Here is a 113,059-nt window from a genome sequence, read left to right on the forward strand (position 1 = left end):
AGTGCGAGGTGGTTCGGTGGTCTCTGAAGTGGTGGCCACCATGCAGGAGATCAATACCAGCTCCTCCAAGATCGCCGACATCATCAGCGTGATCGATGGCATTGCCTTCCAGACCAACATTCTGGCGCTGAATGCTGCAGTGGAAGCTGCGCGGGCGGGCGAGCAAGGCCGCGGTTTTGCCGTGGTGGCATCCGAAGTGCGCTCCCTGGCCGGTCGCAGTGCGGAAGCCGCCAAGGAGATCAAGGGCCTGATCAACACCAGTGTGGAGCGCGTGGAGCGTGGTACCCAGCTGGTGGCTGCAGCCGGGCAGACCATGAGCGAGATCGTGAACTCGGTGCAGCGCGTGACCCACACCATCAGCGATATCAGCGCCACCGTATCCGAGCAGAGCCAGGGCATTGGTACCGTGAACTCGGCCATCTCCGCACTGGATCAGATGACCCAGCAAAACTCGGCGCTGGTGGAGCAAAGCGCGGCTGCGGCCGAAAGCCTCAAGGACCAGGCTGAGCAGCTTACCCGCATCGTCAGCGCGTTTGAAACCGGAGAGCCCGATGTCTCGCTGTCCATGCCGCGCCTGCTGAACTGAGCGGCCCCGTAGCCGCAGGGGGAGGCGATTTGGGACAATAGCGCCCATGACGAACGCCTCCACCCCCAAGACCCTGCCCGATTCCATTATCCTGACCCGCCCCGACGACTGGCACCTGCATGTGCGCGACGGGGCGGCGCTGCACACCGTGGTGCCACACACGGCGGCGCAGTTCGGGCGCGCCATCATCATGCCCAACCTCAAGCCGCCGGTGACCACCGCCGAGCAGGCGCTGGCCTACAAGGCGCGCATCCAGGCGGCAGTGCCTGCGGGCGTGCAGTTCGAGCCGCTGATGACGCTGTACCTCACGGACAACCTGCCGGCGGATGAAATCGCACGCGCCAAGGATGCCGGCGTGGTCGCTGCCAAGCTGTACCCTGCGGGCGCCACCACCAACAGCGATGCCGGCGTGACCGACATCCGCAAGACCTACAAGACGCTGGAGGCGATGCAGAAGGCTGGCCTGCTGTTGCTGGTGCATGGCGAGGTAACCAGCAGCGACATTGACCTGTTCGACCGCGAGGCCGTGTTCATCGACACCCAGCTGATTCCCTTGCGCAAGGACTTTCCCGAGCTCAAGGTGGTCTTCGAGCACATCACGACCAAGGAAGCCGCGCAGTACGTGGCGGAGAGCGACCGCTTCACGGCCGCCAGCATCACCGCCCACCACCTGCTCTACAACCGCAATGCCATCTTCACCGGCGGCATTCGCCCGCACTACTACTGCCTACCGGTTCTCAAGCGCGAGACGCATCGCCAGGCCCTGGTACAGGCGGCTACCGGTGGCAGCCACAAGTTCTTCCTGGGCACCGACAGCGCGCCGCACCCTGCGCACCTGAAGGAGCACGCCACGGGCTGCGCCGGCTGCTACACGGCCCATGCCGCCATGGAGCTGTACGCCCAAGCCTTTGATGCAGCCGGTGCGCTGGACAAGCTGGAGGGCTTTGCCAGTTTCCATGGTGCCGATTTCTACGGCCTGCCGCGCAACACGGGCACCATCACCCTCAAGCGCGAGAGCTGGACGCCGCCCGAGAGTTTTGCTTTTGGCGAAGCCTCCCTCAAACCCCTGGCTGCGGGCGAAGCTCTGCCGTGGCGCATGGTCTAGAGGCGATTGACTGGGCGGCGCCCTGGCTGGCACCGTGGCGGGAGCCCGGACAAGCGCTCGCGGTGCAAGTGATGGGCGGCCAGAGCGTGGCGCAGGCGCTCAATGCCGCGGGTGGCGCGCCCGTGCAGTTCGTGCCCCAGGCCGCGCTGCCGGCGGGCGCCGCCTATGAGCAGCACATCTTCACGACCGGCCAAGTGCCCACGCGAGACGGGCTGCATGATTTCTTCAACGGCCTGTGCTGGCTGCAGTTTCCGCAGACCAAGACGCGGCTCAACCAGCTGCAGGCCACCCAGATTGCGCAGGACGGCATCCAGCCTGTGCGCGGTCCGCTGCGCGATGCGTTGACCGTGTTTGATGAAAACGCCGCGGTGCTGCTAGCCCCGGAGCCCCTCTGGGAGGCCTTGCTGGCCAAGGACTGGCAGGCCTTGTTCGTGCACTTGCGCCCGTTGTGGAGCGAGGCCACGCTACTGCTGTTCGGTCACGCTCTGCTGGAAAAACTGGTTTATCCAAGAAAACCGATCACAGCCCATGTATTCATTGCGCAGGCAGCTACGAATTCCATAGCGCAGCTGGATCCCTGGTTGGCCCGCAACCTGACCCCGGAGGGGCTGGCCGGCAAACCCTTTGCGCCCCTGCCGGTGCTTGGTGTACCTGGCTGGTGGGCGCCCAATGAGGCGCCGGGCTTCTACGATGATGCCAGCGTGTTTCGGACGCCGCGCACAGCCTCGGAGCGTGGAGCGCGCAATTTGCCGCTGGGCCGCCCCAAGGCAAATTAGCCCCTTGGGGGGCAGCGACCCGCGCAAGCGGTGGAGCGTGGGGGCGAGGTTTCAGGCTTTGAGCTTGAGCAGGTGGACCATGACGCGTGCCGTGGTCAGGTCCAGGTCAATCTGGTTGTTCAGGTCCTTGCCGGTCATCCAGGAGGCGTCCCAGTGGTTCTGCTTGAGCGTGGCCTTCCAGCTGTCGTGCATGGTGGCCAGGCGCACGGCCTCCACCATCTCGGCCTGCCGTTCGGGCGACACGCCCTTGCCAGTGAAGACAGCGCGCCAGTTGGACATTTCCACCTGCACCCCCTGGTCGCGGATAGCCGGAATGCCGAACGAGGCTTTGCGCGAGGACACACCGATGGCGCGCAACTGGCCGCCGGCGAGCTGCGCGGCAAATTCGCTGTAGCCCGAGATGCCCACGGCCGCCTTGCCCGACAGCACGGCGGACACCACATCCACGCCGCTGGCGAAGGGCAGGTAGTTCAGCTCCTCGGGGTTGGCCCCGGCGGCGCGCGCAAACACGCCCGAAAAAATGTGGTCCACCCCGCCGGCCGATCCGCCGGCAATCACCACGGACTTGAGGTTGGCCTTCATGCTGGCAGACAGGTCTGCCGCCGTTTTCAGAGGGGAATTGGCCGCCACCACCATCACCAGATAGTCGCTGGTCAGGCGGGCCACGGGGAGGATGGCCGTGAGGTCGACGGCCGGCTTGAGCAGCGCTACGGCGCCCACCATCACGGTGCCGCCCATGATCAGCGTATTGGCATCGGCGCTGTACTTCTCGGCGTAGTGCGCCAGGCCCAAGGTGCCGCCCTTGCCGCCCTTGTTCTCGTACTCCACCTCGTCGACCACGCCCGCCGAGATCATGGCCGTACCCAGGGCGCGGCCGGTCTGGTCCCAGCCGCCGCCGGCGTTGGCCGGAATCACGATGCGCAGTTTGGCCGCCAGCTTGCTGCCCGCCTTGGGTTTGCCGGTCGCGGCGGGTTTGGCAGCTTGGCTCCAGCTGGGCAGGGCCACCACGGGCAGGGCCGAGGCAGCCAGTTGGGCGAGAAGACGGCGGCGGTGCATGGCGTTCATGGCAGGTCTGCAGAAGTGGTTGGGAGCGCCATCTTAGGGGCTTTGTGTGGCACCGGCCAAACGGACCACAGCCTGTTACAAAAGGCCATAATTTTCGTGGGCTCAAGGCCGTTTCGGCTTGAATTCACCCCCGGCGCCCCTACCATCCGTGTCAAAGACCGGACCGCGGTCGCTTTCCGAAAGTAGAAATCATGAAACGCATTATTTTGTTTGTACTGACCAACCTGGCCGTGGTGCTGGTGTTGGGCGTGGTCGCCAGCCTGCTGGGCGTGAACCGTTACCTCACGGCCAACGGCCTGAACCTGGGTGCCCTGTTGGGCTTCGCCTTGATCATGGGTTTTGGCGGCGCCATCATCTCCCTGCTGATCAGCAAGCCCATGGCCAAGTGGACCACCTCGGGCATGCAGATCATCGAGCAGCCGCAAAACGCCGACGAGGCCTGGATTGTGGACACCGTGCGCAAGTTCGCCGACAAGGCCGGCATCGGCATGCCCGAGGTCGGCATCTTCGAGGGCGAGCCCAACGCCTTTGCCACCGGTGCCTTCAAGAACTCTGCCCTGGTGGCGGTGTCTACCGGCTTGCTGCGCGGCATGACGCGCGACGAGATTGAAGCCGTGATCGGCCACGAGGTGGCCCACATCGCGAACGGCGACATGGTCACCATGACGCTGATCCAGGGTGTGATGAATACCTTCGTCGTGTTCCTGAGCCGTGTCATCGGCTACGCGGTGGACAGCTTTCTGCGCAAGGGCGATGATCGCGAAAACAGCGGCCCCGGCATCGGCTATTACATCACCACCATCGTGCTCGACATCGTGCTGGGCTTTGTGGCCGCCATGATCGTGGCCTGGTTCAGCCGCCAGCGCGAATTCCGTGCGGACGCAGGTGCCGCCCAACTGATGGGTCGCAAGCAGCCCATGATGAATGCGCTGGCCCGCCTGGGTGGCATGACGCCTGGCGAACTGCCCAAGACCGTGGCGGCCATGGGCATTGCCGGTGGTATTGGCCAGCTGTTCTCTACCCACCCGCCGATTGAAGAGCGCATCGCCGCGCTGCAGGCATCAAACGGCAACTGAGTTTTGGCCGCACAGGCGGCCTCCGATAGAAAAAGCCCTCTTGCCATGCGCAAGAGGGCTTTTTTGTTGGAGAGGCCGTTTAGCGGTAGCGGGCTTGCAGCGCCTGCAGGGCGTTCTTCTTGATGGCCGACTGGATGGCGGTTTCCATGCGCGTCAGCACGGCGGGCGCTTCAGGGTAGCTGCGGCGCAGGCCAAAGTTGTAGGTCGCTGTGGGCAGGAAGGGCAGGGGCGTGAACTGCAGCCGGTCGGCGTAGCCCAGCGATTTGATACGCAGCCAGGTGACGATCTCGGCCTGCGGAAACACGTCCAGCGAACCATTGAGCAGGCGGCGCAATACGGCGTCCTGGTCCGGCTCCAGCGAAATGCGGTCAGCTTCCAGGTGTTCCTTCACATAGCCGCTGCCGATGTAGCCACCCTGGCGCAACTCGCGCATGTCGGCCACCGAGTTGAGCTGGGCGATGCGCGTGTCACCGCGGCGGTGGTAGACACCCAGCGCCACGCGCAGTACCGGTGTGGGGCAGAAGTCGGCGTAGGCGTTGCGCTCAGTGGTCTGCACGGTACAAAAACCATCCAGCTCGCCTTGGCGCACCATCAGCTGTGCACGCGCCCACGGGTAGCCGTAATGCTCCAGCGTGAGGCCGGCCATGGTGCCGACCAGGTCCATGGACTCCACCAGCAGCCCGCGCATCTGGCCGCCGTCATCCTTTTCGCTGAAGGGGGAGAACTTGTCGAAGTAGCCCATGCGCACCACGGGACCGGTTGACTGCCCATACACCGGTAGGAGCCAGGCGCAGGCAGAAGCAGACACGGAGCGCAGGCACTGACGACGTTTCATGGTTCGGCGTGTGGCGTGGTGATCGCCGCATTAAACACCAATCCCCTGCGTTTGGGGTGTCGCGCCGGTGCAGGTTCAGCGAGGCTGTGTGCAGAGGTCCAGGGCCAACGCTTCCGCCACGCGGATGCCATCCACACCCGCCGACAAAATGCCGCCCGCATAGGAGGCACCCTCGCCCGCGGGGTAGAGGCCACGCAGGCTGGTGCTTTGCAGGTCGTCCCCGCGCGGCATCTTGACCGGGCTAGACGTGCGCGTTTCCACGCCGGTAAGCACCGCGTCGGCCATGTCATAGCCCTTGATCTTGCGCCCGAAGGCTGGCAGCGCTTCGCGCATGGCTTCGATGGCGTAGGCGGGCAGGGCATGGGCCAGGTCGCCCAGCTTGATGCCCGGCTTGTAGGACGGGATGACCGCGCCCAGGGCGGTTGACGGGCGGGCCGCAAGAAAGTCACCCACCAGCTGGCCCGGTGCCTCGTAACTGCTGCCGCCCAGCACATAGGCGCCCGATTCGAGCGCGCGCTGCAGGTTGACCCCGGCCAGCGGGTGTACGGCCTGCGGATCACGCGCGCGCAGTGCGGTGGCCTCGGCCGCTAGGGCTCGGCCCTGTTCCTCGCCCCAGGCGTGCACAAAGGCGGCCTCGTCCTGCGGGTAGTCGGGCGGGTCTATGCCCACCACCATGCCGGCGTTGGCATTGCGCTCGGCGCGGGAGTACTGGCTCATGCCGTTCGTGACCACGCGGCCGGGTTCGCTGGTGGCAGCCACCACCGTGCCACCGGGGCACATGCAGAAGCTGTAAACGGCGCGGCCGTTGGCGGCGTGGTGCACCAACTTGTAGTCGGCCGCACCCAGCAGCGGGTGGCCCGCGTGGCGGCCCCAGCGGGCCCGGTCGATCACGCTCTGCGGGTGTTCAATGCGCACACCTACCGAGAAGGACTTCGCCTGCATGGCCACGCCACGCGCATGCAGCATGGCAAAGGTGTCGCGTGAGCTGTGGCCCAGCGCCATCACGACATGGTGCGCCGGTAGCACGTAGCGGTTGCCGTTTTGAAGATTTTCGACCTCCAGCCCGCGCAGAGGTTGCGCGGGCAGCTCCTGATTCAATAGCAAGTCGGTGACGCGCTGCTCGAAGCGGATCTCGCCTCCCAGCGCAATGATCTGCTCGCGGATGCCTTCCACCACTTTCACCAGCTTGAAGGTGCCGATGTGAGGGTGGGCTTCGTAGAGGATTTCGGCCGGCGCACCGTGGGCCACAAACTCGTGCATCACCTTGCGGCCCAGGAAGCGCGGGTCCTTGATCTGGCTGTAGAGCTTGCCGTCCGAGAAAGTGCCGGCGCCGCCTTCGCCAAACTGCACATTGCTCTCGGGGTTGAGGGTCTTCTTGCGCCACAGGCCCCAGGTGTCCTTGGTGCGCTGGCGCACCGTCTTGCCGCGTTCCAGCACGATGGGCCGAAAGCCCATCTGCGCCAGCACCAGCGCCGCCAGCATGCCGCAGGGGCCAAAGCCCACCACAACGGGGCGTTCCCCCTCGCGCTGGCCAAAGTCGGCCGGTGCCTGCGTCACCATGCGGTAGGCCATGTCCGGTGAGGCGCCGATGTGCGGATGGCCTTGGTGCTGCGCCAGCAGGCGCGCCTCCAGCGCGGCGTCGTGCAGCGTGATGTCCACGATGTAGACCGCCAGCAACTCCGCCTTGCGCGCATCGAAGCTGCGCTTGAAGACCTGCAAGTTCGCAATCGCATCTACGTCGATGCCCAAGGTCTGCGCACAGAGGCGCTGCAGGGCGGCGACAGGGTGGGCGACGGGGGCGCGGTCCGCCTCGGTCTCGGTTGGCGCATCGCTGGCGCGACGCTCCTCGACGGGCAGGGCAGAGAGGGGGAGTTTGAGTTCAGTCAGGCGGATCATGGGGCGGCTCGTGTTTATCAAGCAGGCCCCGATTTTATTCGGGCGCGAGCGCCATGCCCATCGCGGGCCTTAGTGCAGCCCTTGCCGCAGCGCCTCCGACGGGCTGTGTCCGAACAGCTTGCGGTAGTCGCTGGAGAATTGGCTAAAGTGCCAGAAGCCCCAGTCGGCGGCCACGTCGCGCACGGTGGGGGCGGGCTGGCGGTTGTCGCGCAGGTGGCGGCGTGCACCGTTGAGGCGCAGGATGCGCAGGTACTGCACGGGGTTGATGCCCAGCACGTCTTCAAAGCAATACTGCAGTGTGCGGCGGCTCACGAACAGTTGCTCACACAGCTCGGGCACGGTGACCGCCTGGTCCGGGTGGGCCAGCACATAGTCGCGCGCCTTGGCCACGATGCGCTGGTGGCGCGCGAAGCTGGTGCTGGCAGGGGCGGCTGCCACGCTCTGGTCCAGCAGGGGCAGCAGGGCTTCCAGAATACGCTCTTCCGCGGGGCCGCTCTCCGGCGGGGCTGTGTGCAGCAGGGTGTTGAGCACATGCAGGCATTGTTGGTAGTACGCGGGCGCTGCCTGCACCAGCTCGGTCTGGCCCAACTGGTCCCAGTCCATCTGAAAGCCCAGGCGTGCGGCGACGGCATGCAGCGCACTCTGGCGCACCACCACACCGTAGATGGTGTAGTCCGCCGGCGTCACCAGTTCAAACTCGCGGCCCCCGGGGCGCACCATGATGCCGTGCGGGGCAGCCACGCGGCCGTTGATGCGGGTGCTGTGCGCGGAATGGGGCAAGCCAAACCACAGCGCGTCGGGCCAGACGCAGCATGTCTGGCGCATGCCCTGGGTGGTGGTTTCGCGGAAGACCTGCATGGAGGGCAGCTGCAACTCCTCCAACAGGCCGTGGAAGCGGCCGGCCGTGGTCTGGTCATAGCACTGCTCCCAGTTGGTCAGGTGTGCCGCGTGTTCGTCCGCATCGGTGGACTGGACGATGCGCACAGGCGCCGGGGACGGAAGGCGGTAGTTCATGGGTGCGCTCCAGGTGCGGGTCGGGGCATGCGCCAAAAAAGTGCGTGGTGCAGGTTTGCCGAATTTCGATACCGGTTGGGCCGGTGACTGCCTACAGTCGCCTCAAGCAAAGCCCATGCCCGGGCAGGGCTTTTATTTCTGGACCTGTTGGAGGAATTTCATGGCATCTACGAATCCGTCATCCGGCGCGCACACGCTCAAGCCGGTGCTCAGCACACTGCAACTCTGGGGCATCGCCGTCGGGCTGGTGATCTCGGGCGAATACTTTGGCTGGAGCTTTGGCTGGGCCTCGGCCGGCACGCTGGGCTTCACCGTCACCGCGCTGTTCATCGCCGCGATGTATACCACCTTCATCTTCAGCTTCACCGAGCTGACCACCTCCATTCCCCATGCGGGTGGCCCCTTCGCTTACAGCAAGCGGGCCTTTGGTCCGGTGGGTGGCTACATCGCGGGCGTTGCCACATTGGTGGAGTTTGTGTTTGCGCCGCCGGCCATTTCGCTGGCCATTGGCGCTTACCTGAATGTGCAATTCCCCTCGCTGGACCCCAAGGTGGCGGCCGTGGGCGCCTACCTGGTGTTCATGACGCTCAACATCGTGGGCGTGCAGATCGCGGCTACCTTCGAGTTGTTCGTGACCGTCCTGGCGATCTTTGAGCTGCTGGTTTTCATGGGCGTGGTCTCGCCCGGCTTCTCCATCGCCAACTTCGTCAAGGGTGGCTGGTCGGGGCAGGACGGTTTCTCCATGGCGGCCATTCCCGGCATGTTTGCGGCTATCCCTTTTGCCATCTGGTTCTTCCTGGCGATTGAAGGCGTGGCCATGGCGGCGGAAGAGGCCAAGGACCCCAAGCGGTCCATCCCGATTGCCTACATCGCCGGCATCCTGACGCTGGTGTTCCTGGCCGTGGGTGTGATGGTGTTCGCCGGTGGTGCGGGTGACTGGACCAAGCTGGCCAATATCAACGACCCGCTGCCCCAGGCCATGAAACTCATCGTGGGCGAGAGCAGCGGCTGGCTCCACATGCTGGTCTGGTTGGGCCTGTTCGGCCTGGTGGCCTCCTTCCACGGCATCATCCTGGGCTACTCGCGCCAGATTTTTGCGCTGGCGCGCGAAGGCTATCTGCCGGCATTCTTTGCCAAGGTGCATCCGCGTTTCAAGACTCCGCATCGCGCCATCCTGGCCGGCGGCGTGGTGGGCATTGCGGCCATCTACAGTGATGAAGTCCTGACCCTGGGTGGCCAGACCCTGACCGCCAACATCGTGACTATGTCCGTGTTTGGCGCTATCGTCATGTACATCGTCAGCATGGCGAGCCTGTTCAAGTTGCGCAAATCCGAACCCCATATGGCACGTCCCTTCCGTGCGCCCCTGTATCCCGTGTTCCCGGCCTTTGCGCTGGTGGCTGCCGTGGTCTGCCTGGTGACCATGGCCTATTACAACCCACTGGTTGCGGGCCTGTTTGTGGGGATTGTCGTGTTGGGCTTTGTCTACTTTTTGCTGACCAAGGGTGCCCGCAAAGAATGGGCGCCTGCGGCCGACGCGGTGGAGAGCGGCGCGGGTGCCTGAGTCTGCCTACTCCGCCACCTTGGGCCTGCAGACCTACGGGTTTGCAGACCTGAGGGAGCTCATGGCCAAGGCCAGTCCGGCGCGTTCGGGCGACGCCCTGGCCGGCGTGGCGGCCAAGAGTGCGCAGGAGCGCGCCGCGGCCCAACAGGCCCTGGCCGAGGTGCCGCTCAAGACCTTTCTCTCCGAAGCCTTGGTGCCGTATGAAGACGATGAGGTCACCCGCCTCATCCTCGACACGCACGACGCCCAGGCCTTTGCCCCCATCAGCCACCTGACAGTGGGCGACTTCCGCAACTGGCTGCTCAACGACGCGGTGGACAGTGAAACACTGCAAGCCTTGGCACCCGGCGTGACGCCCGAGATGGCGGCGGCGGTCAGCAAGATCATGCGCAACCAGGACCTGATCCTCGTGGCGCGCAAATGCCGGGTGGTGACCGGCTTTCGCAACACCATCGGCCTGCCAGGGCGCATGAGCACCCGGTTGCAGCCCAACCATCCGACCGATGACACCACCGGCATTGCGGCCAGCATGCTCGACGGCCTGCTCTACGGCAGTGGGGATGCCGTCATCGGCATCAACCCCGCCACCGACAACGTGGCCCAGGTCATGCGCCTGGTGCACATGATGGACGAGGTGATCCAGCACTACGCCATCCCCACCCAATCCTGCGTGCTCACGCATGTGACCAATACCCTTCAGGCCATCGAGCGCGGCGCGCCCGTGGACCTGGTGTTCCAGTCCATAGGCGGTACCGAGGCCACCAACAGCAGCTTTGGCCTGAATATGGCGCTGCTGGCGGAGGCGCGCAGCGCGGCCCTTTCGCTGCAACGCGGCACAGTCGGCAACAACGTCATGTACTTCGAAACCGGCCAGGGCAGCGCGCTCTCGGCCAATGCGCACCATGGCCTGGACCAGCAAACCTGCGAGGCGCGCGCCTACGCCGTGGCGCGCCACTTCAAGCCGCTGCTGGTGAACACCGTGGTGGGGTTCATCGGCCCCGAGTACCTGTTCGATGGCAAGCAGATCATCCGCGCGGGGCTGGAAGACCACTTCTGCGCCAAGCTGCTGGGTCTGCCCATGGGCTGTGACGTTTGCTACACCAACCATGCCGATGCCGACCAGGACGATATGGACGTGCTGCTGACCCTGCTGGGCGCGGCGGGTTGCACCTTTGTCATGGGCATTCCGGGCTCGGACGACATCATGCTCAACTACCAGACCACATCGTTCCACGACGCGCTCTACGCACGCCGCGTGCTGGGCCTGCGTGCCGCGCCCGAATTCGAGGCCTGGCTGGAGCGCATGCAGATCGCCACCTGTAGCGACCAAGGGCTGTTCCTGCCCTCCGATCTCCCGCCCGCTTTTTCCCGTGCCGTCTTGCCCTTGTCCTGAACCCATGTCCGATTCCGGTTCCCCGATTGCCCCCATCACGGATGCCGGCACTGCGCCGGTGGTCACCCCCAACGCTTGGGCGGGCTTGCGCCAGTTCACCGCCGCGCGCATTGCACTGGGGCGCGCGGGCGTGAGCCTGCCCACGCAGGCGCATCTGGCTTTCCAGCAAGCCCATGCGCAGGCGCGTGATGCCGTGCATACGGGGCTGGATGTGGCCGAACTGGCCAGCGCGCTCACTGAGGCGTGGCCCGGTCTGGAAGCGCCCTTGCAGTTGCACAGTGCGGTGGCCGACCGCGCCCAGTATCTGCAGCGCCCCGATCTGGGGCGCAGGCTCAACGCAGCGTCCGCCCGGCAGCTGGGCCAACCCACCGTGGACACCGTGGTGCGCGAGGACGCGGCCAGTCGCCCCTATGACCTGGCGCTGGTGGTGGCAGATGGTTTGTCAGCGCGCGCCGTGGCACAGAATGCCGCCCCATTTCTGGCCGCGCTGTACCGCCGCATGGCAAGCGAGTCCTGGCGCGTGGCGCCGCCTTGTGTGGTGCAGCAGGGGCGTGTGGCCGTGGGCGACGAAGTGGGCCAGCGCCTGGGGGCCCGCGCCGTGGTGGTGCTGATCGGCGAGCGGCCCGGCTTGAGTTCGCCCGACAGCATGGGCCTGTACCTGACCTGGATGCCCAGCGTGGGCCTGACCGACGCCAGCCGCAACTGCATCTCCAATGTGCGCCCAGCCGGTCTGCCCTGGGAGGACGCAGCCTACAAGCTGCACTACCTGCTGACGCAGTCGCGCGCGCGCCAGCTCTCGGGGGTGGACCTCAAGGACGACACGCCCGGCGCAGCCGGCGCGCTGGGCGGCGCGGCGTCCAATTTCCTGCTGCGATAATTGCGCCTGTGAAGCCCGCCAGACCACCGCTGGTGCAATCTGGGAAACCAGGCACTGGAGGAACGTCCGGACTGCATAGGGCAGCGTAGCAGCTAACGGCTGTCCACCGACAAGTCGCGAGACCCTAAGGTGAGGATCAGAGCAACAGAGACGAGCCGCTTTGGTGCGGGTGAAACGGGCAATCTCTACGCGCAGCAATACCAAGTAGGCACACGTTGACGGGGCCCCCGGAGTGTGCGGGTAGGTAGCATCGAGCCGTTCGGGTGACCGGCGGCCCAGAGTAATGGTGGTCACGTGGGGGGAAACCCCCATGCACAGAATCCGGCTTATCGGTGGGCTTCACACTTTTTTTGTTGTATGGTTAAGTCTTCACAGTCATTGGGAGATGGGACCATGCGACCGATTCTTGAACTGTTGGAAAAACACGGCGGCTCCATCTGGAGCCTGAGCCCGGATGACAGCGTCTACCAGGCGCTGGAAATGCTGGCCGAATGCAATGTCGGCGCTCTCATGGTGCTGCAAGGCGACAAGCTCGTAGGCATCTTCTCCGAGCGCGACTACACCCGCAAGATCGCCCTGGAGGGCCGCTCCTCCCGCGACACCAAGGTCAAAGACATCATGACCTCCCAAGTGCTGATCACTGTGGGGCCCAAATCCTCCACCGATGACTGCATGACCCTCATGAGCCAGAAGAAGATCCGCCACTTGCCGGTGGTGGATGGCACCAAGGTGCTGGGCATGGTCTCGATTCGCGACCTGATGGACGACATCATCAAGGATCGTGAGCAGACCATCACCCAGCTGCAGAACTACATCACCTCATAGGCCCCCACGCTCCGCCGCTGCGCGGGTCGCTGCCCCCCCGAGGGGGCTAATTTCCCTTGGGGCGGCCCGGCGGGGAATTGCACTAAAACTTCTCGTATCCGGCGAGAAACCGCCACTGCCCCACAGGCAGGTCAGCCAGCGTCACGCGGCCCAGGCGGATGCGGCGCATGGCCAGTATCTCCATGTTCGTCAGCCCGCACAGGTAGGCCACCAGGCCGGGGTGTGATCCCTTGATGGCGAAGCGCAGGCGGCTCATCTCGGGCGTGCTGCTGTTCACGCTCACCTTCACCGATGGCAGGTCCAGACGCTCGTCCTTCAGGGCGTAGCCAATCGGCTTGAGCGCGTCGGCCTCCACCGCGCCCTTCACCTCCACCAGAAACTCGTGCTCCATGGTGGCCATGTCTTCGGTCAGCTTGCGCGTGGTGCGCCAGTCCTGCGTGAACACCACCAGACCGCTGGCACCGTTCTCCAGCTCGATGTCGGCTTCCAAGTGCTTGAAATGGCGCTGCAGCACGGGCGTGTCTGTGGGGTCGTGTTCCCAGTGGGTCGCCGCCGTCAGCAAGCTGCGTGCGTCGGGAATGGCCTTGCCCCCGCTTACAGGGGGTAGTTCTTCCGTGCCATCCGCGTAGCCTGGCGGCTTGTTCAGCAGCAGGGTCACGGCAGTCAGGTTGAGCAGGCTGGCGTTGGCGTCCAGCGTGACGGTTTCGAGGTCCACGCGCTGGGCGGGCTCTTCCACCACCACGCCATTCACGCGCACCCAGCCGCCCTCGATGTACTGCTCGGCTTCCTTGCGCGAGCACTCCTTGAGCTGCATCACGCGCTTGGACAGGCGTTCGCCCGCGTTGGGCAGGGGCTTGGGCGCAGCCTTGCCCGGCGCCCGAGGGCGCTGCGGGCGCGCATCCGGTGTGGACGGGCGGGCTTTGGATGCTGCTGCGGGGCGACCAACGGGCCGTGGCCCAGCGGGGCGCGGGGCTGGCGCGCGTGCGGGCTTGGCCGGGGCGGTTGATGCAGGCGCCTGGCGTGCCGCAGGCGCTGCCTTGGCCGCCGGTTTGGGTTTGGGCGTGAGTTTGAGGGTGGGGCGGTTCATGGCTGGGGACCTTTCTGCGCGGCCAGTGCCTGGATGCGCTCCACGTGCGCCAGCAGGGAGCGCTTGGCCACGGGCCACAGGCGTGAATCCACGTCGTCATAGGCCAGGGGCACCCAGTCGTCGGGGCTGCCCGCGGGGATGGCCTGCATGGCGGCCGCTACCTTGGCCTCGCGCGCCAAGCGGTGCGCCTTGAGCTTGGCAATCGCCTTCAGCGCACCGTCGATCACATGGCCGTGGGCTGGCAGGATGTACTGCACGCCATGGGCGGTGCAGGCCTCGGTCAGCGCGTCCAGCGAATCCAGGTAGTCGGCCATATTGCCGTCGGGCGGGTCGATGACCGTGGTGCTGCCGTTGAGGATGTGGTCGCCACTGAACAGCAGGCCGTCTTCCTCCAGCAGCAGGCACACATGGTTGGCCGCGTGGCCGGGGGTGTAAATCACCTGCAGCGTGTGCACAGGTTTCAAAGCCGTTTCCACGTCCAGCCCAGGCAGCATATGCGCGAGCAGCTCCCGATTTAATAGCGGGCGGTCGGGCGTGAACTCGCTGGCAGCGCGTGCCGTGGGGGCCGAGGGAAGACCCAGAATGGGTGGCCCGCCCTGGCACAGGGCCTGCAGCGGCGCCGCGCCGGGCGAGTGGTCGGGGTGGGAGTGGGTGCAGACGATGCGCAGGATGTTGCCGCCCATGCCGTCCTCGAACTGCGCGGCCTGCCACAGGCGTTGCAGGTGGTCGGCGTCGGCCGGGCCGGGGTCGATCACGGTGTAGCCTGTGGCGGGCTCGCCCACCAGGTAGCTGTTGGTGCCGGGGCCGGTCATCACGCCGGGGTTGGGCGCCGTCAGGCGCAGCACATTGCGGGTCAGGGGGGCGGGGCGTTCGGTTTGCCAGGCATCGACGAGCGAGGCGGCCGCGGGCAGGGTATCCGCAGGCAGGGTGTGGGTGGGTCGGACCATGCGGCGGATTGTGACGCCAAACGCGGATAATCCGGCCATGCGAATCCAGTTCACCAAAATGCAGGGGGCCGGCAACGACTTCGTCGTGCTCGACGAAACGCGCGGCCGCCTGGGCCTGACCGAGGCGCACTACCGCTTTCTGGGCGACCGCCACTTTGGCGTGGGCGCGGACCAGATCCTCACCGTGCGCCCCTCGCCCGCTGAGGGCATCGACTTCGAATACGTGATCCACAACGCCGATGGCAACGAGGTGGAGCAGTGCGGCAACGGCTCGCGCTGCTTTGCCCGTTTTGTGCACGACAAGGGCCTGACCACCAAGGACCGCATCCGCGTGCAGACCATGAAGGGCGTGATCGAGCCGCGCCTGAACGCCGATGGCCGCGTCACCGTGGACATGGGCGCGCCGGTGTTCACCCCGGCGGAGATTCCGTTTGATGACAACGGCCTTGCCATGCAGTCCATGGGTGCATGGGGAAATTGGCCTCTAGCCATCGTGGATAGTGCGCCGGCAGCTCCTCTTTTGGTAGCAACCGTGTCCATGGGCAACCCCCATGCGGTGACGCTGGTAGACAACGTGGACACTGCGCCCGTGGCCACCCTGGGCCCGGCTGTGCAGGCCAACCCGCGCTTTCCGCAAGGCGTGAACGTGGGCTTTCTGCAGGTCGTGGACCGCAGCCTTGTGCGCCTGCGCGTGTATGAGCGTGGCGTGGGCGAGACCCTGGCCTGCGGCACCGGCGCCTGCGCGGCCGTGGTCTCCGGCATTCGCCTGGGCCTGCTGGACGCCAGCGTGGACGTGCAGACCCGTGGCGGCGTGCTCACCATTGCCTGGGCTGGCCTGGGCCAGTCCGTGTTCATGACCGGCCCGGCCACCACCGTGTTCCAGGGCGAGATCGACCTTCCCGAATAACCTCAACTCTTCACCATGACCACACCCGTGAACCAGGCCCTGGCCAACCCCATCACCGAAGACGACATCGCCAACTACCTGGCCAACACGCCCGACTTCTTCCAGCGCCACGCCGAGCTGCTGGCCACGGTGCAGTTCACCAGCCCGCACAGCCACCGCGCGGTGAGCCTGCAGGAGCGCCAGGCTGAGATGCTGCGCGAGAAGATCAAGCTGCTGGAGCAGCGCATCATGGAAATGATCCGCCACGGCAACGAGAACGTGATGCTGTCGGACAAGATTCTGCGCTGGGCGCGCACCCTGTTTCTGGCCAGCGACGTGCAGGCCCTGCCCGCACAGGTCGTGCAGGAAATCCAGGACCAGTTCGCCGTGCCCCAGGTGGGCCTGCGCCTGTGGGGTGTGGCCGACGCGTACGCGGACGCGCCCTTTGTGCAGGGCGTGAGCGATGATGCCAAGGTGTTTGCCTCGTCCCTGATGGAGCCCTTCTGTGGCCTCAACACTGGCTTCGAGGCCGTGAGTTGGCTGGGCGATCCCCAGGCCGTGAGCTCGCTGGCGCTGGTGCCCCTGCGCAGCGGCGAAGCCGGCAGCAGCGCTCCGGCGTTCGGCATGCTGGTGCTAGCCTCTGGCGACGCCCAGCGCTTCAACAGCAGCATGGGCACCGAGTTCCTGGCCCGCATCGGCGAAATCGCCAGCGCGGCCCTCTCGCGCCTGCGCTGAGGCCCAGGCGGCGCACCACTGTGGGCCAGCCAGATCCTGCCAGTGTTGCGGCCACAGAGGCTGCGCCTGCACCCGATCCGCTGGTGCTGCGCTACCTGGACTACGTGCGCTTTGAGAAGCGCTTGGCCGAACGCACAGTCACCCTCTACACGCTGGACCTGGAGCGCCTGAGCACCAATGCCCGCCAGGCGCGGCTGGAGCTGCCCCAGGTGCGCAATGCGCACATCCGCCGCTGGGTGGCGCAGATGCATGGCAGCGGCCGCAGCGGCCGGGGCATTGCGCTCATCCTCTCGGGCTGGCGCGGCTTCTACACCTGGCTGGGCCGCCAGGGCCTGATTGCCAGCAACCCGGTGCAGGACGTGCGGGCCCCCAAGGTGGCCAAGCCCCTGCCCAAGGCCCTGGGTGTGGACGACGCGGTGCAACTGGCCGAGTTCGAGAGCGACGACAACGCCTGGTTGGAAGCGCGCGATGCCGCCATGGTGGAGCTGCTCTACGGCAGCGGCCTGCGCGTGGGCGAGCTGGTGGGGCTGGACGTGGTGGCCGGCAAGGACGCCAGGGGCTGGGTGGACCTGCAAGCGGCCGAGGCCCACGTGCTGGGCAAAGGCAGCAAGCGTCGCACCGTGCCCGTGGGCACCCAGGCGCTGGCCGCGCTGCAGCGCTGGTTGGATGTGCGTGGTCCATCCGGCACCGCTAGCACTGCGCCCGTGCATGCGGCACAGGCCGATGCCAGCGCCGCCCTGTTTACCGGGCGCAATGGCACGCGGCTGACCCCGCAAAGCATCTGGCAGCGCCTGCGCCGCCGCAGCCAGCTCGCCGGGCTGGCCGCGCCCGTGCACCCGCATATGCTGCGCCACTCCTTTGCAAGCCATGTGCTGCAGAGCAGCAGCGACCTGCGCGCGGTGCAAGAGCTGCTGGGCCACGCCAATATCAGCACCACGCAGGTCTACACCCGGCTGGACTTCCAGCACCTGGCCAAGGCGTATGACGCGGCACATCCGCGCGCGCGCATCAAAAAGAAATAGGGCGCTCGGCGCGGTCCTTGCTTGCCTCGCAGGCATGGACATTGATTTCGAAAAGATCACCGAATACCAGCGCTACAAGCTGATGGCCAGCCTTATCGTGCCGCGGCCGATTGCGCTCATCACCACCCTGAACCCCAATGGCGCGGTCAACGCGGCCCCTTTCAGCATGTTCAACATGCTGGGTGAAGAGCCGCCCATCGTCATGGTCAGCATCAACCGCCTGAAAGACGGCGCCCTCAAGGACACGGCGGCCAACATCGTGCGCACCAAGGAGTTTGTGGTGCACCTGGCCGACGAGGCCATGGCCACGCAGATGCACCGTTGCGGCGAATCGCTGCCGCCCGACCAGAGCGAGCTGGAGAAGGTGGGCCTGCACGCGGTGCCCAGCACGCGGGTGGCACCGCCTTACATTGCCGAGGCGCCAGTGGCGTTTGAGTGCACTCTGTGGGAGACGCTGCAGACCGAGAGCCGGCAGATCTTCATTGGCAAGGTGCGCTGGCTGCATGCGCGCGAAGGCCTGATTGACACCGAGCGCTGGCGCGTGCGCCTGCAAGACTACTTTCCCGTGGGGCGTTTTGGCGCCAGCTTCTATGTGAACACGCGCGATCGCTTTGCCATCGATGACGGTGCCGCCATGGCCGCAGGGCAGGCCGCGACTACCGAGATTGACGAGATCTAGCGCAGGGCCCAGCCCCGCCTAGCGGGCCAATTGGCCCAGGCCTGCGGGCAGCTTGAAGACGGAGACGGCCTGCACCTGCTCGCTCGCCAGCACCTTGAGGCTGCTGGCCGCGGCGGCCATCTGCTCCACCAGGGCGGCGTTCTGCTGCGTGGTCTGGTCCATCTCGGTCACGGCCTCGCCCACCTGGGAGACGCCGGTGCTCTGTTCGGCACTGGCCGCGCTGATCTCGCCCATGATGTCGGTCACGCGCTGGATGGCGCTGACCACCTCGCTCATGGTGCTGCCGGCCTGGTCCACCAGGGTGGTGCCGTGTTCCACGCGCTCCACACTGGTGCCGATCAGGGCCTTGATCTCCTTGGCCGCCTCTGCGCTGCGCCCGGCCAGGCTGCGCACCTCGCTGGCCACCACGGCAAAGCCGCGGCCCTGCTCGCCCGCGCGGGCGGCCTCCACGGCCGCGTTCAGCGCCAGGATGTTGGTCTGGAAGGCGATGCCGTCGATCACGCCAATGATGTCGGCAATCTTGCGGCTGCTCTCACTGATGCCGCGCATGGTCTCCACCACCTTGCCCACCACGTCTCCGCCCTGCTGGGCGACGGACGAGGCGTTGACGGCCAGCTGGTTGGCCTGTTTGGCGGCGTCGGCGTTCTGCTTCACGGTGGCGCTCAGCTCTTCCATGCTGGCGGCGGTCTCCTCCAGCGCGCTGGCCTGCTGCTCGGTGCGGGCACTGAGGTCGTTATTGCCCTGGGCGATCTCGGCGCTGGCATTGGCCACGCCCTCCGAGCCATTGCGCACGGTTGAGACCACGGCCACCAGGCTGTCCTGCATGTCGCGCAGGGCGGCCAGCAGCAGGCCAGTCTCGGTCTGGTCCTGGGCCACGATCGGCTGGGTCAGGTTGCCGCCGGCCACCTCACGGGCTACGTCCACCGCCTGGTTGAGCGGGCGGGTGATGGCGCGTATCAGCATCCAGCCAATCGCGCTGCCCACGGCAATCGCAATGACCACGATGACGCTGAACAGGGTGATGGTGCTCTGGTAGTTGGCGGTGGAGCGGTCGTACTCGGCCTTGGCCTCGCTGAGCTGCAGGTCGACCAGCTTGCTCAGGGTACTGGTCAACGGGTCAATCTGTTCGTACAGCGGGCGCACCAGGGCGGCCACTTCTTCCTTGTTGCCGGCCCCCAGCGCCGCCTGGAGCTTGGCCACGGTCGGTGCGGCCTTGCCCATCAGCTCGGTGACCTGGGCGGCATCCTTCTTTTCCTGCGGTGTCAGCTCGGTACCCAGGTAGGCTTTCCATTCGGTGCCAATGGCGCTCAGGCTCTGCGCCACATTGGCCTGGGCGCTTTGGGGTTCCAGCAGTCCGGCCGCGACCTTGTTGGCGTTGTCGATGATGTTGACTGCGTACAGGTCGGACACCGCCTTGAGCTGTTTGAGGGGGACCACCCGGTCGGCATAGATGCTGCCGATGGACTGGTTGGTGACGCGGACCTCGTAGAGCCCGAATGCCGCCATCAGGGCCACCATGATGACCAGGCTTGCGAACCCCAGCGTGAGCCGAGTGGATAGTTTCACGTTGCTCAAGTCCATATCCGTGCCTTTGTTCCAAGTGGTGTTGGTGAAAGTCTCCAAGGGCACGGGCCCATGGAAACCTGCGGTTTTGTCAGAGGCGCGCCCCAATATAGGCCAGCGCTGCGCGCTTGTAAACGGGCGGTTGGCACGGGATGGCCGACAATCGCGGCATGAAAACCATTCGCCTGCGCGCCGGCAAAGAGCGCTCCCTGTTACGCCGCCATCCCTGGATCTTTGAATCGGCCATCGCCAAGGGCGGCGGTGACAGCGGCGAGACCGTGCGCGTGGAGTCGGCGGAAGGGCAGTTTCTGGGCTGGGCCGCCTTCAGCCCGCAGTCCAAGATACGCGCCCGGGTCTGGAGTTTTGACGAGAAGCAGCGTATTGATGCTAGCTTTTTCATAGCTGCTTGCGCGGATTCTGTGAGGGCTAGGGCCAGATTTGATATCAAAAGTGACGGCGTGCGTCTGGTACACGGCGAATCCGACGGCTTGCCCGGCCTGATCGTGGACCGCTACGGCGACACCCTGGTGGCGCAGTTCACCTCGGCCGGCGTGGAGAAGTGGAAGGACGTGATTGCCGATGCGCTTTTGGCCGCCACGGGCCTGACCAAGCTCTACGAGCGCTCCGACGCCAGCAGCCGCGCGCTGGAGGGCCTGCCCGAGGCCACGGGCTGGTTGCGCGGCGAGGGCGCGACCGACCTGGTGCTGCAGGAGCACGAGTGGAAACTGGCCCTGAGCATTGCCGAAGGTCACAAGACCGGCTTCTACCTGGACCAGCGCGACAGCCGCAAGCGCTTTGCCGACGCCACGCGCCGGTTGAGCTTCCAGACCGTGCTCAACTGCTACTGCTACACGGGTGGTTTCACTGTGGCAGCGCTCTCGGGCGGTGCGGGCCACGTGACCTCCATCGACTCCAGCGGCCCGGCCATCGAGAAGGCGCGCGCCAATGTGGCGCTCAACGGCTTTGACGCCAGCCGCGCCACCTTCATGGACGCCGACGTCAACGCCAGCCTGCGCGCCTTTGCGGCCGAGGGGCGCACTTTCGACGCCATCATCCTGGACCCGCCCAAGTTTGCCCCCACGGTGGCCCATGCCGAGCGCGCCGCGCGCGCCTACAAGGACGTCAACCGCCTGGCCTTCAAGCTGCTGCAGCCCGGCGGCGTGCTGTTCACCTACAGCTGCTCGGGCGGCATCAGCGCCGACCTGTTCCACAAGATCATTGCCGGCGCCGGCTCGGACGCCGGGGTGGACGGCTATATCACGGAGCGCATGGGCGGCGCGCCCGACCACCCCATGACGATTGCCTTCCCCGAGGGTGAGTATCTCAAGGGTCTGGTGGTGATGCGGCGCTGAAACGGTCTTTTGCGCGGCCGCAGCGGGGGAGGGGGCTTGACAGGCTCGCTACACTCCCCAAATACCGTCTTTTGCACTGCACCATTTTTGGAAGACTCCCATGAGCTTGATTCCCGCCACCATCCTGACCGGCTTTCTGGGCTCCGGCAAAACCACGCTCTTGAAGCGCGTGCTGGCCGAGGCCCATGGCCAGAAGATCGCCGTCATCGAAAACGAGTTCGGCGAAGAGAACATTGACAGCGACATTCTGGTCAGCGACACCACCGAGCAGATCATCCAGATGAGCAACGGCTGCGTTTGCTGCACCATCCGCGAAGACCTGCGCACCACGCTGAAAGACCTGGCCGAGAAAAAGCGCAAGGGCGAGCTGGACTTCGAGCGCGTGATCATCGAAACCACCGGTGTGGCCGACCCAGGCCCCGTGGCCCAGACCTTCTTCATGGACGATGAGGTGGCCGAGACCTATCTGCTGGACTCCATCCTCACGCTGGTCGACGCCAAGCATGCCGAGCAACAGCTCAGCGACCGCCAGGAAGTGCGTCGCCAGATCGGTTTTGCCGACCAGATCTTCATCAGCAAGTCCGACCTGGTCTCCAAGGACGACCTGGACGCGCTGATGCACCGCATCAAGCACATGAACCCGCGCGCGCCGCAAAAGGCGGTGCATTTTGGCGATGTGGCGCTGAACGAGGTGCTGGACCTGCGCGGCTTCAACCTCAATGCCAAGCTCGACATCGACCCCGACTTCCTCAAGGAAGACGACCACGACCATGGGCACCACCATGATCATGACCACGAACATGGCGAGCACTGCGACCACCCCTCGCACCAGCATGGTCACGGCCATGCCCACCACCATCACCACGACGACGATGTGAAGAGCTTCGTCTTCAAGTCCGAGCGCCCCTTCGACCCGGCCAAGCTGGAAGACTTCCTGGGCGCCGTGGTCAATATCTACGGCCCGCGCATGCTGCGCTACAAGGGTGTGCTCTATATGAAGGGTACCGAACGCAAGGTCATCTTCCAGGGCGTGCACCAGCTCATGGGCAGCGACCTGGGCCCCGCCTGGGCCGAGGGCGAATGGAAGGGCAGCAAGATGGTGTTCATCGGTATCGACCTGCCCAAGGACATCTTCCTACAGGGCATGGAGCAGTCCCTGGCTTGACCGGGCGCTATTCACCCACGCACAGGGAAGCAAATGTTTGTCTCGCTTTTGCAACTAATGGGTTTGCCGATGGGGAAACCTGTACACTCGCGCGCCGAAGAAACCCGCGTTGACTCCCCCGCAAAGAGGGAAAAGACGCCAGCAGCCACCAGGGACCGTGCGCAGGCGAGTACTGCCAGGAGACAAGAAGTGAAAGCGACATCCGGGAAAGACACCAAGGCCAAAGACGCCAAAACCAAAAGCGTCAAGGCCAAGCCCGCTGCCAAGGCAGCGGCCAAACCGGTGGTGAAAGCCCCCGCCAAACCGGCACCCAAAGCTGCCAGCAAGCCCGTGGCCAAGGCCGCTGTGGCTTCGAAGTCCAAACCCGCTGCAAAAGCTGCCCCCAAAGCGGTAGCCAAGCCCGCAGCAAAGGCGCCTGCCAAAGCTCCCGCGAAGGCAGCCGCTAAGCCGGCCCCCAAAGTCGCCGCCAAAGCCCCGGCAAAACCGGTTGCCAAGACAGCCGCCAAGGCAGTACCCAAAGCTCCGGCCAAAGTGGCAACCAAGGCCGCAGCGCCCGCAGTTAAAATCAAGGCGCCTGCCGATAAGGTGCAGCCTCCCGCCAAAGCCGTTCCGGCCAAGGCGGTGGCACCTGCGGTGGTCAAAGCCCCTGTTGTGGTGCCGGCTCCCGAGGTGGCGGTACCAGCCAAATCGGGACGGCCTTCTTCCCGACTGGCCCAACTTACAGTGCCTTCCATGGCGCAATCTGTGGCCTCCACAGCCGCCAAAGCCAGCTACACCCCTAACATGATTTCCCCCGTGATTCCTGCCGTGATTCCCGCCGCCATCAAGAAAGACGCCAAGCTTGCCAACAACTGGAAGTCCAAGCCTGCGGCCGAGTTGACTGATGCCGAGTTGCTGGCCATGCCCGACTCTGAATACATGAACGATGTGCAGCTCGCGGCCTTCCGCCTCAAGCTGTCCATCCTCAAGCGCGACATTCTCAACAGTGCCGGCGAAACGACCGAGCATCTGCGTGAAGACACCTCCGTGGTGCCCGATCCTGCGGACCGCGCCACCATCGAGGAAGAGCACGCGCTGGAGCTGCGCACCCGTGATCGCGAGCGCAAGCTGCTCAAGAAGATCGAGCAGTCCATCGCCCGCATCGACGCGGGTGACTATGGCTATTGCGACGAAACCGGCGAACCCATTGGGGTCGGCCGCCTGCTGGCCCGTCCCACGGCCACCCTGTCGCTCGAAGCCCAGCAGCGCCGCGAGCTCAAGCAGAAGATGTTTGGCGATTGAACCTCGCCCCAGCCGCTCGGAGCAGATTTCCTGATTTATGGCGACCAAAGACGATCGACCCGGTTTATTGTCCAAGGTGGCGATGTTCGTGCGCAATCCGACCAAGGACTGGTCGGAGCTGGAGCGCACGGAGCCCGAGCAAGACAGCGGCTATGACAAGCAGGCCCTGAAGGCCATGATTGAACGCAAGCGGCAAAACGATTTTGTCCGCAAGCGTGAATTCGATCAACTGCGCAAGCTGCGCAATCGGGACCCCTCCGCCACAGCGGCCCTGGCCGCCCGTCCCTCCTTCTTTCAGACCAGCATCCCCACGGACCCCGATGGCCGGGCGGTGACGCTCAAGAAGATCGATGAGATCGAGGCCCAGATGTCCAAGCAGTGGTGGAAGGGTAAGCAGGAAGCTGCGGCGTCCGCGCAAGGCGGCTTTCCGGTCGCTGCTGCCCCCGTCGAGCCTGCAACCCCTGCGCCTGTTGCGGCCACGGTGCCAGCCTCACTGTCCTCCCATTTCGAACCTACCGAGTCCTCCGAGTTGCACTCCAGTGTTCCCGGGGCCACGCCATCCGAGTACGCGGCAACGCAGATGGGCAGCGGCATGCCGCTTCCCATGTCCAGCCACGTCCCCCTGGGAACGCACGCACCCCAGCCTGCGCAAGCGACGGGTGGTGAGCTGAGCTTCTCCACCTCCAAGCTTTTTGCGATTGAAGTGGACGACATGGCCACGGACCCCGAGCTGGAGGAAGCGGCCATCCGCTTTGCCAACGGGGACGATGAGGGTGCCGAGACGGGGCTGCTCCATGCCTTGCGCAGCATTACCGCCACCGCCGAGTCATCCGCCTCGTGGGCTGCCGCCTTGATGGATCTCTACCGCGCCACCAACAACCAGGCGCGCTTTGAATGGGCGATTGTCGAGTTGGCCCACGTATGGGGGAATGCCATCCCCATGTGGGCCTCGTTGGCCGATTCTTCTTCCCAAGGCATGGAGACCACGGCGGCTGCGCCATTTGCGGCTTCCGACACCGAGCGCCGCGGGATGCCTGCGATTGGGGATGCCATCTGGCGCAGCCCGGCGCACCTGGACGATATGGCCATGGAGGATTTGCGGACCGCCATGTCCTCCCGGCCCATGCCATGGGTGCTGGACTGGTCGGCTCTGTCGACCATCGATCCGGCCGCCATGCCCCTGCTGGGCGGACTGTTTGGCAGTCTGTGTGACGAACCTGTGGCACTGCAATTTGGTGGAGCCGACAGTTTGGTGTTGGCGCTGCGTGCCTGCACGCCTTCGGGCGATCGGTCGGTGGATGCCGACTGGTGGGCTGTGCGCCTCAATGCGCTGCGCAGCATGCAGATGCTTGACGAGTTTGAGCTCGCCGCACTCGACTATTGCGTGACCTACGAAGTCTCGCCGCCGGCCTGGGAGCCAGCACGCTGCCACTACGAGCCTGCAGAAATTGCCGGCGGTGTGGGGCAGGCCGGTTTCGAGTCTGCCGCGACGGTGCCCATGGGCCTGATGCCCAGCGTCGCCCACGGTGTGTCGGTGCCAGCGCTGGAGTTGCGTGGCGATGTATTGGGCGACGCGACCCAGGCACTGGCAGGGCTAGAGTCTTCGCAGGACGAGGGTGGGCGCATCGTTGTCTCCTGCCGCCATCTGATTCGTGTGGACTTTTCGGCGGCTGGCAGCATCCTCAACTGGGTGGCGTTGCGCCAGTCCGAAGGTCATCTGGTGCAGTTCCACGATGTGCATCGCCTCGTGGCAGCTTTCTTCAATGTCATCGGCATCAACGAGCATGCCCGCGTGATTCCACGCGCCATGTAATTCCGCGCACCAGCGGTGCGCTTGCGGCTTGATTTCAGCCGCTGCTTCCCTATCTTCTGAGCATGGAACAATTTCACGGGACCACCATCATCAGCGTACGCCGCAAGACGCCCCAGGGCGACCAGGTCGCCATAGGCGGCGACGGCCAAGTCACCTTGGGCAACATCGTCGTCAAGGGCTCAGCACGCAAGGTGCGCAAGCTCTACCACGGCAAGGTGCTGGCTGGCTTTGCCGGCGCCACCGCCGATGCCTTCACGCTGTTTGAGCGTTTTGAAGCCAAGCTGGAGAAACACCAGGGCCATTTGGTGCGCGCCGCCATCGAGCTCACCAAGGATTGGCGCACCGACCGCGTGCTGCGACGCCTGGAGGCCATGCTGGCCGTGGCCGACAAGGATGCTTCCCTCATCATTACCGGCAATGGCGATGTGCTCGAACCCGAAAATGGCATCGTGACCATTGGCTCGGGCGGCGCCTATGCCCAGGCCGCCGCGGTGGCCCTGCTGCAGAACTCCGAACTGCCTGCCGCCGACATCGTCAAACGCTCGCTGGAAATCGCGGGCGAGCTGTGCATCTACACCAATATGCACCACACCATAGAGACTCTCTGAGCGCCATGCACGCACTGACTCCCCAAGATATCGTTGCCGAACTCGACAAGCACATCGTCGGCCAGTCCCACGCCAAGCGTGCCGTGGCCATCGCCCTGCGCAATCGCTGGCGTCGCCAGATGGTGGATGCCGGCCTGCGCAGCGAGATCACGCCCAAGAACATCCTCATGATCGGTCCCACGGGTGTGGGCAAGACCGAGATTGCACGCCGCCTGGCGCGCTTGGCCGATGCGCCCTTCATCAAGGTCGAGGCCACCAAGTTCACCGAAGTCGGCTATGTGGGTAAGGATGTGGATTCCATCATCCGTGATCTCGCCGAGATTGCTGTCAAGCAAACGCGCGAGAACGCCAAGGCCGAGGTGCGTGCGCGCGCCGAAGACGCGGCCGAGGAACGCATCCTCGACATCCTGATTCCGCCGCCTCGCAGCGAGTTCGGTTTCTCGGCGGCCAGCGCCGACACGCCCGAGAGCACGGCACGTCAGACCTTCCGCAAGAAGCTGCGTGAGGGCCAGCTCGCCGAGCGCGAGATCGAGGTCGATGTTGCCGCACCCGCACCCCAGCTCGAGGTCATGGGCCCGGCCGGTATGGAGGAAATGACCGAACAACTGCGTGGCATGTTCGGCCAGCTCGGCCAGGGCAAGCGCCAGACGCGCAAGCTCAAGATCGCCGAAGCGCAAAAGCTGCTCGCCGATGAGGAAGCGGGCAAGCTCGTCAACGAGGACGAGATCAAGTCCCAGGCCCTGCATCTGCTGGAGCAGAACGGCATTGTGTTCATCGACGAGATCGACAAGGTTGCCTCGCGCAACGAAGGCAGTGGTGCCGAAGTGTCGCGCCAGGGCGTGCAGCGCGACTTGCTGCCCCTGGTTGAAGGCACCACGGTGTCGACCAAGTACGGCATGGTCAAGACCGATCACATCCTGTTTGTCGCCTCGGGCGCCTTTCATCTCAGCAAGCCCAGCGATCTCATCCCCGAGCTGCAGGGCCGTTTCCCTATTCGTGTTGAGCTGCAATCGCTCTCGGTGCAGGACTTCGAAGCCATCCTCACGCAAACCCATGCCTCCCTGGTCAAGCAGTACCAAGCGCTGCTGGCTACCGAGCAGGTCACGCTGGACTTCCGCCCCGAGGGCATTACGCGACTGGCGCAAATCGCCTTTGAGGTCAACGAGCGCACCGAAAACATCGGTGCGCGCCGCCTTTCCACCGTCATGGAGCGTCTGCTCGACGAAGTTAGCTTCGATGCGGCTGCGCTCGCGGGCCAGAGTGTGGTCATTGACTCGGCCTACGTGAATGCCCGCCTGGGCGAGCTCAGCCAGAACGAGGACCTTTCCCGTTACATCCTGTAAGCCGTTCGGACGAACGGTAGGTGCACCTGTGTTTCATGCATCACTTTCATAAGGCGCGCTAAGTGCTTAATTTAGAACGAATTTTGACGCGATTGCGCGTGCAAAAACGCTTCTAAGTCCTTGATTTCATTGGAAAAAATTCGCAAGACCCCTCTTGCAAGCATTGCTTTTGCTGATACAGTGCAAAAAAGTGCAATTTAGTGGTGAAAAGTGCCGCGAAATTGCTTTTCCTACGCTGTCGCAACAAAAAGCAGGTAAATCACGGTGTTCCAAGGGGCCTCGTCTCTCAGTCTGGATGCGAAGGGTCGGCTGTCTGTGCCGACCCGGCATCGTGACGTCCTGAGTGCGACGGCGGCTGGCCAGCTCACCATTACCAAGCACCCGCACGGCTGCCTGATGGTGTTTCCCCGCCCTGAGTGGGAGAAATTCCGTGAGCGCATCGCCGCGCTGCCCATGTCGGCGCAGTGGTGGAAGCGCATCTTTCTGGGCAATGCCATGGACGTGGAGATGGACGGCACCGGCCGTGTGCTGATCTCGCCCGAACTGCGCCAGGCCGCCGGCATCGCGAAGGACACCATGCTGCTGGGCATGGGCAACCACTTCGAGCTCTGGGACAAGGCGACCTACGACGCGCAGGAGGCGCAGGCTATGCAGGGCGAGATGCCCGACGTCTTCAAGGACTTCTCCTTCTAAGGTGTGACGGTGGAAGCTCCTTGGACCCATACCACCGTCTTGTTGAACGAAGCAGTGGAGGCATTGTTCAGCAACGACGGTCAGCCCTACGACCATGCGGCCGACGGCGCCTATGTGGACGCCACCTTTGGTCGTGGCGGCCATTCGCGTGCCATCCTGGCGCGCCTGAGTCCGGCCGGGCGCCTCATTGCGTTTGACCGCGACCCCGATGCCGTGGCCCAGTCGCGCAGCATCACCGATTCGCGCTTCTCCATTCGCCACGAAAGCTTTTCGCATCTGGGTGAGCTACCGAGCGCCAGCCTGGCCGGCGTGCTGATGGACTTGGGCGTGAGTTCCCCCCAAATCGATAACCCGCAGCGGGGCTTCAGCTTCCGCTTTGACGGACCGCTGGACATGCGCATGGACACCACGCGCGGCGAGAGTGTGGCCCAGTGGCTGGCGACAGCCGAGATCAATCAAATCGCGGAGGTGATACGTGAATACGGTGAAGAACGGTTTGCTGGGCCAATTGCAAAGGCGATTGCTGCTCGCCGACAGGAACGGGGGCCAATTTCAACCACCTCCGAGCTGGCCCAACTCGTGGCTGACACGGTCAAAACCCGCGAGCCGGGCCAGAACCCTGCAACGCGCACATTTCAGGCTCTTCGGATTTTCATCAACGCCGAGCTTGAGGAGCTGCAACAAGCGCTAGAGGCCAGCCTTGAGGTTTTGCAGGTCGGTGGGCGCCTGGCCGTCATCAGCTTCCATTCGCTGGAAGACCGCATCGTCAAACAGTTCATCGCCAAGCACTCCAAGGACGAGTACGACCGCCGCATGCCGTTTGCTGCGCCCAAAGCCATGAAGCTCAAGGCGCTGGATCGTATCAAGCCCAGTGCTGAAGAGGTGGCTGGCAACCCGCGTGCGCGCAGCGCCATCCTGCGGGTGGCGCAAAGGATGGCAGCATGATGCGCTTGAACCTGGTTCTGTTGCTGGCCGTGGTGGCGAGCGCCCTCTATCTCGTGGGCATGCAGTACGAGTCACGCCGCGTGTTCACCGAACTGGACAAGTCCCGCGCCGATGCGCGTCGCTTGGAGACTGAATACGGCCGCCTGCAGGTGGAAAAGCGCGAGCAGGCCACCTCCGCTCGCGTGGAGCGGCTGGCGCGCGAGAAACTGCAAATGCGCCAGGTGACGCCGGCCATCACCAACTACGTCACGTACAGCGCCCCTGAAGCGCCGCGTAGCGAAACCCCTGCGGGGCAGGGCAAGCCATGACGCGGCGCGGCATTCAATACACCTCCAGCCCCCTGCTGGCCAGCCGCACCCCGGTATGGCGCAGCAAGTTCGTCGTGGGCGTGATCGCGCTGGGCTTTACCGGCCTGGTGGCGCGTGCTGCCTACATCCAGGTGCTCGCCAATGACTTCTTCCAGCGCCAGGGCGAGGTGCGATTTGCGCGCACGCTGGACCTGCCGGCCAACCGCGGCCGCATTCTGGACCGCAATGGCCTGATCCTGGGCTCCAGCGTGCCTGCGCCCAGCATCTGGGCCATCCCCGAAGACGTGGAACTGGAGAAGGGCCAACTGGCCCAGCTCGCCAAGCTGCTGGAAATGCCGGTCGCTGATCTGTCCAAGAAACTCGACGACGAGGACAAGTCCTTTGTTTGGCTCAAGCGCCAGGTGGACGCCGACGTGGCCAAGAAGATCAGCGAGCTCAACATCAAGGGCATCTACCAGCGCAAGGAATACAAGCGCCAGTACCCCGAGGGGGAGTCGGCAGCGCACATCGTTGGTTTCACCAATGTGGAGGACAACGGCCAGGAAGGCGTGGAGCTGATGTTCAACAAGGAACTCGCTGGCCGCAGTGGCTCACGCCGCGTGATCAAGGACCGCCTGGGCCGTGTGGTCGAGGACGTTGGCGACCAGATTCCGCCCGTCGAAGGCCGCGACATCCAGCTCAGCATCGACAGCAAGGTGCAGTTCTTTGCCTACCAGAAGCTGCGCGACTCGGTGATCAGCAACAAAGCCAAGGCCGGCAGCGTGGTGGTGATGGATGCCATCACCGGCGAGGTGCTGGCCCTGGCCAACTATCCCAGCTACACGCCCGACAAGCGTCAGAACCTCACCGGTGCGCAACTGCGCAACCGCGCGCTCACCGACATCTTCGAACCCGGCTCGGTGATGAAGCCCTTCACGGTGGGGCTTGCACTGGAGACCGGGCGCGTCAAGCCGTCGACCGTTATCGATACGGCTCCTGGCACCGTCACCATCACGGGAGCCACCATCCGCGATTCGCACCCCCACGGCGCGCTGACGGTGGAGCAGATCATCCAGGTCTCCAGCAACGTGGGTACCACCAAGATCGCCATGCAGATGCCGGCCAGCGAGATGTGGCAGACCTTCTCGCAGGCAGGGTTTGGTCAGAAGCCGCAGATCGAGTTCCCGGGCGCCGTGTCGGGCCGCCTGCGTCCCTACAAGACCTGGCGCCCGATCGAGCAGGCCACCATGTCTTACGGCTATGGCATGTCAGCCTCGCTGTTCCAGATGGTGCGCTCCTACACCGTGTTCTCGCATGGCGGCAACATCATCCCTGCCACCCTGCTCAAGAGCAGCGAGCCTGCCGTGGGCGTGCCCGTGTTTTCGGACCTGACCGCCGCCAAGGTTCGCCACATGTTGCAGATGGCGGCCGGCCCCGGCGGCACCGCCCCCAAGGCGCAGACGATTGGCTACTCCGTGGGTGGCAAATCGGGGACTGCCTACAAGCAGATCGGCAAGGGCTATGGCACCGATGGCAACCGCAAGTACCGCAGCTGGTTTGTGGGCATGGCGCCGATTGACCAGCCGCGCGTAATTGTGGGTGTCATGCTGGACGAACCCAGCAATGGCAAGTACTTCGGCGGCGATGTGGCCGCTCCGGTGTTCAGCGAAACCGTGCAGCAGACCTTGCGCATGCTCAATGTGCAGCCCGATATGGCGGTGCGTCCGCAGATCGTGACTGACGCCGTGGAGGAGAGCTTCTGATGCGACAGCTCCAGACGCCCCAGGACGTGGTGCAGTGGCTGCGCGCGCGCGGCGCCCAGGTGCTGCGCACTGACAGCCGCCAGTTGCAGGCCGGCGAGGCCTTTGTGGCCTGGCCCGGTGCGGCCGTGGACGCGCGCCGCTTTGTGGCCCAGGTGTTGACCCAGGGTGCGGTGGCTGCGCTGGTGGAGCAGGCCGGCGCCGAGGCCTTTGCGCTCGCTGACGACGAGCGCATCGCCAGTTACGCGGGCCTCAAAGCCGACGCGGGCCTGATCGCTGCAGCCTTCTATGGCGAGCCCTCTCGGACCCTGCCTGTGGTCGCCGTAACTGGCACCAATGGCAAAACCAGCACCGCCTGGTGGCTCGCTCAGGCATTGAGCCAGTCCCAAGTGCCCTGCGGCGTCATCGGCACGCTGGGCGTGGGCCGCCCGCCCCAGGTGGAGTCTACCGGCCTGACCACGCCCGATCCCGTGCTGCTGCAGCAGACTTTGCGCCAGTTCCTGGACCAGGGTCTGCGCGCCTGCGCCATCGAAGCCTCGTCCATCGGCATCGAAGAACAGCGCTTGGCAGGCACCGCACTGCGGGTGGCCGTGTTCACCAATTTCACCCAGGACCACCTGGATTACCACGGCAGCATGGAGGCCTACTGGGCTGCCAAGCGCAAGCTGTTCGACTGGCCCGGCCTGGCCCATGCGGTGGTCCATGTCGATGATGCCCAGGGCTTGATGCTGGCGGCAGAGTTGCAGGCGCAAGGCCGGCTCGATGTCTGGACCGTGTCCAGCCAGCAAGCCGCACGCCTGCAGGCGCGCGCCGTGCGCCATACCGACCAGGGTATGGCCTTTGAGGTGGTGGAGGGCACTGAGGTGCAGACGCTGCAGACCCATGCCATTGGTCAGTACAACGTGGCCAATCTGCTGGGTGTGCTGGCCGCCATGCGCTGCCTGGGTGTGTCGCTGGCGCAGGCCGTGTCGGCCTGCAGCACGCTGCTGCCCGTGCCTGGGCGCATGGAGTGCGTGGGCGGTCAGGGCGAGCCCCTGGTGGCGATTGACTACGCGCACACGCCCGATGCGCTCTCGCAGGCGCTGCAGGCGCTGCGTCCAGTGGCGCAGGCGCGCGGCGGCCAGCTCTGGAGCGTGTTTGGCTGCGGCGGCGACCGCGATGCCTCCAAGCGCCCCCTGATGGGTGCGATCGCGGCCCAGCATGCCGACCGCGTGTTTGTGACCAGCGACAACCCGCGCAGCGAGCGGCCCGAGGCCATCGTCGCGCAAATCCTGCTCGGCCTGGTGGAAGACAAGCGTGTCGAGGTCGAGGTGGACCGTGCACTGGCCATCCGCAGCGCCATCACCGAGGCCGCCACCCAGGATGTGGTGTTGCTGGCTGGCAAGGGCCATGAAGAAAGCCAGGAGGTGGCGGGCGTGAAGCACCCCTTCTCGGACCGGGTCCACGCATTGGCTGCCTTGCAGGCACGCGCGGGAGCTGCCGCATGAGCATGATGCGCCTGCAACAAGTGGCCGGTTGGCTCGATGGCGCGCGCCTGGTTGGTGCGGGCGAGCAGACGCTGGCGCGCGTGCACACCGATACGCGCAGCATCGAGCCCGGCGACCTGTTCGTCGCGCTGCGCGGTGAGCGCTATGACGCGAATGCCTTTTTGCAGGAAGCCAAGGACCGGGGCGCCGCAGCCCTGTTGTGCCGCGCAGGTCTGGATGTTTCTGCCTATCCCGAAGGCTTGCCACGCGTGGAAGTGGCCGATACCAAGCTGGCGTTGGCCCAGCTCGCCACGCGCTGGCGCGCCCAGTTCACGCTGCCCCTGGTAGCGGTGACGGGCAGCAATGGCAAGACCACGGTGACGCAGATGCTGGCCGCCATCCTCGACGCGCAGGCACCGAATGGCGCCGCGCTTGCGACCAAGGGCAATTTCAACAACGACATTGGCGTACCGCTGACCCTGCTGCGCCTGCGCAGCCAGCACCGCCTGGCCGTGGTCGAGCTGGGCATGAATCACCCGGGCGAGATTGTCGGGCTGGCTGCCATGGCCCAACCCACGGTGGCTCTGGTCAACAACGCGCAGCGCGAGCACCTGGAGTTCATGCACACGGTGGAAGCCGTGGCACGCGAGAACGGCACCGTGATTGCGGCGCTGCCACCCCAGGGCGTGGCCGTGTTCCCGCTCGATGACGACTACACCGCCATCTGGGCCGACTTGGCCGGCGCACGGGCTACGGTGCAGTTCGGCTGGAAGTCGGCCGGTGCAGCGCAGGAAGTGCTGTGCACTGGCGCCGACTGGGTCGATGGTGGTTGGCAGGTCCAGGCCAGCACTCCTTGGGGGCCGCTGGCCTACCGCCTCTCCATTGCCGGGCGTCACAATGTGAAGAATTCCCTGGCTGCCGCAGCCTGTGCCTTGGCCGCGGGTGTGAGCCCGCAGGCGGTGCAGCAGGGGCTGCAAGCCTTTGTGCCCGTCAAGGGCCGCTGCCGCGCCCAGCTGCTGAGCCACAGCGGCCTGCACTGCACGCTGGTGGATGACACCTATAACGCCAACCCCGATTCCATGCGCGCCGCCATCCAGGTGCTGGCCGATCTGCCCGGTCCGCGCCTGCTTGTACTGGGTGACATGGGCGAGGTGGGCGCGCAAGGCCCCGAATTCCATGCCGAGGCCGGCCGTCTGGCGCATGCCAGCGGTATCACCCATGTGCTGGCGCTGGGTGAGATGGCGCTGCACGCCGTGCATGCCTGCCCCGGTGCCGAACATTTCGCCGATGTGGACACCCTCATTGCGCGCGCCCGCACGTTGCTGCCCGGAGTGGCCAGTGTGCTCGTCAAGGGCTCGCGTTTTATGCGTATGGAGCGCGTGACCGAGGCCCTGGCCCAGGCACCCGCCACAGAGGGGAGTCCCCATGTGGCCTGATCAATCTGGAGAGTTTTTATGTTGCTGAGCCTGGCCCTATGGCTGCAAAACCTGTCGCCCGAGCTCGGGTTTTTCCGCGTGTTCCAGTACCTCACCTTCCGTGCGGTGGCTGCGGCGCTCACGGCCCTGCTCATCGGCCTGGCCGCCGGCCCCATGGTGATTCGTCGCCTGCGCGAGCTCAAGATCGGTCAGCCGATCCGTGGTTACGGCATGGAGACCCATCTGAGCAAGAGCGGCACGCCCACCATGGGCGGTGTGCTGATTCTGTTGGCGATTGCCATTTCCACCCTGCTGTGGGCCGATCTGTCGAACCGCTTTGTCTGGATCGTCCTGTTGGTCACGCTGGGCTTCGGCGCCATTGGCTGGGCCGACGACTGGCGCAAGGTGGTGCACAAGGACCCAGAAGGCATGCGTTCGCGCGAGAAGTATTTCTGGCAGTCCCTCATCGGCCTGGTCGCCGCGCTCTACCTGGTGTTCAGCATTTCCGAAAGCTCCAATCTGCGCGTGATCGAGCTGTTCTTCAACTGGGTGCGCTCGGGCTTTGATGTGAACCTGCCGCCCAAGGCCGGTCTGCTGCTGCCCTTTATCAAGGAAGTCAGCTATCCGCTGGGTGTGCTGGGCTTTGTGCTGCTGACCTACCTGGTCATCGTCGGCTCCAGCAATGCCGTCAACCTGACCGACGGTCTGGACGGCCTGGCCATCATGCCCGTGGTGATGGTGGGCTCGGCGCTGGGCGTGTTCGCCTATGTGACGGGCAGCGTGGTGTATTCCAAGTACCTGTTCTTCCCCTACATCCCCGGCTCGGGCGAGCTGCTGATCTTCTGCTCGGCCATGGCCGGTGCGGGCCTGGCATTCCTGTGGTTCAACACCCATCCGGCCCAGGTCTTTATGGGCGACGTGGGCGCGCTGGCGCTGGGTGGCGCTTTGGGCACCATCGCCATCATCGTGCGCCAGGAAATCGTGTTGGCCATCATGGGTGGCGTGTTTGTGGCGGAAGCCCTGTCGGTGATGCTGCAGGTGACTTACTTCAAGTACACCAAGAAGAAATTCGGCGAAGGCCGGCGCCTGCTCAAGATGGCGCCGCTGCACCACCACTTCGAGAAATCGGGGTGGAAGGAAACCCAGGTGGTGGTCCGCTTCTGGATCATCACCATGCTCTTGTGCCTGGTGGGCCTCTCTACCCTGAAACTGCGATGAACCAGGACGAGGACCAACTCCCCCCACTGCCGCCCGCGCCATCCCCCGAGGACGCCGCGGCGCTGTCGCATCTGCCCGAGCCAGTGTCTGAGGACATTGCCGAGGTGGTGCCTGAGGCCGCGCCCGTGGTGGAGGCCGCACCTGTCGCGGCCAAGGAGGCGCGCGCGTTGCCCACCACGCTGACGGCCGCACGCGATGCGGCGGCCTTTGTGGCACAAATCTTTGCCGACATTCCTGGTGACACCGCCGAGAAGACCGAGGTCGTGGCCGAGCCCACACCCCTGGAAGCGGCAGCAGAGCCCGAGGTGGAGGCTGCGCCCGCCGATGCCCCCTTCCTCCCGCTGGCCGGCCAGAACATCCTCATCCTGGGTCTGGGTGCTTCGGGCCTGGCCATGGCGCGCTGGTGCGTGCGCACAGGCGCTGCCAGCGTCACCGTGGCCGATACGCGCGATGCGCCGCCGCAGTTGGCCACCTTGCAGCAGGAACTGCCCACTGTGCGCTTTGTACCGGGTGCGTTGGATGCGGCACTGGTGGACGGCCAGAGTCTGCAGGCCGTCTACCGTTCACCGGGTTTGAGCCCGGAAACGGTTGCTCCTGTTTTAGGAGCTGCTCGCGCAGTTGGTATCTATGTTGGCGGTGAATTAAGCCTGTACGCCATGGCCTTGCAGGCCCTGCGCAGTGCGCGTGCCTACGCACCGGCTGTGCTGGCGATTACCGGGACCAATGGCAAGACCACCGTCACCTCGCTGACCGGCCAACTGCTGGCGCATGCGGGCAAGACGGTGGCGGTGGCCGGCAATATCGGCCCCACGCTGCTGGACACGCTGGGCGCGCACCTGGATGCCGGCACCCTGCCCGAAGGCTGGGTGCTGGAACTCTCCAGCTTCCAGCTCGATGGCGTGACGGGTTTTGAGCCGACGGCGGCCGTGGTGCTCAATGTGACGCAGGACCATCTGGACTGGCACGGCAGCATGCAGGCCTATGCCGAGGCCAAGTCGCGCATCTTTGGCCAACAGGGCCTCATGGTGCTCAATCGCGACGACGCCACGGTCATGGCCATGCTGCCCGAACCCGTGCGCGTGAAGCTGCAGCGCCCGCAGGAACGCGCCCACACCACCTTTGGCGGCGACATGCCGCAGCGCCCCGGCGACTTTGGCCTGGAAGAAGTCAATGGCATGGTCTGGCTGGTGCGTGCGCTGGAGGCGGACGAGACGCGCAAGAAGCGCCGCGATGAAGAAGAGGAGCTGCATATCCAGCGCCTCATGCCGGCCGATGCGCTGCGCATCCGTGGCCGCCACAACGCCAGCAATGCGCTGGCCGCGCTGGCGCTGTGCGCCGCTGCCGGTTGCGCGCTGGCGCCTGTGCTCTATGGCCTGCGTGAGTACCGCGGCGAGCCGCACCGTGTGGAGCCCATCGGCATCCTCAACGACGTCGAATTTTTCGACGACAGCAAGGGCACCAATGTGGGCGCCACCGTAGCCGCCCTGCAAGGACTGGGTGCCGACCGGCGCCTGGTGCTGATTCTGGGTGGCGAAGGCAAGGGGCAGGACTTCGCACCGTTGGCCGCCCCCGTGGCGCGCTACGCGCGTGCCGTGGTGCTGATCGGCCGCGATGCACCGCTGATACGCGCGGCCCTGCAGGACACGGGTGTGCCGCTGGAAGACGCGCCCAGCATGGAAGCTGCGGTGCAAACCGCCAATGCGCGCGCGCATGCGGGCGACGCGGTGCTCATGTCGCCGGCCTGCGCCAGCTTTGACATGTTCAACAACTACGAGCACCGCGCCCAGGTTTTCTGCGCGGCGGTGAAGGCGCTGGCCCTGTCCAGCGGCGTTGACATGGAGCACCTGGCATGAGCCGGCTGCGCGACATGCTCACGGGCTGGTTCAGTCCCAAGGCGGAAGCGGCCCACGCCGGCGTGGGCGCGCTGCCGGTGCGCCTGGGCGGGCGCGGCTCGTTTGCCGCCAGCAGCCCGCAGCCGGCCCAGGTGCGCGGCTTTGACCAGCCGCTGGTTTGGGTCACCGTGGCGCTGCTGCTGTGGGGCCTGGTGATGGTGTATTCGGCCTCCATCGCCATGCCCGACAACCCGCGCTTTGCCAGTTACGCGCACACGCACTTCGTGATGCGCCATGCGTTTTCCATCGTGGTTGCCTTTGTCGCGGCCCTGATTGCCTTCCAGTTCCCCATGGCAACCTGGGAAAAGCTCGCGCCCTGGCTGCTGGTGGGCTCACTCATCTTGCTCATCGCCGTGCTCATGCCCTTCATCGGCAAGGGCGTGAACGGCGCGCGCCGCTGGATCTCGCTGGGCATCATGAACTTCCAGCCTTCCGAGCTGGCCAAGTTCGCCGTGCTGGTCTATGCGGCCGACTACATGGTGCGCAAGATGGAGGTCAAGGAGCGTTTCTTCCGCGCCGTCGCCCCCATGGCGGTGGCTGTGGCCGTGATCGGCCTCCTGTTGCTGGCCGAACCCGACATGGGCGCCTTTATGGTGATTGCCGTGATCGCCATGGGCATTTTGTTCCTGGGCGGGGTGAATGCACGCATGTTCTTCCTCATCGCCGCCGTCATCGTGGTGGCCTTCAGCCTGATGATCGCCTTCTCCGAATGGCGGCGAGAGCGCATCTTTGCCTACCTGGACCCCTGGACCGAGAAGTACGCGCTAGGCAAGGGCTACCAGCTCTCGCACTCGCTGATTGCCATAGGGCGAGGGGAGATATTTGGTGTGGGCCTGGGCGGCAGCGTAGAGAAGCTGCACTGGCTGCCCGAGGCGCATACCGACTTCTTGCTGGCCGTGATCGGCGAGGAGTTCGGTCTGGCCGGCGTGGTGGTGGTCATCGGACTCTTCCTCTGGCTGACCCGCCGCATCATGCACATCGGACGCCAGGCCATCGCGCTGGACCGCGTGTTTGCGGGGCTGGTGGCGCAGGGTGTGGGCATCTGGATGGGCTTCCAGGCCTTTATCAACATGGGCGTGAACCTGGGTGCGCTGCCGACCAAGGGCCTGACCCTGCCCCTCATGAGCTACGGCGGTTCGGCCATCCTGCTCAACCTGATTGCCATCGCCGTGGTGTTGCGCGTGGACTACGAGAACAGACTGCTCATGCACGGAGGCCGTGTATGACGAAAAAAACAGCTTTGATCATGGCCGGCGGCACGGGCGGGCACATCTTCCCCGGCCTGGCCGTGGCGCAGGCCCTGCTGGCCAAAGGCTGGCGCGTGCACTGGCTGGGCGCGCCCGGCAGCATGGAGGCCCGCATCGTGCCGGCCCGCGGCATTCCGCTGGAGCTGGTGGACTTTGGTGGCGTGCGGGGCAAGGGCCTCAAAACGCTGGCGCTGCTGCCGTTCAAGCTGCTGCGCGCCTTCTGGCAAAGCCTGCAGGTGGTGCGCCGCGTGAAGCCCGATGTGGTGGTGGGCCTGGGCGGCTATATCACCTTCCCCTGCGGCATGATGGGCGTGCTCTGCGGCAAGCCCCTGGTGCTGCACGAGCAGAACTCCGTGGCCGGCATGGCCAACAAGGTGCTGGCCGGTGTGGCTGACCGCGTGTTTGCCGCATTCCCCCACGTGCTGGACAAGGCGGAGTGGGTGGGTAACCCCTTGCGCATCGAATTCCTGAACCAACCCGCACCCGAAGTGCGCTTTGCCAGTCGCAGTGGCCCGCTCAAGGTGCTGGTGGTGGGTGGTAGCCTGGGCGCGCGCGCGCTCAACACCGTGGTGCCGCAGGCACTGGCGCTGATTCCCGAAGCGGAACGCCCCGTGGTGACGCACCAGGCCGGTGAGAAGCAGATCGACGAGTTGCGTGCCAACTACGCTGCGGTTGGTGTCCAAGCCACGCTCACGCCTTTTATCGACAACACGGCCCAGGCCTTTGCCGACGCCGACCTGGTGATCTGCCGCGCCGGCGCCAGTACGGTGACCGAGATAGCCGCCGTGGGCGCGGCTGCGGTGTTTGTGCCATTCCCCGCCGCAGTGGATGACCACCAGACCTTCAATGCCCGTTTCCTGGTCGACCAGGGCGGCGGCTGGCTGCTGCCCCAGGCCGACATGTCGCCCGCGGTGCTGGCCGAAATACTACAAAAAACTGAGCGACCTGCGCTGATTCAACGCGGGCTGGAAGCCAAAAAAATGCAAAAACTCAACGCCACCCAGGCTGTGGTGGCTGCCTGCGAGGAGCTTGCACGATGAAGCACGCCATCAAACACATTCATTTCGTCGGCGTGGGCGGCTCCGGCATGTCCGGTATTGCCGAGGTGCTGAGCAACCTGGGCTACACCATCTCTGGTTCAGACCTGGCCGACAACGCCACCACCCAGCGCCTCGCGGCCCTGGGCATCAAGACCTACACAGGCCACTCGGCCGGCAACGTGGCTGGAGCCGACGCGGTGGTGACGTCCACCGCCGTGCAGTCTGACAACCCTGAAGTCATCCGCGCCCGCGAGATGAAGATTCCTATCGTGCCGCGCGCGCTGATGCTGGCCGAGCTGATGCGCCTCAAGCAGGGCATTGCGATTGCGGGCACCCATGGCAAGACCACCACCACCAGCTTGGTCGCCAGCGTGCTGGCCGAGGCCGGGCTGGACCCGACCTTTGTGATTGGCGGCCGCCTCAACAGCGCGGGCGCCAATGCACGCCTGGGCAGCGGCGACCACATCGTGGTGGAGGCGGACGAGTCGGATGCGTCCTTCCTCAACCTGCTGCCCGTGATGGCGGTGGTGACGAACATCGACGCCGACCACATGGAAACCTACGGGCACGATTTCGGCAAGCTGAAGAAGGCCTTTGTCGATTTTCTGCACCGCATGCCTTTCTACGGTACGGCCATTCTCTGCACGGACGACGCGGCCGTGCGCGAGATCTGCGAACAGGTGACCTGCCCCATCACCAGCTACGGCTTCAACGAAGATGCCCAGGTGCGCGCGGTCAATGTGCGCGCAGTGGGCGGCCAGATGCACTTCACCGTGCAGCGCCGCAACGGCGTGGTGCTACCGGATCTGGATGTGGTGCTCAACCTGCCGGGCCTGCACAACGTGCTAAACGCCTTGTCGGCCATCGCCGTGGCGGTGGAGTTGAACATTCCCGATGCCGCCGTAGTGAAGGCGCTGGCCGAGTTCAAGGGCGTGGGCCGCCGCTTCCAGCGCTATGGCGACCTGGCGCTGCCGCAAGGTGGCACGGTCACGGTCATCGACGACTACGGCCACCACCCGGTGGAAATGGCGGCCACGCTGGCCGCCGCGCGCGGTGCCTTCCCCGGCCGCCGTCTGGTGCTGGCCTTCCAGCCGCACCGCTACACGCGCACCCGGGATTGTTTTGAAGACTTTGTGAAGGTGATTGGTGCGGGCGCCGATTCCGTGCTGTTGGCCGAGGTCTATGCCGCGGGCGAGGCGCCCATTGTGGCGGCTGATGGCCGTTCGCTGGCGCGCGCGCTGCGCATAGGCGGCAAGGTGGAGCCGATCTTTGTGGACGAGATTGCCGACATGCCGCAGGCTGCGATCGACAACGCACGCGACGGTGATGTGCTGATGTGCATGGGCGCCGGCTCCATCGGTGCCGTGCCCGGGAAGATTGCTGAGATGCTACAAAAACAGGAGCTGCTTGCGCAGCGTGGATGAGGGCTATGAGCCAAATTGATGTGAAAACCGTAAGCGCCGCCGGGCCGTCCCAAGGCGCACACGCCCCCTCGGGGGGCAGCGAACCACGCGAAGCGGGGAGCGTGGGGGCATCCCTCGGAAAGGTGGCCGTGCTGTTTGGCGGAGATTCCGCCGAGCGCGAGGTCTCGCTGATGTCCGGCAGCGGGGTGCTGAAGGCGCTGCAGTCCAAGGGCGTGGACGCGTATGCGTTTGACCCGTCCGAACGCCCGCTGGATGACTTGAAGCGTGAGGGCTTTGATCGGTGCTTCATCGCTCTGCATGGTCGCCATGGCGAGGACGGCACGGTGCAGGGCGCGCTGGAGTTGCTGGGCATTCCCTACACAGGCTCCGGCGTCATGGCCTCGGCCATTTCCATGGACAAGGTCATGACCAAGCGCATCTGGCGCTTTGAAGGACTGTCCACCCCCGCCTGGCAGCAGGTGACGAGCGCGGCGCAGACGCATGCCGCCTTTGCGGCTTTGGGAGCTCCCATGATCGTCAAGCCCGCGCGCGAGGGCTCCTCCATCGGGTTCACCAAGGTCATGTCTGCCGAGCAGTGCGATGCCGCCTATGCGTTGGCTGCGCAGCACGACAGCCATGTGCTGTGCGAGCAGTTCATTGCGGGTGATGAGGTGACATGCCCGGTGCTGGGGCCGACGGAGGCACCCGAGTCGCTGCCGGTGATCCGCATCGTCGCGCCCGAAGGTAATTACGACTACCAGAACAAGTACTTCACCGATGTGACGCAGTACTTGGTGCCTGCGGAGCTGCCGGCTGGCGAGGAAGAGGCGATCCAGGCGCTGGTGCGCAAGGCCTACCAGGTGCTGGGCTGCCGTGGCTGGGCGCGGGCGGACGTGATGATTGACGCAAAGACGCGCACGCCCTATCTGCTGGAGATCAATACCTCCCCGGGCATGACGGGGCACTCGTTGGTACCCATGTCGGCACGTGCGGCGGGCATCAGCTATGAAGACCTTTGCGTTCGCCTGCTGCAAGGCACGGCGACGGATGGGGGCACTTCTGCATGAACAACGCCGTGGCCACTCCGCTGGACGTCAAGCTCATGAACACCACCGCTGCGGTGCTGTTCCTGGCGTTTGCCGGCCTGGCCACAGTGGCTGCGGCGCGCTGGGTCTCGCGCTTGCCGGTGTTTGACCTACAGGGCATCAGCGTGACTGGTGACATGAGCCACAACAACCCGCTCACCTTACGCGCCAATGTGGCGCCGGGTTTGTCCGGCACCTTCTTCACGGTAGACCTGGCGCGCGTGCGTTCCGCCTTTGAGGCTGTGCCCTGGGTGCGCAAGGCCGTGGTGCGGCGCGAGTTTCCCAACCGCCTGCGGGTGGAATTGCAGGAGCAGCAGCCCGTAGCCTATTGGGGTGCAGAGGCCGAGTCGCGCCTCATCAATGTGCAGGGCGAGGTGTTCGAGGCCAATGTGGGTGAGGTGGAGCAGGACAGCCTGCCGCGCCTGGCCGGACCCGAAGGCCAGAGCGCCGAGGTGCTTGCCATGTACCGCTCGCTGGAGCCGCTGTTCCGTTCGCGCGAAATGCAGCTGGAGCAACTTGAACTCACGGGGCGCGGCAGCTGGCGTGCGCGTCTGGAGACAGGTGCCCAGTTGGAGCTGGGGCGCGGCACGGTGGAAGAAGTGGACGCCCGCACCCAACGATTTTTACGAACCCTGACGCAGGTCACCTCCCGGTATGCAAAGCCCTTGCAGGCCGTGGAGTCCGCTGATCTGCGCCATGAGAACGGGTATGCCCTGAGGCTGCGCGGCGTGAGCACGCTGGCGGCGGATGCCCCGAAGAAGAAATAGCGCACAAGGTATTGATATGGCAAAAGAGTACAAGGATCTGGTCGTAGGCTTGGACATCGGCACCGCCAAGGTGATGGCGGTGGTGGCAGAGGTCATGCCCGGGGGCGAGCTCAAACTCGCGGGCCTGGGCGTGGCGCCCAGCAACGGGCTCAAGCGCGGCGTGGTGGTCAACATCGACGCCACCGTGGCCAGCATCCAGCAGGCCTTGAAGGAGGCCGAGCTCATGGCCGACTGCAAGATCAGCCGTGTCTACACCGGCATCACGGGCAGCCATATCCGCGGCATCAACAGCAGCGGCATGGTCGCGGTGAAGGACCGCGAGGTGACGCAGGCCGATGTGGCACGCGTGGTGGAGACGGCCAAGGCCATCAATATCTCCACCGACCAGCGCCTGCTGCTGGTGGAGCCGCAGGAATTCATCATTGACGGCCAGGACGTGCGCGAGCCCATCGGTATGAGCGGTATCCGCCTGGAAGCCAAGGTGCATATCGTCACCGGCGCGCAGAGCGCGGCCGAGAACATCATCAAGTGCGTGCGCCGCTGCGGTCTGGAGGTGGAGCAGCTCATGCTGAATCCGCTGGCCAGCAGCCTCAGTGTGCTGACCGAAGACGAGCGCGAACTCGGCGTGGCGCTGGTGGACATTGGCGCGGGCACGACCGACGTGGCCATCTTCACGGGCGGCGCGATCCGTCACACGGCGGTGATCCCAATTGCCGGTGACCTGATTACCAGCGACATCGCCATGGCGCTGCGCACGCCGACCAAGGACGCCGAAGAGATCAAGGTCGAGAGCGGCCACGCCAAGCAGCTGTTGGTGGACCCCGAGGTGCAGGTCGAAGTGCCCGGCCTGGGTGACCGCGGTCCGCGCATGCTGAGCCGCCAGGCGCTGGCCGGCGTGATCGAGCCGCGCATCGAAGAAATCTTCAGTCTGGTCAACCAGGTGATGCGCGAGTCGGGCTACGAAGAAGTACTGTCCTCGGGCATCGTGCTCACGGGTGGCAGCTGCATCATGCCGGGTATGGTGGAACTGGGTGAGGACATCTTCCTCAAGCCGGTGCGCCGCGGCATTCCCAAATACAGCAGTGCGCTGGCCGACATGGTGGCCCAGCCGCGTGCGGCCACCGTCATGGGCCTGCTCGAAGAGGCCCGCCTGGCCCGCATGCGTGGCTACAAGGTGGCGCAGAAGGCCGGCACCGTCAAATCAGCTTTCAGTTCCGTCAAGGACTGGTTCGTGGGGAACTTCTGACCATGAAACACAGACTTTGGCTCGCACGGGGGAGTCCGCCTTCATAAATGAAAACGCACTCCCCAACCCCCATACACAGATTCATTTTTTTCAAGTTTCAAAATTTTCAGGAGTAACAACATGGCCATCGAAATGATCGAAGAAGAAGCGTTCAACCAAGGCACCCAAATCAAGGTCATCGGCGTGGGCGGCGGCGGCGGCAACGCCGTCGAGCACATGATCCAGACCGCCGTGGGCGGCGTGGAATTCATCTGCGCCAACACCGACGCACAGGCCCTCTCGCGCAGCACCGCACACAAGACCATCCAGCTCGGTGGTACCGGTCTGGGCGCCGGCAGCAAGCCCGACAAGGGCCGTGAAGCCGCCGAGCAGGCCGAGGCCGATATCCGCGCCGCCATCGACGGCGCGCACATGCTCTTCATCACTGCCGGCATGGGTGGCGGCACCGGCACCGGTGCGGCCCCCATCATCGCCAAGGTGGCCAAGGAAATGGGCATCCTGACCGTGGGTGTGGTGACCAAGCCCTTCGACTTCGAAGGCGGCCGCCGCATGAGCAACGCCGACGTCGGCCTGCAGGAGCTCGAAGCCAATGTGGACTCCCTCATCGTGGTGCTCAACGAGAAGCTGCTCGAAGTGCTGGGCGATGACGTGAGCCAGGACGAGGCCTTTGCCCACGCCAACGACGTGCTCAAGAACGCCGTGGGCGGCATTGCCGAAATCATCAACGTGCCCGGCCATGTGAACGTCGACTTCGAAGACGTGCGCACGGTGATGGGCGAGCCTGGCAAGGCCATGATGGGTACGGCCCTGGCCAGCGGCCCGGATCGCGCGCGCATCGCTGCCGAACAAGCCGTGGCCTGCCCGCTGCTCGAAGGCATCGACCTTTCCGGCGCCAAGGGCGTGCTGGTGCTGATCACCGCGGCCAAGGGCAGCCTCAAGCTGTCTGAGTCCAAGCTGGCGATGAATACCATCCGCGCTTACGCTTCGCCCGACGCCCACGTGATCTACGGCACTGCCTACGACGACAGCCTGGGCGAGGAAATCCGCGTGACCGTGGTGGCCACCGGTCTGTCGCGCCAGGGTGCGCGCCGCACGGCGCCTCCCCTGCAAGTGCTGCGCACCGGTACCGACAACGTGCCCTTCCAGGTGCCCACGCTCAACACCATCGCCCAGCCTTCGGGTGCGGCGGCGGCGCTGGGTGGCGCTTCGGTGGGTTCGGCCCAGCCCGATTACGGCAGCATGGCCACCCCCAGCGTGTGGCGTACCAACCGCACGCAGGCAGCGGCCAAGGTGGACGCGCTGTCTTCGGGTGGCATGGACGACTACGAGATTCCCGCATTCCTGCGCAAGCAAGCCGACTGACCGGGGGAACGATGTGGAATTGGCGGCCCGGTAAAATCCAGCCTGTGCTGAAACAACGAACCCTCAAGTCCCTCACCCGCGCCGTAGGCGTGGGCCTGCATAGCGGCCAGCGCGTCGAGATCACGCTGCGGCCTGCTGCGCCGGACACGGGCATCGTGTTTCGCCGGGTGGATTTGCCGAGCGCGCCAGACATCGTGGTCTCGGCCGAGTCGGTGACCGACACGCGCCTGGCCTCCACGCTGTCCTGCGGCAATGCCAAGGTCCATACGGTGGAACACCTCATGTCGGCCTGTGCCGGCCTGGGCGTGGACAACCTGTTCGTGGACATCACGGCAGAGGAAATCCCCATCCTGGACGGTTCTGCAGCCTCCTTCGTGTTCCTGTTGCAAAGCGCGGGCATCGAGATGCAGAACGCGCCGCGCCGCTTCATCCGCCTGATCAAGCCGGTGGAAGTGCGCGAAGGCGAGGGCGCCAACGAAAAGTGGGCGCGGCTGGACCCGTACCACGGCTACAAGCTGAGCTTCGAGATTGACTTCAACCACCCGGCCGTGGACTCCACCGGCCAGCGCGTGGAGTTTGACCTGAGCACGGACTCGTATTCCCGCGACATTGCGCGCGCCCGCACCTTCGGTTTCACCAAGGACGTGGAAATGATGCGCGCCAACGGCCTCGCCCTGGGTGGCGGTCTGGACAACGCCATCGTCATGGACGACTACAAGGTGCTCAATGCCGACGGCTTGCGCTATGACGACGAGTTCGTCAAGCACAAGATCCTGGACGCCATGGGCGACCTCTACATCGTGGGCAAGCCCCTGCTGGCCGCCTACAGCGCACGCCGCTCCGGCCATGCGCTCAATAACAAGCTGCTGCGTGAGCTGCAGGCCCATCCCGAGTGCTGGGATGTGGTGACGTTTGAAGACGCCAAACAAGCTCCTGCGGGCTTCGCCCAACCCGTCCGGGCTTGGTGAGCAAAACACCGCGGCCATGCTGTTGTTTCGCTGGCTGATTCTGCTGTGTCTGCTGGGCGCGGCCGTGTGTTTCGCCTTCTACGTGGGCAGTGGCAACCCCCGCTTCAAGCGTTGGGGCTGGGTGACCCTCAAATGGACCCTGCTGGCGGCAGGGGGATTTTTCACGGTGCTGATTCTTGAGCGGGTTGCATAATGGGGGCAGCCGCTTCCGGCCTGCCGCGAAAGGAATGCCCATGAACTCCTTGTCTTCGATTGCCCTCTCGGGCATGAACGCGGCCCAAACCAAGCTCGACACCACCGCCCACAACGTGGCAAACCTCGCCACCGAGGGATTCAAACGCCAGGAAACGACTCAGACCGAGCAGTCTGGCGGCGGTGTGTCGGCGTCGGTGCGTCGTGCAGAGACCGCTGGCAATGTCCTGGAGACCGATGTGGTGAGCCAGTTGCAGGCCAAGCACAGCTTCATGGCCAATCTGGCCGTCTTCAAGACCAGCGACAAAATGGCCGGCGCGCTGCTGGACGTGCGGGCCTGAGCCTGTACGCCTGGCGCTAGGGCGCTGGTTCGTAGTTTTTGACGATTGCGTCCAGCCGGCCGTCGGCGCGCAATTTGTCCACCGCCTGCTGCAGTTTGCGAACCAGGGTCGGGTCGCTCTGCAGGTTCAGTGCAAAGTAGTAGGCCCCGTCTTCGCTGAGTTTCAGCACTTTGGTTACGCTGCCGGCCGGGCGTCCCACGCTGCGCAGATTCCAGGCCATGCCTATTTCCGTGTCGACCATGGCGTTGACCAGATCCCCCATGAGCAGGCGAAATACCATGTCGTTGGAGCTTTCTTCCACTAGGGCACTCGCAGGTACGCCGGCCGCCAGCAAGTCCTGGCGCGCCGCTTCTTCCCGCACGACGCCGATGCGCAGCCCCGCCAGGTCTCTGGCGTCTCGCACCGTGCCTTCCGGCAGCTTGTGGGCGTAGACCCAGGTGGTGCGCGGCAGGATAGGCCCCACCCACAGGAAATGGTCTTCGCGCTCGGGGCGGCGGGCGGTGGTGTAGAGCAGGGTGTTGGGGCTATGGCGCACCAGCTTGTAGCCGCGCGCCCAGGGCACGACCTGGATGTTGCAGCGCAACTGGGCCTGTGTGCAGGCCACGCGCAGCATGTCGGTGGCAATGCCCTGCACCTTGCCGCCTTCGCTGAAGTTGTAGGGTGGCCATTGCTCGGTATAGGCCACGAGCCCCATGCTCCCCTCGGCCGGGGCGGCACCCGCTGCCGCGCCGCAGAGGGCAAGGGAAAACAGGCAGCGGCGTGCGAGGGAAACAGCCATGTCGCGGTGCAGAAGCATGAGTACCATCGTACCGCGCCCGTATGTCGGCAGGCTTACCGGCGGCGGCGGCCGGCCCGGTAGGAGACGCGGCCATTGCCCTCGGCTGCATCGGCCTGGCCCAGCAGCGCCATGGCCTTGCCGGCATGCGCATGGGTGATGGCCAGGCCCAGCGCGTCGGCCGCATCGGGCCCGGGCAGGCCGGGCAGACTCAGCAGACGCTTTACCATTTCCTGGATTTGGTCCTTGTGCGCACGGCCATGGCCGGCTACGGCCTGCTTCATCTGCAATGCGGTGTACTCGGCGACGGGCAGGTTTTGCGTCACCAGCGCGGTGATCAGCGCGCCGCGGGCCTGGCCCAGCAGCAGCGTGGACTGCGGGTTGACGTTGACGAACACGATTTCCACCGAGGCGCAGGTGGGTTGGTAGCGCTGCACCACTTCGCCTATGCCGTCAAACAGTACCTTGAGCCGCTCGGGCAGGGCGCGCGTGTCCAGGTGCTGCGTGCCGATGGTGCCGCTGGCCACATAGCGCACATCCGCGCCCACCACATCCACCACGCCAAAGCCGGTGGTGCGCAGGCCGGGGTCTATGCCGAGAATCCGCATGCTATGGTTTCAGGAGCTGCTTGCGCTTTAGCCACGCGGGCTAGAGGTCAAAATACCAGCGGGCTGAATGGAAGAAGACCGGTGCTGCAAAGCACAGGGCATCGACCCGGTCCAGCAGACCACCGGCACCAGTCACGCCCGTGCCCTCACGCCCCCAGCTCGGGATGCCGCGGTCGCGCTTGAGCGCCTTCATGACAAAGTGGCCCATGGAACCGGCCAGGCAGGCGATAAAGCTGAACGCAAACGCGGTGCCTGGCACCCAGGGCGTGATGCCGGCCAGCAGTGCGCCAAACAGGCTGGCCACCACAATGCCGATCCACCAGCTAGGCCAGTTGAAGCTCTGGCTGATGGCTGGCGCCACGGGCGCGCGCTGCAGCTTGCGCGAGACCAGGTGCTGTGTGGCCATGCAGGTCTGCACCACCAGCACGAGGAAGAACACCATGAAGGCGTTCTTGTTGTTGTAGCCGGGGAACTTGAGCATCAGCAGCGCGGGCACATGGCTCATGCCGTAGATGCAGACCATGATGCCCCACTGCAGCTTGGCATTGCGTTCCAGAAAGCGCAGCGGGTCATTGGCCAGCGCGCTGGTCAGTGGCAGCGCCAGGAAGACATAGACTGGGATGAACACGGCAAACATGTCGAAGTGTTCGGTACCGACCAGCCAGTACTGCAGCGGCAGCACCACAAAGAAAGCCAGCACCAGGCTGCGGTGGTCGCCGCGGCGTGTGGGCGAGAGCGTGAGGAACTCGCGCAGCGCGAAGAAGGAGACGAGGCCGAACAGCGTGAGCGCGACCCAGTCGCCCGCCACCCAACCCACCCAGAACACAAACATCATGAGCCAGCTGGTGCGGATCACGCCGTCCAGGCTCTTGAGTTCCTTGCGGCGCAGCTCGCCGGCCTCGTCGTCGCCATAGTCGCGCAGCGAGAGCACAAAGGCCACGATGCTGGAGACCAGCAGCAGGCCAAACACGATGATGAACAGCGCGCCGATCTGCTGTGTGGCTGTGAGGTTCTTGAGATAGAAATACATCATGGCAGCCCTCAGACGTCACGCAGTGCAATGACGGCGCTGCGCGCGCGCGTGGCGAAGCTGCGGTGGTCCTCTCCGGCCTCGACCTGCATGGGTGCACCGAAGGTGACGGAGCAGAGCACGGGCACAGGGACCACTTCGCCCTTGGGCAAGACGTGCTGCACGTTGTTGATCCAGGCGGGCACCAGCACGACGTTGGGGAACTTGGTGGCCAGGTTATAGAGCCCGGCCTTGAAGGCCTGGGGTTCTTCGGCGTGGCCGCGTGTGCCTTCGGGGAAAAGGATGATGGAGTCGCCGTTGCTCAGCGCTTCGATTAGCGGCTCCAGCGGGTCTTCGGTGGCTGTGCGGTCGCGCGAGACGTAGATGACGTTAAACACCTTGCTGGTGAGCCACTGTTTGAACGGCGTCTTGGTCCAGTAGTCCTTGGCGGCGATGGCACGGGTGATGTGGCGCAGCTCCTTGGGCAGTGCGGCCCAGATCATCACGAGGTCGGCGTGGCTCTGGTGGTTGGCGAAGTAAATGCGTTGCTCGGCTTTGGGCGGGCAGCCATGCCAGCGCGCTTGCGCACCGGTCAGCACCCGTATCAGGCCGAGCAGGAAGTAACTCATGATCTTGGCAAGCATGGCGGGGATGATACCTAGCGAATGTGGTGCTTTGGCTGGGGTTTTCTCTCGCTGTCTCCGGCGGGCGGGGTGCTCTGTTCCGTTCGTGTCCCCCGGCCCTCCAGGGCCTCCTCCTTTACCTCACTGCACAGAGCACCCCGCCCACCGGAGCCGAGGAAATGGTGAGCGGCAAGGTAGCTCACGCGTCATCGAGCAGAGGAGTAGGGGCAAGCACCAAAGCGAGGTCAAGGAGGAGGCCCTGGAGGGCCGGGGGACACGAGCGGCGGGGCTTACCCCTGCTCCGCTGCGTGCGAGAGAAAAGAACTAAGGCAACTGCGCGTCCGACATGCGCGCCACAATCGTCCCCGCCCGACTCGACAGGTAGCCCGAGTTGGGCAGCTTCTCGAAGTACTTGGGTCGCGGCAACATCACCGCCAGCCGTGCCGCTTCATAGGCCGTGAGCTTGCTCGCGGGCTTGCGGAAGTAGTGCTGCGCTGCGGCCTCCGCACCAAACACGCCTTCGCCCCATTCCACGCTGTTGAGGTAAATCTCCAGAATGCGCTGCTTGCTCAGCAGATGCTCCAGCAACATCGTCAGCACAAACTCCTGCCCCTTGCGCAAGAGCGTGCGCTCGCCGGAAAGGAAGAGATTCTTTGCCAGCTGCTGCGTGATGGTGGAGCCGCCCACGATCTTGGCTGGTTTGGTGGTGCCGGGGCGGCCCTGGCTGGCTCGCAGTTCTGCACGCTGCTCGGCCTTGGCGTTCTTGGCCCAGGCCTTCTCCAGCGCTTCCCAGTCCACACCATCGTGCTGGCTGAAGCCGTCGTCTTCCGACGCAATCACCGCGCGCTTGAGGTGGTCGGACATCTGCGCATAGTCCACCCACTCTTGGCGCCAGGGCAGTTCCCCTTTCTCGGTGACGATGCGCCAGGCCTCGGAGCGCTCGAAGGCCGTGCTCTGCGGGGCCACCACGGCCATGGCCGCAATGCGCAATACGAAGTAGAGTTGCAGCGCCAGCAAGGCCAGCACGCACAGCAACAGCCAACGCCCCAGGCTTTTCATTGCGAGGCCGAGACCTTGGCTTCCAGGGTCTCTTCGCGGGTGAACTTGAAACGCGAGACGACCAGGATCTGGTCGGCCTGGCGGCGCATGGCGCTGCTGAAATTGCCGAAGGGCCCGGCGGTGCGGGCGATGGCTTCGGCGCGCTTGTCCAGCACGCTGTTGCCCGAGCTTTGCACCACCTCGGTGGCGAGCACGCGGCCGTCAAAGTTGACGGTGACGATCATGGTCAGTTCGCCGTAGAGCTTCTTGCCCGCGGCTTGCGGAAAGTTGTCGGTGCCTTTGTCTTCAATGGCACGGCGCAGTTGGTCGTAATAGACGGCGTAGATTTCCTCGCGCACGGCTGGGCTGATGTAGCGCTTCTTGGGCCGCGCGTTCTCCATATTGATGCGCCGCTCGATCTCGGCCAGCAGCTTGATGAGCTGCTTGCGCTTCTCCTCGCGCTCGGCCTGCTCGGTCTTGTTCGCCATAACGCTGGGGTCGGGCGGGGGCAGCGCGGCGAGCTGGCTCTTCACCTGGGCCAGCAGCAGGTTTTGCTGCTCCTGCAAGCTTTGGAGCTTGCGTGCGCTTTCTTCTTCCAGCGCGTCGCCCACATCGGTCAGCATGGACGGGGGCAGCGGGCTGGTGGCGCGGCCCTTTTCGGCGTCACCGCCGCCAGCCAGGCTGGTCTGGGCAATGGCGGTGGCCTTGTCGGGCTTTTCGTTGCTCTTGGCGTTGACGAGGATCACCTCCAACGGCTGGTCTTCAAACACGCGATTGAAGGCCTCCGGGTCCACCAGGCGCACGGAGAGCACCATCGCGTGGACCGCGATGGAGACGCCCAGCGCCCATTGGAGGGTGGTGATGTTGTGCAGCTTCACGAGGCCGAATTATCGCTGCCGCCTTCCGGCGCTTCGGTGACATCGACGGCAATGGCAATCGGTCCGGCCACGTCCTCGTCGTCTTCGGCCTCGTCGGCATCTGCCGGGGTCTCGGCCGCTACGTCCAGACGCTCCACTACCGTGCCGTGCACATCCAGCGTGATCAGGTCCATCTCGCCCAGCTTCACGCGCACCCGGGCGTTGCGCGGCAGGCCCTGCGCGCCCATGACGGGCAGCACCAACGGAATGTCGTCGGCGCGCACCATGTTCTCCTTGAACACCGTAGCCACCAGTTCGGTGATGCCGTGCTGCTGCACATAGCGCATGGTCCAGAAGCGCTCCATGCCGCCCTGGAAGCCGTTGTAGGCGCCGTAAGCGGTGTCAAAGGCCGAGATGATGGCGAACAGCTCGGCGTCCTTGGGTTTGAAGGGCGCGGCCAGCGCCGCGGTCTTGCCGTGGCGCGCACAGGCCATGATCTGCCACTGGTTCACCAGGTCGGTGTAGCGGCGCAGTGGCGAGGTGGACCAGGCATAGCTCTTCACGCCAATGCCGGCATGCGGCAGCGCCTTGGTGCCCATGCGCACCTTCACGCCGGGCGCCAGGCTGGCCTGGCTGCGGTAGATGGCGGGCACGCCCATCTCGGCCATCCAGCTGCCCCAGGTGCTGTTGGCCAGGATCATGGCCTCCGCCACGATCAGGTCCAGCGGTGCGCCGCGCTGGCGAACGCTGATCTGCACCGTCTCGCTGCCGTCCGGCTCAGCCCCCTGGTTTTCGACCAGGCGGAAGTTGTAGTCCGGCCGGTTGAAGGTCTCGGGTTTGCCGCGCACCACCTCGCGTTTGGCCTTCAGGTCACGCGCCAAGCGGTATAAAAATGATAGCTGCTCGCGCAGATTCGATGCGGGTTGGGTGGCGTTTTGATGCTCAAACGCGCTGTCCGTGAGCCACTGCTCCGTCACCACGGCATCGAGCTGGTCGTGGCGCAGGTTGTGGGCAATCGGCACGCGCTCCAGCTTGGTCTCGCTGGCCTTGATTTCCAGCGTCGCTTCGTCCAGCGTCACATACAGCGACACGGCCGGACAGTCGCGCCCCTCCTGCAGGGTATAGGTCTGCACCACGTCGTCGGGGAGCATGGTGACCTTGTAGCCCGGCATGTAGACCGTAGACAGGCGGGCGCGGCCCAGCACGTCCACGGGGCTGCCGGGTTGCACGGCCAGGCCGGGTGCGGCAATGTGGATGCCCAGCGTGACCGTGCCGCTGCCCAGGCCCTGCAGGCTCAGCGCATCGTCAATTTCGGTGGTCTGCGAATCGTCGATGGAGAAAGCCTGTACCGGTGCCACCGGCAGCTCGTCGGCAATGGCCGGTGCGCTGATGGCAGGAAAGCCGGTGCCCTTGGGGAAGTTCTCCAGCAAGAAGCGCTTCCAGTGGAACTGGTAGGGCGAGGCGATGGCGCCGGCCTTTTGCAGCAGTTCCAGCGGCGCGGTGTGCGTGGCGCGGCTGGCCTCGACCACGGCCTTGTACTCGGGCGCGTTCTTGTCGGGTTTGAAGAGGATCTTGTAGAGCTGGTCCTTGATCGGCTGGGGGCAGTTGCCAGTGCCCAGGTCCGTCGCCCACTGGGCGATCTGCTCGGCAATCAGGCGCTTTTTCTCGATGGCGGCCAGCGCCTGCGCAATGATGTCGGCCGGCGCCTTCTTGAAGCGGCCCTTGCCCGCGCGGCGGAAGTAGTGCGGCGTGTCGAACAGCTTGAACAGCATGCCGGCCTGCTCGGTCAGCGTGGCCTGGGCGGAGAAATAGTCTTTGGCGAGGTCGGCAAAGCCGAACTCCTCGTCCGGCGCGAATTCATAGGCCATGTCCAGCTCGATGGTCTGGGCCTGCGCCTGGGCGGCCGCAATCAGATCCGCCGGGGCGGGTTTCTCGAATTTGATGAGGATGTTGGCGCCCTTGACCTTGACGCGCTTGCCGGAATCCAGCTCCACCTGCGCAGAGGCCTCCGCCTCCGACAGCACCCGACCGGCCATGAACTTTCCGGCTTCTTCAAACAGTACAAACATAGGGGACCGATTGTCCCTGCAAATGGGAGTCGGCCTGCCAAGCCATGGTCAACCCAGGTCCAAAAAGGCCAGAAGCTGGGGCAGGTGGTCCAAAAAATCGCTCAAAGCATGGTCGCCACCCTCCAGCAGGCGCATGGCGCTGCGGGCGTAGCGTGCATGCATTTCGCGCCAGTTCAGCACCTCGTCGCCCTTGGCGATAAAGGCCAAGTAGCGTTCCGGGTGGGCCATCGGGCCGCAGGTGAGGGCGCGCAGCTCGTCCACGTACTCCGGGCGGAAGAAAAAGCGCTCCGCCGGGTCATGCCAGCTGGTTTGCTCACCGATGTACTTGGCCAAGTCGCGTGCCGGGTCGACCGCCGGGTTGATCAGCACGGCGCGGCAGCCCGTGTGTTCGGCCACATGGGTGGCATAGAAGCCACCCAGGCTGGAGCCCACCACGGCCATGCTCTCCCGCGGCCAGGCGGCAATGCCATCCAGCAGCAGCGCCATGGCCTCCTTGGGCGAGGGCGGCAGCTGCGGGCACCACCAGTGCACCTGCGGGTGTTGCGCGGCCATGTGTGCCGCGAGCTGGCGCGCCTTGGTGGACTGGGGGGAGGAGCGGAAACCGTGCAGGTAAAGCAGGTGGGTGGTGGGGTGTTTCGTGGGGGTGGAGGCCATGGGGCCATGATAGTTGGCGGGATAATTGCCCCCTTATGTCTTACCAATTCGGAAAAGTCCCCCTGCGCCAGCGCATTGCGCCCTGGCTGGCGGGGTTTGACGGGCCACTGGCGTTTGCGGTCTTCATGCTGGCCTGCGCGGGCATGCTCACCATGTATTCCTCGGGTTACGACCACGGCACCCGCTTCGAGGACCATGGCCGCAACATGCTGATCGCCGCCACCATCATGTTTGTGGTGGCGCAGATCCCGCCGCAGCGCCTGATGGCAGTGGCCGTGCCGCTCTATACCGTGGGTGTGGCCCTGCTGGTGGCGGTGGCCATCTTCGGCATCACCAAAAAAGGCGCGCGGCGCTGGCTCAATGTGGGCGTGACCATCCAGCCCAGCGAGATTCTCAAGATCGCCATGCCGCTGATGCTGGCCTGGTGGTTCCAGAAGCGCGAGGGCCAGCTGCGTCCGCTGGACTTTGTAGTGGCGGGTGCGCTTCTGCTTGTGCCCGTGGGGCTGATCATGCGCCAGCCGGACCTGGGCACCTCGTTGCTGGTGCTGGCGGCGGGCCTGGCGGTCATCTTCTTTGCGGGCATGAGCTGGAAGCTGGTGATTCCGCCTGTGGCCATTGGCCTGATCGGCATCGTGCTCATCGTCTTCTTCGAGCCCCAGCTCTGTGCCGACGGCGTGCGCTGGCCGGTGCTGCACGACTACCAGCAGCAGCGCATTTGCACCCTGCTAGACCCCACACGCGACCCGCTGGGCAAGGGCTTCCACATCATCCAGGGCATGATCGCCATCGGCTCGGGCGGCGTGACCGGCATGGGCTTCATGAAGGGCACGCAGACCCACCTGGAGTTCATCCCCGAGCGCACCACCGACTTCATCTTCGCCGCCTATTCAGAAGAATTTGGCCTCATGGGCAACATCTTTCTGTTGGTGGCCTTTGGTTTCCTCATCCTGCGCGGTCTGACGATTGCGCTGGAGGCGCCCACGCTGTTCTCGCGCCTGCTGGCCGGGGCGGCCACCATGATCTTCTTCACCTACGCCTTTGTGAACATGGGCATGGTGAGCGGCATCCTGCCCGTGGTGGGCGTGCCGCTGCCTTTCATCAGCTACGGCGGCACCGCCATGGTGACGCTGGGGCTGGCGCTGGGCATCCTCATGTCGATTGCGAATTCCAAGCGGCTGGTGCAGTCCTGAGGTCCGGCTGGGAGTGCGCGGGGGCTTCGGGGTTTTTCCGGCGCGCCTAAAATGGGCCGCATGATCTCCCGCGAACCCACCATCGAACGCTTGGCCACGGCCAAATCCCTGCTGCTCACCCCCTTCGGGCTGGACGAAAGCCATCTGTCCAAAGCCCTGCAGGAAATCCAGGCACACCAGGTGGACGAGGCGGACCTCTACTTCCAGTACACCCGCTCCGAAGGCTGGAGCCTGGAGGAGGGCATCGTCAAGACCGGCTCCTTCAGCATCGACCAGGGCGTGGGCGTGCGTGCCGTCAGCGGCGAGAAGACGGCCTTCGCCTACTCTGACGACATTTCCGAAGCCAGCCTGCTCGATGCGGCCCGCACCGTACGCTCCATTTCGGCTGCAGCCCGCACAGGACGTGCGCGGGTAGCTCCCAAAAAAGTAGCAAGCAGCCGCAGCCTCTACCCCGGTCTGGACCCCATCGCCACGCTGGACAGCAGCACCAAGGTGGAGCTGCTGGGCAAGGTGGAGAAACTGGCCCGCGCCAAGGACCCGCGCATCATTCAGGTGATGGCGGGTCTGGCGGCCGAATACGACGTGGTGCTGGTGGCGCGTGCCGACGGCACGCTGGCCGCTGATGTGCGTCCGCTGGTGCGTCTGTCGGTGACGGTGATTGCCGAGCAAAAGGGCCGGCGCGAAGTCGGTTCCGGCGGCGGTGGTGGCCGGTTCGGCCTGGCCTATTTCAGCGACGCGCAGATTGAAGAGTATGTGAACCAGGCTGTGCACGCCGCCCTGACCAACCTGGAGGCGCGCCCCGCCCCGGCGGGTGAGATGACCGTGGTGCTGGGCTCCGGCTGGCCCGGCATCCTGTTGCACGAGGCCATTGGTCACGGGCTGGAAGGCGACTTCAACCGCAAGGGCAGCAGCGCCTTCAGCGGCCGCATCGGCCAGCGCGTGGCGGCCAAGGGCGTGACCGTGCTGGACGACGGCACCATTGCCGACCGTCGCGGCTCGCTCAATGTGGACGACGAGGGCAACACCACGCAAAAGACGGTGCTCATCGAGGACGGCATTCTCAAGGGCTATATCCAGGACAACATGAACGCCCGCCTCATGGGCGTGAAGCCCACCGGCAACGGCCGGCGCGAGAGCTACGCCCATGTGCCCATGCCGCGCATGACCAACACCTACATGCTGGGTGGCGACAAGGAGCCCGAAGAAATCGTCAAGAGCATCAAGAAAGGCCTCTACGCGGTCAACTTCGGTGGCGGCCAGGTCGACATTACCAGCGGCAAGTTCGTGTTCTCGGCGTCGGAAGCCTACTGGGTGGAGAACGGCAAGATCCAGTACCCCGTCAAGGGCGCCACGCTGGTGGGCAGCGGGCCCGAGTGCCTCAAGCGCGTCTCCCTTATCGGCAATGACATGAAGCTCGACAGCGGCGTGGGCACCTGTGGCAAGGAAGGCCAGAGTGTGCCCGTGGGCGTGGGCCAGCCCACCCTGCGCATCGACGGGCTGACCGTGGGCGGCACCGCCTGAGCGGGCTGTCAGCAAGCTGTGCTACATTGAGCCCCATGCATTCCGCACGTTTCTTTTTTAGCTACTTTTGGTTCTCACGCGCATCCGGCGGTCGAGAGATCTGAACGTACCCAAAAGAAACGTCCTGAATCTTCCCAAAAAACCGCCGGCACCCCCGGCGGTTTTTTTATGCCTTTTTCATCTGCAACCTGGACTCTGGAGACCTGACATGAACGCAAAAGCCTCTGCAAGCGACGCCTGGTACGGACAGTCGCAACCCGCCGACCGCACCAGCAAGACCGACGACGAACGCATCAAGGACATCACCGTGTTGCCCCCTCCAGAGCACCTCATCCGCTTCTTCCCCATCCGCGGCAGCGCCGTGGAGAGCCTGATCTCCGACACCCGCAGCACCATCCACAACATCATGGCCGGCACGGACGACCGCCTGCTGGTCATCATCGGGCCCTGCTCCATCCACGACCCCGCCGCCGCGCTGGACTACGCACGCCGCCTCAAGACCGTGCGCGAGCAGTACAAGGACACGCTGGAGATCGTGATGCGCGTGTACTTCGAGAAGCCCCGCACCACCGTGGGCTGGAAGGGCCTGATCAATGACCCCTACCTGGACGAGAGCTTCCGCATCGACGAAGGCCTGCGCATAGCGCGCCAGCTGCTGATCGAGATCAACCGCCTGGGCCTGCCTGCGGCCAGCGAATTCCTGGACGTGATCTCGCCCCAGTACCTGGGCGATCTGATCTCCTGGGGCGCCATCGGTGCCCGCACCACCGAAAGCCAGGTCCACCGCGAGCTGGCCTCTGGCATCTCGGCGCCCATCGGTTTCAAGAATGGGACTGACGGCAACATCAAGATCGCCACCGACGCCATCCAGGCCGCGGCCGGCGGCCACCACTTCCTGTCGGTGCACAAGAATGGCCAGGTGGCGATCGTGCAGACCAATGGCAACCCGGACTGCCACGTCATCCTGCGCGGCGGCAAGACGCCTAACTATGACGCCGCCAATGTGGCCGCCGCCTGCGCCGACCTGGCCAAGGCCAAGCTGCCCCAGACCCTGATGGTGGATTGCAGCCACGCCAACAGCAGCAAGCAGCACGAGAAGCAGCTTGAAGTGGCCAAGGACATTGCGGGCCAGATCAGCGGCGGCTCGCGCAGCGTCTTCGGTGTCATGGTGGAAAGCCACCTGCAGGCCGGCGCCCAGAAGTTCACCCCCGGCAAGGACGACGCCTCCAAGCTGGAATACGGCAAGAGCATCACCGACGCCTGCCTGGGCTGGGACGATTCGCTGGAGTCGCTGGAAGTGCTGTCGGCCGCCGTCAAGGCGCGCCGCGCGAGCTGATCAGGCAGCCGGAGTGGCAGGCACCTGCGCCTGCTGCAGCATGGCATCGGCCCAGATCTGGGCTGCTGCCATGGTCTCGAAGATCTGGAAGGGCCGGCCGATGTCGGCGTAGATCTTGCGGAATTGCGGCGCCATGATGCCGCCGCCTTCCACGTCCGGCGCGATCACGAAGGCGGTCGCTACCGGGATCATGTTGTCGGGCTTGGGCGCCGCCATGATCTCGGCATAGCGCGCAATGCCCTCTGGGCTGCTCATGGCATTGCCCACCACGGCGCATACGCTCACCCACTGGCCTTGCGGCCGGCTGGCCAGCAGGTAGTCGCGCTGGGCGATCGCCAGGCAGTCCACCAGCTCGGTGTTGAACGGGCCGGTGGCTTCGTAGTGCATGAGCCGACCCTCCATCCAGATATCCACCACGCCATGGGGCGTGAACTGGGAGGTCTTGATCTGGCTGGTGCTGCTCTTCTTGGGCTTGGCTGGGGACATGTGTGCGGGAAAAGCGGCTGTCTTGTCAGTGCATCTTAGCGGGCACGGTCGTGCTTTTTTGGTGTTTTTCCACGGTCCGCGCTCAGGGTATTCCCGCAAAATTTTCAGCAAAACAGGGGCCTGGCCCCCGTTCCACTTGCGCGAGCAGCTACTGTTTTTGTAGCAACTCCAGCAGCTGGGCGTGGATGCCGCCAAAGCCGCCGTTGCTCATGCAGAGGATATGGTCGCCGGGTTGTGCCTGCGCCACCACCTGCCGGGCCAGCGTGGCGATGTGGTCCGACACCACGGCCCGCGCGCCCATGGGCGCCAGCGCTTCTGCCGCGTCCCAGCCCAGGCCGCCGCTGTGGCAGAAGGCCAGGTCGGCTTCTTCCAGGCTCCAGGGCAGCTGGGCTTTCATGGCGCCCAGCTTCATGGTGTTGGAGCGGGGCTCGAAGACGGCCAGGATGCGTGCGTTACCCACTTGGCGGCGCAGGCCGTTGACGGTGGTGCGGATGGCCGTGGGGTGGTGGGCAAAGTCGTCATACACCGTGACTGGGGTGCCGCCTGCGGCCAACGTGACCTGTCCGCGTACTTCCATGCGACGTTTTACGTTCTCAAAACTGCCCAGGGCCTGCGCAGCCACGGCGGGGCTGACGCCCACATGCTCGGCGGCGGCAATGGCAGCCAGCGCGTTGAGCTGGTTGTGCACGCCACCCAAGCTCCATTGCACGCGCGCCACGGTCTGTCCCTGGTGGAGCACGGCAAAGTCGTGCGGCTCGCCTTCGGCGCTGAAGTCGCTCACGGCGGCGCCAAAACTGCGTACTTCGCTCCAGCACCCCTGGTGCAGCACGCGGGCCAGGCTTTCCTCCAGGCCGTTGCTCACCACGCGGCCTGTGCCGGGCACGGTGCGCACCAGGTGGTGGAATTGGCGTTCGATGGCAGCGAGATCAGGAAAGATGTCGGCGTGGTCGAATTCCAGGTTGTTCAATACCGCCGTGCGCGGCCGGTAGTGCACGAACTTGCTACGCTTGTCGAAAAAGGCGGTGTCGTACTCATCGGCTTCAATGACAAAGTATTTTCCGCCGCCAAGTTTTGCGGACACGCCAAAGTTCATGGGCACACCGCCGACCAGAAAGCCGGGCTGCAGGCCGGCGCTCTCCAGCACCCAGCTCAGCATGGAGGTCGTGGTGGTCTTGCCATGGGTGCCGGCCACGGCCAGCACATGGCGGCCCTGCAGCACATGCTCGGCCAGCCATTGCGGTCCGCTGGTGTAGGGCACGCCGGCGTCCAGGATGGCTTCCATGAGCGGGAATTTGGGCGTGCCGTCGGCCAGGCGGGCGCGGCTCACCACGTTGCCGACGACATACATATCGGGTTGCAGGGCCATCTGGTCGGCGCCAAAACCTTCAATCAGTTCGATGCCCAGGGCGCGCAGCTGGTCGCTCATGGGGGGGTAGACGCCGCTGTCGCAGCCAGTGACGCGGTGGCCGGCTTCGCGGGCCAGGGCTGCCAGGCCACCCATGAAGGTGCCGCAGATGCCGAGAATATGAATGTGCATGGGCTTATTCTATGCGCCGCCAGTGCCGGCAAATTCCTGGAGATATCTGCCTCTGGCCCCCGTGGAATGTGCGCGAGCAGCTATCAAAAACGAAGCATTTCCGCAGCGTGGCAGGGTTGTGGAGGGCAGGGCACAATCGCGGCATGGACGATGTGAAAGAAGAAATAGCCGTCACTGCGGCCCGCCTGGTGGTGGAAGAAGGGCTGGAGTACGGCCCGGCCAAGCGCCGCGCTGCCAAGCAGCTGGGCCTGCCGGCACGCGCGGCCCTGCCCGACAACGAGCAGCTGGAGCGCGCGGTGGAAGAGTACATCGCCATCTTTTGCGCCGACACTCAGCCGGCCGAGTTGCAGGCCCTGCGCGAGCTGGCTCTGGAGTGGATGCAGCGCCTGGAGCCTTTCCGCCCCCATGTAGGCGGTGCCGTTTGGCATGGCACGGCGACGCGCCGTTCCGACATTTATCTGCAGTTGTTTTGCGATGATCCCAAATCGGCGGAGATTGCACTGATCGACAGGGGCGTGCGCTTTGAGGCCCGTGCCGTGCCGGGCCTGCATGGCGAGATGGTGGATGCCCTGAGCGTGCACGCCCTGTGCCGTCCGTTGGGCGAGCAGGTGGGGGTGCATTTGCTGGTGTACGACCTGGACGACCTGCGCGGCGCGCTGCAGCCCGACGCCCGCGGCCGTCGCCCGCGTGGAGATGCCGTCGCTTTGGCGCGCTTGTTACAGGAGGCTACCCATGTCTGATCAGCCCGAAGTGCCCTTTGTGTCTGACGGCCCATCACGTTCCCGCCGCTGGGCCTTGCGGGGTCTGGCCGGGGGCGCAGTACTTGCTGGCGTGGGTGTGGCTGTCTGGCGGGGTGCGGGCGATGCCCCTGCCGTGGCCGAGCCGGTGCCCGGTTTCTGGGCCCAGCATTGGGAGTCGCCCGCCGGGCAGACCGTGAGCATGCGGAGCTTTCAGGGGCGTCCGTTGGTGGTCAACTTCTGGGCCACCTGGTGCCCGCCCTGTGTGGAGGAGTTGCCGCTGATCAATCGCTTCTTCCGCGAAAACCAGACCAAAGGCTGGCAAGTGCTGGGATTGGCCGTGGACAAGAAGGCGCCGGTGAATGCCTTCCTGCAGCGCACGCCGCTGGACTTTCCCATCGCGCTGGCGGGTCTGGCCGGGGCCGATCTGGGGCGCAGCCTGGGCAACCTGAGCGGGGGCTTGCCCTTCACGGTGGTCCTGTCCAGCGATGGGGTGGTGCAGCAGCGCCGCATGGGCCGGGTGCTGCCTGCGGACCTCGACGCCTGGCTTGGGTTAAAATAGAGGCTCCACCCTAGCCGGGGCCCCTCGGTACCGAGGTATTTCGCCCCATTTCTGCCTTGTGCAATTCGCCAAATATGGCCTCATTTGCATAGTGATCGGCAAAATTATCGACTGATATTGTGTTTTTGCGGTAAATTCGCCGCTTCGCACATTTTTGGTTGTTGGAGACTCCATGGATTTACGCAAACTCAAAACCCTGATTGATCTGGTCTCGGATTCCAATGTCTCGGAGCTTGAAATTACCGAGGCTGAAGGCAAAGTCCGCATCGTCAAGGGTGGTGGTGCCGTGGTTCAGGGCTATGCACAGCCCGTGTATGCAGCGCCGCCTGCCGGTGCACCCGCAGCACCTGCAGCCGCTCCTGCCGCTGCAGTCGCAGCCCCGGCTGCTGCTCCCGCCGCTGCCGCTCCGGCGGCTGGCCACGCGGTGAAGTCCCCCATGGTGGGCACGTTCTACCGTTCTTCCGCTCCGGGTGCCAAGGCCTTCGTCGAAGTGGGAAGCACTATCAAGCAGGGCGACACAATCTGCATCATTGAGGCCATGAAGATCCTCAACGAGATCGAAGCCGACAAGTCGGGCACAGTGACCCAGATCCTCTGCGAGAACGGACAGGCTGTGGAATACGGCCAACCCCTGTTCACCATCGAATAAGCACCTCCACCCATGTTCAAGAAAATCCTGGTCGCCAACCGTGGCGAGATTGCCTTGCGGATCCAGCGCGCCTGTCGTGAGCTGGGCATCAAGGCCGTCATGGTCTATTCCGAGGCGGACCGCGAAGCCAAGTACGTCAAGCTGGCTGAAGAGGCCGTGTGCATCGGCCCCGCACCTTCGGCGCAGAGTTACCTCAATATGCCGGCCATCATTTCGGCTGCCGAGGTGACCGATGCCGAGGCCATCCACCCCGGCTACGGCTTTCTGAGCGAAAACGCGGACTTTGCCGAGCGCGTCGAGAAGAGCGGTTTCCAGTTCATCGGCCCCACACCCGAATCCATCCGCATCATGGGTGACAAGGTGTCGGCCAAGCAGGCCATGATCAAGGCTGGCGTGCCTTGCGTGCCTGGCTCGGAAGGCGCATTGCCGGACGACCCCGTACAGATTCGTCGCATTGCCAAAACCGTTGGCTATCCCGTCATCATTAAGGCAGCCGGTGGCGGCGGCGGTCGGGGTATGCGTGTTGTGCATACCGAGGCGGCGCTGGTGAATGCAGTCACCATGACCAAGGCCGAAGCGGGCGCGGCCTTTGGTAATCCTGAGGTTTACATGGAGAAATTTCTCCAGAACCCACGCCATATCGAAATCCAGATCTTGGCCGACAAGCACAAGAACGCTGTCTACCTGGGCGAGCGCGACTGCTCCATGCAACGCCGCCACCAGAAGGTGCTGGAAGAGTCTCCCGCGCCGGGCATCAACCGCAAGCTCATCGAACGCATTGGTGAGCGCTGCGTGAATGCCTGCAAAAAGATCGGTTACCGTGGCGCCGGCACTTTCGAGTTCTTGTATGAAGACGGCGAGTTCTACTTCATTGAGATGAACACCCGTGTGCAGGTCGAGCATCCCGTGACCGAAATGGTCACCGGCATTGACATCGTCAAAACCCAGATCATGGTGGCGGCCGGAGAAAAGCTGCCCTTCACCCAACGCCAGATCGAGGTGCGTGGCCACGCGATCGAGTGCCGTGTGAACGCCGAAGATCCCTACAAGTTCATCCCCTCGCCCGGCCGCGTGACCATGTGGCATGCGCCCGGCGGCCCCGGTGTGCGTGTGGACTCGCATGTCTATACCAACTACTTTGTGCCGCCCAATTACGACTCCATGGTCGGCAAGATCATCGTGCACGGCGACACGCGCGAGCAGGCCATGGCCCGCATGCGTACGGCGCTGGCCGAGACAGTGGTGGAAGGCATCAACACTAATATTCCGCTGCACCGCGAGCTGATGGTGGACGCCAAGTTCATGGATGGTGGAACCAATATCCACTACCTAGAACACTGGCTGGAACAGCACAAGCGCTAAGGCCTGCGATGTTTGAACTGCGCCTGATGTGCCCCGAAGACCGGGTCGAAACGCTGAGCGATGCGCTCGATGCGCTGGACGCGCTCAGCGTCAGCGTGGAAGACGCGGACGCCCAGACCGATGCCGAGCAAGCCCTGTTTGGCGAACCCGGCATGCCCCCGCCCAAGGATGGCTGGCAGCGCTCGCGCGTGATCGCGCTGTTTGCTGACCAGGCGCTGGCGGCTGAGGCGGCGCAGTTGTTGCAGGCGCAGGATTTCTTTGAAGGGTGCCAGGTGCTGGGCATGGCTGCGGTGCAGGAGCAGGATTGGGTGCGTTTGACGCAGTCGCAGTTCGCGCCCGTGGAGATCACGCCTGAGTTCTGGATCGTGCCGACCTGGCACGAGCCGCCTGCCCAAGCCAAACAGGTCATTCGCCTGGACCCAGGCTTGGCCTTCGGCACCGGTACGCACCCGACCACCCGCATGTGTCTGCGCTGGGTCGCACGCAACCCGGCGCAGCCCGAGGTCTTGGACTATGGCTGCGGCTCTGGCATTCTGGCCATCGGCGCGGCCAAGTTTGGTGCCCAGCACGTGGTGGCGGTGGATATTGATGAGGCTGCGGTGCAATCGACGGTGCTCAATGCTGATGCCAATGGTGTGCAGCTGCTGGCCGGACTGCCCGACAAGGCGGAAGGCCTGTACGCGCTGGTGTTGGCCAATATTCTGGCCACACCACTGAAAGTGCTTGCACCCCTGCTGTGTGCCCATGTGAAAGCGGGTGGGCATCTGGTGCTGGCTGGCATTCTGGCGCGCCAAGCCGAGGAACTGCAGGCTGCTTATGCACCCTATTGCAGCCTCGCAGTAGCCGATGAGGAAGACGGCTGGATTCTGATGACGGCTCGCCTCTGAACCTCGGGGCTGGGCCCTACAATGTGACACGATGAGCCTGATCACCCAATGCCCAGCCTGCGCCACACTGTTCAAGGTGGTCCCGGACCAGCTGCGCATTTCCGATGGTTGGGTACGCTGCGGGCAGTGCGACGAAGTCTTCGACGCCAACGCCAATCTCTATTCCGATCCCGAGCAGATTCCTGAGCCGGTAGCCCCCCAGGAGAGTGAGCAGGCGTCCCAGGCCGACGAGGACTGGAAAACCTCGCTGCGCTTTGCCGCTGAGTCGCAAGAGCCAGAGCCACTGCTGCCCGAGGAAGAAGTGACCCAGGTCGAGAACATCGAGGTGCTCGATGCTCCGCCTGTGCGCGAACGCTCTGCGCCAGATGCGCTGAATATCGCCGACGCCCAGAAGGAGTTGGACGCGCTGTTGGACCTGCGCCCCGGCCATGGGCGTGATGCGCCCGAGCCGGCGCTCGCGGATGAAGAGGATGTGCCCGCGCCCGAGCCACGCTATGCACAGGCCCAGGTCAAGACGGTGGACCCCGTCGATGCGCCCAAACTCTCCTTTATGCGCCAAGCGCGCGGACCCAGTGTGTGGCAGCGCACCAGTGTGCGGGTGCTGCTTTCGCTGGTGGCGTTGGTGTTGCTGGGTGGTCTGCTGCTGCAGGTGCTGGTGCATGAGCGCGACCGCATTGCTGCCACCGAGCCAGCGAGCCAAGAGGCTCTGGCCATGCTGTGCGAGTACCTGGACTGCAAGGTACAGCCGGTGCGCCAGATTGAATCGGTGGTCATCGACAGCTCGTCGTTCACCAAGGTGCGCGCCGATGTCTACCGCCTCAACTTCACGCTCAAGAGCACGGCTGCCATCGGTCTCGCCATGCCCGCGCTGGAGCTCACACTGACTGATATGCAGGACCAGCCTGTGGTGCGCCGCGTGCTTCTTGCGTCGGAACTGGCACCGGGCAAGGATCTGCTGGGTGCGGGCGCCGAGCTGACCACGGCCATCCCCATCAGCGTCAAATCGGGCAGCGGTACCGAGCGCATCTCGGGCTACCGCCTGCTGGCCTTCTACCCCTGAATCTTCACCCACCATGAAAAAAGCCCGAGACCCTTGCGGGTCCGGGCTTGTCAGCCTAGCGCGTAAACGCGGGCTTAGGGTTTGCTGGAGGTCGGAAACGGCCAAGCCGCTTGCGGATTCAGCGTGGTTTGTGCCGCAGGGGCAGCAGGGGCAGCCTTGGCGGCAGCGGGTGCTTTCGCTGCTTTCTTGGCAGCGGGCTTTTTCGCTGCCTTCTTCGCTACGGGCTTTTTCGCTGCAGGCTTCTTTGCAACAGCGGCCTTCTTCGCAGGGGCCTTTTTGGCCGCAGCCTTCTTGGCGGGAGCTGCCTTCTTCGCAGGGGCCTTTTTGGCCGCAGCCTTCTTGGCGGGAGCTGCCTTCTTTGCTGCTACCTTTTTAGCGGGAGCGGCCTTCTTGGCGGGAGCTGCCTTCTTTGCTGCTACCTTTTTAGCGGGAGCAGCCTTCTTGGCAGGAGCTGCCTTCTTGGCGGCTACTTTCTTCGCGGGTGCGGCTTTCTTAGCGGGAGCGGCCTTCTTAGCGGCCGGTTTTTTTGCAGTTGCCATGATTTTCTCCTTGATCAATTTACAAAGAGCACTGCCTGCCGATTGGGAGCAGGGAGTGATTCATGCCGCTGGGTTGGATCCCAGCGGCATGAACGGGGGAACACACCATCTCCGCCGCAAGCGGGTTGCGGAGGTAGTGGTGTGAAATTCTGAGAAACATAAAAGAAAGGTTTAGTCCCACGAGAGGGCGCCGCCCGACTGGTACTCGATCACGCGCGTCTCGAAGAAGTTGCGTTCCTTCTTCAGGTCGATCATCTCGCTCATCCAGGGGAAAGGGTTTTCTTCGTTGGGGAACAGCGCCTCCAGTCCGATCTGGGTGGCTCGGCGGTTGGCGATGTAGCGCAGATAGCCCTTGAACATGGAGGCGTTCATGCCGAGCACGCCGCGTGGCATGGTGTCTTCGGCGTAACGGTATTCCAGTTCCACAGCCTTTTCGAACAGGCCACGGATCTCGGCCTTGAACTCGGCTGTCCACAAGTGCGGATTCTCGAGTTTGAGCTGGTTGATGAGGTCGATGCCGAAATTGCAGTGCATGGACTCGTCACGCAGAATGTACTGGTACTGCTCGGCAGCGCCGGTCATCTTGTTCTGGCGGCCCAGTGCCAGGATCTGCGTGAAGCCCACATAGAAGAACAGGCCTTCCATGAGGCAGGCGAACACGATGAGACTCTTAAGCAACGTCTGGTCGGTCTCGGGCGTGCCGGTGTGGAAGTCGGGGTCCATGATCGCTTCGATGAAGGGGATCAGGAACTGGTCCTTGTCGCGGATGGAGGAGACTTCGTTGTAGGCGTTGAAGATTTCGCCTTCGTCCAGGCCCAGCGATTCGACGATGTACTGGTAGGCGTGCGTGTGAATGGCTTCTTCAAAGGCCTGGCGCAGCAGGAACTGGCGGCACTCGGGTGCCGTGATGTGGCGGTAGGTGCCCAGCACGATGTTGTTGGCGGCCAGCGAGTCGGCGGTGACAAAGAAGCCGAGGTTACGTTTGACGATGCGGCGCTCGTCTTCGGTCAGGCCGTTGGGGTCTTTCCAGAGCGCGATGTCGCGCGTCATGTTGACCTCTTGTGGCATCCAGTGGTTGGCGCAAGTGGCCAGGTACTTTTCCCAAGCCCACTTGTATTTGAAGGGGACGAGCTGGTTGACGTCGGTCTGGCCGTTGATGATGCGCTTGTCGTCGGCGCGCACGCGGCGCGGTGCGGCGGCTTGTGCAGCAGGCGCTGCGGCGTTCTGCACAGGAGACGAAGCGGGGGAAACAGGGGTGACTGCTGCCTGCGCGACCGACAGTTGTTCAGACGGGTCGCGCGCAAAATTTGACGACGGTGTGGGCTTGACTTCTTCGTCCCAGGACAACATAGGTATTTCCAATCAGCGGATTATGAGAGCAGCGAAATGAAATGAAAAGATGTCATGCATTTCGCTGCCAATTTGTGTTGCTCTATAGCATCGCAGCATGTGCCGCGATGCACTCCCGATTTACTGGCATGCTTCGCAAGTGGGATCGTCCACACCACAGAATTTGATGTCGGTGGCTGCGTTGCTGGCCAGCTCCATCTGCGCTTGTGCGGCAGCGGCGGCAGCCTCGAGCGCGCTCGACATCTTGGTGGAGCCTTGCGCATCGTTGCCCGAAGAGACAGCGTTGAGGCGACCTGCGGACACCGTGGACTTCTCGGCGTGCGTGGCCGACATGGTGCGCAGGTAGTAGGTGGTCTTGAGACCACGCAGCCAAGCCAGCTTGTAGGTGTCGTCCAGCTTCTTGCCGGAGGCGCCAGCCATGTAGATGTTGAGTGATTGGGCCTGGTCGATCCACTTCTGGCGACGTGCAGCGGCTTCAACCAGCCAGCGTGTTTCCACTTCGAAGGCGGTGGCGTAGAGCTGCTTGATGTCTTGCGGCACGCGGTCGATGGGACTGAGCGAGCCGTCGAAGTGCTTGAGGTCCATCACCATCACGTCGTCCCACAGGCCCAGTGCCTTGAGGTCGCGTACCAAGTAGCTGTTGATGACGGTGAACTCACCCGAGAGGTTGGACTTCACCGAGAGGTTGCCGAAGCAAGGTTCGATGGAGGCGTCCACACCGATGATGTTGGAGATGGTGGCGGTGGGGGCGATAGCTACGCAGTTGGAGTTGCGCATGCCGTCGGCCGCGATCTTCTTGCGCAGGGCGTCCCAGTCCAGCGTGGCGGAGCGGTCCACTTCCACGTAGCCGCCGCGGGCCTTGGCCAGCAGGTCCAGTGTGTCGGGCGGCAGGATGCCTTGGTCCCACAGAGAGCCCTTGAAGCTCGAGTACTTGCCGCGTTCACGGGCCAGTTCGGTGGAGGCCCAGTAGGCGTAGTAGCTGATGGCTTCCATGGACTTGTCGGCGAACTCCACGGCTGCTTCGCTGGCGTAAGGGATGCGCAGCGCATACAGGCTGTCCTGGAAGGCCATGACGCCCAGGCCCACGGGGCGGTGGCGCAGGTTCGAGTCACGCGCCTTCTTGACGGCGTAGTAGTTGATGTCGATCACGTTGTCCAGCATGCGCATGGCCGTGGAAATGGTGCGCTTGAGCTTGTCGTGGTCCAGTGCGCCATCCTTAACGTGTTGCAGCAGGTTGACCGAACCCAGGTTGCAGACAGCAGTTTCCGTGTCGGAGGTGTTGAGCGTGATCTCCGTGCAGAGGTTGGAGGAGTGCACCACGCCGGCGTGCTGCTGGGGGGAGCGCACATTGCAAGCGTCCTTGAACGTGATCCAGGGGTGTCCGGTTTCGAACAGCATGGTCAGCATCTTGCGCCACAGGTCGCTGGCCTGCACGGTGCGGCTGGGCTTGATCTCGCCGCGGGCGGCTTTTTCCTCGTAGGCCACATAGGCCTTCTCGAAGTCAGCGCCGAACAGGTCGTGCAGGTCGGGCACGTTGGAAGGCGAGAACAGGGTCCAGGTGCCCTTTTCCATGACGCGGCGCATGAACAGGTCAGGGATCCAGTTGGCCGTGTTCATGTCGTGGGTGCGGCGGCGGTCATCGCCGGTGTTCTTGCGCAGTTCCAGGAATTCTTCGATGTCCAAGTGCCAGGTTTCCAGGTAGGTGCACACGGCGCCCTTACGCTTGCCGCCCTGGTTCACCGCCACGGCCGTGTCGTTCACCACCTTCAGAAAAGGCACCACACCTTGCGATTCTCCATTGGTGCCCTTGATATGAGAGCCCAGAGCGCGCACACGCGTCCAGTCATTGCCCAGGCCACCGGCAAATTTGGACAGCAGGGCGTTTTCCTTGATGGACTCGTAAATGCCGTCCAGGTCGTCGGGCACCGTGGTCAGGTAGCAGCTGGAGAGCTGCGAGCGCAGCGTGCCGCTGTTGAACAGCGTGGGCGTGCTGGACATGAAGTCGAAGGAGGACAGCACTTCGTAGAACTCGATGGCGCGGGCTTCGCGGTCGATTTCGTTGAGTGACAGGCCCATGGCCACGCGCATGAAGAAGGCTTGGGGCAACTCGATGCGGGTCTTGCCTTCGTGCAGGAAATAGCGGTCATACAGGGTTTGCAGGCCCAGGTAGTCGAACTGTTGGTCGCGGCTGGCCTTGAGGGCAGCGCCCAGTCGCTTCAGGTCGAACTGCAGCAGCTTTTCATCCAGCAGCTCAGCATCCACGCCGCGCTTGATGAAACCGGGGAAGTAGTCGGCATAGGCCTCCTGCATGTCGGCCTGGGCCACATCGCGCCCCAGCACTTCGCGCGAGATGGTGTGGAACAGCAGGCGTGCGGTGGCGTAGGTGTAGTCGGGGTCTTTCTCGATGAGCGTGCGTGCGGCCAAGATGGACGCCTTGTAGACCTCGTCCATGGGAACGCCGTCATAGAGGTTGCGCATGGTTTCGGCCACGATGGGGGCGGCCTTCACGTCGGTACCCAGGCCAGCGCAGGCAGTTTCGATGCGCGACTTCAGTTGTTCCAGGTCCAGTGCCACGCGCTGGCCGTTTTCGAGCACATGGATGGCAGGTACCGCGGGCGTGGCCTGGGCTACCTGCTTGGCACGCTCTTGTGTGCGGCGTTCGCGGTAAAGCACATAGGCGCGGGCGATTTCGTGGTGACCGCCACGCATCAGGCCCAGTTCGACCTGGTCTTGTACGTCTTCAATATGGAAGGTGCCACCACCCGGGCGCGAGCGCATCAGAGCGCGGATCACCTGTTGGGTCAGACCGTCCACGGTTTCGCGCACGCTGGCCGAGGCCGCGCCCTGGGTGCCGTGCACGGCCAGGAAGGCCTTCATCATGGCTACGGCAATCTTGTTGGGCTCAAAAGGCACCACAGCGCCATTGCGGCGGATGATCTGGTAGTGGGTCAGGGTGTTATTGACCAAGCCCGCTTCGGGGCTGCTGCCTCCATGTGTTGCCAGCAGGCTGGCCGAAGGAGTGGGCGTTGCAATAGAAACAGATTCCATGATTTCCTCGTCTAGATCAGTATTTTTTGGGGGCTGGGTCTTGCTCCGAAGGGGCCGCTTGCCAGTGCTCCGAAGCCATGCGCTGCATGAACTGGAGACACTATATCTGGGGTCTGCGGTGGATACAAGCCACTACCAGTAGTGTACAGGCTGACATTAGGGTGCCGGGCGCACCGCACGGGTGCAGGCCCTGATGCAAGGGTGTAAAGCGCGCTGCCGGCGTGCGCGTGAAATGGTGGTTTCTGGGGGGCAGCGAAGCATTGGTGCTTGCTGCGGACGGCTTTGCTTTGGAAAGCCGCATGAAATCAGGGTTTTGCCTTCACGGCCTGCCCGCACAAGGAGGGTGCCCGGTACAGGGTAAGTCCTGAAAATTTTTTTAGCTGCGTTGCAACAAAGTGTTTTCGGGATAACTCAAGTCTGCCAGGCCCAGTCCTTCGCGCAGCAGATCCCAACGAAAGCCAGTGCCGGGGTCGGCCTTGCGGCCCGGCGCAATGTGCTCATGCCCGGCAATATGGCGTACGGGGTAGTGCGCCGCCAGCGCGGGCAGCAGCGCGTGCAGTGCCTCGTACTGCGCGGGCGTGAAGCTGTCGCCTTCCAGGCCTTCGAGCTCGATGCCGATGGAGTCATCGTTGCAGTTGCTGCGGCCCCGGTAGGTCGATACCCCGGCATGCCAGGCGCGTGCATCACAGCTCACAAACTGCCAGAGGTCACCATTGCGGCGAATAAAAAAGTGGGCTGAAACCTCCATGCCGCGTATGGACTGGAAATAGGGGTGAGCATCCCAGTCCAGGCGGTTGGTGAAGAGTTCCTCTACATGCGATGTGCCGTATTCGCCAGGTGGCAGACTGATGGAATGCAGCACCACCAGATCGATGTCCGCATTGGCCGGACGCGATCCGAAGTTGGGTGAAGCGCAGGCATGGGCAAAGCGGTACCAGCCCGCATTCCAGATCGGTGCGCCGGCTTCAACTGCCATGGGGAGGTTCGTCGGAGGACTGTGGTGCATCAATATGCAGACGCGCCATGCGGTAGCGGATCTGGCGCAGGCTGATACCGAGTCGCTGAGCCGCCGAGGTGCGGTTAAAGCGCGTCTCGCCCAGTGCGCGTACCAGGATGTCGCGTTCAATGCGGTCCAGATAGACCTGCAAATCACTGGGCAGGGCGTCGTGGGAAGGTGCTGCCTCGGCGGCCGGCACGACTGCTGGGGCCGACGGCAGTTCTTCGCGCAGAGGTGCGGGTTCTGTGCTCAGTGCATGCGTGTCGAGCTCCAGCTCGGGTCCTTCGGAGAGTGCCATTGCACGGTGCAGCACATTTTCGAGTTCACGCACATTACCCGGCAGCGGCAGCGTGCAGATCTGTGCCATGGCTGCCGGGGAAAGCCGTGGCGCGGGCACGCCGGATTCGGCGGCAATACGCACCAGCAAGGCTTGGCATAGTGCTGGCAAATCCTCGCTGCGCTCGCGCAGCGGCGGTATATAGATGTCGATGACATTGAGGCGGTAATAGAGATCCTGGCGGAAGCGCCCAGCCTGCACCTCGGCGGCCAAGTCCTTGTGGGTGGCGCTGACGATGCGCACATCCACGGCTTCTTCCTGCAGCGCGCCCAGGGGGCGCACGCTGCGCTCCTGGATGGCGCGCAGCAGCTTGGACTGCATGGGCAGGGGCAGGTCGCCAATCTCGTCGAGGAACAGGGTGCCACCATGGGCGGCCTGGAAGAAGCCGCCACGGTCCTGGGTGGCACCCGTGTATGCGCCCTTGCGCGCACCAAAGAACTCGGCTTCGAGCAGGCTCTCGGGAATGGCGCTGCAGTTCACCGGTACCCAGGGGCCCTGGGCCCGGTGGCTGCTGCCGTGGATGGCGCCCGCTACCAGCTCCTTGCCTGTGCCGGACTCTCCGCGAATGAGCACAGGTGCCATGCTGCGCGCCACCTTGACGATGCGCTCCTTGACCTGGGTCATGACGCTGGAGTTGCCGGCGAGCTTGGTCAGTGCGTGGTTGGGTGTGGAGGCCTTGGGCGCGGGGCTGCGCGCCGGCGCCGCGCCACCCTGGCCCTGCAGTGCGCTGGCAACGACGCTGCGGAACTGCTTGAGATCCACCGGTTTGGACAGGTAATCAAAGGCGCCAGCCTTGAGTGATTCGACGGCGTTTTCTGCGGAGCCATAGGCGGTGATAACCACGCAACGTTCGGGCCGCTGCTCGGCACGCAATTGGGCCAGGATGTCGGTGCCAGAGCCATCGGGCAGGCGCATGTCGGTGATGACGGCGTCAAAGCGGTGCTGGCCGAGCTGATCGCGCGCTTCCTGCACGCTGCCGGCCGTCTCCACGCGGTAACCCTCGCGCAGCAGCGTGAGTTCATACAGGGTCCGCAGGTCCGGCTCGTCGTCAATGACCAGCACGCGGGCGTCGTTCAATACAGGGAGGTTTGCCATGGTGCATCCGTATTGTCGTGCGGAGTGGTGCCGTCGAGAAGCGGCAGTGTCAGCGTAAAGGCATTGCCATCGACAGACCGGCCGCCCATGGTTTGGGCATGGCGCAAGTAGGCCAGTGTAGCGCCGTGGCGCTCACACAGTTCGCGGCAGATATACAGGCCCAGGCCGCTGGAGCGGCTCTCCGACGAGAAAAAAGGCTCGAACAGATGACGCTGCACCGAGGCGTCCATGGGGGCCCCGTCACTCCAAACCGTCACGCGCGCGATAGGCCCTTCTGATTGACTGTGCACCTGGATGCTACCCGGGTGCTTGCTCGCGTACCGGCGGGCATTGTCGAGCAGATTGACGAGCACTTGGCGCAAATGCTCGGCATCAAATCGCACCAGCGCCGTGTCCGTGCTGACCCGGGTGCTGAGCTGGGTCTGCTGTCCGGATTGCTGCCCCCAGTCGCTGGCAATGCGGTGGACCAGTTCGTGCAGGCGGATCTGGTGCGTCAATAGGGCGGGGTCATTGCCGCGCACGCGCGAGACATTCAGGATGTCGTCCACAATTTTTTCGAGCCGCTTGGCGTTTTGCGAGACCATGGCGGTGAGCTTCTTGTGGCGCGGGTCGCCCAGGTCTTCGTCGAGCAGTGCATTGGCCTGGGCGATGGCGGCCAGGGGGTTGCGGATCTCGTGCGCCACGGCGGTGGACAATCGGCCCATGCTGGCGAGCTTCTCGGTGCGTACGCGTGCTTCCTGCTCACGCTGGTCTTGCAGGAAGAGCACACAGAGGCTGTCCTGCGCAATACCCTGAGGAGCGGCCAGGCTGGTGCGCGCCAGTACGCGGCGCGGGCCGATGCCGGGGTGGTGGATGCTGACCTGGGCCTGCTGTGGCCGGCCTGTGCCCATGCTCATTCGGGTGAGTTGAAGCAAGGCTTGCCAGGCCGGATTGCTCTTCAGGTCAAAGATGGCCGAGCGCAACGCATCTTCGGATTCGCCCAGCAGTGTGCGTGCGGCCGGATTGGCTGCGCGTACCCAGCCTTGGGCGTCGACGATGAGTACGCCGTCGGGCAGGGATTCAATGACCAGCTCATTGACTTGCCGCTGTATCGAGGCCGCCAGTTGGCTTAGACGGGCGCGCCGCCCTTCGCTGGCCAAGCGCGTGGCGAGCTGGTTGGCTAGCAGGGCAATAAGAAAGTAGCCCGCGCCGGCCAGTGCGGCTTGTACATAGGCCTGGGTCGCTTCCCCGGACGCATCGTGATGCATCCAGTAAGTGCCCCCCAGAAGCAGCATGCTGACGCCTGCCGCCGTTCCCAGTGCCAAGCGCAGGCTGCCAAGTACCGAAGCCAGCAGGATGGGCAGCGCGAACAGCGGCGTGTAGTTGAGGTTGCTGCCCTGTAGCCATTGCAGGGCACTGAAAACGCCGATGTCCAGCCCGATCAGCAGGCCCCAGGCGCGGTTGAAGACCTGGCCCAGATGACGGGGGCGGACAAACAGGCGGGCCACCAGGGTGCCCAAGAAGTAGGCCACGCAAATGCCCACTAGCGTGCTGCTCTGCGCGAGGTTGGTCGCATACAGGCCTGCTTGCAACACGACCAGCACCAGGCTCAGCGTGAGCCGCGCCGTCATGAAGGCTTGCCAGAGGCGGGTGAACTCCTGGGTGTCTTCGCGCGGGTCCGGGATGGGCTCCAGCGCGGCCGGGCCAAACCACGAATGCTCGGGGGAGGGGGGCTGGGCCATCAGCCTTCGGTGGCCTGGCGGTGCGCCGCGCTGCAGTAGCTGCCTTGGCGCCCGGTCATGGCGTCGCCCTGGGGCAAGTGCAGGCCACAGTGGCGGCAGGCCACCATGGTGGTGGGCGTGGCAGCGGCGCGTGCCTTTTGCTGTTGTTTGTGCGCCAGGCTTGCGTCGCGTCCACTGCGCCAGCGCCAGGCCACGAGAAACACCACGATAACGACCAGAACGTATTTCACGCGGTACGTCCCAGAATCACTTCCATGACAAAGCGGGAACCCACGTAGGCCAGCAGCAACAAGGTGGTCCCCGCGTACAGCATGGTGCGTGCCTGTTTGCCGCGCCAGCCAAAACGGTAGCGCCCCATCAGCAGGATGGCAAAGGTGATCCAGGACAGCACGGAGAACACCGTCTTGTGGTCCCAGCGCCAGGCGTGTTCGGGGCCGTACAGCACGTCGCCAAAACCATAGCCCATGACCAGTGTGACGCTCAGCAACACAAATCCGGCCGCGACAAAGCGGTAGGTCAGGCGTTCCAGCGTCAGCAGGGGCAGGCCGCTGTTGGGGTCTGCGGCCTGTCGGATCCGGGCTTCTGCACGCGTCATGAACCAGGCATGGACCACGGCCGTGCCAAACAGGCCATAGCAGGCTACGCCAAACAGCAGGTGCAGGGGCAGCCAGATCGATGCGGTGGCGGACAAGGTGTGACCCGGGAATACAAAGGCCAGCACTACGGCAAGAGCACCCAGAGCGGCAAGGGCCCAGCGGGTTTGCAACTGCGGGAAGACCTGGCTTTCGACGGCATAGACCGCCGCCACAAGCCAAGCAGTGACTGAGAGTGCCGGCGCAAAACCGAAGTGCGCCGTCTCGCCAAACAGGCTCCAACCCAGCACTGCACCGTGTAGCACCCAGGCCAGTGTGACCCAGTTGCGCGCTGCTGACACCGACAGGCGGCTGGCGCGCAGTGCGGCCCAACCATAGGCTGTTGCGGCCAAAACCGACAGGGTCAGGCTGATAGGGGACGCACTCGCTAAAATCATGCCCACAGTTTAGCGTTTTGCTCCCTGCCAGCCCCCGGCTGGCCTCACTACAGGTTCCGCCTGCCGGAATACGTCTTATGGCTTCCGCCCTTACCGACAAACTCTCCCGCCTCGTCAAAGACTTGCGCGGCCAAGGCCGCATCACCGAAAGCAATGTCAGCGACATGCTGCGCGAAGTGCGCATGGCGCTGCTGGAGGCCGATGTGGCCCTGCCCGTGGTGCGCGATTTCATTGCGCGCGTGAAGGACAAGGCGCTGGGCCAGGAGGTCATGGGCTCGCTGCAGCCGGGGCAGGTGCTGGTCAGCATCGTCAACAAGGAACTCGCCGCCACCATGGGCGAGGGCGTGAGCGACATCAATCTTGCGGCGCAGCCGCCGGCTGTCATCCTCATGGCCGGTCTGCAGGGTGCCGGTAAAACCACGACCACGGCCAAGCTGGCCAAGCACCTGATCGAAAAACGCAAGAAGAAGGTGCTCACCGTCTCGGGCGACGTCTACCGCCCCGCCGCCATCGAGCAGCTCAAGACCGTGACGGCGCAGGCCGGCGCCGAATGGTTCCCTTCCACGCCCGACCAGAAGCCGGTGGACATCGGCCGCGCTGCGTTGGACTACGCGAAGAAGCATTTCTTTGACGTGCTGCTGGTCGACACGGCCGGCCGGCTCGCCATCGACGAAGCGCTGATGCTGGAAATCAAGAACCTGCATGCCGCGCTGAACCCGGTGGAGACCCTGTTTGTGGTCGACGCCATGCAGGGCCAGGACGCGGTCAACACCGCCAAGGCTTTCAAGGAGGCGCTGCCGCTGACGGGCATCATCCTGACCAAGACGGATGGTGACTCGCGTGGTGGTGCGGCGCTCTCGGTGCGCCAGGTCACCGGTGCGCCCATCAAGTTTGCCGGTACCAGCGAAAAGCTCGACGGCATCGAGGTGTTCGACGCCGAACGCCACGCCGGCCGCATTCTGGGCATGGGCGACATCGTGGCGCTGGTCGAGCAGGTCACCGCCGGCGTGGACATCGAGGCTGCCAAGAAGCTGGCCGACAAGGTCAAGAGCGGCGCAGGCTTTGACCTCAACGACTTCCTGGCCCAGATCCAGCAGATGAAGCAGATGGGTGGCCTCTCCAGCCTCATGGACAAGTTGCCCGCCGCCATGGCGGCCAAGGCCGGTCAGGTGGACATGGACAAGGCGGAAAAAGACATCAAGCGCAAGGAAGGCATCATCCACAGCATGACGCCGCTGGAGCGCCGCAAACCCGAACTCATCAAGGCGACCCGCAAGCGCCGCATCGCCGCCGGCGCCGGTGTGCACGTGCAGGAGGTCAACCGCATGCTCAAGGAATTCGAGCAGATGCAGGAGATGATGAAGAAGATGAAGGGCGGCGGCATGATGAAGATGATGAAACGCTTGGGCGGCATGAAGGGCATGCCCAAGATGCCGTTTTGAGCGACCGGTCTTCGGCCCAGGTGCTGCGTGGCATTGGCCTGGCGGTCATTGCCATGGCCTGTTTTGCCACGCTGGACACCACCACCAAGTGGGTGTCGCTGAGCGCACCCCTTATGGTCGCCATGTTCTTCCGCTATGGCTTCCAGGCCCTTGCCACCACCGCCATTGAATTCCCGCGCCAGGGGATGGCGCTGCTGGAAACCCAGCACCTGCGCCTGCACCTGCTGCGCGGCGCGCTCCTGTTGCTGACCAGTGTGCTGGCGTTCCTGAGCCTCAAGCACATGCCGGTGGGCGAGTTCACCGCCATCGTGCTGCTGACCCCGCTGGTGGTGACCTTGCTGGCAGCGCGCATGCTGCACGAGAAGGTATCGCGTTTGCGCCTGTTGCTGGTGGCGGGTGGTTTCATTGGCACGCTGGTGATCGTGCGCCCGGAGGGGGCCGATTTCAACTGGGCCTTGCTCTTTCCCATCGGCGTGGTGCTGGCCAATGCAGGCTTCCAGTTGTTGACCAGCCGCATGGCAAAAACCGAAGACCCGATGACCATGCAGTTCTACACCGGCTGGACTGGCGCAGTGGTCGCCCTTTGCGCCCTGCCCTTCATCTGGGTACCGATTGTCTCGCCGCGGGTTTGGGCCGGATTGGTCTTCATGGGTTTTATGGGCAGCCTGGGCCACTTCATCTTCATCCAGGCCTTCAAACGTGCGCCCGCGGCCGTGCTCATGCCCTATATGTATGCGCAGATTGCCTTTGCCATGCTGGGTGGCTGGCTGATTTTTTCGCATGTGCCTGACCAATGGACACTGGTGGGCATGGGGATGATTGCGGTGTGTGGCGCCGCCGGAGCCTGGCTTACGGCGCATGAGAGTCGCGCCGCAGCCGAAGCGCCCGAACACTGATTCACTCCCGATCTGTGCGCGTGCCGCATCTCTACGGGCCTAGGCCTGAGCGGATGGTGCGGAAGTGAGTGCCCATCAAACAGTTACTTGGTCTTTACCCCGGCTTCACACAAACCCGTCAACAGCAAACTGTGGCGGCCGTTGTGGAAGGGCATCCAGATGCACTGGACGCAAAACCTCACAACTGAAAGGTGACAGCCATGAAAAAAATGTTCGCAACCCTGGTCGCTGGTCTGATCTCTGTGGGCGCTTTCGCCCAAGCGCCGGCTGCGCCTGCTACCCCCGCAGTGGCCCCCGCTGCCGCCAAGGCAGAAGCACCTGCCCCCAAGGCCGAGAAGAAGGTCATGAAGAAGCACCACGCCAAGAAGGTCGCTGCCAAGAAGGCAGAAGCCGCCAAGTAAGCGGCGCCCCCCCCGCCAGCCAAAAGGCCCGCCCGGAATCGCTCCGGGGCGGGCCTTTTTTATCCAACAAAACGGGCTCCCGAAGGAGCCCCTGATGCAGAATGCAGGCTGCTCAGGCAGCCAGCTTTTTCTGGCGGCGGCGTGCCACCGCACCCATCAGGCCCAGACCGGCCAGCAGCATGGCGTAGGTCTCGGGTTCGGGCACCGCGGGGATCACGGTGCCATTGCGCACGCTGAAGTTGTACTGGCCGTCGATGCCTGAGTTCAGGCTGTGGGACACCAGGGCATTGCCGCCGGTGTTGAGCAACGAGCCATTGATGGCAGAACCGGCCAGTTCGAAGGAGTTGGTGGTGCCGTTGGACCAGCCCGCGCGGGCCGAATAGCCGCCGAAACCGTTGGTGCCGTTGCTGGCGCTGCCAGTTTCCCAGGTGATCTTGTCGTAATTGAACTGGAAGTCAAAATTGCCGGCACCCGTGTCGGAGCGGTCGGTCACGATCAGCTGGAAGCTATTGGTCTTGTCGGCTTGCGAGGCGTAGTAGCCCACATTGATCCAGTTCACACCAAAGGTCTGGCGGCCGTTGACGGTGGCTTGGCCGTACTGGGTCACGCCGCTGTTCAGGTTGCGGGTGTCCACATCAGCGAAGAAGGGCGCTAGGATGGAGCGGGTCGTGCTCTGCAGGTTGAAAGGCGTGTAGGTGCCCAACGCACTGTCAAACGTCACGTTGCCGTTGTTGTTGACGTACAGCTGGTTGAAGCTCTGGCCAAAAAAGTTGATGTTGAAGCCGAGATTGACGAGGCCGGTGTAGCCATCGTCATTGCGCGCCAGCGTGTTGCTGGTGTACAGATCGGCATCGTGGATAGCGCCGGCCATGGCGGGCGCTGCCACGAAGGAAAGGGCCAGCGCGGTGCTGGTGACAAAAGTTTTGAACATGCTCGTGCTCCCTGTTTATGGAGCACGCAGTATCAGCAACAAACAGGGGCCAAGCGCCGCACCCCTGTGGTGCGTTTGGACTAGGCGGTGGCAGAGTTTTGTAAGGACTTGCAACCAGCCGGTAACCAGATGTATTCAGGCCGGCTGGGCTTCCAGTGTCAGCACTTCGCCACGCAGCGTGTAGCTGCGTGTTTCGGTGATGCGCACGTCCACCAATTGGCCCACCAGGCGCGGGTGGCCGGCAAAGTTCACCACGCGGTTGCACTCGGTACGGCCCATGAGTTCGCCGTTGTCCCGCTTGCTCATGCCTTCCACCAGGATGCGCTGCACCGTGCCCACGCGCTGCTCGCTGATGCGGGTGATGTTGGCGTTGATGGCGGCCTGCAGCTCCTGCAGGCGGGCCAGCTTCACCTCGTGCGGCGTGTCGTCGTGCAGGTTGGCCGCGGGCGTGCCGGGGCGCGGGCTGAAGATGAAGCTGAAGCTGTTGTCAAAGCCGATGTCGTGGATCAGCTTCATCATCTTGGCGAAGTCTTCATCGGTCTCGCCCGGGAAGCCCACGATGAAGTCCGAGCTGATGCTCATGTCGGGCCGGATGGCGCGCAGCTTGCGGATGGTGCTCTTGTATTCCATGGCGGTGTAGCCGCGCTTCATGGACATGAGGATCTTGTCGCTGCCGTGCTGCACGGGCAGGTGCAAGTGGCTGACCAGCTTGGGCAGTTTCTCGTAGGCGGCAATCAGGCTGGGCGTGAACTCGTTGGGGTGGCTGGTGGTGTAGCGGATGCGTTCGATGCCGGGAATGTCGCTCACGTATTCCAGCAGCGTGGCAAAGTCTGCCGTCGCACCGTCTGCGCCCAGTGGCGAGCGCCAGGCATTGACGTTCTGGCCCAGCAGGTTCACCTCTTTCACGCCTTGGTCGGCTAGGCCGGCAATCTCCACCAGCACGTCCTCGAAGGGGCGGTTGATCTCTGTACCGCGCGTGTAGGGCACCACGCAGTAGCTGCAGTACTTGTTGCAGCCTTCCATGATGCTCACGAAGGCGCTGGCGCCGTCCACCTTGGCGGGCGGCAGGTGGTCGAACTTCTCAATCTCGGGGAAGCTGATGTCCACCTGCGGCTTGTCTTTTTCGCGGCGGGCGTTGAGCAGCTCGGGCAGGCGGTGCAAGGTCTGCGGGCCGAACACCACGTCCACATAGGGCGCGCGTTTGATGATTTCCTCGCCCTCCTGGCTGGCTACGCAGCCGCCTACGCCGATCTGCACGCCCTTGGCCTTGAGGTGCTTGATGCGCCCCAGATCAGAGAAGACCTTTTCCTGCGCCTTCTCGCGCACCGAGCAGGTGTTGAACAGGATGAGGTCGGCCTGCTCCACATCGTCCGTGGGTTCGTAGCCCTGGGCGGCACCCAGCAGGTCGGCCATCTTGTCCGAGTCGTACTCGTTCATCTGGCAGCCGAAGGTTTTGATAAAGACTTTTTTGGACATGGCGGGACCTGCAATGCTATGAATTCGGGAGCTGCTTGCGCAGTATTGGTGGGGGGGGGCTGGGCCCCGAAATGGCTTGAAAGCCGGCGCGCCGATTACTGGGCGGTGGGCAGGGGCAGCAGCTTGGCTTCCAGCTCGGTCAGCACCCAGACTTCGTGCAGCATGCCCTGCGGTTCACGCAGATACACCACGGGCAGGGTCTGTCCCACCAGGGAAGCCGACATGGCCAGCATGCCGTTGGCGCCGCGGATGCGTGCGCCGGGGGAGAGGCGGGCCACCTTGCTGTCCAGCAAGACCTCGGGCGGCGCCACCACCTGCAAGGTGCCGCGCACGGCCTTGGGCGGGAAGTTGCGCACGCCGGCCACATTGCCGGCGCTGTCGGTCAGTTGCTGGGTGGTCGCAGTCGTCTGTGCTAGGCTGCCCAGGGGCAGGGCGGCCAGCAGGCACAGGGTGCCGAGGAGGTGGGTGCAGCGGTTCATGGTGTGTATCCAGAGGCTGAGGGAAGGGACGAATTTTACCGGCCGGGACCGGGACCCGCACTGCCAAATAAAAAACCGCAGGGCTTGCGCCATGCGGTTTTTCAGGTTTGGTGGTCGTAGGTGGACTTGAACCACCGACATCAGCATTATGAATGCTGCGCTCTAACCAACTGAGCTATACGACCGGAGCCCGGGATTATAGACCAGAAATTACTGGTGGGTAAAGTGGGCGGCGCGCTTGTTCACAAAAGCGTCCATGCCTTCCTTCTGGTCGGCGGTGGCAAACAGCGCGTGGAACAGGCGGCGCTCGAAGACGATGCCGTCGGCCAGCGTGCCCTCGAACGCGCGGTTGACTGCCTCCTTGGCGGCCATGGTGGCCACCTGCGAGAAGGCGCAGATCTGCAGCGCGGCGCCCAGGGCCTCTTCCTGCAGCTTGTCCAATGCCACCACGCGACTCACCAGGCCGGCGCGCTCGGCCTCGGTGGCATCCATCATGCGGCCGGTCAGGGCCAGATCCATGGCCTTGGCCTTGCCCACGGCGCGGGGCAGGCGCTGCGTGCCGCCCGCGCCCGGGATGATGCCCAGCTTGATCTCGGGCTGGCCGAACTTGGCGTTGTCCGCGGCGATGATGAAGTCGCACATCATGGCCAGCTCACAGCCACCGCCCAAGGCGAAGCCGCTCACTGCGGCGATGACTGGTTTGCGGACGCTGCGGATGGTTTCCCAGTTGCGGGTGATGAAGTCGCCCTTGTAGGCATCGGCAAAGCTGAACTTGGCCATGACGGTGATGTCGGCGCCCGCAGCGAAGGCTTTTTCACTGCCAGTGAGCACAATGCAGCCGATGGCCGGGTCCGCGTCATAGCCCTTGAGTGCCGCACCCAGCTCGTCCATGAGCTGGTCGTTGAGCGCATTCAGCGCCTTGGGGCGGTTGAGCGTGATGACGGCCACCTTGTCGCCTTCGATACGGGTGGTAATGCATTCGTAGGTCATGATGAAGTCTCCAGATTTTTTGCGTCCTGGCACTATAGCGAAGAGGGTTTGCATATGACTGACACCACTCCCCTAGTTCTGTACGCCGAGCACGGCGCCGTGGCCCTGCTCACCCTCAACCGCCCGGCTGCGCTCAACGCATTCACCCGCGAGATGCACCATGCGCTGTGGGCTGCGCTGGACCGCGCCGAGGCGGATCCCGCCATCCGCGCCGTGGTGCTGACGGGCGCGGGCCGGGGCTTCTGCGCTGGCGCCGATCTGAACACCGGAGAGCTGGGCCCCGACGCGCACCCTGAAGGACGCCCAGACCCGGGCGTAAGCATCGAGCAGGCCTTTAATCCGACCACGCGCCGACTGCAGGCCGCACGTCTGCCCATCGTGGCGGCGGTGAATGGGGTGGCTGCTGGTGCGGGCATGTCGTTCGCGCTGGTGTGTGACATTGCCATTGCAGCGCCGGATGCAAGTTTCATTCAGGCCTTCAGCAAGATCGGGCTGATCCCCGATGCCGGTAGCACCTGGTTCCTGCCGCAGCGGGTGGGTATGGCGCGCGCGCTGGCGCTGGCGATGACGGGCGACAAGCTGATGGCCGCGCAGGCGAAGGAGTGGGGATTGATCTGGGAGGTAGCCGATGACTGCGTGGCCGCCGCCCTGGACATGGCGCAACGCCTGGCCGCCATGCCCACGCAGGCGCTGGTGACGACACGGCAGCTGTTGCGAGAAGGTGCCAGCCGCACGCTGCATCAGCAGCTGGACGCCGAGCGCGATGCCCAAAGCGCGATGGGACGTACCGACGATTACGTCGAAGGCGTCAAAGCCTTCCGCGAAAAGCGCCCCCCAAAGTTCAAAGGCAACTGACCCCTCGCAAATCCAGACCTCCGCTACGTGGGAAGAAATGTTGGCTGGCGCGCTGTATCGCATGCCCACGTGGTGGCTAACGCGGAAGCGGGCAGGGTCAGGCCCCTCATGCGTCCTGGGGGCCGCAAAGTCGGGACCCAACCCTGCCCGCTTCCACGTTCGAGGCGTGGTTTGTTGGCTTGATTAAGGACTGCCGTCCAGCCACTTGGCTACTGCGGTGGCATCGTTCACCGCTAATCGCACGGCTTGGGTGGGGGCGGGCATGGTGAGGGTGAGCGTCATCAGGCGTTTGTCGCGTGACACCAGTGCGCTGACTTTCTTGGCCTTGCCGGTGTAGAGCGTCAGGTCGTCCAGTGTTTGCATACGCCAGGGCTCGCCTTCGGTCTGCACCGCAATCCATTCGTCCCCGGCGGCAAACCCCGCCTTCTCGGCCACGCCGCCGCGCAACACCTGCTGGATGAACAGACCGCCGCTTTCCTTCACGCGCAGGCCCAGCTGCTGGGCCACCTGGTCGGGCTCGCGGTGTACCTGCACGCCGTGCTTCTCCAGCAACTCGTTGGCGGGCAGGTCCTTGGTGCTGTGTACCCAGTGGGCGATTTCCTTGGCGTAGCTGCGGCCGGTTTGTTCCTGCAGGACGGCCAGCAGATCGGTCTCGGCCATGGGGCCGCCAGCGCAGCGGGCCCACAGGCCGCGCATCACCGCGTCCAGTGTGGTCTTGCCCTCGGCGCGCAGCGTCAGGTCCAGGCACAGGCCGACCAGCGAGCCCTTGGTGTAGTAGCTCACCGTGGTGTTGGCGGTGTTCTCGTCCTGGCGGTAGTACTTCACCCAGGCGTCAAAGCTGCTTTGCGCCACGCTTTGCACCAGACGGCCCGGCGTCTGGTTCACCTGGTTGATGGTCTTGGTCAGCAGCTTGAGGTAGGTGGCGTTGTCGATGCGCGCGGCGCGGCGCAGCAGCAGGTCGTCGTAGTAGCTGGTGAAGCCCTCGAAGAACCACAGCAACTGCGTGTAGTTCTCCTGCGTGTAGTCATAACGGGCCAGCTCGGCCGGACGCAGGCGCTTGACGTTCCAGGTGTGGAAGTACTCGTGGCTGATCAGGCCCAGCAGCGTGGTGTAGCCCTCGGGCTGCTTGTGCGTGGTGGGGGCCAGCGTGGTGCGGGGCAGGCGCGGCAGGTCCTTGCGGGCGCAGATCAGGGCGGTGGAGTTCTTGTGCTCCAGGCCGCCATAGCCGTCGTGCACGGCGGCCAGCATGAAAACGTAGTTTTTGAAAGGAATTGGGCTCTGGCCCCCGTCCTTCCTGCGCGAGGCGCTCACTTTTTTGACATTGCTGCCCACCGCATCGCCATGCCAGAAGCGCAGCTCGGCCTCGCAGATGGCCTGGGTGTCGGCCAGCAGCTGGGCACCGTCAAAGCTGGGCGGCGCGCCGGCCACCACAAAGCGGTGCGGAATACCGCAGGCCATAAAGTTACCGCTCCAGAACGGGCCCAGCTCCACCGGGCAGTCCACCAGCGTGTCGTAGTTGTCGGCGCGGTAGAGGCCAAAGCCGGCCTTGTCGCATTTCACGGCCTCCAGCCCGGTGGCTACCTGCCAGCCCTTGGGGGCGCCATCGGCCGCAATGGTCAGCGTGTGCGGGATGTTGGCCAGCTCGGGCACCTGCAGGCACAGGCTGGTGCCGTTGAAGAAGCCGCGCTGCGCGTCCAGCCAGGCGGTGCGCACCGAGGCGTCGAAGGCGTAGACCTCGTACTGCACCTGCAGCGGCGTGCCGGGCGTGGAGCTCACTTCCCAGGTGGCCTTGTCGTGCTGATGCACCGCCACGCGCTTGCCGCCCTGGCGAGCGTCCAGCTTTTGCAGGTGCTTGGCAAATTCGCGCACCAGGTAGCTGCCCGGAATCCAGACTGGCAGGCGCAGTGTCTGCTGCGCGGCGGGGGCGGGCACGGTCAGCGTGACGCGGAATAGGTGGGCCTGCACATCCAGCAGCTCCACCTGGTAATGCACGGGGGCTGGTTGCGGAGCGGTGGTGGCGCGGGTTTTCATGTCAAAAGTGCCTCCAGCCCGCGTGGAATGTGCGCGAGCAGCTATGAAAAAAGGAGTTCGGAGAAGCGGCTCAACCCTTGGCGGCGGCCAGGTGCTTCTCGATCTGTTGGGCGTCGATGGCGCCGGGTACGCGGTTGCCGTCTTGGAAGATCAGGGTGGGCGTGCCGTTGATGCGGTAGGTCTTGCCGAACTCCACATTGCGCGCCAGTGGGCTCACGTCGCACATGGCCGCAGCGGCCGGGGCCATCTGCTCACGCAGCATCCAGTCCTGCCAGGCGGTGCCCTTGTCCTTCGCGCACCAGATGGCCTTGGACTTGTCGGTCGAGTCCGCGCCCAGGATGGGGTAGAGGAACATGTAGACGGTGACGTTGTCCACCTTTTGCAGGTCGCGCTCGAAGCGCTTGCAGTAGCCGCAGTTGGGATCTTCAAACACGGCCACCTTGCGCGAACCGTTGCCGCGCACGATGGTGAAGGCGTCCTTGAAGGGCAGGCTCTCGAACTTGACGGCGGTGAGCTTGTTGATGCGTTCTTCTGTCAGGTTGCGCAGCTCCTTGCCCTTGGTGGAGAGCAGGTTGCCCTGGAAGAGGTGGTCGCCGGTGGCGTCTGTGTAGTAGATCTCGGCGCCGTTGACGCGGATTTCGTAGATGCCCGCGATGGGCGTCTTGCGGACTTCGTCAATCTCCTTGAGCTGCGGAATGCGCTTGCCCAGGTTGGCGCGAATGGCGGCTTCCTGCGCGTGCAGGCCGCTGCCCAGGGTGCAGAGTGCCAGCGTCAGGGTGAGGAGGGGGGCGGAGAATTTCACGGTCAGGGTCTCGTGGTTGGTGTGTTCAGGTGTTGGCACTGCCCATGGCGCGCTGGGCCACCCAGTGTTTGAGCAGGCCGCTGGCGTTGAAGCCTTGCATGCCCCAGTTGCGCAGGCGTTGGGCTGCCGCGTGGGGGTGGGCAAACAGTTTCTGCAATGCGTCGCCGGTGCCGCCCACCAGGGCGAAGTCGGCCTTGCGGGCGCGCTCGTAGCTGCGCAGCAGCTTTGGGTCGGCCACGCTGCGCCAGTAGGGTCGGGTGTCGAGCACGCGCACCAGCTCGGCCACATCGCCCAGGCCCAGGTTCAGGCCCTGGCCGGCCAGGGGGTGCACATTGTGGGCGGCATCACCAGCCAGCACCCAGGCGCCAGCGGACGATTCACCGCTCCAGCGGCGTGCCAGTGCGTGTTGCAGGGGCCAAGTCTTGCGCGCGCTGGCCAGCGTCACGGTGCCCAGGGCGTCGTGGCTGGCGGCTTGCAGGGCTTGGCAGAATTCCATGTCAGGGGCGGCTTGCAGGGCGGTGGCCCGGTCTGGAGAGACTGACCAGACCACGGCGCATAAGTTCCCGTCGGGGCCGTCCATGGGCAGAAAGGCCAGGATCTCGCCTTGCGAAAACCATTGCCGCGCCACCTGGCCGTGGCCCTGCGCGCACTGCACGCGGGCTGCCAGCGCCCACTGGCCATAGGGGTGCACCTCAAAGTCCACGCCCAGTTCCTCGCGCGTGCGGCTGGCGCGGCCTTCGCAGATGACGCTCAGGGTCGCCTGCGGCGCGCTGTCCACCACTTCGATGAGGGGCTGGTAACGCACCGCCTCGGCCAGTTGGGCCTCCAGGGCGGGCACGTCCACAATCCAGTTCAGCGCATCGCCCCCTTGCAGTGCTGCGTCGAAAGCGACTTCGCCGCCCTCGTCGCCATGCACTTCCATGCGCAGCACCGGGGTGGCCTGCGCGGGCCCGGGCCAGCAGCGCACGGCCTCCAGCAGTGCGCGCGCCGGCTGGTTCAGCGCATAGGCGCGCACATCGGATTCGGAAGGCGCGGCGGGCGTGGCATGCAGCGCCACGCGCAGCCGCCGGGCCGCCAGGTGCAGGGCCAGCGTGCGTCCCACAATGCCCGCGCCGCGGATGCCAATGTCATAGGTAGAAGCCATGCGGCCATTGTAGGAGGCCGGGTACCATGGCGCATTGACTCCCAACAGGAAGACCCCGATGAGCGAAGGTGCCGGCGATGTGCAGGGGCAGATTGCCCAGTTGATGATTTATCCCGTGAAGTCTTGTGCCGGCGTGGCTGTACAGGAAGCCGTCTTGCTGGAGACCGGCCTGCAATGGGACCGTCATTGGATGGTGGTGGACCCGGACGGCTTGTTTGTGAGCCAGCGCGAGTGCGCGCGCATGGCCCTGGTGCGGCCGCAGATCACGGCCGATGCGCTGGTGTTGCAGGCGCCGGGCATGCCGGACTTGCGCGTCCCCCTGGAAGCCGGTGGCCCCAGCCTGCGGGTGCAGGTGTGGGACGACGTGGTGGACGCGCTGGACATGGGCGAGGCAGCCGGTGAATGGCTGCACGCCTTTTTGGGCGCCCCGGCGCGGCGCCTGGTGCGCTTTGACCCGGCAGCGCAGCGCGCCTGCAGCACCAAATGGACCGACGGTGTGGCGGCCAGCACGCAGTTTTCCGACGGCTACCCGGTGCTGGTGACTACGGACAGCGCCATGGACGAACTCAACACCCGCCTGGCCGCCCAGGGACATCCGGCGGTGGACATGCGGCGCTTCCGGCCCAATCTGGTGCTCAGTGGCTTTTTGCCGCATGACGAGGACCATCTGGGACCGCTGGAAGTGGTGGCGGACGGTGCGGCGGTCGCCGGCTTGCAGCTGGTCAAGCCCTGCGCGCGCTGCCCGATTCCGAACATCGACCCGGTCACCGCGCAAAGCCATCCCGGGGTGAGTGATGCCCTGCAGGGTTACCGGCAAGACGCACGTCTGGACGGCGCCATCACCTTTGGCATGAACGCCATCGTCACCGGCGGTGCTGGGACTGTGTTGCGCGTGGGGCAGGTGGTACGCGGCGACTACGCGTTCGGCTGAGTCGGCACGCCGTTGGGCTGCGTGGGCATCTCGCTGGCTTCGCCGTGGGTGGTGCTATGTACCGACATGGGCGAGGGCTGGGTCATGGGCGGCTCCAAGAATCGGATGGGCCGGCGCGTACGGGGCGAGATGCCTTCGAGCACATTGCCCAGTTCTTCCAGAATGCTGTCGGCCGAGGGGATGACCTCATGCAACAGCACGCAGGCCACATGAAACTGCAGCGTCACCTCGGGCTTGAGGCCGGGCAGCGGGATCAGGCCTGAGGCAATCAGGCGCACCATGCGCTCGGTCAGTACCTGGCGGTCGGTCACACCATCCAGCACCAGGCCAAAGCGCGCCGTGTCCAGGCGCCCCGCGGGGTCCACATCGCGCAGTACGCGGTGCAGCTTCACGGCGGCCCGCAGCAGGCACTGCTCGGCCACGGCGTCGCCGTAGGAATCGCGCAGGAACTTGAAATTCACCACATCCACCAGCACGATGGCCGAGGGCTCGCCGTCATGCAGCGCCCGGGTCAGGGCGTGCTCCACCTGCTGCTGCAGCAGCGGCGCAGTGAGCAGGCCGGTCAGCGCATCCTGTGTGGGCAAGGCCTTGGCGCGTTCTTCGGCTTCGCGCCGCTCGCGGATGCGGGCGTGCAGGGCCTGTTGCAGCAGGGGCACGGTCATGGCCACGGCCACCACCATGAGGTAGCGGGTCTGCCACCAGTCAGGGAGCAGGTGCCACATCTGCGCCACCAGCACCAGCACGGCCAGGGCCTGCGGCACATAGGCCATGAACAGCCACTTGCTCACCGCGTAGCCGCGCCGCCAGGTCAGCGCGGTGCCAATGACCGTGAGCACGGGGCCGGCAGTCAGGTACAGGGAATTGAGATGGTCGGCCAGCCGCCGGTCGACCGCAGCCGTCAGCAAGGCAATGGGCATGGCGGCCAGTCCCAGCGCATACATCGTCTTGGCCAGACGCGGGTAGCCCACGTCCAGGGACGCAATGTGGCGCACAAACAGCAAGGTGCTGCCCACCCCGAGTACCGGCAAGGCCATGTGGGCGTAGTTGGACCACATGGGCGAGGTGGGCCACAGCCACATGTCTGAAAGCCCCGTGGCATTGGTGATGACCAGCAGGATCAGCACGGCATAGCCGGTGTACCAGCCGTCCACACGGCTGCCGCTTTGCAGGTAGTGGATGACGCACACCCCGATGAGCATGAGCAGCATGCCCATAAGGATGCCCAGTCCCAGGTTTTCCAGCTCCTGCTGGCGGTCGCGCACCGCCTTGGTGGCGATGCGCAGGGGCAGCATCACGGGCTTGAAGTTGCGTACTTCCAGGTAGGCCTCATGCGGGCCTGTGGTGGGCAGGTCGAGCGTGAAGTCCGGGTAGAGCGCGGGGTAGCTCCAGTCCTGCACCGCTGTGGTGTCCCCGGCCAGCTGCTTGCGCCAGCCACCCTTGCCATCAGGCTGATAGAGCGCCGCGTAGTCCAGGTAGGGCAGGGGCATGTGCAGGGTCCAGTCCGGTGGCGCATTGCTGCTGCGCTGCAGGCGCAGGCGTATCCACAGGGTGCGTTCGTCGTTCAGGTCGAACTGCTGGTCTGACGGCACCGGGGCGAAGCTGTTGCGGGCCTTGCGGGCGATTGAGGCAATGCCTTCGCTGGGGCCGGTTTCCACCAGTGCTTCCAGCGGCGTACTGATCTGCAGGCTGGTTTGTTCCTCATCCAGCATTAGCGCCTGCAGGGGTTGGGCCTGTGCTGCTGCAGCTAGGCACAGAAGCAGCAGCCATTGCGCCACACGGCGTAGCAGGTGTTGTGCGCTCATTCCGGAGCCTCCGTCAGCGGAGCTGCCTCGGTCGGTACGGGCTCCAGAAAGCGTATCGGGCGGCGCGTGCGCGGCGAAATGCCGCCCAACACGCCTGCAAGGTCGTCCAGCACCCGCTCGGGCGGAACCGGGTTGTCATGCAGGAGCACGCACGCGGCCTGGAACTGCAGCGTCACTTCCGGCTGCAAGCCCTGCAGCGGGATGAGCCCGGAGGCCACCAGCTTGACCAGGCGCTCGGTCAGCGCCTGGCGGCTGCGCACGCCTTCGAGCACCACGGCGAAGCGCCCAGCCCCGATACGGGCGGCCGGGTCCACGTCGCGCAGGATGCGGTGCAGCTTGATCACGGCACGCAGCATGCATTGCTCGGCCGTGGTGTCGCCCATGGTGCTGCGAATGCGCTCCAGGTTGGTCACGCTGACCAGCACCAGTGCCGTGGGATCGCGGGCTTCCACGGCGCGCTGGTAGGCCTCTTCCACATGGCTCTGGAAGGCCTGCGCCGTCAGCAGGCCGGTGAGCGCATCCTGGGTGGGCAGCAGGTCGGCGCGCATGGCCACTTCCTTGCGGTCATGGGTGGCACGGCTCAGCGCGTAGATCAGCGTCGGGACCGAGAGCGCCACACTCATGGACATGAGGTAGCGCATTTCCCATTGGGTGGTGACCAGGCCAAAGGCTTCCGCCACCAGCCACAGCAGGCACAGGAACTGGGGGGCATAGGCCAGCATGAGCCAGGTGCCGATGGAGGAGCCGCCGCGCCAGCTCAGCAGCGTGGCCAGCAGCCCGGCGGTGGTGGCCACGAACAGGGCCACGGTGCCAATGCGGTCGGCCATTTCCCGGCCCAGCAATACATAGCCAGCCACCGTGCCCAGTGCCATCCAGGCGACAGCCACCAGGGCCCGGTCATAGCGGTGAAAGTGCGTGGACAGTGCATAGAGGGTGCGCACAAACAACAGCGAGGTGCCCACGGCCACCAGCGGCAGGATGCTGTTGGCGTAGTCCGCCCAGGTCGGCCAGCTGCTCCACACCAAGGCATTGAGGACGCCATTGATCTGGGCTACCGACGCGGCCACCAGCACGCCGTACCAGGCAGCCTTGAGGTCAAAGCGGTTCTTGTGTTCGTAGTAACGCAGCACCGACAGCGCCGCCAGTGTCAGCAGGGCGCCGACCACCAGTCCCAGACCCACGCTTTCCAGTTGGCGCTGGCTCTCGCGTTGTGCGGTGGTGGCCAGCCGCACAGGCAAGCTCAGGTGCTTGAAGTTGCGCACCTGCAAGTACACATCCTGCGGCACCCCACTGGGCAGGTCCAGCGTGAATTCCGGGTAGAGGCCGCGCCGACTCCACTGGGCCTGGGGCAACGTGTCTCCAGCGCTTTGTGCAGTCCAGCGCCGGCCGTCACTGCGTTGATAGAGCGTGACGGTATCCACATAGGGCGCCGGCACATTCAGGGTCCACTGTGCGGTATTGCCTGCCGCCCGGACCAGGCGCAGATGCAGCCACAGGGTGCTGCCGCTGTTGAGCGCGTGGCGGGTCAGGGCGGGGATCGGGGCAAAAGCCTGTGGCGACTCCGCCACCTCCTCAATGGTGGCGCGGGTGCCTGCTTCCAGCCAGGTCGCTACCTGGCCGGTGAGCTCCAGACTGGTGTTGCCATCGCCTAGTACCTGCAGTTCAACGGGCGCAGGATCTGCGGCCCACGCAGGTGCCAGGCCCATGCTCCCGAGCATGGCCAAGGTCGTGGCCAGGGCCAGGATCCGGCGCAAAAGCAGGTATGGCATACACTTGGCACCCAGTTTTTAGAGGTTTGTTATGAGTTTGAAGTGTGGCATTGTAGGTCTGCCCAATGTAGGTAAAAGTACCCTTTTCAACGCCCTGACCAAGGCGGGAATTGCTGCGGAAAATTACCCGTTCTGCACCATCGAGCCCAATGTGGGCGTGGTGGAAGTACCCGATCCGCGTCTGCAACAGCTGTCTGACATCGTCAGCCCGGAACGCGTCGTTCCCGCCATCGTGGAGTTTGTGGATATTGCGGGCTTGGTCGCCGGCGCCAGCACGGGTGAGGGCCTGGGCAACAAGTTTTTGGCTCACATTCGCGAAACCGACGCCACCATCAATGTGGTGCGCTGCTTTGAAGACGACAACGTGATCCACGTGGCCGGCAAGGTGGACCCGATTGCCGACATCGAAGTCATCCAGACCGAACTCTGCCTGGCCGACTTGGGTGCTGTGGAAAAGGCCTTGCACCGCGTGACCAAGCTGGCCCGCTCGGGCGACAAGGAATCCATCAAGTTGGTGACCATCCTGGAGAAATGCCAGGCTGCACTGAACGAAGCCAAGCCTGTGCGCACACTGGACTTCAGCAAGGAGGAGCTGCCGCTGCTCAAGCAGTTCTTCCTGATTACCGCCAAGCCCGCCATGTTTGTGGCCAACGTGTCGGAAGATGGTTTTGAGAACAATCCCCTGCTGGACCGCCTGACCGCCTTCGCGAAGGCCCAGGGCGCCCCGGTGGTCGCCATCTGCGCCAAGCTGGAAGCCGAGTTGTCTGAAATGGACGACGCCGACCGGCTCGAATTCCTCAAAGAACTGGGTCAGGAAGAGCCGGGCCTGAACCGCCTGATCCGCTCGGCCTATAGCCTGCTGGGCCTGCAGACCTACTTCACCGCTGGTGTGAAGGAAGTGCGCGCTTGGACTATTCACATCGGCGACACCGGCCCCCAGGCTGCTGGCGTGATCCACACCGATTTCGAGAAGGGTTACATCCGTGCCCAGACCATCGCTTTCGACGATTACATCGCCTTCAAGGGTGAACAGGGCGCCAAGGACGCGGGCAAGATGCGCGCCGAAGGCAAGGAATACGTTGTCAAGGATGGCGATGTCATGAACTTCCTGTTCAGCTCCTAACTCTTTCTCCATCCCGGCGCCGTGAGCTTTTCCTACGACTGGCTGGCGCTCGGTGCGGCGGCTTGCTGGGCCATCACCGGTCTCTTGTCGGCGCCGCAGGCGCGCTATCTGGGAGCGATTGCGTTCACGCGCTGGCGCATGGGGCTGGTCTTTCTCATGCTGCTGCCCGTGGTTCTGCTCGGTGGCGGCTGGCAGACCCTGTCGCTGTCCTCTCTGGGTGTGCTCGCGTTCAGCGGCCTCATCGGCATTTTTGTTGGCGACACCGCACTGTTTGCCTGCATGAACCGGCTGGGGCCGCGCCGCTCCAGTGTGCTGTTCGCCACCCATGCCTTCTTCAGTGTGCTGCTGGGCTTTGCGGTATTCGACGAGCGCATCGGCCTGCAGGCGGTGCTGGGCGGGGTTCTGGTGGTGGGCGGCGTGATGACGGCGGTGGCCTTGGGGGCGCACAAAGATGAATCGCACGCCTTGGAGTTGGTGCACGGTCCGTGGTGGAAGGGTGTGGCCTTGGGGCTGCTGGCTGCGCTGTGCCAGGCCTTGGGTTCCCTGCTTGCCAAGCCTGTGGTGGCGGCCGGCGCCGATCCGATCGCTGCCACGTTGTTGCGTGTGGCCGCCACCTGTGTGGCGCATTTTGTGTTGCTCTGGTCCGGCGCCGCAGTGGCACGCGCGCAAGCCCGTGTGACATGGCCTGTGGTGGTGCGCGTGGGGCTGAGTGGGCTGGTCGGCATGGGGCTGGGCATGAGCCTCATCATGCTGGCGCTGCGCCACGGTGATGTAGGCATGGTGGGCATCCTGTCATCCGTGTCGCCAGTGCTGGTGCTGCCCCTGCTGTGGTGGCGCTTGGGCCGCGCACCGGCGGCGGGCGCCTGGTGGGGCGCAGGCCTGACGGTCATTGGCACGGTGATTGTGTTGGCACGTTGATCTGGATCGCTTCGCGGAACGGGGGATTGACGGTATAGTCAATTTCAAAACCGTACTGAGAAGATGAAGAGAGGCTTGGGACTGCCCCGCATTCCTATGCAAACTACAGACGTCAATCCCACCCACTTCACCAAGGCAGTGACCGAGCTCGGGGAGAAACGGCCTGTGGTGACCACGCAGGCCATCTTCAATGACCGGGGCATCAAGATTGTGGAAAAAGGCGTGGCCGTCAACGCCAACCTCTACGAGCGGCTGATCTCCCACAAGCTGCCCATTCCCATCGAGCAATCCGTGAGCAGTGCGCCTGTGGTCAATGGCCCGGTACTGCGCACCTGTGCGGAAGAGGTGCTGCGCGACATTCCTTTTTTTGCGCGCATGGCCAGCGATGCGCGTCAGGCCGCCATCCTGCTCGAAACCTTGGAGACTCTGGTGTTGCCCGACCCCATGTCCTTTCAGCTGCTGCTGGCCAAGGAGGTGCGGCCTGAGCTGTTCCGCCATTCGGTGCTGATGGCGCTGTTTGCGACCTGGCTCTCCATCACGCCGGTGCTCTCGCGCTTCGACTTGGGCTTGGCCGCTGCGGCCGGCCTGCTGCACGACGTGGGCATGCTGCACCTGGACCCGCAGTTGTTGGACCCCAGCGCCGAGATCTCGCGCGAGCAGCGCCGCCAGCTCTACTCGCATCCGCTGGTGTCCACCGTACTTATTGAGCGCCACCATGGCTACCCACGCGAGCTGCTGCGTGCCGTCACCGAGCACCATGAGTTTCTTGACGGATCAGGCTATCCGCGCAATCTGCGCGCCGATGCCATCAGCCCGCTGGGCCGCATTCTGGGCTTGGGTGAGCTCGTCACGTCCATGCTGGAGTCCGGCCGCGCCATGCCCGAAATGCGTTTGGGTGTGCAGCTGCGCATGAACCGGCACCGCTATGACCCGGACCTGCTGGTGCGGGTCCAGCAGCACCTGCAGCCCCATCCACAACCGGAGGCTTTGGCGTTTGTGGACCCTGCAGAGATGTTGGACGACCCGGTCGGCCGATTGCAGGGGATCAACGCCATGGTGCTGGATTGGCCGGCCACCGCATTGCAGGAGCTGCCGCTCAGCGACGCGCGGCGTGAAGGCATGACGGCGGTGATGGTGCAGGCCAGCCAGTTGCGCCGCACCTTGGCCACCGTGGGTGTGGCCGACGTGCAGCTCTCGCAGTTGGGCTGTGAGAGTCTGGACGATGCGCTGCGCCTGGAGCTGAGTTTGCTTGCGCAGGAGGCCCAGTGGCAGCTGCGTGCGCTCACGCGCCAGACCAAGCGTCGTTGGCAGCTGGGCGCTGAGCCCGCCTACCCTGCGCCATTGCAGGCGTGGCTGGACCGGGCGGATGCGCTGGTGGTCCTGCGCTAGCGCAAGCTCACCACAGGCGCAGCAGGCCGATCAACGCTGCCGTCATCACGATATAGCGCAGCAGCTTGCCGATAGCCATGTAGGCCAGGCAGGGCCAGAAGGGCAGGCGCAGCCAGCCCGCTACCGCGCAAAGAGGGTCCCCCACCAAGGGCAGCCAGGCCAGCAGGCATGCCTTGGGGCCCAGCTGGCGCAACCAGTCCAGTGCGCGCAGGTGATGGCTGGAGCGCTGGTATTTGTGCGCCACTTTGTGGGCGCCATAGCCCATCCACCAGCTCACGGCGCCACCCAGCGTGTTGCCCACCGTAGCGACCAGCACCACAGGCCAGAACATGTCGGGGTTGAGTTGCACCAGCCCGAGGACGAGGGGCTCGGAGCCCATGGGCAGCAGCGTGGCCGAAATGAAGGACACCACGAACACGGTGCTCAGGCTGTACTCGGGCAGCGAAAGCAAATGCAGAAGGGCGGGGATCCAAGCATCCATGGCGAGCGCAGTATAGGCAGGTGCCGGATTCGCTGCGCTGCAGCAGGCCTATTTCAATTGCTGAAATTTTGAGCAGTTAGAATCCGTGCCCGGCCCCAAAATTCCATTGGGGCCCTTGTCTTTTTAAGCCTTCTCCCTTTTTCGCACAGTCCATGCACATCGGTCCGTTCGCCTTGGCGAATCACCTCTTTGTCGCGCCCATGGCCGGGGTCACAGACCGCCCGTTCCGGCAGCTGTGCAAGCGCCTGGGCGCGGGCTATGCGGTGAGTGAGATGGTGACGTCGCGCAAGGACTTGTGGAACAGCCTCAAGACCTCGCGCCGCGCCAACCACGAGGGTGAGCCCGGCCCCATTGCCGTGCAGATTGCGGGTACCGAGGCCGCCATGATGGCCGAGGCCGCCGCCTACAACATCGACCGCGGCGCGCAGATCATCGATATCAACATGGGCTGCCCGGCCAAGAAGGTCTGCAACAAGTGGGCCGGCTCGGCGCTGATGCAGGACGAGCAGCTTGCCATCGAGATTGTCGAGGCCGTGGTGCAAGCCTGCGCGCCGCGCAATGTGCCCGTCACGTTGAAGATGCGCACCGGCTGGTGCCAGACCGAAAAGAACGCCGTGGTGCTGGCGCGTGCCGCCGAGGCCGCCGGTGTGCAGATGGTCACGGTGCACGGCCGCACGCGGGAGCAAGGCTACAAAGGCTACGCTGAATACGACACCATTGCTGCAGTCAAGGCTGCGCTGACGATTCCGGTGGTGGCGAATGGCGATATCACCGGCCCCGAAAAGGCGCGCGATGTGTTGGCCGCCACGGGAGCGGACGCCATCATGATTGGCCGCGCCGCCCAAGGCTACCCTTGGATCTTCCGTGAGGTCGCACATTTTCTGGCCACTGGCACGCACCTTGCACCGCCGCTAGTGAGCGAGGTCAAGCGCCTGCTGGTCGAGCATCTGCACGACCATTACAGCCTATACGACGAGTTCATCGGTGTGCGCTCGGCGCGCAAGCACATTGGCTGGTACCTGCGCGAACTGCCGGGTGGCGAAGAATTCCGCCAGCGCATGAACCTGCTGGAAGACTGCGCCGCTCAGGTGGCGGCGGTAGAAGACTATCTGGATCAACTGAATGAAAAAATGGACCGCATCCCGCGCGGGGAGCAAGCGTCCAGTCTGGCAAGGGGACACGACATGATGGAACTGGCAGCATGAGCAAGAAGCACATTGACGAGTGCGTGCGCGCGAGCCTGGAAGGGTATTTCGCAGATTTGGGCGGTACGGAGCCCGATGGCATGTACGACATGCTGGTGCGCGCGGTGGAAAAACCCTTGCTCGAAGTGGTGATGGCGCAGGCCGACCACAACCAGTCCAAGGCGGCCCAGTGGCTGGGCCTGAACCGCAACACCTTGCGCAAAAAACTGGTCGAGCACAAGCTGCTCTCCTAAGCGATACCGCCGGGCCCCGCCATGGCGCGGGGCTGGCAAACCGATTTTTAGTTTGACTCCTCCCCGTACCATGAACGCACAAAAAACTGCCCTGCTGTCCGTGTCCGACAAGACCGGCATCGTCGAACTCGCCCAGGCCCTGCACGCCCAGGGCGTCAAGCTCCTGTCCACCGGTGGCACCGCCAAGCTGCTGGCCGAAAAGGGTCTGCCCGTGACCGAGGTGGCCGAGATGACTGGCTTCCCCGAAATGCTGGACGGCCGCGTGAAGACGCTGCACCCGCGCGTGCATGGCGGCCTGCTGGCGCGCCGCGACTTTCCCGCGCACATGGCGGCACTGGCCGAGCACCAAATCAACACCATCGACTTCCTGGTGGTGAACCTGTACCCCTTTGAAGCCACCGTGGCCAAGGCCGGCTGCACGCTGGAAGACGCGATCGAGAACATCGACATCGGCGGCCCCGCCATGGTGCGCAGCGCCGCCAAGAACTGGAAGGACGTGGCGGTGCTGACCGACGCGGCTCAGTACACCGCGGTGATCGCCGAACTGAAGGCCAATGGCGCGGTGAGCGACAAGACCAAACTGGCCCTGTCGATTGCCGCCTTCAACCGCATCAGCCAGTACGACGGCGCGATCAGCGACTACCTGTCGGCAATCCAAATTGGCGAGGCAGTGCCCGCAGGTGACAAGGCCCCCACGTTGGACCTGTTCCCCGGCCAGAGCAACGGCCGCTTCGTCAAGGTGCAAGACCTGCGTTACGGTGAAAACAGCCACCAGCAGGCCGCGCTGTACCGCGACCTGTACCCCGCGCCCGGTTCGCTGGTGACCGCCAAGCAATTGCAAGGCAAGGAACTGAGCTACAACAACATTGCCGATGCCGACGCCGCCTGGGAATGCGTGAAGAGCTTCAACACCCCTGCCTGTGTGATCGTCAAACACGCCAACCCCTGCGGCGTGGCCGTGGGTGCCAACGCACTGGAGTCTTACAGTAAAGCCTTCCAGACCGATCCCACCAGCGCCTTCGGCGGCATCATTGCCATGAACTGCGAGCTGGACGAAGCTGCGGCGCAGCAAATCTCCAAACAGTTCGTTGAAGTGCTTATGGCGCCCAGCTTCACAACAGCGGCGCTCGAAGTGTTCAAGAGCAAGGTGAACGTGCGCATCCTGCAGATCGACCTGCCCAAGGGCGGCAGCACCGCGTGGGACCAGGGCCGCAACCTCATGGACATGAAGCGCATTGGCTCCGGCATCCTGCTGCAGACCGCAGACAACCATGAACTCGCTTTGAGCGACCTGAAGGTGGTGACCACCAAGCAACCCACGGCCGAGGAGCTGAACGACCTGCTGTTCGCCTGGACCGTGGCCAAGTACGTCAAGTCCAATGCCATCGTCTTCTGCAAGGGCGGCATGACCATGGGCGTGGGTGCCGGCCAGATGAGCCGTCTGGACTCGGCCCGCATCGCCAGCATCAAGGCCGGCCACGCCAACCTGTCACTGGCCGGCACCGTGGTGGCTAGCGACGCCTTCTTCCCCTTCCGCGATGGCCTGGATGTGGTGGTGGATCACGGCGCCACCTGCGTGATCCAACCCGGCGGTTCCATGCGCGACCAGGAAGTCATTGACGCGGCCAACGAGCGTGGCGTGTCCATGGTGTTCAGCGGCGTGCGCCACTTCCGTCACTAACAGGAGTCACTGCGATGCGCATGGTCCAACGTTGGTGTGTCGCAGCAGCTTGCATGCTGTTGGCGTCGTCGGGTGCCTGGGCGCAGGCGTCCAAGCTCATCCGCCTTATTGTGCCCTATGCACCGGGCGGCCCGCTGGACATCACGGCCCGCGTGCTGGCCGAGCGGGTCAAAGACAGCCTGGGTACGGTGGTGGTGGAAAACCGCCCCGGTGCCGGCGGCAACATCGGTGCGGATGCCATTGCCAAGGCAGCGCCGGACGGTTACACGATTGGCATTGCCGCCACGGCCACCCATGCGGTGAACCCCTGGCTGTTTGCCAAGATGCCCTACAACGCTGCGACCGACTTTGCCGGCATTACGCAGATGGTGCGGGTGCCCAATGTGCTGGTGATGAATGCCGAAGCGGCGCAACGCCTGCACATCAACACCCTGGCGGACCTCATCGCCTACGCCAAGGCCAACCCGGCCAAGCTGAACTACGGCAGCGGCGGCAATGGCAGTGCCGGTCACCTGGCAGGCGAGATGTTCAAGAAGGAAGCAGGCATCTTTGCGCTGCACATTCCGTACAACGGTGGCAACCCGGCGCAGTTGGCCTTGCTCAGTGGGCAGGTGGACTTCAACCTGGACAACCTGGCCAATGCGGCGCCCAACATCCGCTCCGGCAAGCTGAAAGCATTGGCGGTCACCTCGCAGGCACGCAGCAGCGTCCTGCCCGAGTTGCCTGCCATGTCAGAAACGCTCAAGGGCTTTGCGATTGACACCTGGTGGGGGCTGGTCGCGCCTGCGGGCACACCCAAGGAGCGCATTGCCCAGCTCAACCAGGCCTTTGTGGCGGCCCTGCAGGCGCCGGAAACCAAGGTGCGCTTTGCCACCCTCATGGCGGAGCCCACGCCCACAACGCCAGCGGCTTTCGAAGCACTGATGCAGGCCGAGCGCGCCAAGTACGAAAAAGTGGTCAAGGCCACGGGCGCGCGCGTGGACTGAGCCCTCCGCAGGCCGAGCGAAGAACAAGCCACCCTGGGGGGTGGATTTTTGTATTAAATAGGCATCTAGCCCGCGTGCAATCTGCGCAAGCAGCTTCTATTTTGATAGCAATTTGAAAACTTCACCTGCCGCCGCGACGGTTTCTGCGATGTCCACCTCGGTGTGCGCAGCGCTCATGAAGCCGGCTTCATACAGTGCCGGGGCGATGTAGACGCCACGGTCCAGCAGGCCGTGGAACAGGGTGTTGAAGCGCGCGTTGTCGGTGGTCATCACCTTGGCGTAGTTTTGTGGCAACTCCCTGAACAGGAAGAAGCCGAACATGCCGCCTTCGCTGTCGCCGCAGAAGTCCACGCCGGCTTCGTCGGCTTCCGCCTGCAGGCCGCTGATCAGCAGTTGGGTCTTGCGGGCCAGGTCTTCATAGAAGCCGGGGCGGCTGATTTCCTTCAGCGTGGCCAATCCGCACGCGGTGGCGACGGGGTTGCCCGACAGGGTGCCGGCCTGGTAGACCGGGCCCAGGGGGGCGAGTTGTTCCATCAGGGCGCGCTTGCCGCCAAACGCCGCCAGCGGCATGCCGCCGCCAATGACTTTGCCTAGCACAGTCATGTCCGGTTCGAAGCCGGGAATGGACTTGGCATACACACTCTGAGCGCTGCCCAAGGCGACGCGCAGGCCAGTCATCACCTCGTCCAGGATCAGCACGGCGCCATATTGCGTGCACAGCTCGCGGCAGCGCCGCATGAAGGGCACCGACGCACGCACAAAGTTCATATTGCCAGCGATGGGCTCGATGATGAGGCAGGCCAGTTCTTTGCCATGCAGCGCAAACGCTTCTTCGAGCTGCTGGACATTGTTGTACTCCAGCACCAGCGTGTGCTGCACCACTTCGGGCGGAACACCGGCACTGGTAGGGTTACCAAAGGTGGCCAGGCCGGAGCCGGCCTTGACCAGCAGCGCGTCGGCGTGGCCGTGGTAGCAGCCCTCAAACTTGATGATCTTGCTGCGCCCGGTGGCGCCACGTGCCACCCGGATAGCGCTCATGCCGGCCTCGGTGCCGCTGCTCACTAAGCGCAGCATGTCCATGCTGGGCACGCGTTCGAGAATCGCTTCTGCCAGCTCCACTTCACGCTCAGTGGGGGCGCCGAAGGAGAAGCCGTCGAGTGCAGCTTTCTGCACCGCTTCCAGCACTGCCGGGTGGCCATGGCCCAGGATCATGGGGCCCCACGAGCCGATGTAGTCGATATGGCGCTTGCCATTGGCATCCCAGAAGTAGGCGCCCTGGGCGCGCTGCACAAAGCGGGGGGTGCCGCCCACGGCCTTGAAAGCACGTACGGGGGAGTTCACGCCGCCGGGGATGACACGCTTGGCGCGCTCGAACAGGGATTGGTTGTTATCTGTGGACATGGAGGGAGCAGGAGGCACCGGGCCTCAGTGGCGTGTGGCGTGGGGGGGGAGGTCGAAGTCGGTTTCTTCGGCACCCTCGGGCTCATCGGTCTCGGGGTGGGCCCAGAACAGCCGGTCCGGAATGATCTGTCCCATCCCGGGGCGAAAGCCGCTTTCCAGGCAGCGGTCCAGATAGCTCAGGGCTTCGGTCACTGCTTCGGTGAGTTCGGTGCCACTGGCAATCAATGCCGCCAGCGCAGCCGATAGGGTGTCGCCCGCCCCGGTGAACACAGCTTCGAAACGCTCGAACTTCTCGCTGCAGAGCACCGCAGTGGGCGAACACAGCACGTTGTCGATGAACTGGTCGGGCAGGGGGATGCCGGTGACCAATGTGTAGGGCACACCAAAGGCATTGGCGGCTTTCGCGATGTCGCGCGCTGTCGGACTTTTTTCCGAGCTCCAGTCCGGCAGCAGCCAGCGTGAGAGCGTGCTGTGGTTTCCAACCAACACTGTCGTTTGCGGCAAAAGCAGCTCGGTGCAGGCGTCCTGGTAGAGGTCGATTTGGTCATCCTGCCACCACGACAGATTCGGCATATAGGCGACCAGCGGCACGTCGGCATAGTCTGAGGCCAGCTCGGCGATGGCACTCAGGTTTTCGGGTGTGCCAACAAAGCCGACCTTGAAAACCTGGGCGGGCACGTCTTCCAGAATCACCCGGGCCTGCTCGGTCACAGCCTCGTCGTCCAGAGGGAAGTGGTCCACGATCTCCGAGGTATCACGGGCGTAGACACCGGTCACCACGGGCAGGGCGTGAGCCCCCACCGAGGCGATTGCGCTGAGGTCTGCAGACGTTCCGCCACCACCACTGGGGTCGTTGGCATTGAACGCCATGACGCAGGCCGAAGGGCCTTCGTCATCGATTTCTTCTTCGGTTTCGGGGGGGAGAGTTGCCGACATCAGAGGGGCCTGTATTGGGGTTTCTCATCAGGCAGAATGGCGAACTTTCGGCGGGCGGCCCGCATTTTCGCAAGAGCTGCTCTATACAATCGTTGCATTCTATTCGAAGGCCCCTTAAGCTGTGACCGATACTAAAACTTGGATGTGCTTGATTTGTGGTTGGATCTATGACGAGGCCGCCGGTGCGCCGGATCATGGCATCGCGGCGGGCACACTCTGGGCCGACGTGCCCATGAACTGGACTTGCCCCGAGTGCGGCGCTCGCAAAGAAGATTTCGAGATGGTGCAGCTCTGAAGCTGCATCACAGGTGCGGATTTGACCCATCCTGACCGTTCACGCTAGTACTGGAGCAAAACCCCTTGAGCAGCACAGCACCTACCTTCAAAGTCCTGGTTATTGATGACAGCAACACGATACGTCGCAGCGCCGAGATTTTCCTCAAGCAGGGTGGACATGAGGTCATGCTGGCCGAAGACGGTTTTGACGCACTGGCCAAGGTCAACGATTACCAGCCGCACCTGATTTTTTGCGACATCCTGATGCCGCGTCTGGACGGATACCAGACTTGCGCCATCATCAAGCGCAACGCCAAATTTTCGGCAGTCCCTGTGGTCATGCTGTCCTCCAAGGACGGTGTGTTTGACAAGGCGCGTGGCCGCATGGTCGGCGCTCAGGACTACCTGACAAAACCCTTTACCAAAGACCAGCTGCTGCAGGCCGTGCAGCAGTTCGGAGCCGTATTGCAAGGAGCGATGTGATGGCAATCACGAAAGTACTGATCGTTGACGACTCGAAGACCGAATTGATGTTTTTGACGGAGTTGCTGCAGAAAAATGGTTATACCGTTCGCTCTGCCGAAAATGCTGATGAGGCCTTCAAGCGTCTCGCGGAAGATAAGCCGCATCTCATCCTGATGGATGTGGTGATGCCTGGCCAGAACGGTTTCCAGCTGACCCGCGCAATCAACCGTACCCCCGAGTACTCTGAAATTCCGATCATCATGTGCACCAGCAAGAGCCTGGAGACTGATCGTGTCTGGGGGATGCGCCAGGGCGCCAAGGACTACATCACCAAGCCGGTGGACGCCGCAGAGCTGTTTGCCAAGATCAAGGCACTGGACTGACACCCCGACTTCATGGCCAACAGAGAAGCACTTCGAGAACTTCAGGCCCGGTTGGCGAGCCGCCTGCAGGCGGCGCGTGCCGAGGGTATGTCCGTGGCATGGCTTGCGGTTCGCGCTGGCGGGCGCAATTACCTGTTTCCGCTGGGGCAGTCGGGTGAAATCGTCCCTTTGACGCAATTGCAGCCCGTTCCGTATGCGCTGGACTGGTTCCGAGGTGTGCTGAACATTCGTGGTGGCCTGTATGGCGTGGTCGATCTGGCGGGATTCATTGCCAGTAGCGGTGGTGGTGAGCGTTTGGAGCCGGCCGTCGCTGAGCCCAGCGTAGTAACGCTCAATGCCCTGCTAGAAGTCAATTGCGCCCTGCAGGTTGATGTGCTGTCGGGCTTGCGTGGTGCCGATGCATTTACTGCGTCCCAGCCTGCTGCCGACGATGCGCCGGCCTACTTCGGCAACCAGTTTTTTGATGCCACAGGCGAGCAGTGGCAAGAAATCAATTTGCGTACTTTGTCCCAAACCCCGCAGTTTCTGAGCATCAGCGCTTAAGCACCACCAGTAAGGTCCCATCATGTCTGTTGTAGATCAATTGAAAAACCTGTTCTCCAAAAAGCCACCGGAGTCTGAACTGGATTCACGGCTGAGCTTGGCCATGCCGGACGCGACCCTGGACCCGGCGGTGAGTCAAGAGACGCTGCAGGACTCCCAGAATGCGCCCTTGCAGGCCGCTCAGGCGGTGGTAGACGCGCCCAAGGAAGACGTGGTGGTGGACGAGGGGGACCTGGTTTCCGTGCCGGTGTTGGGGCGTCGTACGGTGGCGCAACACCAGCGCACGCTGTTTATCTTGCTGGGTGGCGCCTTGTTGGTGCTGGCAGCGGTGGTGTTCGTGGTGCTGAGCCAGTCCAACCGTGTGGCGCAGCAGCTGGGCGCTACCGGGCAATCGCTGATGCAGTCGCAACGCTTGGCCAAGTCTGTGTCGCAGGCGGTGGTGGGCAGTGCCCAAGCCTTCCCTGACGTGTCCGAGAGCTCGGGCATTCTGGCCAAGTCTATCCGTGGGTTGCAAGCCGGCGATCAGGAAATGAGCCTGAATCCTCTGGATGAAGAATATGCACCGGAACTGGGCAAGGTGATTCCGCTGGTTGAACGCGCCGAGAAAAACGCCAAGGCGGTGATGGGTCAGCAGAAGATGTTGACGCAAATTGGCTCTGCTTTGCGCCTGATCAACCGCCAGTCCTCCGACCTGCTGGAAATCGCGGAAACCGTAGCCTCGCTCAAGCTGCAGCAGAATGCCCCAGCTGTGGAAATCTCCGCCGTCGGTCAGCTCGTGATGTTGACCCAGCGTATCGGCAAGTCCTCCAACGAATTCCTGACCGCCGAAGGTGTGAGCCCCGAGGCCGTGTTCTTGCTGGGCAAGGACCTGAACACATTCAAAGAAATCTCCGAAGCCCTGTTGTCGGGCAGTTCCGAACTGCGCCTGTCTGCGACCAAGGATGCGGCCACCCGCGAACAGCTCGAAGCGCTGATCAAGATGTACGAAGAGACCCGTGTTCAGGCGGGAGCCATTCTGGGCAACCTGCAGGGTCTGGTGTCCGCGCGTGAAGCGCAGGGCGCCATCATTGCCGATAGCGAGCCGCTGCGACGCAACCTGGAAGAACTGCAATCCAAACTGTCCGGTCAGGCAGGTATTGGTGGTGGCTCCTTTGCCGTGATGGTGGTTGCTGCGGCGTTTGCGCTGCTGTGCGCCGGTGGCCTCTCCTACGTGCAGCTGCAAGACAGTCGCAAGCGCCAGGTGGTTGCGGAAGACCAGCGTCTGGAAGCCGAGCGCCAGGAACATGAAGCCAAGCGCGTGAATGACGCCAACCAAGCCGCCATTTTGCGTTTGATGAACGAGCTGCAGACAGTGGCTGAGGGCGATCTGACGCAGGAAGCCACCGTGACCGAGGACATTACGGGCGCTATTGCCGACTCGGTGAACTACACGGTGGAAGAGTTGCGTTCCCTGGTGTCCAACGTGCAGAACACGGCGGCCCGTGTGGCCCAGACGACTGCCGATGTGGATGCCACCTCGACCGAGCTGCTGGCAGCCTCCAACGAGCAACTGCATGAGATTCGTGAAACTGGTAAGTCCGTGGTGGACATGGCCGGTCGAATCAACGAAGTGTCTGCCCAAGCGCAGGAGTCTGCTGCAGTGGCCCGCCAGTCGCTGCAAGCTGCCGAAACCGGCTTGCAAGCCGTGCAAAACGCTATCGGCGGTATGAACTCCATCCGCGACCAGATCCAGGAAACCTCCAAGCGCATCAAGCGACTGGGCGAGTCCTCGCAGGAGATCGGTGAAATTACCGAGCTGATCTCTGACATTACCGAGCAGACCAACGTGCTGGCGCTGAACGCAGCCATTCAAGCGGCGTCCGCCGGTGAAGCAGGTCGCGGCTTCTCGGTGGTGGCGGAAGAGGTGCAACGGCTGGCTGAACGCTCCGCTGATGCGACGCGCCAGATTGCGGCGCTGGTGAAAGCGATTCAGACCGATACACAGGACGCCATCGGCGCTATGGAACGTTCCACGCAGGGTGTGGTGGAAGGGGCCAAGCTGTCCGACAACGCGGGTACCGCGCTGACCGAAATTGACCGCGTGTCGCGCCGCGTGGCCGACCTGATTGAGCAGATTTCGAACTCCGCATCCCGCGAAGCTGGCTTGGCCAACGTGGTGGCTGACAACATCCAGCACATTTTTGCGGTGACCGAACAGACCGGAGAAGGTACGCGCGCCACTGCCAACCAGGTGCGTGAACTCTCGCGCATGGCCGAAGAGCTGCGTCAGTCGGTGTCGCGATTCAAGATTGCCTGATGGCGCCCATGCGCATTCACCCCGCCCTGTGAGATCCTGGAGAGCCTGAATCCATGTCATCCAACACTGCCGCTCCTGGCGACAACGAACTCGCGGTCAGCGATCTGGGCCCCTTGGCCTGGGTGTTGGATGAACTGCGCAAATCCCTGGACGGTGCCACCAAGGCCATGCGCCGCTTTGTCCGCGACGCCGAACTGGCCCGTGGCTCCGACCTCACCGAACTCGATGCCAGCCACCTGCGCATCGCGCGCCAGCAACTGCACCAAGCCGTGGGTGCGCTGGAAATGGTGGGCTTGGTCGCCCCGGCCAAGATCCTGCGCGCCATGGAAAGCCTGGCACAGAAGTTTGTGCAGCGCCCAGAGCTCTGCAGCGATGATGCGGCCAACTGCCTGGAGCGCGCCAGTTTTGCCTTGACTGAATACCTGGATGGTGTGCTCAAGGGCAAGACCGCATCCTCCGTAGCCCTTTTTCCGCAGTACCGTGCCCTGCAGGAGTTGGCAGGTGCTGACCGCATTCACCCAGCAGACCTGTGGCCACCGGAGTGGCGCTGGATTGCCGTGCCTGTCCCAAGCAATGCGCGGTCATTGACTTATGGGCCCGATGTGCGTCGGGAGCTGGATCAGGGCGTGTTGCGCTTGGTTAAGTATGCCGATGCGAATGCTGCCCGACGCCTGCAGGAGATCAGTCTGGGACTGGCTGCCAGCGCCTCGCAAATGGAGTCGCGTACTTTCTGGATGGTGTGTTCTGCCTATTTCGAGAGTGCTGCTTTGGGTTTGCTTGCGGGTGATATTTACTCCAAGCGGGCAGCCTCGCGCATCCTGCAGCAGTACGTGAGTCTTGCCAAGGGAGATCCTGCGATCTCGGAGCGGCTGGCTCAGGATCTGGTGTTCTTCTGTTCTCTGGCCATGCCTTCCTCGCCGTCTTCGGCTCCGGTGCTGCTGGCGGTGAAAGCAGCCTATGGTCTGGCGCGCAGCAAGCCGGTGGACTATGAAACCGAACAGTTCGGCCGCTTCGACCCTGCGTTGCTGGTGTTGGCCCGCAAGCGCATCGCAACTGCTGCGGAAACGTGGTCCGCGCTGGCAGGTGGTGATACCAACCGGCTGAAGGTGGCGGGTGAGCAATTTGCCGCCGTTGCGGAAACTGTTACCAAGCTGCATGCCGAAAGTGGCGACTTGGGGCGTGCGCTGTCACGCTCTATTGAAATGACCGTGCGCTCCGGTGCCGCCCCGGTGCCGGCGGTCGCGATGGAGGTGGCGACAGCCATTCTGTATCTCGAGGCTGCCTACGAAGACCTGGATCCCACCAGCAGCAGCCAGATGGCTGACCGCAGCGCGCGCTTGGCCCAGCGCCTGGAGCATGTGGGTTCGGGTGGCGAACCCGAGCCACTGGAAACCTGGATGGAAGAGCTGTACCGCCGCGTCAGCGACCGCCAGACCATGGGAAGTGTGGTGGACGAGTTGCGGACGACTTTGGGCGAAGTTGAGAAATCGCTGGATCAGTTCTTCCGTAATCCCCAGGACAAGGGTCCTTTGCGTGAAGTACCGAGTCAGTTGGCACAGATGCGTGGCGTCTTTTCTGTGCTGGGACTGGATCAGCCGTCTCTTGCTGCGCTGCGCATGCGTGCCAGTGTGGAGCAATTTTTGGTCGATGACATTGATGAGGCCAGTGCCCGCAGTGGCATATTCGAAAAAGTCGGCAACAGCTTGGGCGCGATGGGTTTTCTCATCGACATGCTCAGCTATCAGCGCTCGCTGGCCAAGACGCTGTTTGTTTACGATGAAGAGCTTGGTGAGTTCCGCCCGCTGATGGGACGTGAGCGTGCAGATATCGAGGCACAAGAGATTCCGGCGATAGCCGAAACTGCAGCAGTTCAGGAGGATCTGGACGCGTTGCATGTTGCCACGGTGGCCTTGACGGTCCCTGCGGTAGCGACTTCCGCGATTCCGGCTGCAGCGCCCGTCGCCGCAACTGATCCTGATGCGGATGACGACAGCGAGTTGCGAGACATCTTCCTCGAAGAAGCGCGTGATGTTGTTCAGAACGGCTTGGCCGCGCTGGTGGCCCTGCGCCAGGAACCCACCAATCTTGCAGACCAGACCACCCTGCGACGTGCCTTTCACACGCTCAAGGGCAGCTCACGCATGGTGGGGCTCAACGATTTTGGTGAAGCTGCGTGGGCGTTTGAGCAATTGCTCAATACCTCGCTGGCAGAGCAACGTCCGGCCAGTGAAGCGCTCATGACCGTGTCTGAGCACGCCATGCAAGCCTTTGGCCGTTGGGTGGAAGACATTGCAACCCAGGCCCAAACACCTTGGGTGGCCCAAGAGTTCCGCAAGACTGCAGACGCCCTGCGGCTCGATGGCCAGCACGTGCCCCTGTCGGTGCCCGGCGCAGCTGTGTCGAACATCGCGTCGGTGGAAGAGCTTGCGCCCGTGGCAGTGCCGGAGATGCTGGATGCACCAGTGCCTGAGGAGGTTGAAGTTGCGGAGCCCGAAGTTGTCCATGGTTTCGCCTCGACGCAGATGTTTGATGACCTCAAACCCGCGGATGCTGCGCAAGCCGTGCCAGATTTCGCCTCAACCCAGCTTTTCAATTTCGACAGTACCCAAACCCAGGATCTTGCTGCGCCTGCAGAGGTTCTTCCGGTGGCGACTGCTGCCGAAGTCAATGATCTCGATTTGGGCGATTTCGATTTTGGGGATATTCAGCACGAACAACAGGATGCCCCTGACACGGTAATCTCCGACATCGAGGAGCTGGTTGAGGAAGCTCCTGCCGTGGCGGATATGCCTGAGCCCCTGGTGGAAGCGGTTGCCCAGGCCCCCACCATGCTGATGGATTTTGGCACTGTGATTGACGAGGCTGAGATTGCTGACGCGCCGCAGGAAACCAGAGAAGATTCGAACACAGCGGATGCGGTAGCCGTAGCCGATGTGATTGAGGTTGCAGAAGCCATCGAACTCGCCGAACTCGCTGCATCGCCTGAACCCGATGATGGCGTGAAAGTGATTGGTTCGCTGCGTCTGAGTATTCCGCTCTACAACGTTTACCTGAACGAAGCTGACGAATGGTCGCGTCGTCTGCAAGTAGAGCTCAGCGAATGGGCCATGGAGCTGCCCAAGGACGTGCCGGATTCCGTGATCGCGTTGGCACACTCGCTGCTGGGTAGCTCTGCCACAGTGGGCTTTGCTGCGCTCTCCGATATGGCGCGCGCGCTGGAGCAGGCCTTGCAACATGTGCAGCTGCATCATCAGGGAACACTGGAGCAGGCCGCTGTCTTCAATGATGCGGCCGAAGACATACGCCGTTTGTTGCACCAATTCGCCGCCGGTTTCCTCAAGGAGGCCGATGCCCAGGTGCTGGATGCGTTGCAGGCCATCACCGAGACAGAGTTCCCGGCTTCCGCACTGGATGCCACTGCACTCGATACCGTGGCCGACCTGCCGCCGTTTGAAGACAGTTTGCCTACGGAGCCGCTGCCCGAGGCCATTCCTGATGCGCCTTTACATGAGCTGCATACGCCTGTGTTGGCTGCTGCAGCCCCGTTGACGATTGCCGATGCCGAAGACGATGAGATCGACGCCGAGGATCACCTCGATGAAGACCTGCTGCCGATCTTTGAAGAAGAGGCGGCCGAACTCATGCCCCAGCTTGGCACGGCCTTGCGTCAGTGGGTGGCCTACCCTGACAACTTGGGTGCGCGGAACGAAGTGCTGCGCTTGCTGCACACTTTGAAGGGCAGCGCGCGCCTCGCCGGTGCCATGCGCCTCGGCGAAATGGCTCACCGCATGGAGTCGTCTATCGAGCAAATCGGCACCGAGGCGCTGCAGGCCGTGCAGCTCGAGCCCCTGCTGACACGATTCGACTCTTTGCAGAACGTGTTCGCCAACCTGGGCAAGACCCCGGTGGATGAGCCCGAAGCGGCACCGGCCCCCGTCCAGGCAGTGGCGCAAGCATCTGCGCCTGCGACAGCTGGAGCCGGAATCCCGGCTGCGGCCCAGCCCCTGACCATTCGTCCCGTGGTACATGCGCCGCTGGCGCCCATGCCGCGCAGCGCCGGCAACCAATCGGTGCGCGTGCGTTCGCAGTTGCTGGATCGCTTGGTCAACCAGGCCGGCGAAGTCATGATCACACGCTCGCGCATGGATGCGCGTCTGAACCAACTGCGCTCCTCGCTGGGCGAGCTTGGTGGCAACCTGGACCGCCTGCGCCAGCAGCTGCGCGACGTGGAGCTTCAGGCTGAATCGCAAATGCAGTCGCGTCTGGCCCAGACCAAAGACTCGGCTCAGGCTTTCGATCCGCTGGAATTCGACCGCTTCACGCGTGTGCAGGAACTCACCCGCATGATGGCCGAGTCGGTGAACGACGTAGCCACGGTGCAGCGCAATCTGCAGCGTTCGGTGGAAGGTACGGAAGACGATCTCATTGCACAGGGCCGTCAAGCCCGTGAGCTGCAACGTGATTTGCTGCGTACGCGTATGGTGGAGTTTGAAGGCATATCCGATCGTCTCTATGGCGTGGTGCGCCAGGCTGCCAAGGATGCAGGAAAACAGGTCAAACTCGACATTACCGGCGGCTCCATCGAAATGGACCGCGGCGTGCTGGACCGGATGGCGCCCGCTTTTGAACATTTGCTGCGCAATGCCGTGGCCCATGGCATCGAATCGGCCGAGGCACGCACCGCAGCCGGTAAACCGGCAGCTGGCAACATCACCATCCATGTTCTGCAGGAAAGCAATGACGTTTCCGTCTCGTTCAGTGACGACGGTGGCGGCCTGCATCTGGATCGCATTCGGGCCAAGGCGGTAGCCAACGGCGTGATTGCGGCCGACGCCGAGATCAGCGACGCCGACGTCGCCAACCTCATATTCATGCCGGGTTTCTCCACGGCCGAGCAGGTCACAGAGCTGGCTGGCCGCGGTATCGGCATGGACGTGGTGCGCTCCGAGGTGAACGCCTTGGGTGGCCGCATTGAAACGCAGAGCGCGCTGGGCGAAGGCACCGCCTTCAAGCTGGTGCTGCCTCTGACCACGGCCGTGACGCAGGTGGTGATTCTGCGCATGGGCGAGTTCACCATTGGTGTGCCCGCCAACATCATGGAAACCGTGTTGCGCGTTCCGGCTGCCCAGGTGGAGCAAGCCTATGCCGACCAGTCCTTCGACATGGGTGGCCAGCAACTGCCCTTCTTCTGGGCCGGTGCGCTGTTGCAGGTGTCTGCGCGCAGCAGCGAACCACACAGCAAGACCCTGCCTGTAGCGGTGTTCCGCAGTGCGGGCCAGCGCATGGCCCTGCATGTGGACGAAGTGCTGGGCAACCGCGAAGTGGTGGTGAAGAATCTGGGGCCGCAACTCGCGCGTTTACCGGGTCTGGCTGGCATGTCCGTGTTGGCCTCTGGTGCTGTGGTGCTGATCTACAACCCGGTCGCGCTGGCCTCCGTGTACGGCGACTTGGCGCGTTCGCTGGGTGCCTCCAAGGTCGAAATCACCGAGACCGCTGCGCCGCAGCCGGTCGTCGATACCGCCAACCTGCTGCCCCTGGTACTGGTGGTGGATGACTCCATCACCGTGCGCCGCGTGACCCAGCGTTTGCTCAAGCGCGAGGGCTACCGTGTGGCCCTGGCCAACGACGGCCTGCAGGCGCTGGAGCGCCTGCAGGAAGAGGTACCGGCAGTCATCCTGTCCGACATCGAGATGCCGCGCATGGACGGTTTCGACTTGGCGCGCAACATTCGTGCGGATGCCCGTACCCGCGAGGTGCCCATCATCATGATCACCTCGCGCATTGCGGAGAAGCACCGCGAGCACGCGCGGGAGCTGGGTGTGGACCACTACCTGGGCAAGCCCTACTCAGAAGACGAATTGCTGGGTCTGGTGCGCAACTACTGTGGCAACACGGTAGAGGCCTGACCCCCCTTCTTGACTACCCCGTAGCGCAGCAGCGTGCGGGCGCGAGCCTGTGCGTGGTCTACTACGGGCAAGGGGTAGTTCTGCCCCAGCACCACGCCGGCCCCCGCCAGCTCCATGGGCTTGGCCAGCCAGGGGGCATGAATCGCCTTGGGGCCTAGGTCGGCGAGCTGGGGCAGGTAGCGGCGAATGAATTTGCCATCCGCATCAAACTTCTCGCTCTGGCTGATTGGGTTGAAGATGCGGAAGTAGGGTTGGGCATCGCAGCCACTGGAGCTCACCCACTGCCAGCCGCCGTTGTTGGCGGCCAGATCAAAGTCGTTGAGCGTTAGCGCAAAGTAGCGTTCGCCCCAACGCCAATCCAGCCCCAGGTGCTTGACCAGAAAGCTGCCCGCTACCATGCGCAGTCGGTTGTGCATGTAGCCGCTCTCGTTGAGCTGGGCCATGGCCGCGTCCACAATGGGATAGCCGGTGCGTCCCTCGCACCATGCCGCATACAGCTCTTCTGCTTGCGGACCGTGTTCCCAGGCAATCTGGTCGTACTCGGGTTTGAAGGCCGATTTCACCACCTGCGGATAGTTGGCCAGGATTTGCACGTAGAACTCGCGCCAGACCAGTTCGCTCAGCCAAGTGCTTGCGCCCGCGTCGCCCTCCAGATGCCTTGCATAGGCCAAGCCCACGAGCTGGCGGATCGAGACGGTGCCAAAGCGCAGGTGTACGCTGAGGTAGCTGGGACCTTTGACAGAGGGGTAGTTGCGGCTGTCGGCATAGCGGTCCATGCGTGCTACAAAGTCCGCCAGCAGGCTCTGGGCTCCTGCCTCTCCCGTGGGAATGCGCAGGGCCTGCAGATTGCTGGCTACAAAGCCGATGTCCGCCAGGCTGGGTACGGGGCGGTCATGCGGGGCCGGCCGCGCAGCCAAACGTTCACCGTGGGTCGGCATCTGCTCGCGCACCGGCTGCAGCAGAAGGCGTGCCAGCCAGGCACGCAGATAAG

Annotated in this window: 100 protein-coding genes, 1 tRNA gene, 1 other RNA gene and 1 pseudogene (2 of these 103 only partly in view); 64 read left to right on the forward strand and 39 right to left on the reverse strand. The window is 64.1% G+C overall.

The features are described from left to right. The 3 genes in view from AC1RNN_RS11290 to AC1RNN_RS11300 are tightly spaced (at most 46 nt apart) and all read left to right on the forward strand, a layout consistent with a single transcriptional unit that may run on beyond the window. Positions 1-586: the 3' portion of a methyl-accepting chemotaxis protein gene (locus AC1RNN_RS11290; RefSeq protein WP_493089298.1), read on the forward strand. Its footprint begins 1,016 nt before the window's first position; only the last 586 of its 1,602 coding nucleotides appear in the window; its start codon lies beyond the left edge, outside the window; its stop codon occupies positions 584-586. A gap of 46 nt (positions 587-632) precedes the next feature. Next, positions 633-1,691 carry a dihydroorotase gene (pyrC, locus tag AC1RNN_RS11295; protein ID WP_493089296.1) on the forward strand — a complete coding sequence of 353 codons (1,059 nt, stop codon included), beginning with the start codon at positions 633-635 and terminating at the stop codon, positions 1,689-1,691. After that, on the forward strand, positions 1,676-2,467 hold the full coding sequence (locus AC1RNN_RS11300; protein ID WP_493089294.1) for a DUF3025 domain-containing protein: 792 nt from the start codon (positions 1,676-1,678) through the stop codon (positions 2,465-2,467). Before pyrC ends, AC1RNN_RS11300 begins: the two co-directional genes overlap by 16 nt. A 51-nt stretch (positions 2,468-2,518) precedes the next feature. On the opposite strand, the gene AC1RNN_RS11305 is transcribed toward AC1RNN_RS11300, so the two are convergent. Further along, positions 2,519-3,532, reverse strand: a complete 1,014-nt coding sequence (locus AC1RNN_RS11305) for a tripartite tricarboxylate transporter substrate-binding protein (RefSeq protein ID WP_493089293.1) — start codon at positions 3,530-3,532, stop codon at positions 2,519-2,521. Between the two features lie 191 nt (positions 3,533-3,723). Here AC1RNN_RS11305 and htpX point away from each other — a divergent pair, with 191 nt between their 5' ends. Next, positions 3,724-4,608 carry a protease HtpX gene (gene htpX, locus AC1RNN_RS11310; protein ID WP_493089292.1) on the forward strand — a complete coding sequence of 295 codons (885 nt, stop codon included), beginning with the start codon at positions 3,724-3,726 and terminating at the stop codon, positions 4,606-4,608. Between the two features lie 79 nt (positions 4,609-4,687). Here htpX and AC1RNN_RS11315 read toward each other — a convergent pair whose 3' ends face one another. The 3 genes from AC1RNN_RS11315 to AC1RNN_RS11325 all read right to left on the reverse strand — a co-directional run bounded on the left by AC1RNN_RS11315 (position 4,688) and on the right by AC1RNN_RS11325 (position 8,353). Next, positions 4,688-5,443 carry a substrate-binding periplasmic protein gene (locus AC1RNN_RS11315; RefSeq protein WP_493089290.1) on the reverse strand — a complete coding sequence of 252 codons (756 nt, stop codon included), beginning with the start codon at positions 5,441-5,443 and terminating at the stop codon, positions 4,688-4,690. Positions 5,444-5,518: 75 nt separating this feature from the next. After that, the gene (locus tag AC1RNN_RS11320) at positions 5,519-7,339 is read right to left on the reverse strand and encodes an NAD(P)/FAD-dependent oxidoreductase (RefSeq protein WP_493089289.1); all 1,821 of its coding nucleotides are present in this window, start codon (positions 7,337-7,339) and stop codon (positions 5,519-5,521) included. Between the two features lie 69 nt (positions 7,340-7,408). Continuing rightward, on the reverse strand, positions 7,409-8,353 hold the full coding sequence (locus AC1RNN_RS11325) for a helix-turn-helix domain-containing protein (protein WP_493089287.1): 945 nt from the start codon (positions 8,351-8,353) through the stop codon (positions 7,409-7,411). Positions 8,354-8,513: 160 nt separating this feature from the next. Between AC1RNN_RS11325 and eat the strand changes: the two genes are divergently transcribed. From eat to AC1RNN_RS11350, 5 genes are all read left to right on the forward strand, one after another. Beyond that, positions 8,514-9,917, forward strand: a complete 1,404-nt coding sequence (gene eat / locus AC1RNN_RS11330) for an ethanolamine permease (RefSeq protein WP_493089286.1) — start codon at positions 8,514-8,516, stop codon at positions 9,915-9,917. Next, positions 9,910-11,310 carry an ethanolamine ammonia-lyase subunit EutB gene (locus AC1RNN_RS11335; RefSeq protein ID WP_493089283.1) on the forward strand — a complete coding sequence of 467 codons (1,401 nt, stop codon included), beginning with the start codon at positions 9,910-9,912 and terminating at the stop codon, positions 11,308-11,310. The genes eat and AC1RNN_RS11335 overlap by 8 nt, the downstream gene beginning before the upstream one ends. 4 nt (positions 11,311-11,314) lie before the next feature. Further along, on the forward strand, positions 11,315-12,187 hold the full coding sequence (eutC, locus tag AC1RNN_RS11340) for an ethanolamine ammonia-lyase subunit EutC (RefSeq protein WP_493089281.1): 873 nt from the start codon (positions 11,315-11,317) through the stop codon (positions 12,185-12,187). A gap of 10 nt (positions 12,188-12,197) precedes the next feature. Then, an RNA gene (gene rnpB / locus AC1RNN_RS11345) (RNase P RNA component class A) lies at positions 12,198-12,532 on the forward strand. A 48-nt stretch (positions 12,533-12,580) separates the two neighbouring features. Further along, positions 12,581-13,012: a CBS domain-containing protein gene (locus tag AC1RNN_RS11350; RefSeq protein WP_493089280.1), complete on the forward strand. Its 432-nt coding sequence runs from the start codon at positions 12,581-12,583 to the stop codon at positions 13,010-13,012. An 82-nt stretch (positions 13,013-13,094) separates the two neighbouring features. On the opposite strand, the gene AC1RNN_RS11355 is transcribed toward AC1RNN_RS11350, so the two are convergent. After that, the gene (locus tag AC1RNN_RS11355; protein ID WP_493089279.1) at positions 13,095-14,099 is read right to left on the reverse strand and encodes an RNA pseudouridine synthase; all 1,005 of its coding nucleotides are present in this window, start codon (positions 14,097-14,099) and stop codon (positions 13,095-13,097) included. Further along, positions 14,096-14,980, reverse strand: a pseudogene (locus tag AC1RNN_RS11360) (MBL fold metallo-hydrolase); the annotation flags it as partial. The pseudogene AC1RNN_RS11360 and the gene AC1RNN_RS11355, both read right to left, overlap by 4 nt. Before the next feature lie 103 nt (positions 14,981-15,083). On the opposite strand from AC1RNN_RS11360, the gene dapF reads away from it, so the two are divergent. From dapF to AC1RNN_RS11380, 4 genes are read left to right on the forward strand one after another with little or no spacing between them, the layout of a single operon-like run. Next, positions 15,084-15,953 (forward strand): diaminopimelate epimerase, encoded by an 870-nt coding sequence (gene dapF / locus AC1RNN_RS11365; protein WP_493089277.1) that lies wholly within the window; start codon positions 15,084-15,086, stop codon positions 15,951-15,953. A gap of 15 nt (positions 15,954-15,968) precedes the next feature. Then, the gene (locus AC1RNN_RS11370) at positions 15,969-16,667 is read left to right on the forward strand and encodes a DUF484 family protein (RefSeq protein WP_493089275.1); all 699 of its coding nucleotides are present in this window, start codon (positions 15,969-15,971) and stop codon (positions 16,665-16,667) included. 20 nt (positions 16,668-16,687) lie between these two features. Next, the gene (locus AC1RNN_RS11375; protein WP_493089273.1) at positions 16,688-17,689 is read left to right on the forward strand and encodes a tyrosine recombinase XerC; all 1,002 of its coding nucleotides are present in this window, start codon (positions 16,688-16,690) and stop codon (positions 17,687-17,689) included. A gap of 34 nt (positions 17,690-17,723) precedes the next feature. Further along, the gene (locus tag AC1RNN_RS11380) at positions 17,724-18,368 is read left to right on the forward strand and encodes a flavin reductase family protein (RefSeq protein WP_493089271.1); all 645 of its coding nucleotides are present in this window, start codon (positions 17,724-17,726) and stop codon (positions 18,366-18,368) included. 18 nt (positions 18,369-18,386) lie between these two features. On the opposite strand, the gene AC1RNN_RS11385 is transcribed toward AC1RNN_RS11380, so the two are convergent. Next, entirely contained in the window at positions 18,387-19,934 is a 1,548-nt protein-coding gene (locus AC1RNN_RS11385) for a methyl-accepting chemotaxis protein (protein ID WP_493089269.1), read from the reverse strand. A 167-nt stretch (positions 19,935-20,101) separates the two neighbouring features. On the opposite strand from AC1RNN_RS11385, the gene AC1RNN_RS11390 reads away from it, so the two are divergent. The 24 genes from AC1RNN_RS11390 to AC1RNN_RS11505 all read left to right on the forward strand — a co-directional run bounded on the left by AC1RNN_RS11390 (position 20,102) and on the right by AC1RNN_RS11505 (position 46,820). Next, entirely contained in the window at positions 20,102-21,283 is a 1,182-nt protein-coding gene (locus tag AC1RNN_RS11390) for a class I SAM-dependent rRNA methyltransferase (protein ID WP_493089267.1), read from the forward strand. Between the two features lie 100 nt (positions 21,284-21,383). Then, the gene (locus AC1RNN_RS11395; protein WP_493089265.1) at positions 21,384-22,448 is read left to right on the forward strand and encodes a CobW family GTP-binding protein; all 1,065 of its coding nucleotides are present in this window, start codon (positions 21,384-21,386) and stop codon (positions 22,446-22,448) included. 345 nt (positions 22,449-22,793) lie between these two features. Further along, a complete protein-coding gene (dksA, locus tag AC1RNN_RS11400) occupies positions 22,794-23,729 on the forward strand; it encodes an RNA polymerase-binding protein DksA (RefSeq protein WP_493089496.1) in 936 nt (311 codons plus the stop codon). A 37-nt stretch (positions 23,730-23,766) separates the two neighbouring features. Then, positions 23,767-25,542: an STAS domain-containing protein gene (locus AC1RNN_RS11405; RefSeq protein ID WP_493089263.1), complete on the forward strand. Its 1,776-nt coding sequence runs from the start codon at positions 23,767-23,769 to the stop codon at positions 25,540-25,542. Positions 25,543-25,604: 62 nt separating this feature from the next. Beyond that, complete coding sequence (gene hslV, locus AC1RNN_RS11410; RefSeq protein ID WP_493089262.1) at positions 25,605-26,150, forward strand: ATP-dependent protease subunit HslV; 546 nt, start codon at positions 25,605-25,607, stop codon at positions 26,148-26,150. A 5-nt stretch (positions 26,151-26,155) separates the two neighbouring features. Continuing rightward, on the forward strand, positions 26,156-27,493 hold the full coding sequence (gene hslU / locus AC1RNN_RS11415) for an ATP-dependent protease ATPase subunit HslU (RefSeq protein WP_493089260.1): 1,338 nt from the start codon (positions 26,156-26,158) through the stop codon (positions 27,491-27,493). 264 nt (positions 27,494-27,757) lie between these two features. Then, positions 27,758-28,186 carry a division/cell wall cluster transcriptional repressor MraZ gene (gene mraZ, locus AC1RNN_RS11420; protein WP_493089258.1) on the forward strand — a complete coding sequence of 143 codons (429 nt, stop codon included), beginning with the start codon at positions 27,758-27,760 and terminating at the stop codon, positions 28,184-28,186. A 9-nt stretch (positions 28,187-28,195) separates the two neighbouring features. Continuing rightward, positions 28,196-29,131, forward strand: coding sequence for a 16S rRNA (cytosine(1402)-N(4))-methyltransferase RsmH (gene rsmH, locus AC1RNN_RS11425; protein ID WP_493089257.1), 936 nt, complete (start codon positions 28,196-28,198; stop codon positions 29,129-29,131). Next, positions 29,128-29,439: a cell division protein FtsL gene (gene ftsL / locus AC1RNN_RS11430; RefSeq protein WP_493089255.1), complete on the forward strand. Its 312-nt coding sequence runs from the start codon at positions 29,128-29,130 to the stop codon at positions 29,437-29,439. Before rsmH ends, ftsL begins: the two co-directional genes overlap by 4 nt. After that, positions 29,436-31,181: a peptidoglycan D,D-transpeptidase FtsI family protein gene (locus AC1RNN_RS11435; RefSeq protein ID WP_493089254.1), complete on the forward strand. Its 1,746-nt coding sequence runs from the start codon at positions 29,436-29,438 to the stop codon at positions 31,179-31,181. Before ftsL ends, AC1RNN_RS11435 begins: the two co-directional genes overlap by 4 nt. Beyond that, complete coding sequence (locus AC1RNN_RS11440; protein ID WP_493089252.1) at positions 31,181-32,665, forward strand: UDP-N-acetylmuramoyl-L-alanyl-D-glutamate--2,6-diaminopimelate ligase; 1,485 nt, start codon at positions 31,181-31,183, stop codon at positions 32,663-32,665. The genes AC1RNN_RS11435 and AC1RNN_RS11440 overlap by 1 nt, the downstream gene beginning before the upstream one ends. A 2-nt stretch (positions 32,666-32,667) precedes the next feature. Further along, positions 32,668-34,080 (forward strand): UDP-N-acetylmuramoyl-tripeptide--D-alanyl-D-alanine ligase, encoded by a 1,413-nt coding sequence (locus AC1RNN_RS11445; RefSeq protein WP_493089495.1) that lies wholly within the window; start codon positions 32,668-32,670, stop codon positions 34,078-34,080. Between the two features lie 18 nt (positions 34,081-34,098). Beyond that, complete coding sequence (gene mraY / locus AC1RNN_RS11450; RefSeq protein ID WP_493089250.1) at positions 34,099-35,277, forward strand: phospho-N-acetylmuramoyl-pentapeptide-transferase; 1,179 nt, start codon at positions 34,099-34,101, stop codon at positions 35,275-35,277. Next, positions 35,274-37,130: a UDP-N-acetylmuramoyl-L-alanine--D-glutamate ligase gene (gene murD, locus AC1RNN_RS11455; protein ID WP_493089248.1), complete on the forward strand. Its 1,857-nt coding sequence runs from the start codon at positions 35,274-35,276 to the stop codon at positions 37,128-37,130. Before mraY ends, murD begins: the two co-directional genes overlap by 4 nt. Continuing rightward, entirely contained in the window at positions 37,127-38,395 is a 1,269-nt protein-coding gene (ftsW, locus tag AC1RNN_RS11460) for a putative lipid II flippase FtsW (RefSeq protein ID WP_493089246.1), read from the forward strand. The genes murD and ftsW overlap by 4 nt, the downstream gene beginning before the upstream one ends. Continuing rightward, positions 38,392-39,456 carry an undecaprenyldiphospho-muramoylpentapeptide beta-N-acetylglucosaminyltransferase gene (gene murG / locus AC1RNN_RS11465; RefSeq protein WP_493089244.1) on the forward strand — a complete coding sequence of 355 codons (1,065 nt, stop codon included), beginning with the start codon at positions 38,392-38,394 and terminating at the stop codon, positions 39,454-39,456. Before ftsW ends, murG begins: the two co-directional genes overlap by 4 nt. Continuing rightward, on the forward strand, positions 39,453-40,880 hold the full coding sequence (murC, locus tag AC1RNN_RS11470) for a UDP-N-acetylmuramate--L-alanine ligase (RefSeq protein WP_493089242.1): 1,428 nt from the start codon (positions 39,453-39,455) through the stop codon (positions 40,878-40,880). The genes murG and murC overlap by 4 nt, the downstream gene beginning before the upstream one ends. Before the next feature lie 5 nt (positions 40,881-40,885). After that, complete coding sequence (locus tag AC1RNN_RS11475; RefSeq protein WP_493089240.1) at positions 40,886-41,926, forward strand: D-alanine--D-alanine ligase; 1,041 nt, start codon at positions 40,886-40,888, stop codon at positions 41,924-41,926. Then, positions 41,923-42,711, forward strand: coding sequence for a cell division protein FtsQ/DivIB (locus AC1RNN_RS11480; RefSeq protein ID WP_493089237.1), 789 nt, complete (start codon positions 41,923-41,925; stop codon positions 42,709-42,711). Before AC1RNN_RS11475 ends, AC1RNN_RS11480 begins: the two co-directional genes overlap by 4 nt. Before the next feature lie 16 nt (positions 42,712-42,727). Then, positions 42,728-43,957, forward strand: coding sequence for a cell division protein FtsA (gene ftsA / locus AC1RNN_RS11485; RefSeq protein WP_493089234.1), 1,230 nt, complete (start codon positions 42,728-42,730; stop codon positions 43,955-43,957). Positions 43,958-44,077: 120 nt separating this feature from the next. Continuing rightward, entirely contained in the window at positions 44,078-45,319 is a 1,242-nt protein-coding gene (gene ftsZ / locus AC1RNN_RS11490) for a cell division protein FtsZ (RefSeq protein ID WP_493089232.1), read from the forward strand. Between the two features lie 44 nt (positions 45,320-45,363). Then, complete coding sequence (gene lpxC, locus AC1RNN_RS11495; protein ID WP_493089230.1) at positions 45,364-46,287, forward strand: UDP-3-O-acyl-N-acetylglucosamine deacetylase; 924 nt, start codon at positions 45,364-45,366, stop codon at positions 46,285-46,287. 16 nt (positions 46,288-46,303) lie between these two features. Then, positions 46,304-46,480 (forward strand): hypothetical protein, encoded by a 177-nt coding sequence (locus tag AC1RNN_RS11500; protein ID WP_493089228.1) that lies wholly within the window; start codon positions 46,304-46,306, stop codon positions 46,478-46,480. Positions 46,481-46,520: 40 nt separating this feature from the next. Further along, the gene (locus AC1RNN_RS11505; protein ID WP_493089227.1) at positions 46,521-46,820 is read left to right on the forward strand and encodes a flagellar basal body protein; all 300 of its coding nucleotides are present in this window, start codon (positions 46,521-46,523) and stop codon (positions 46,818-46,820) included. A 16-nt stretch (positions 46,821-46,836) separates the two neighbouring features. Here the strand turns inward: AC1RNN_RS11505 and AC1RNN_RS11510 are convergent, their stop codons facing one another. The 8 genes from AC1RNN_RS11510 to AC1RNN_RS11545 all read right to left on the reverse strand — a co-directional run bounded on the left by AC1RNN_RS11510 (position 46,837) and on the right by AC1RNN_RS11545 (position 54,453). Continuing rightward, positions 46,837-47,598, reverse strand: coding sequence for a substrate-binding periplasmic protein (locus tag AC1RNN_RS11510; protein WP_493089225.1), 762 nt, complete (start codon positions 47,596-47,598; stop codon positions 46,837-46,839). A gap of 53 nt (positions 47,599-47,651) precedes the next feature. Beyond that, complete coding sequence (gene ruvC / locus AC1RNN_RS11515) at positions 47,652-48,203, reverse strand: crossover junction endodeoxyribonuclease RuvC (protein WP_493089223.1); 552 nt, start codon at positions 48,201-48,203, stop codon at positions 47,652-47,654. A 40-nt stretch (positions 48,204-48,243) separates the two neighbouring features. Continuing rightward, positions 48,244-49,233, reverse strand: coding sequence for a phosphatidate cytidylyltransferase (locus AC1RNN_RS11520; protein ID WP_493089494.1), 990 nt, complete (start codon positions 49,231-49,233; stop codon positions 48,244-48,246). A gap of 11 nt (positions 49,234-49,244) precedes the next feature. Further along, positions 49,245-49,856 carry a lysophospholipid acyltransferase family protein gene (locus AC1RNN_RS11525; RefSeq protein WP_493089222.1) on the reverse strand — a complete coding sequence of 204 codons (612 nt, stop codon included), beginning with the start codon at positions 49,854-49,856 and terminating at the stop codon, positions 49,245-49,247. 303 nt (positions 49,857-50,159) lie between these two features. Next, positions 50,160-50,894, reverse strand: coding sequence for a monofunctional biosynthetic peptidoglycan transglycosylase (gene mtgA, locus AC1RNN_RS11530; RefSeq protein ID WP_493089220.1), 735 nt, complete (start codon positions 50,892-50,894; stop codon positions 50,160-50,162). Then, entirely contained in the window at positions 50,891-51,688 is a 798-nt protein-coding gene (locus AC1RNN_RS11535; RefSeq protein ID WP_493089492.1) for an energy transducer TonB, read from the reverse strand. The genes mtgA and AC1RNN_RS11535 overlap by 4 nt, the downstream gene beginning before the upstream one ends. Before the next feature lie 59 nt (positions 51,689-51,747). Then, entirely contained in the window at positions 51,748-53,799 is a 2,052-nt protein-coding gene (locus AC1RNN_RS11540) for a ribonuclease catalytic domain-containing protein (RefSeq protein ID WP_493089219.1), read from the reverse strand. A gap of 48 nt (positions 53,800-53,847) precedes the next feature. Continuing rightward, positions 53,848-54,453 (reverse strand): YqiA/YcfP family alpha/beta fold hydrolase, encoded by a 606-nt coding sequence (locus AC1RNN_RS11545; RefSeq protein ID WP_493089218.1) that lies wholly within the window; start codon positions 54,451-54,453, stop codon positions 53,848-53,850. 35 nt (positions 54,454-54,488) lie between these two features. On the opposite strand from AC1RNN_RS11545, the gene rodA reads away from it, so the two are divergent. The 3 genes from rodA to AC1RNN_RS11560 all read left to right on the forward strand — a co-directional run bounded on the left by rodA (position 54,489) and on the right by AC1RNN_RS11560 (position 58,500). After that, positions 54,489-55,643 (forward strand): rod shape-determining protein RodA, encoded by a 1,155-nt coding sequence (gene rodA / locus AC1RNN_RS11550; protein WP_493089217.1) that lies wholly within the window; start codon positions 54,489-54,491, stop codon positions 55,641-55,643. 60 nt (positions 55,644-55,703) lie between these two features. Next, complete coding sequence (gene tldD, locus AC1RNN_RS11555; protein ID WP_493089216.1) at positions 55,704-57,164, forward strand: metalloprotease TldD; 1,461 nt, start codon at positions 55,704-55,706, stop codon at positions 57,162-57,164. 208 nt (positions 57,165-57,372) lie between these two features. Next, positions 57,373-58,500, forward strand: coding sequence for a 3-deoxy-7-phosphoheptulonate synthase (locus AC1RNN_RS11560; protein ID WP_493089214.1), 1,128 nt, complete (start codon positions 57,373-57,375; stop codon positions 58,498-58,500). On the opposite strand, the gene AC1RNN_RS11565 is transcribed toward AC1RNN_RS11560, so the two are convergent. Next, entirely contained in the window at positions 58,501-58,986 is a 486-nt protein-coding gene (locus AC1RNN_RS11565; protein WP_493089213.1) for a hypothetical protein, read from the reverse strand. 148 nt (positions 58,987-59,134) lie between these two features. After that, complete coding sequence (gene mpl / locus AC1RNN_RS11570) at positions 59,135-60,523, reverse strand: UDP-N-acetylmuramate:L-alanyl-gamma-D-glutamyl-meso-diaminopimelate ligase (RefSeq protein WP_493089211.1); 1,389 nt, start codon at positions 60,521-60,523, stop codon at positions 59,135-59,137. 143 nt (positions 60,524-60,666) lie between these two features. Here mpl and AC1RNN_RS11575 point away from each other — a divergent pair, with 143 nt between their 5' ends. From AC1RNN_RS11575 to AC1RNN_RS11600, 6 genes are all read left to right on the forward strand, one after another. Next, positions 60,667-61,263 (forward strand): hypothetical protein, encoded by a 597-nt coding sequence (locus AC1RNN_RS11575; RefSeq protein WP_493089209.1) that lies wholly within the window; start codon positions 60,667-60,669, stop codon positions 61,261-61,263. Beyond that, complete coding sequence (locus tag AC1RNN_RS11580; RefSeq protein WP_493089207.1) at positions 61,256-61,822, forward strand: TlpA family protein disulfide reductase; 567 nt, start codon at positions 61,256-61,258, stop codon at positions 61,820-61,822. Before AC1RNN_RS11575 ends, AC1RNN_RS11580 begins: the two co-directional genes overlap by 8 nt. 172 nt (positions 61,823-61,994) lie before the next feature. After that, entirely contained in the window at positions 61,995-62,471 is a 477-nt protein-coding gene (accB, locus tag AC1RNN_RS11585) for an acetyl-CoA carboxylase biotin carboxyl carrier protein (protein ID WP_493089205.1), read from the forward strand. A 12-nt stretch (positions 62,472-62,483) separates the two neighbouring features. Beyond that, the gene (accC, locus tag AC1RNN_RS11590) at positions 62,484-63,833 is read left to right on the forward strand and encodes an acetyl-CoA carboxylase biotin carboxylase subunit (protein WP_493089203.1); all 1,350 of its coding nucleotides are present in this window, start codon (positions 62,484-62,486) and stop codon (positions 63,831-63,833) included. Positions 63,834-63,841: 8 nt separating this feature from the next. After that, the gene (gene prmA / locus AC1RNN_RS11595; protein WP_493089201.1) at positions 63,842-64,720 is read left to right on the forward strand and encodes a 50S ribosomal protein L11 methyltransferase; all 879 of its coding nucleotides are present in this window, start codon (positions 63,842-63,844) and stop codon (positions 64,718-64,720) included. Positions 64,721-64,751: 31 nt separating this feature from the next. Further along, complete coding sequence (locus AC1RNN_RS11600) at positions 64,752-65,780, forward strand: zinc-ribbon and DUF3426 domain-containing protein (protein ID WP_493089199.1); 1,029 nt, start codon at positions 64,752-64,754, stop codon at positions 65,778-65,780. Positions 65,781-65,854: 74 nt separating this feature from the next. Here the strand turns inward: AC1RNN_RS11600 and AC1RNN_RS11605 are convergent, their stop codons facing one another. From AC1RNN_RS11605 to AC1RNN_RS11640, 8 genes are all read right to left on the reverse strand, one after another. After that, entirely contained in the window at positions 65,855-66,319 is a 465-nt protein-coding gene (locus AC1RNN_RS11605; RefSeq protein WP_493089197.1) for a histone H1-like DNA-binding protein, read from the reverse strand. Positions 66,320-66,490: 171 nt separating this feature from the next. After that, a complete protein-coding gene (locus AC1RNN_RS11610; RefSeq protein WP_493089195.1) occupies positions 66,491-67,669 on the reverse strand; it encodes a ribonucleotide-diphosphate reductase subunit beta in 1,179 nt (392 codons plus the stop codon). Between the two features lie 120 nt (positions 67,670-67,789). Next, positions 67,790-70,717, reverse strand: a complete 2,928-nt coding sequence (locus tag AC1RNN_RS11615) for a ribonucleoside-diphosphate reductase subunit alpha (protein ID WP_493089193.1) — start codon at positions 70,715-70,717, stop codon at positions 67,790-67,792. Positions 70,718-71,093: 376 nt separating this feature from the next. Beyond that, positions 71,094-71,693 (reverse strand): 1,6-anhydro-N-acetylmuramyl-L-alanine amidase AmpD, encoded by a 600-nt coding sequence (gene ampD / locus AC1RNN_RS11620; RefSeq protein WP_493089191.1) that lies wholly within the window; start codon positions 71,691-71,693, stop codon positions 71,094-71,096. Beyond that, positions 71,683-73,146 carry a sigma-54-dependent transcriptional regulator gene (locus AC1RNN_RS11625; protein WP_493089189.1) on the reverse strand — a complete coding sequence of 488 codons (1,464 nt, stop codon included), beginning with the start codon at positions 73,144-73,146 and terminating at the stop codon, positions 71,683-71,685. Before AC1RNN_RS11625 ends, ampD begins: the two co-directional genes overlap by 11 nt. Beyond that, complete coding sequence (locus AC1RNN_RS11630) at positions 73,125-74,867, reverse strand: sensor histidine kinase (protein ID WP_493089188.1); 1,743 nt, start codon at positions 74,865-74,867, stop codon at positions 73,125-73,127. The genes AC1RNN_RS11625 and AC1RNN_RS11630 overlap by 22 nt, the downstream gene beginning before the upstream one ends. Continuing rightward, positions 74,867-75,097, reverse strand: coding sequence for a PP0621 family protein (locus tag AC1RNN_RS11635; protein WP_493089186.1), 231 nt, complete (start codon positions 75,095-75,097; stop codon positions 74,867-74,869). Before AC1RNN_RS11635 ends, AC1RNN_RS11630 begins: the two co-directional genes overlap by 1 nt. Beyond that, complete coding sequence (locus AC1RNN_RS11640) at positions 75,094-75,897, reverse strand: cytochrome C assembly family protein (RefSeq protein ID WP_493089185.1); 804 nt, start codon at positions 75,895-75,897, stop codon at positions 75,094-75,096. Before AC1RNN_RS11640 ends, AC1RNN_RS11635 begins: the two co-directional genes overlap by 4 nt. Positions 75,898-75,974: 77 nt before the next feature. Between AC1RNN_RS11640 and ffh the strand changes: the two genes are divergently transcribed. The 3 genes from ffh to AC1RNN_RS11655 all read left to right on the forward strand — a co-directional run bounded on the left by ffh (position 75,975) and on the right by AC1RNN_RS11655 (position 78,636). Next, entirely contained in the window at positions 75,975-77,339 is a 1,365-nt protein-coding gene (ffh, locus tag AC1RNN_RS11645; RefSeq protein WP_493089184.1) for a signal recognition particle protein, read from the forward strand. Beyond that, a complete protein-coding gene (locus AC1RNN_RS11650) occupies positions 77,336-78,235 on the forward strand; it encodes a DMT family transporter (RefSeq protein WP_493089183.1) in 900 nt (299 codons plus the stop codon). The genes ffh and AC1RNN_RS11650 overlap by 4 nt, the downstream gene beginning before the upstream one ends. Positions 78,236-78,435: 200 nt before the next feature. Continuing rightward, positions 78,436-78,636: a hypothetical protein gene (locus AC1RNN_RS11655; RefSeq protein WP_493089181.1), complete on the forward strand. Its 201-nt coding sequence runs from the start codon at positions 78,436-78,438 to the stop codon at positions 78,634-78,636. A 112-nt stretch (positions 78,637-78,748) separates the two neighbouring features. Here AC1RNN_RS11655 and AC1RNN_RS11660 read toward each other — a convergent pair whose 3' ends face one another. The 5 genes from AC1RNN_RS11660 to AC1RNN_RS11680 all read right to left on the reverse strand — a co-directional run bounded on the left by AC1RNN_RS11660 (position 78,749) and on the right by AC1RNN_RS11680 (position 82,512). Further along, the gene (locus AC1RNN_RS11660; protein ID WP_493089179.1) at positions 78,749-79,567 is read right to left on the reverse strand and encodes a nidogen-like domain-containing protein; all 819 of its coding nucleotides are present in this window, start codon (positions 79,565-79,567) and stop codon (positions 78,749-78,751) included. 135 nt (positions 79,568-79,702) lie between these two features. Continuing rightward, entirely contained in the window at positions 79,703-81,043 is a 1,341-nt protein-coding gene (gene miaB, locus AC1RNN_RS11665) for a tRNA (N6-isopentenyl adenosine(37)-C2)-methylthiotransferase MiaB (RefSeq protein ID WP_493089177.1), read from the reverse strand. Positions 81,044-81,138: 95 nt separating this feature from the next. After that, positions 81,139-81,522: a hypothetical protein gene (locus tag AC1RNN_RS11670; RefSeq protein ID WP_493089175.1), complete on the reverse strand. Its 384-nt coding sequence runs from the start codon at positions 81,520-81,522 to the stop codon at positions 81,139-81,141. A gap of 108 nt (positions 81,523-81,630) precedes the next feature. Then, positions 81,631-81,707: transfer RNA gene (locus AC1RNN_RS11675), tRNA-Met, on the reverse strand. Positions 81,708-81,732: 25 nt separating this feature from the next. Next, entirely contained in the window at positions 81,733-82,512 is a 780-nt protein-coding gene (locus tag AC1RNN_RS11680; RefSeq protein WP_493089173.1) for an enoyl-CoA hydratase, read from the reverse strand. A 54-nt stretch (positions 82,513-82,566) separates the two neighbouring features. Here AC1RNN_RS11680 and AC1RNN_RS11685 point away from each other — a divergent pair, with 54 nt between their 5' ends. Continuing rightward, positions 82,567-83,367 carry an enoyl-CoA hydratase-related protein gene (locus tag AC1RNN_RS11685; RefSeq protein WP_493089171.1) on the forward strand — a complete coding sequence of 267 codons (801 nt, stop codon included), beginning with the start codon at positions 82,567-82,569 and terminating at the stop codon, positions 83,365-83,367. A gap of 183 nt (positions 83,368-83,550) precedes the next feature. Here the strand turns inward: AC1RNN_RS11685 and AC1RNN_RS11690 are convergent, their stop codons facing one another. From AC1RNN_RS11690 to AC1RNN_RS11700, 3 genes are all read right to left on the reverse strand, one after another. Then, a complete protein-coding gene (locus tag AC1RNN_RS11690; protein WP_493089170.1) occupies positions 83,551-85,398 on the reverse strand; it encodes a M61 family metallopeptidase in 1,848 nt (615 codons plus the stop codon). Positions 85,399-85,468: 70 nt separating this feature from the next. Continuing rightward, positions 85,469-86,200: a DsbC family protein gene (locus AC1RNN_RS11695; RefSeq protein WP_493089168.1), complete on the reverse strand. Its 732-nt coding sequence runs from the start codon at positions 86,198-86,200 to the stop codon at positions 85,469-85,471. Between the two features lie 25 nt (positions 86,201-86,225). Beyond that, positions 86,226-87,344, reverse strand: a complete 1,119-nt coding sequence (locus AC1RNN_RS11700) for an FAD-dependent monooxygenase (RefSeq protein ID WP_493089166.1) — start codon at positions 87,342-87,344, stop codon at positions 86,226-86,228. Between the two features lie 58 nt (positions 87,345-87,402). On the opposite strand from AC1RNN_RS11700, the gene AC1RNN_RS11705 reads away from it, so the two are divergent. Then, positions 87,403-88,275 carry an MOSC domain-containing protein gene (locus AC1RNN_RS11705; RefSeq protein ID WP_493089164.1) on the forward strand — a complete coding sequence of 291 codons (873 nt, stop codon included), beginning with the start codon at positions 87,403-87,405 and terminating at the stop codon, positions 88,273-88,275. Here the strand turns inward: AC1RNN_RS11705 and AC1RNN_RS11710 are convergent. After that, the gene (locus AC1RNN_RS11710) at positions 88,260-90,077 is read right to left on the reverse strand and encodes a sensor domain-containing diguanylate cyclase (protein WP_493089162.1); all 1,818 of its coding nucleotides are present in this window, start codon (positions 90,075-90,077) and stop codon (positions 88,260-88,262) included. The two genes, AC1RNN_RS11705 and AC1RNN_RS11710, sit on opposite strands and share 16 nt — an antisense overlap. Further along, complete coding sequence (locus AC1RNN_RS11715) at positions 90,074-91,846, reverse strand: sensor domain-containing diguanylate cyclase (protein WP_493089160.1); 1,773 nt, start codon at positions 91,844-91,846, stop codon at positions 90,074-90,076. Before AC1RNN_RS11715 ends, AC1RNN_RS11710 begins: the two co-directional genes overlap by 4 nt. Before the next feature lie 31 nt (positions 91,847-91,877). On the opposite strand from AC1RNN_RS11715, the gene ychF reads away from it, so the two are divergent. The 3 genes from ychF (at position 91,878) to AC1RNN_RS11730 (ending at position 95,276) form a co-directional block, all read left to right on the forward strand. Next, positions 91,878-92,969 (forward strand): redox-regulated ATPase YchF, encoded by a 1,092-nt coding sequence (ychF, locus tag AC1RNN_RS11720; RefSeq protein ID WP_493089159.1) that lies wholly within the window; start codon positions 91,878-91,880, stop codon positions 92,967-92,969. Between the two features lie 21 nt (positions 92,970-92,990). Continuing rightward, complete coding sequence (locus tag AC1RNN_RS11725; protein WP_493089157.1) at positions 92,991-93,887, forward strand: DMT family transporter; 897 nt, start codon at positions 92,991-92,993, stop codon at positions 93,885-93,887. 96 nt (positions 93,888-93,983) lie between these two features. After that, positions 93,984-95,276, forward strand: a complete 1,293-nt coding sequence (locus tag AC1RNN_RS11730) for an HD-GYP domain-containing protein (RefSeq protein WP_493089156.1) — start codon at positions 93,984-93,986, stop codon at positions 95,274-95,276. Between the two features lie 7 nt (positions 95,277-95,283). On the opposite strand, the gene AC1RNN_RS11735 is transcribed toward AC1RNN_RS11730, so the two are convergent. Then, positions 95,284-95,757, reverse strand: coding sequence for a YqaA family protein (locus tag AC1RNN_RS11735; RefSeq protein WP_493089154.1), 474 nt, complete (start codon positions 95,755-95,757; stop codon positions 95,284-95,286). Between the two features lie 152 nt (positions 95,758-95,909). Between AC1RNN_RS11735 and dusB the strand changes: the two genes are divergently transcribed. The 4 genes from dusB (at position 95,910) to AC1RNN_RS11755 (ending at position 99,862) form a co-directional block, all read left to right on the forward strand. Then, positions 95,910-96,962 (forward strand): tRNA dihydrouridine synthase DusB, encoded by a 1,053-nt coding sequence (gene dusB / locus AC1RNN_RS11740; protein ID WP_493089152.1) that lies wholly within the window; start codon positions 95,910-95,912, stop codon positions 96,960-96,962. Further along, on the forward strand, positions 96,959-97,195 hold the full coding sequence (locus AC1RNN_RS11745; protein WP_094482163.1) for a Fis family transcriptional regulator: 237 nt from the start codon (positions 96,959-96,961) through the stop codon (positions 97,193-97,195). The genes dusB and AC1RNN_RS11745 overlap by 4 nt, the downstream gene beginning before the upstream one ends. A 70-nt stretch (positions 97,196-97,265) precedes the next feature. Further along, positions 97,266-98,876, forward strand: coding sequence for a bifunctional phosphoribosylaminoimidazolecarboxamide formyltransferase/IMP cyclohydrolase (gene purH, locus AC1RNN_RS11750; RefSeq protein ID WP_493089150.1), 1,611 nt, complete (start codon positions 97,266-97,268; stop codon positions 98,874-98,876). Between the two features lie 53 nt (positions 98,877-98,929). Beyond that, positions 98,930-99,862: a Bug family tripartite tricarboxylate transporter substrate binding protein gene (locus tag AC1RNN_RS11755; protein ID WP_493089491.1), complete on the forward strand. Its 933-nt coding sequence runs from the start codon at positions 98,930-98,932 to the stop codon at positions 99,860-99,862. A 96-nt stretch (positions 99,863-99,958) separates the two neighbouring features. Here AC1RNN_RS11755 and hemL read toward each other — a convergent pair whose 3' ends face one another. Beyond that, the gene (gene hemL / locus AC1RNN_RS11760; protein WP_493089148.1) at positions 99,959-101,263 is read right to left on the reverse strand and encodes a glutamate-1-semialdehyde 2,1-aminomutase; all 1,305 of its coding nucleotides are present in this window, start codon (positions 101,261-101,263) and stop codon (positions 99,959-99,961) included. Positions 101,264-101,287: 24 nt separating this feature from the next. Continuing rightward, a complete protein-coding gene (gene thiD / locus AC1RNN_RS11765; protein ID WP_493089147.1) occupies positions 101,288-102,199 on the reverse strand; it encodes a bifunctional hydroxymethylpyrimidine kinase/phosphomethylpyrimidine kinase in 912 nt (303 codons plus the stop codon). Positions 102,200-102,320: 121 nt separating this feature from the next. On the opposite strand from thiD, the gene AC1RNN_RS11770 reads away from it, so the two are divergent. From AC1RNN_RS11770 to AC1RNN_RS11795, 6 genes are all read left to right on the forward strand, one after another. After that, positions 102,321-102,494, forward strand: a complete 174-nt coding sequence (locus tag AC1RNN_RS11770) for a rubredoxin (protein ID WP_493089145.1) — start codon at positions 102,321-102,323, stop codon at positions 102,492-102,494. Between the two features lie 65 nt (positions 102,495-102,559). Continuing rightward, positions 102,560-102,958, forward strand: coding sequence for a response regulator (locus AC1RNN_RS11775; RefSeq protein WP_493089143.1), 399 nt, complete (start codon positions 102,560-102,562; stop codon positions 102,956-102,958). After that, entirely contained in the window at positions 102,958-103,323 is a 366-nt protein-coding gene (locus AC1RNN_RS11780) for a response regulator (protein ID WP_493089141.1), read from the forward strand. The genes AC1RNN_RS11775 and AC1RNN_RS11780 overlap by 1 nt, the downstream gene beginning before the upstream one ends. 12 nt (positions 103,324-103,335) lie before the next feature. After that, complete coding sequence (locus AC1RNN_RS11785; RefSeq protein WP_493089139.1) at positions 103,336-103,866, forward strand: chemotaxis protein CheW; 531 nt, start codon at positions 103,336-103,338, stop codon at positions 103,864-103,866. Positions 103,867-103,888: 22 nt separating this feature from the next. Beyond that, the gene (locus AC1RNN_RS11790) at positions 103,889-106,162 is read left to right on the forward strand and encodes a methyl-accepting chemotaxis protein (RefSeq protein ID WP_493089137.1); all 2,274 of its coding nucleotides are present in this window, start codon (positions 103,889-103,891) and stop codon (positions 106,160-106,162) included. A 53-nt stretch (positions 106,163-106,215) separates the two neighbouring features. Further along, the gene (locus AC1RNN_RS11795) at positions 106,216-112,068 is read left to right on the forward strand and encodes a hybrid sensor histidine kinase/response regulator (protein WP_493089135.1); all 5,853 of its coding nucleotides are present in this window, start codon (positions 106,216-106,218) and stop codon (positions 112,066-112,068) included. On the opposite strand, the gene AC1RNN_RS11800 is transcribed toward AC1RNN_RS11795, so the two are convergent. Continuing rightward, positions 112,041-113,059, reverse strand: the 3' portion of a protein-coding gene (locus tag AC1RNN_RS11800; protein ID WP_493089133.1) for a cryptochrome/photolyase family protein. 472 nt of this gene lie beyond the right edge of the window; the window shows 1,019 of its 1,491 coding nt (coding positions 473-1,491); its start codon lies beyond the right edge, outside the window — the gene reads right to left on this strand; it ends in the stop codon at positions 112,041-112,043. The two genes, AC1RNN_RS11795 and AC1RNN_RS11800, sit on opposite strands and share 28 nt — an antisense overlap.

The sequence above is a fragment of the Rhodoferax sp. GW822-FHT02D07 genome (assembly GCF_058802405.1).

Excerpts from the sequence above, each read along its gene's own strand:
- hslU (WP_493089260.1), top strand. The coding sequence starts at position 26,156 with ATGCACGCACTGACTCCCCAAGATATCGTTGCCGAACTCGACAAGCAC.
- AC1RNN_RS11580 (WP_493089207.1), top strand. The coding sequence starts at position 61,256 with ATGTCTGATCAGCCCGAAGTGCCCTTTGTGTCTGACGGCCCATCACGT.
- AC1RNN_RS11520 (WP_493089494.1), bottom strand. The coding sequence starts at position 49,233 with ATGTATTTCTATCTCAAGAACCTCACAGCCACACAGCAGATCGGCGCG.
- AC1RNN_RS11685 (WP_493089171.1), top strand. The coding sequence starts at position 82,567 with ATGACTGACACCACTCCCCTAGTTCTGTACGCCGAGCACGGCGCCGTG.
- AC1RNN_RS11475 (WP_493089240.1), top strand. The coding sequence starts at position 40,886 with ATGAGCCAAATTGATGTGAAAACCGTAAGCGCCGCCGGGCCGTCCCAA.
- AC1RNN_RS11395 (WP_493089265.1), top strand. The coding sequence starts at position 21,384 with ATGAGCTTGATTCCCGCCACCATCCTGACCGGCTTTCTGGGCTCCGGC.
- AC1RNN_RS11500 (WP_493089228.1), top strand. The coding sequence starts at position 46,304 with ATGCTGTTGTTTCGCTGGCTGATTCTGCTGTGTCTGCTGGGCGCGGCC.
- AC1RNN_RS11440 (WP_493089252.1), top strand. The coding sequence starts at position 31,181 with ATGCGACAGCTCCAGACGCCCCAGGACGTGGTGCAGTGGCTGCGCGCG.
- AC1RNN_RS11405 (WP_493089263.1), top strand. The coding sequence starts at position 23,767 with ATGGCGACCAAAGACGATCGACCCGGTTTATTGTCCAAGGTGGCGATG.
- AC1RNN_RS11615 (WP_493089193.1), bottom strand. The coding sequence starts at position 70,717 with ATGGAATCTGTTTCTATTGCAACGCCCACTCCTTCGGCCAGCCTGCTG.
- ychF (WP_493089159.1), top strand. The coding sequence starts at position 91,878 with ATGAGTTTGAAGTGTGGCATTGTAGGTCTGCCCAATGTAGGTAAAAGT.
- AC1RNN_RS11710 (WP_493089162.1), bottom strand. The coding sequence starts at position 90,077 with ATGAGCGCACAACACCTGCTACGCCGTGTGGCGCAATGGCTGCTGCTT.
- hemL (WP_493089148.1), bottom strand. The coding sequence starts at position 101,263 with ATGTCCACAGATAACAACCAATCCCTGTTCGAGCGCGCCAAGCGTGTC.
- mraY (WP_493089250.1), top strand. The coding sequence starts at position 34,099 with ATGTTGCTGAGCCTGGCCCTATGGCTGCAAAACCTGTCGCCCGAGCTC.
- murG (WP_493089244.1), top strand. The coding sequence starts at position 38,392 with ATGACGAAAAAAACAGCTTTGATCATGGCCGGCGGCACGGGCGGGCAC.
- miaB (WP_493089177.1), bottom strand. The coding sequence starts at position 81,043 with ATGTCCAAAAAAGTCTTTATCAAAACCTTCGGCTGCCAGATGAACGAG.
- mtgA (WP_493089220.1), bottom strand. The coding sequence starts at position 50,894 with ATGAAAAGCCTGGGGCGTTGGCTGTTGCTGTGCGTGCTGGCCTTGCTG.
- accC (WP_493089203.1), top strand. The coding sequence starts at position 62,484 with ATGTTCAAGAAAATCCTGGTCGCCAACCGTGGCGAGATTGCCTTGCGG.
- accB (WP_493089205.1), top strand. The coding sequence starts at position 61,995 with ATGGATTTACGCAAACTCAAAACCCTGATTGATCTGGTCTCGGATTCC.
- AC1RNN_RS11315 (WP_493089290.1), bottom strand. The coding sequence starts at position 5,443 with ATGAAACGTCGTCAGTGCCTGCGCTCCGTGTCTGCTTCTGCCTGCGCC.
- AC1RNN_RS11610 (WP_493089195.1), bottom strand. The coding sequence starts at position 67,669 with ATGTTGTCCTGGGACGAAGAAGTCAAGCCCACACCGTCGTCAAATTTT.
- AC1RNN_RS11320 (WP_493089289.1), bottom strand. The coding sequence starts at position 7,339 with ATGATCCGCCTGACTGAACTCAAACTCCCCCTCTCTGCCCTGCCCGTC.
- AC1RNN_RS11540 (WP_493089219.1), bottom strand. The coding sequence starts at position 53,799 with ATGTTTGTACTGTTTGAAGAAGCCGGAAAGTTCATGGCCGGTCGGGTG.
- rodA (WP_493089217.1), top strand. The coding sequence starts at position 54,489 with ATGTCTTACCAATTCGGAAAAGTCCCCCTGCGCCAGCGCATTGCGCCC.
- AC1RNN_RS11735 (WP_493089154.1), bottom strand. The coding sequence starts at position 95,757 with ATGGATGCTTGGATCCCCGCCCTTCTGCATTTGCTTTCGCTGCCCGAG.
- murC (WP_493089242.1), top strand. The coding sequence starts at position 39,453 with ATGAAGCACGCCATCAAACACATTCATTTCGTCGGCGTGGGCGGCTCC.
- AC1RNN_RS11795 (WP_493089135.1), top strand. The coding sequence starts at position 106,216 with ATGTCATCCAACACTGCCGCTCCTGGCGACAACGAACTCGCGGTCAGC.
- dapF (WP_493089277.1), top strand. The coding sequence starts at position 15,084 with ATGCGAATCCAGTTCACCAAAATGCAGGGGGCCGGCAACGACTTCGTC.
- hslV (WP_493089262.1), top strand. The coding sequence starts at position 25,605 with ATGGAACAATTTCACGGGACCACCATCATCAGCGTACGCCGCAAGACG.
- ftsW (WP_493089246.1), top strand. The coding sequence starts at position 37,127 with ATGAGCCGGCTGCGCGACATGCTCACGGGCTGGTTCAGTCCCAAGGCG.
- AC1RNN_RS11560 (WP_493089214.1), top strand. The coding sequence starts at position 57,373 with ATGAACGCAAAAGCCTCTGCAAGCGACGCCTGGTACGGACAGTCGCAA.
- mpl (WP_493089211.1), bottom strand. The coding sequence starts at position 60,523 with ATGCACATTCATATTCTCGGCATCTGCGGCACCTTCATGGGTGGCCTG.
- AC1RNN_RS11435 (WP_493089254.1), top strand. The coding sequence starts at position 29,436 with ATGACGCGGCGCGGCATTCAATACACCTCCAGCCCCCTGCTGGCCAGC.
- AC1RNN_RS11745 (WP_094482163.1), top strand. The coding sequence starts at position 96,959 with ATGAGCAAGAAGCACATTGACGAGTGCGTGCGCGCGAGCCTGGAAGGG.
- ruvC (WP_493089223.1), bottom strand. The coding sequence starts at position 48,203 with ATGCGGATTCTCGGCATAGACCCCGGCCTGCGCACCACCGGCTTTGGC.
- ffh (WP_493089184.1), top strand. The coding sequence starts at position 75,975 with ATGGCTTCCGCCCTTACCGACAAACTCTCCCGCCTCGTCAAAGACTTG.
- AC1RNN_RS11655 (WP_493089181.1), top strand. The coding sequence starts at position 78,436 with ATGAAAAAAATGTTCGCAACCCTGGTCGCTGGTCTGATCTCTGTGGGC.
- AC1RNN_RS11390 (WP_493089267.1), top strand. The coding sequence starts at position 20,102 with ATGAAAACCATTCGCCTGCGCGCCGGCAAAGAGCGCTCCCTGTTACGC.
- thiD (WP_493089147.1), bottom strand. The coding sequence starts at position 102,199 with ATGTCGGCAACTCTCCCCCCCGAAACCGAAGAAGAAATCGATGACGAA.
- AC1RNN_RS11730 (WP_493089156.1), top strand. The coding sequence starts at position 93,984 with ATGCAAACTACAGACGTCAATCCCACCCACTTCACCAAGGCAGTGACC.
- AC1RNN_RS11630 (WP_493089188.1), bottom strand. The coding sequence starts at position 74,867 with ATGGCCCAGCCCCCCTCCCCCGAGCATTCGTGGTTTGGCCCGGCCGCG.
- AC1RNN_RS11680 (WP_493089173.1), bottom strand. The coding sequence starts at position 82,512 with ATGACCTACGAATGCATTACCACCCGTATCGAAGGCGACAAGGTGGCC.
- AC1RNN_RS11350 (WP_493089280.1), top strand. The coding sequence starts at position 12,581 with ATGCGACCGATTCTTGAACTGTTGGAAAAACACGGCGGCTCCATCTGG.
- htpX (WP_493089292.1), top strand. The coding sequence starts at position 3,724 with ATGAAACGCATTATTTTGTTTGTACTGACCAACCTGGCCGTGGTGCTG.
- AC1RNN_RS11705 (WP_493089164.1), top strand. The coding sequence starts at position 87,403 with ATGAGCGAAGGTGCCGGCGATGTGCAGGGGCAGATTGCCCAGTTGATG.
- AC1RNN_RS11325 (WP_493089287.1), bottom strand. The coding sequence starts at position 8,353 with ATGAACTACCGCCTTCCGTCCCCGGCGCCTGTGCGCATCGTCCAGTCC.
- prmA (WP_493089201.1), top strand. The coding sequence starts at position 63,842 with ATGTTTGAACTGCGCCTGATGTGCCCCGAAGACCGGGTCGAAACGCTG.
- AC1RNN_RS11700 (WP_493089166.1), bottom strand. The coding sequence starts at position 87,344 with ATGGCTTCTACCTATGACATTGGCATCCGCGGCGCGGGCATTGTGGGA.
- AC1RNN_RS11445 (WP_493089495.1), top strand. The coding sequence starts at position 32,668 with ATGATGCGCCTGCAACAAGTGGCCGGTTGGCTCGATGGCGCGCGCCTG.
- AC1RNN_RS11605 (WP_493089197.1), bottom strand. The coding sequence starts at position 66,319 with ATGGCAACTGCAAAAAAACCGGCCGCTAAGAAGGCCGCTCCCGCTAAG.
- AC1RNN_RS11690 (WP_493089170.1), bottom strand. The coding sequence starts at position 85,398 with ATGAAAACCCGCGCCACCACCGCTCCGCAACCAGCCCCCGTGCATTAC.
- pyrC (WP_493089296.1), top strand. The coding sequence starts at position 633 with ATGACGAACGCCTCCACCCCCAAGACCCTGCCCGATTCCATTATCCTG.
- ftsA (WP_493089234.1), top strand. The coding sequence starts at position 42,728 with ATGGCAAAAGAGTACAAGGATCTGGTCGTAGGCTTGGACATCGGCACC.
- AC1RNN_RS11785 (WP_493089139.1), top strand. The coding sequence starts at position 103,336 with ATGGCCAACAGAGAAGCACTTCGAGAACTTCAGGCCCGGTTGGCGAGC.
- AC1RNN_RS11575 (WP_493089209.1), top strand. The coding sequence starts at position 60,667 with ATGGACGATGTGAAAGAAGAAATAGCCGTCACTGCGGCCCGCCTGGTG.
- AC1RNN_RS11370 (WP_493089275.1), top strand. The coding sequence starts at position 15,969 with ATGACCACACCCGTGAACCAGGCCCTGGCCAACCCCATCACCGAAGAC.
- ftsL (WP_493089255.1), top strand. The coding sequence starts at position 29,128 with ATGATGCGCTTGAACCTGGTTCTGTTGCTGGCCGTGGTGGCGAGCGCC.
- AC1RNN_RS11355 (WP_493089279.1), bottom strand. The coding sequence starts at position 14,099 with ATGAACCGCCCCACCCTCAAACTCACGCCCAAACCCAAACCGGCGGCC.
- AC1RNN_RS11755 (WP_493089491.1), top strand. The coding sequence starts at position 98,930 with ATGCTGTTGGCGTCGTCGGGTGCCTGGGCGCAGGCGTCCAAGCTCATC.
- AC1RNN_RS11380 (WP_493089271.1), top strand. The coding sequence starts at position 17,724 with ATGGACATTGATTTCGAAAAGATCACCGAATACCAGCGCTACAAGCTG.
- AC1RNN_RS11535 (WP_493089492.1), bottom strand. The coding sequence starts at position 51,688 with ATGGTGCTCTCCGTGCGCCTGGTGGACCCGGAGGCCTTCAATCGCGTG.
- purH (WP_493089150.1), top strand. The coding sequence starts at position 97,266 with ATGAACGCACAAAAAACTGCCCTGCTGTCCGTGTCCGACAAGACCGGC.
- AC1RNN_RS11600 (WP_493089199.1), top strand. The coding sequence starts at position 64,752 with ATGAGCCTGATCACCCAATGCCCAGCCTGCGCCACACTGTTCAAGGTG.
- AC1RNN_RS11640 (WP_493089185.1), bottom strand. The coding sequence starts at position 75,897 with ATGATTTTAGCGAGTGCGTCCCCTATCAGCCTGACCCTGTCGGTTTTG.
- ftsZ (WP_493089232.1), top strand. The coding sequence starts at position 44,078 with ATGGCCATCGAAATGATCGAAGAAGAAGCGTTCAACCAAGGCACCCAA.
- AC1RNN_RS11545 (WP_493089218.1), bottom strand. The coding sequence starts at position 54,453 with ATGGCCTCCACCCCCACGAAACACCCCACCACCCACCTGCTTTACCTG.
- AC1RNN_RS11565 (WP_493089213.1), bottom strand. The coding sequence starts at position 58,986 with ATGTCCCCAGCCAAGCCCAAGAAGAGCAGCACCAGCCAGATCAAGACC.
- AC1RNN_RS11660 (WP_493089179.1), bottom strand. The coding sequence starts at position 79,567 with ATGTTCAAAACTTTTGTCACCAGCACCGCGCTGGCCCTTTCCTTCGTG.
- tldD (WP_493089216.1), top strand. The coding sequence starts at position 55,704 with ATGATCTCCCGCGAACCCACCATCGAACGCTTGGCCACGGCCAAATCC.
- AC1RNN_RS11480 (WP_493089237.1), top strand. The coding sequence starts at position 41,923 with ATGAACAACGCCGTGGCCACTCCGCTGGACGTCAAGCTCATGAACACC.
- AC1RNN_RS11715 (WP_493089160.1), bottom strand. The coding sequence starts at position 91,846 with ATGCCATACCTGCTTTTGCGCCGGATCCTGGCCCTGGCCACGACCTTG.
- AC1RNN_RS11670 (WP_493089175.1), bottom strand. The coding sequence starts at position 81,522 with ATGAACCGCTGCACCCACCTCCTCGGCACCCTGTGCCTGCTGGCCGCC.
- AC1RNN_RS11780 (WP_493089141.1), top strand. The coding sequence starts at position 102,958 with ATGGCAATCACGAAAGTACTGATCGTTGACGACTCGAAGACCGAATTG.
- AC1RNN_RS11505 (WP_493089227.1), top strand. The coding sequence starts at position 46,521 with ATGAACTCCTTGTCTTCGATTGCCCTCTCGGGCATGAACGCGGCCCAA.
- AC1RNN_RS11525 (WP_493089222.1), bottom strand. The coding sequence starts at position 49,856 with ATGCTTGCCAAGATCATGAGTTACTTCCTGCTCGGCCTGATACGGGTG.
- AC1RNN_RS11510 (WP_493089225.1), bottom strand. The coding sequence starts at position 47,598 with ATGGCTGTTTCCCTCGCACGCCGCTGCCTGTTTTCCCTTGCCCTCTGC.
- eat (WP_493089286.1), top strand. The coding sequence starts at position 8,514 with ATGGCATCTACGAATCCGTCATCCGGCGCGCACACGCTCAAGCCGGTG.
- AC1RNN_RS11625 (WP_493089189.1), bottom strand. The coding sequence starts at position 73,146 with ATGGCAAACCTCCCTGTATTGAACGACGCCCGCGTGCTGGTCATTGAC.
- AC1RNN_RS11305 (WP_493089293.1), bottom strand. The coding sequence starts at position 3,532 with ATGAACGCCATGCACCGCCGCCGTCTTCTCGCCCAACTGGCTGCCTCG.
- AC1RNN_RS11790 (WP_493089137.1), top strand. The coding sequence starts at position 103,889 with ATGTCTGTTGTAGATCAATTGAAAAACCTGTTCTCCAAAAAGCCACCG.
- eutC (WP_493089281.1), top strand. The coding sequence starts at position 11,315 with ATGTCCGATTCCGGTTCCCCGATTGCCCCCATCACGGATGCCGGCACT.
- dusB (WP_493089152.1), top strand. The coding sequence starts at position 95,910 with ATGCACATCGGTCCGTTCGCCTTGGCGAATCACCTCTTTGTCGCGCCC.
- ampD (WP_493089191.1), bottom strand. The coding sequence starts at position 71,693 with ATGGCAGTTGAAGCCGGCGCACCGATCTGGAATGCGGGCTGGTACCGC.
- murD (WP_493089248.1), top strand. The coding sequence starts at position 35,274 with ATGAACCAGGACGAGGACCAACTCCCCCCACTGCCGCCCGCGCCATCC.